The sequence below is a fragment of the Enterococcus sp. B2E4 genome (genome assembly GCF_030499455.1).
In the GTDB taxonomy this organism is placed as follows: domain Bacteria; phylum Bacillota; class Bacilli; order Lactobacillales; family Enterococcaceae; genus Enterococcus_D; species Enterococcus_D casseliflavus.
The window spans coordinates 1-115,343 of sequence record NZ_JAUKPK010000005.1; the positions used below are offsets into that span (position 1 = coordinate 1).

The window sequence follows — 115,343 nt, forward strand, 5'->3', positions numbered from 1 at the left end:
GACTTGTGCTATTCGTCAACCATAAAATGATTGATAGACCAACGTTTCTAGTTACTCCGTTTCCAAAGATGATTTGTGATTTTTAGTCCGTGATTTCCGCCTTTTTTAAGGACTTTTTCCGTTATTATTAGCCTATCGTTCGTCTTTTTCCTTTTTGTGTTTTCTTAATTCCTATCATTCTTATAAATTTAAGTATGATTTTATCTATTTTGTGGAATATTTGCTAAAATGGAGAAAAGAATATTGTTCCTAGGAGGACCCAGTATGAAAATACTTGTAGCAGATGATGACAAAGAGATCGTAGAACTATTAAGCATTTACTTACACAATGAAGGCTATGAATCGGTCAAAGCATACGATGGAAAAGAAGCACTGACCAAGATTCGCACCACTTCTGATATCGAGCTATTGATCTTAGATATCATGATGCCTGAAATGGACGGCATGCAAGTCGTCAAAGAATTGAGAAAAGAATCCCAAATCCCCATTATTATGTTGACCGCTAAAACAACCGATATGGATAAGATTCGTGGATTGGTCGCCGGTGCTGATGATTATGTCACCAAACCTTTCAATCCATTAGAAGTCATGGCACGGGTAAAATCGTTATTGAGAAGAACCAAGATGCAGGCTGCTTCAAATCAACCAGAGATTCTGGAAGTAAGCTCCCTTATCATCAACCGCGATTCCCATGAAGTAAAAACCGTGGATGGCAATGAGATCCAATTGACCGCATTAGAATTTGGCATCCTCTACTTACTAGCATCGCATCCGAACCGTGTCTTTAGCGCCGATGAGATTTTTGAACGAGTTTGGAAACAAGAAAGTGTCGTTTCTGCCAAAACTGTGATGGTCCATGTCAGTCACTTACGAGATAAGATCGAAGAAGCCACGGATGGTGAAAAAGTCATCCAAACAGTATGGGGGGTCGGCTACAAAATAGATGCGAAGTAAACCAACTGAAAAAAAGCGCAACACACCAATCGAAAAAAAGAAACGGATCACGTTGACCTCAAAGGAAATCAGTGAGTTATTTGCGGAAGGAATTGTAACGATTGTTCTTTTACTTCTATTAAATGTCGCTATTTTGGTCATCTTGACCTCAATACGAGAAAACTCACCGGTTTTAGTCGAAGCGATCTATGAATCGAAGAATGCGTTCACGGCTGCCTTTAATACAGATATTTTTCGCAGTGGTCGCAACTTCATTCTACCGATGTTCTTCCTATTAGATGTGATCGTCTTATATTGGCGTTTGATTCGTCGTTACCATCAAATGCAGCTACGTCACATTATCAGCGAGCTGCACTTTATCGCAGAAGGCAACTACGATCATCGCATCCCCTTCGAGTTACGGGGCGATTTAAGTCGGATCGTTTCTAATATCAATGGCTTAGTCGACAGTACGGTGGCGGCGATCGAAGATGAACGGCGGATCGAGCAATCCAAAGATGAGTTGATCACCAATGTCAGTCATGACATTCGGACACCATTGACTTCGATCATCGGCTACTTAGGTCTAATTGAAGACCGGCAATACCATTCGGAAGAAGAATTGCTGAAATATACTCATACGGCGTATGTCAAAGCCAAACAAATGAAATCCCTCGTCGATGATTTGTTTGAATACACGAAAGTGCGTCAGCCTAGCGTGCCCATTAATGTGATGGAATTTGATATGGCCCAGCTGGTTGAACAATTGGCGGCGGACTTTGAATTAGAAGCTAGCCGAAAAGGCATCAAGATCGAAACCTACACCCGTCCAGAACATATCGAAATGGATGGCGATACTGAAAAACTGGTGCGAGTTTTCAACAACCTGCTGTCAAATGCCTTGAAATACGGCAAAGGCGCCGATAAGATCCGCATGGAAGTCGAGAAAGTCGGAACCGAAGCGATCTTAACCGTCAAAAACAATGGGCAGATGATCCCTAAGCAAGCCCTTGATTCTCTATTCGACCGTTTCTACCGAGTGGAAGAATCCCGCTCTCAAGAAACAGGAGGAACTGGCTTAGGTCTAGCGATCGCTCAAAGCATCGTCGCCTTACATGGAGGCTATATCTATGCCAAATCAACGCCAGAATGGACGTCCTTTATTATTCATCTCCCGTTGAAGCGCAACAATTTGTCCAACACACAAACCTATGGTTGACGCCCCAACATTTTTTGGGTATGCTAAAGAAAATAATCAAGGCACAGAACCTAGTATATTTTTTTCATCTAGTAAAGAGAGCTGATGGTTGGTGAAAATCAGTGTTGGAAAAAATAGAATCCAGTTCTTTAACGTGTATTTTTCGAAAGAAAAATCGTTGGCTCACGATACGAGCAGCAAGGGCAGCGCAAGCTGAACTTGGGTGGCACCGCGAATGGTCATTTCGTCCCAAGCAACACGGGATCGGAATGGCCTTTTTTCTATGGAAAAATCAAAGGAGGATGTATCACTATGTTAGATGTAAAAATGATTCGCCAAAATTTTGCTGAAGTACAAAGCAAACTCGCAACACGAGGCGTGCAAAAAGAAGTATTGGACCGCTTTTTAACGCTTGACGAACGTCGCAGAGAACTCTTAGTCCAAACGGAAGAACGCAAGAAATTGCGCAACGATGTTTCTGGTGAGATCGCTGCCTTGAAACGGGCAAAAGAAGACGCGGCAGATAAAATTGCCCAAATGAAAGAAGTCGGCAGCCAAATCAAGCAATTGGATGAAGAGATCGCTCAAATTGATGAAGACATCAAACAGATCGCCACGACATTGCCGAATTTGCCAAATGATTCTGTTCCAGTGGGCAAGGATGAAGACGACAATGTAGAAATCCGCCGCTGGGCAGAACCAAAAGCCTTTGCCTTTGAACCAAAACCCCATTGGGAGATCGCTGAAGAGTTGGGGATCCTCGACTTTGAGCGGGGCGCCAAAGTTTCTGGCAGCCGCTTTGTTTACTACAAAGGCTTAGGTGCTCGTTTGGAACGTGCCTTATACAACTTCATGCTGGATCAGCATGTCTATGAGCATGGCTATACCGAGATGATCACCCCTTATATCGTCAATAGCCAAGCAATGTTTGGCACGGGGCAATTTCCAAAGTTCAAAGAAGATGTTTTCCAATTGGCAGACACGGATTTGACTTTGATTCCAACTGCTGAAGTACCTTTGACCAATTACTATCAAGGGGAGATCTTAGAACAAGAACAGCTCCCTGCCTACTTCACTGCCTTGAGCCCATCATTTCGTTCAGAAGCTGGCAGCGCTGGTCGTGATACCCGCGGCTTGATTCGTCTGCACCAATTCAATAAAGTTGAAATGGTGAAATTCAGTGATGCTGACCATTCTTATGAAGAATTAGAAAAGATGACGGCTAATGCCGAAGATATTTTGCAAAAACTCAACTTACCTTACCGAGTGCTTAGCTTGTGTACAGGAGATATGGGCTTTTCTGCGGCGAAGACCTATGATTTAGAGGTATGGATCCCTGCTCAGGAAATGTATCGTGAGATCAGCTCTTGCTCAAACTGTGAAGATTTCCAAGCACGCCGTGCCATGATCCGTTACCGCGATCAAGAGGGCAAGATTCACTACATGCATACACTAAATGGTTCTGGTCTGGCTGTCGGTCGGACAGTAGCCGCAGTGCTTGAAAATTATCAAAACGAAGACGGCAGTGTAACGGTACCAGAAGTTCTGGTTCCTTACATGGGCGGACTGACAAAAATCGAAAAAGCCTAAGCCTTAGCACCCTTAATTGCACCCCCTTCGTAACAGTCACTCCACGTGATCTGTTACGAAGGGGGTTTCTAGTTCACCTAATAGATAGTGGTTGCAAAAGACCCCCTAACGCCCTTGATCATTTCTTGCAAGAGAAACAACGCAACAAGGCTGTAATTTTTAAATGAATAATTAGAAAAATCCCTTCATCTTTTTAAGTCTCTATCAGAAACCGGGCATGATCGTTGAAAGTACCTGTGACTTATGGTAACGTGGGCATAATTTAGGATGGAATGAAGGGAGCTTCACCAATGCCCGAACGAAAGACCTATGCCCGTCGGAGTGACTTGCACAAGAAACCAAACAATAATCAAAAACGAACAGCGTCAGCTGAAGAAAGACCGAAAGGACCACCCTCGAGAAAGAAGCCGTATCGAAAAGCAATTTTTTCCTTATTCGCCTTATTATTGATCGTTTTGATCGCGACGGCTGGCTCAGTCCTTTACACGTTACACCAGCAAGAAGTCGCAGCCCAAGAAAAATATGAGGCGGCTGCGGAGAAATTACTGGCATCAATCCAAGCAGAACAAAGTCAAAATGGGTTAAAAACAACGCCTGAAGTGCTCTCCAAAGGCGCAACCAAAGAATTGATCTACCGCCCGCAAGACCTTGATACGTTTCCCATCAAAGATATCAAAGAACGGTTGACACAAGCCGCTGATCACTTGCGTAAAAAACAAACGAATAAAGAAGTCGTCACCGTTGCCCGCATCCAAGCACAAGCAGCGGCTTCAAAGGTGTCTACTTATTCATTGAAAGCCGACAGCTATGTGTGGAATCGAGAAACCGGACGTTTTGAAGATGCGGACAGCCTAACGGATGCACCGATCTTCGTATCAGAGAAGACGCAAACCGAATTGTCTTTGAAAGAACTGGTTCCTGATGAAGGCAGCTTATTAGGTATTCAACAAGTCATTCAGCAGAAACTGCTGGATCAAGCCAAAGAACCCGCCAAAATCATCGACGCCGTCTTGGCCATGGAGCGGATCACCTTCGATTCGAAATTTACTTACGATCCAGAGAAGCTGACCATCGAATTGCCAAAAAATCAGACGGGAGCGACGGAAATCACCCTGCCTTACAGCGAGATCGCCCCATTCATTGATCCTGATCTCGTGGCTGCTGACCAACTCAACAATGCCTTGCCAAGTTTAGACCCCAATAAAAAATACGTGGCATTGACCTTTGATGATGGACCTAACAGTACCTCCACCATGGATCTGTTGAACATCTTACAAGAAAATGATGTCAAAGCGACCTTCTTTATGCTGGGACAAATGGTAGAGCAATATCCGCAAGCTGCTAAAAAAGTCCAAGAAGCTGGACACGAGATCGCCAGTCATTCTTACTCTCATCCGCAGCTGAATACTCTTTCAGCGGAAGATTTGCAGGCAGAAGTCACAAAAACCAACAAAGCCATTTATAATGCGACGGGTTTACTACCTAGAAATTTACGGCCCCCTTATGGCGCTATCGACAAACAAAGCGCAGAAACCATTGGCATGCCGATCATTCAATGGGACATCGATTCTCAAGACTGGAAATTGAAGGATCCGAAGAAGATCAATGCCTTGGTGCAACAAAATGTCTTTAATGGTGCCATGATCTTGATCCATGATATTCACCCGAAATCTGTGAAAGCCGTACCGGGAGTCATTAAAATGCTCAAAAACGAAGGCTACGAATTCGTGACTGTCGATCAATTATTAGAAGCACGGCAAAAACCATTGCATCAATACTTTGGGATGAACGACGAGCGCCTCGTTGACTAAATAAAAAAAGGAACGCAGCAAATTGTCTCTTGCTGCGTTCCTTTTTGGTTATCGGATCGTTCCCTCTTTTTTTAGCCCTTCTTTTCCTCATACACATTGGTCACAAAAATTTGGATCAACAGTTCAGCGACAGCTTTTGGCGGCATCGTTGAGAAATCTTTGAGCCAGCGTTCGATCAACCCGATAGACCCGCAGACAAAAAAGCTAAGACACAGTTCCAATTCTTCCTCGGAAGCATCTTGAAAGTATTGGGCAAACCGTTTCAAGGTCTCCGGTTTGATCTCTGACAACAAAAGATTCAGCAAATGGCTGTTGTTTAACAAAATCAAATGGGTCGTACTAGGATTCTCATACAAAATCGTCAACAGCTTTTCCAACCAAAGATCCAATGACAAATTTTCCTGCTGCAAGTTCGATGCGATCTGCTCAACGAGCTCCCCTTCGATCTCCTCCAACAACGCGGCCGTATCCTTATAATATTTATAAAATGTTCCTCGGTTGATATCGGCTCGTTCCGCAATCTCTTTGATCGTGATTTTGCGGTACTCTTTTTCCAACAATAACTCCTGAAAGGCGCGTCGGATCACTTTTTTCGAGTAGATCGTTCGACGATTCCCCACAGTCCCCACCATATCGTTTCCCCTTTTCTCTGTACATTTGATCAATATTTGTCTATTTAATGACAAATACGTAAGCATTGAGGATTGCTCTTACTTTTCTTTCTTAGTATACTAACACCATGTGATTAAATCAACACGTGTTTAAAAAATGGAGGCTTTATTAATGAGTTATGTTGAAGTAAAGAATGAATATAAACGCTATCAGATGGGCGAAACCACCATCACTGCCAACAACGATCTTTCCTTTGCCATTGAAGAAGGCGAATTAGTGGTGATCCTTGGCCCCAGTGGTGCAGGAAAATCGACCGTTTTGAATATTTTAGGTGGGATGGATTCGCCAGATGAAGGACAAATCATTATCGACAATGTCGATATCGCGAAGTTTAACGACAAACAGCTGACGGAATACCGCCGCAAAGACGTCGGGTTCGTCTTCCAGTTTTATAATTTGGTGCCGAACCTGACAGCGAAAGAAAACATTGAATTGGCAACAGAAGTCTCACCGAATGCACTCGATCCTGATGAAGTCTTAGCACAAGTCGGGTTAGAAAACCGTAAAAACAACTTTCCTTCGCAGCTCTCTGGTGGGGAACAGCAGCGGGTATCGATCGCTCGGGCGTTAGCCAAAAACCCGAAATTGCTATTATGCGATGAACCAACCGGTGCGCTGGATTTTGAAACAGGCAAACAAGTGTTGAAGCTTTTGCAAAACGCCAGTCGGAAAAACGGCAATACGGTGTTGATCATTACCCATAACAGCGCCATTGCCCCGATCGCCGATCGGGTGATCCATATCAACGATGCCACCGTCCGTTCCATTGAAGAGAATCCTCATCCAATCTCGATCGATGAAATCGTTTGGTAGGAGGATCTGATGAAAAATAAAACCTATCTTAAAGCAAGTTTGCGGGAGATTCGCCAATCAAAAGGTCGCTTTATCGCAATCACCTTGATCATTTTTTTAGGAACGTTTCTCTTTGTCGGTGTCAAAGCGACGGGACCGATCCTGAATCATTCCGCGAGTGAATATGTCAACGGTCAGCATTTAGCAGATCTGCAAGTCACTTCCACGCTGGGATTGACGGAGGACGACATTGATGCGGCGGAAAAAAGCGGTGCGCACACAGAAGCCGCCTATCAATTTTATTACGCTGCCAATTCAGATGAAGTCGTGCAAGTGACCTCTTATGATCCCTCACAGGAACTCAACCAGCTACTGGTGAAGGACGGCCGACTGCCAGAAAAAGCCGATGAAATCGTGCTGGACACCGAAGCAAAAAATTATGGCTGGCAAATAGGGGATACTTTTACGATCGATGATGCCGATAATCTGTCGGACAAAGACTATACGATCGTTGGGTTCGCCACCTCTCCCATTTATATCAGTGCTGCCGAACGTGGCTATGCGAATGTCGGCAGCGGTGTCGTGACGTATTTTGCTTATGTGCCGGAAGAACAGTTCAAGATGGAGGTCAAATCGATCCTTTATCTCGCCTTTGATGATGTCGCAGGCCTTGAAACATACTCCGATGCGTACACCGACAAGATGGCAGCCCATCAAGAAACGATTGAGGAACTGTTTGCGGATCGCCCTAAAGAACGCTTAGCAGAAATTCAGCAAGATGCTTTTGATGAATTAGCGCCTGCAGAAAAAGAAGTCCGCGATGGACAAAAACAGTTAGCTGATGGACAAGCCCAACTGGATCAGGCCAAAGCGGAACTAGAACAACAGCAAGCCGCCCTGGCACAGCTGCCGCCCGTACAACAAGCAGCCCTCGAAGGCCAATTGACCGCTGGGGAAGAAGAATTGACACAGCAGCAAACCCAATTAGAGGAACAGCAACAAGAACTAACCGATGCCCAACAAACACTGGCAGAAAAACGTACAGAGATCGAAGACTTGGCAGAACCTACGTATCTTTACAACCAACGCAAAGATAACCCCGGTTTCCAAGAATATGGTGGGCTGTCTGATCGTATCGCAGCAATCGCCAATGTGTTCCCTGTCTTCTTCTTCTTTATCGCTGCGTTGATCACCTTTACGACACTGACGCGGATGGTAGAAGAAAACCGCAAAGAGATCGGGACCTTAAAAGCGATGGGCTATGGCAAAGTCGAGATCTCCCTTAAATATTTGATTTATGCCCTCCTGTCTTCGGCCATTGGCATTATCAGTGGTGCCGTATTAGGGACGGAACTGTTGCCGCGTTTGATTTATTTTCTATCCAGCGAACGGTATCTTTTAGACGGTATTCGCGTCTATTATGTCTGGTCGCCAATTATTTTGGCCGCGATCGCCTTTTTACTGGCGACGCTCGGTGCTTGCCTCTTTGTTTTGATCAAAGAATTGCGGGAAAAACCTGCCCAGCTACTGCAAGTTCGCGCGCCAAAACCTGGGAAACGGATTTTATTAGAGGCCATTACCCCCTTATGGTCACGTTTAAGCTTCAATCAAAAAGTCAGCTTCCGTAACATCTTCCGCTACAAATCGCGAATGATCATGGCAATCATTGGCATCGCCGGCTGTACGGGACTGATGGTGGCAGGCGTTGGGTTGAAAGATTCCTTAAGTGCTGTGACTGCGAAACAATTTGGGCCCATTACGGATTATCAAGCCGTCGTGACCTTAAATGATGCGAAGGAAGAAACCGTTGCTGCCGCTGAAACGGTTTTAACAGACGATCCTCTTGTGACCCATTCGATGCTAGTCTACAATGAAACGATCGAGATTCGACCAGCTAACCAAGGAAAACAAAGTTTGACCTTGATGGTTCCGGCAGATCAAGAAGCTTTTACCGACTATGTCCATTTGAAAACGACGGAAGGGCAGAAGCTGCCATTAACAGAAGGCGCCGTGCTGACTATGAAATACGCAGAATTGTATGATCTGCAGGTTGGCGATACATTGACCTTCTATACTAGCGATCAAGAAGCCTTTGAAGTACCTATCAGCGGCATCGCAGAAAACTATTTAGGCAATTCTCTGTATCTGTCACCGACTCTTTACGAAGAAATCACCGACAGTACCTTTGAACCGAATGCGTTCTTAGTCAAAAGCAAGACGATGACGAAAAAACAAGAGGAAGCTTTATCAACAGCCTTGTTAGATACCGACAAAGTCAAAAACACGACGTTCCTTTCCACTCAGATCAAAATGCAGGATGATTCGATGGGCAACTTGAACTCCATTGTCTTGATCTTAGTTGTACTATCAGGGGCATTAGCCTTTGTCGTCTTGTATAACTTGACCAACATCAATGTTTCCGAGCGGATTCGCGAGCTTTCTACTATTAAAGTATTAGGGTTTTACAATAAAGAAGTCACCATGTACATCGTACGGGAAAATATCGTTTTTACGTTATTTGGGATTCTCGCAGGTTACTTGGTAGGTTACTTCTTGACTGACTTTATTTTGATCCAAGCTTCGATGGAAAACATGGTCTTTCCATTAGTGATCAATTGGCCGGCCTATGCTTTAGCCGGCGGCATGACGATTCTCTTTACGATCATCGTGATGTACGTCACCCATGTGAAACTGACTCATGTCAACATGATCGATGCGTTGAAATCAAACGAATAAGCTGCTGCTAAAGCGATTTGCTGATCATCCAGCAGCGATTTTAAAGAAAAGGACGCCACTCTTGCCTATATAGCTGAGAGTGACGTCCTTTTTTGAACAAATAATCCCCTCTGTCCGCTTTTGAACAGAGGGGGCGTTGGTTTTCACGTGAAACATTTTATGATTTTACAGAGTAGTTTGGTGCTTCTTTCGTGATTTGAACATCGTGGGGATGTGATTCTTTTAGTCCGTTGCCGCTCATTTGGATGAATTGTGCTTCATCACGTAATTGCTGTAGATTGCCAGCACCGACATAACCCATCCCTGATTTCAACCCGCCGATCATTTGGAAGATGATATCAGAAACGCTGCCTTTATAAGCGACACGCCCTTCAATGCCTTCTGGAACCAATTTGTTGGCTTCGTTTACGCCACCTTGGAAGTAACGGTCGCTGGAGCCTTTTTCCATTGCCCCCAGTGAACCCATTCCGCGGTACGTTTTGAAGCGTCGGCCTTGGTAGATTTCAAATTCACCTGGTGATTCATCGGTTCCTGCCAACATGCTGCCTAGCATTACGGCATGTCCGCCAGCTGCTAAAGCTTTGACGATATCCCCAGAGTATTTGATCCCACCATCAGCAATGATTGCTTTTCCGTATTGACGTGCCACAGAGGCTGCATCATAGATCGCAGTCAATTGAGGAACTCCGACACCGGCTACCACCCGAGTAGTACAGATCGAACCTGGACCGATCCCGACTTTTACGACATCGACACCAGCATCATACAATGCTTTCGTGCCTTCTGCAGTGGCAACATTTCCCGCAATCAATGTCGCTTCTGGGAAATGGGCACGAATTTCAGAGATTTTGCGTAAAACACCGGCACTGTGTCCGTGGGCAGTATCAATAACGATCGCGTCCACGCCTGCATCCAATAATGCTTGTGCTCGCTCAAAGGTATCGCTGGTAACGCCGACTGCTGCTGCCACTAATAGGCGTCCATGCGTGTCTTTGGCTGCATTCGGGAATTCGATCACTTTTTCAATATCTTTGATAGTGATCAAACCGCTTAAGATCCCAGCTTCATCAACGATCGGTAATTTTTCGATCTTGTGTTGTTGTAAGATTTTTTCAGCGTCTTTCAACGACGTACCGACAGGTGCTGTGATCAATTGGTCTTTGGTCATCACATCATTGATCGGCATCGTATAATCCGTGACAAAACGCATGTCGCGGTTCGTGATGATACCGACTAATTTGCGGTTTTCCATCGTTTCTACGATCGGTACCCCGCTGATGCGGTACTTGCTCATCAAATGTTCTGCATCAGCAACTAAGTGGCTCGGTGTTAAGAAAAACGGATCGATGATCACGCCGCTTTCAGAACGTTTTACTTTGCGCACTTCGTCTGCTTGCGCTGCGATACTCATGTTTTTGTGAATTACACCAAGTCCGCCTTGACGCGCCATTGAGATCGCCATTTTACTATCAGTTACGGTATCCATACTGGCACTTATGATTGGAATATTTAGTGTAATATTCGGGGCAAGCTGCACTTTCATATCCACGTCATTTGGCAAGACGTGACTTTCTGCCGGAATCAATAAGACATCATCAAACGTTAACCCTTTTTTTACAAATTTGGTTTCCCAGTTGGACATTTTTGTAACCACTCCTTAAAGTTTTTAGGTATTTTAAAAAAAATAGCAAAGATTTTTTCATAAGTCAACCATTCGGAAAGCTTTCTTAATAATCCTCTTCAAACCTTTGGTCAAATCTCATAATTCGGCATTTTTTCTAAAAAAACACGCTGATCGTACGGTCTTTTTTAACAAAAGAAGGCGCACGATCAACGTGTAGCCATCAGCCTCTAGGAACAGACAGACTGCTGATGATATTGTATTTGCGTTTCAAGTAGTACTTCGCGGCTAATGCCACTGCCCCGATCAAGGCTTCGATCACAGGATCCACTTGTGGATTCAATGGTGGTTGGATCATCGCAGAAAGCGAGATCACAACGATCCATAGCATGAAGGCTGCGACTAAAATCAAAATGATCTTCCACATCTTCGGCCGTTTGCTCTTATCGGCACCTGGGCGTTCATATTGATACATGTATTTGTACATCAAGTAGAAGACCCAACCAGCAAGCATCGCCATCAAGAAGAGGGTCAATAAGCCATAAGGTTGTGCTTGACCTCTAGTAAAGATCCCCATGACCCCTAACATCAAGCCAAAGATCCCTAAAATCAGCAAGGTGTTATCCAACCACATCAAGAAGGGGCCGGATTCTTTTTGCTCAACGGGTTTGTTGATGATGGCTTCGGTGCGTTCAGACACTGTACCAAATAATTGGCGGGCTGTTTTGCCGCCTTTTTGTTCTTTGACTAAGACAGGCAGCATCTCATGCAAGGCAATCGTTTTTTCTTCTTCAGAAAGGTTGGCTGCCTCTAGCGATTTTTTTAAATCAAATATATATTGTTGGTTTCGTTTTGTTAATTGTTGTTCTAATTCACGATTTTCGGAAACATAATTTCGCAGAGTTTCTGGTTCCATGAATTGATTCTCCCTTCTGCGTTTTCTTCACAATGGACATTTTACCACAAATTCACTAGGAAGAAAGCCCTTTATACGTTAAAACGGAACAACATCACGTCGCCATCTTGCACGACATAATCTTTTCCTTCCAAACGTACCCGACCGGCTTCTTTGGCCGCTTGCATCGTGCCGTATTGGTTCAGATCTTCAAAGGAAACAGTTTCCGCACGAATAAAGCCGCGCTCAAAGTCCGTATGGATGATCCCCGCTGCTTGCGGTGCTTTGATGCCTTTACGGAACGTCCACGCACGCACTTCTTGTTCACCAGCGGTAAAGTACGTTGCTAGACCCAGTAAATCATAGGCAGCACGAATCAATTGATCCAACCCTGATTCTTCAATTCCTAATGCTTCTAAAAACTCTGCTTTGTCTTCTTCTTCCAGCTCAGCGATCTCTTCTTCGGCACGAGCACTGATGACGATCACTTCCGCATTTTCGCTCGCTGCAAATTCCTTCACTTTGTTGACATAGTCATTGGTTTCATAGTCTGCCACGTCTTCTTCTGCTACGTTGGCAACGTATAAAACTGGTTTGGTCGTTAGTAAAAACAAACTTTTGACGATGCGCTGTTCTTCATCTGTAAATTCGATCGAACGAGCTGAGATCCCTTCTTCTAGGACCGGTTTGATTTTATCAAGAACGGCCAATTCCGCAACCGCATCTTTGTCTTTGGTTTTAGCAATTTTTGCGACCCGAGTATAGCGCTTGTTGACGGATTCTAAATCTGCTAAAACCAACTCCAAGTTGATGGTGTCGATATCAGCTAATGGGTCCACGCGGCCTTCCACGTGGGTGATGTTGTCGTCGTCGAAACAACGAACGACATGACAGATCGCATCCACTTGGCGGATATGGCTCAAAAATTGGTTACCTAATCCTTCCCCTTTGCTGGCACCGCGGACGATTCCAGCAATATCCGTAAATTCAAAGGTGGTTGGGACCGTCTTTTTCGGACGAACTAATTCTGTTAAACGCTGTAAGCGCCAATCTGGCACTTCCACCATTCCTACATTCGGATCGATCGTCGCAAACGGATAGTTTGCGGCTTCTGCTCCTGCTTTGGTTATTGCATTAAATAAAGTAGATTTGCCCACATTTGGCAATCCAACGATTCCGGCAGTTAACGCCATGCTTCACTTCACTCTTTCTCTTTTTTTTCTAGGATTTTCTTCATCTTTTTATCAAATTCTCGGCGCGTCATCATGACGATGTGGCCGCAATTCGTACACTTTATTTTGATGTCTGCCCCCATGCGGATGATTTCCCAACGATTGGCTTTGCAGGCATGCGGTTTTTTCATTTCGACAATATCCCCAAGATCATACATCTTTATCACCTCAAGCTTCATCAAATTGAATGTTCAATAAATCTAAAATACGGGTTAAATCTTTTTGTGACAGGTATTCGATCTCGATTTTGCCTTTGCCTTCTTTTTCGCGGATCTCAACATTCGTGCCGAATTTATCCATCAACCGTTCTTCGCTTTCTCGTAAATAGTAAGGTTTTTCCCGAATCAGACGCGGAACTTTTTTCTTTTCGTTTTTCGTGTCGTTCATCTCAGCGACCATTTGTTCTAATTGGCGGACTGTCAGATTTTCTTTGACACAACGATTGGCTAATTTTAAGATCTGTTCTTTGTTTTTCAAGCCTAATAATGTCCGGGCTTGCCCCATAGACAAACGGTCATCTTGAACCATTTCTTTGACGAGTTTCGGCAAGGACAGCAACCGCAAATAATTGGCGATATACGGGCGGCTTTTCCCTAAACGTTCAGCGACTTGTGCTTGGGTCAATTTCAAGTTTTTCATCAGCATGTCATAAGCTTCTGCTTCTTCTAAAGGATTCAAATCTTCCCGCTGCAAGTTTTCTAAAACGGCGACTTGCATCATCGCTTCTTCATCAAAATTGCGGATGATGGCTGGGATCGTTTCCTTGCCAGCTAGTTTGGATGCTCGAAACCGCCGTTCACCAGCAATGATCTCATAGCCTTTGACGGATGATTGCCGCACGATGATCGGTTGAAAGACCCCCGAATGCTGGATCGAATTGGCTAGTTCTTGTAATGAAAGCTCATCAAAGGTTTTTCGCGGTTGATAAGGGTTGGGTCTTAATTCGTTTAAAGGCAGTTCAACGACTTTTTCTGTCTTGATATCGACTTCTTCTAACCCTTGCAGGTCTTGAAACAACGCATCGATCCCACGCCCTAATCCTTTCCCTTTATTCTTCACGGGCTAACACTTCCTTTGCTAACGTCTGATAGACTTCGGCTCCTTTTGAGCGTGGATCATAATCAATGATCGACAATCCATGACTAGGTGCTTCAGACAACCGGATATTCCGCGGAATAATGGTTTCATATACTTTTTCTTGGAAATAGCGGCGAACTTCTTCCACGACTTCCGCGCCTAAGTTCGTACGGGCATCATACATCGTCAGTAAGACCCCTTCGATCTCTAACTCAGGGTTAAAATGTTTTTGTACTAAACGCACGGTATTCAATAGTTGGCTCAGCCCTTCTAATGCATAGTACTCACATTGGACTGGGATCAAAATCGAATCACTGGCGGTAAAGGCATTGATCGTCAAATGACCTAAAGATGGCGGGCAATCGATAAAGATATAATCGTATTGTTCTTTGATTTCATTCAAAGCCGATTTCAATCGAGATTCCCGTGCCATCATGGAGGTCAATTCAATTTCCGCACCAGCTAATTGGATCGTCGCTGGAACGATATCCAAGTTTTCCCGACTGCTAGGTAAAATCGCTTCAACGATCGGTGTTTCATTGACTAATACATCATAGATGTCTTGTTCCACATCTGGTTTGCGAATGCCGACACCGCTTGTGGCGTTGCCTTGGGCATCAATATCTACGAGTAACACTTTTTTGCCGACAAATGCTAAGGACGCACCTAGGTTCACCGTTGTGGTGGTTTTGCCTACGCCGCCTTTTTGGTTTGCAACAGAAATAATACGGGCCATTGATTTTCCTCCTATTTGATTGGTTGTTTCGCTGGCATTCCCGGTTTGCGGGGGTATTTCTTTGGCGTTTCTTTTTTCTTTTGAATGATCAAAAGATGGCGTTCATCGCCGCTGACCGGTAAGGTAAAGCTTTTTTCTTCAATAAATTTGCCGCCTAAGAGTGAGATGGCTGGTTTGGCTTCAACCAGTTCTTCCTCGCTTTTGGCAGCTTTGAGCGCATAAAAATAGCCTGCTTTTTTCACCAATGGCACACAGAGTTCCGTTAACACATTTAAACGGGCAACCGCACGAGCGGTCACATAATCGAATTGCCCACGAAATTGCGGGTTTTGACCAAATGTTTCTGCACGGTCATGGTACAAGTGGACATTTTCCAATTGTAGATCCGTCACAAGGGTTTGTAAAAAGGTGATGCGCTTATTTAAAGAGTCGACGATCGTCACTTCTAATTCAGGAAACACGATTTTTAGTGGAATACTTGGAAAGCCAGCACCTGAACCGACATCACACAAATGACTTTGCGGGTCAAAGGCGGTTTCAAAAGCTAAGGAAACAGAATCGTAGAAATGCTTCAAATACACTTCTGATTTTTCCGTGATTGCGGTTAGATTCATCTTCTGATTCCATTCGACTAAACGCTCGAAATAGACAGCGAATTTTTCCATTTGTTCTTCGGTTAAAACGATCCCGTTTTTGCGTAATTCTTCATGAAATTCTTCAGGTAGCATAACGAATCCTTTCTATTTTGTGAAACAGAAAAATGTTTCACAGACTAGTTCCTACTTTAACGCAAAAAGCAATGTGATGCAATAGCCAGACATTGCTTTCTAGGAGAATTTACCATTTTTTAACTGGGGCTTTAAGGTTGGTTTAAGGCATGGGAATTATACTCATTTCAATCCAAAAAACTTTTTTCATTTTTCCTTGACCAGCGAGACTGCCAACCTTGCTGGTCAGCTTTTTTCTCAAAGAAACAAGCATTGATCACAGGATCAATGCTTGTTTTTGTTTCATATGAAACTTTTTTATTTCACCCGAGGCTCGTTGTATTCTTCGATACGATCAGACGCGCGGGAAGCCGCATGTTTGGCTTTGTTGGTTTGACGTGAAGCAAAGTCACCGGTTTTAGATGCAGCTGACGATACTTTGTCTTGAACCGTTTCTTGTTCCTCTTCGTATTCAGCGATCGTTTTTACATCTACAACATTGATGTTGACTTCGATCACTTCTAATTGGGTCATTGTCGTTACTTCTTTTTGGATGACTTCTTTGACTTGGTCAGCGATTTCTGGGATGTTGCGGTCATATTCAACCACGATATCTAAATCAACGGCTACTTGTTTTTTCCCTACTTCGGTATTGATGCCCGCCGTCACATTGTCTGTATTGACTAATTTTTCCGCAATGTTAGAGAAGAAACCACCATCGACCGTCAACAGACCATCCACGTGTTCTAATGCGATCCCGATGATTTTTTGGATCACTTTGTCATCATAGGTCAATGAACCATGAACAGGTGCGTCGCCAGTTGGTCCTTCAAAATCGTTGTGGCCAAGTTTTGGCGGTGCTGGATGATGTCCTGCTGGATTTGGATTTCCTGGTGCTGGATGATCCCCTGGTTTTGGTCCGTTTTGTTGTCCTGCTACTGCTTTTTCAGCATTTGGTACCACTGGATCTGGTGCTTCAGTCATTGGAATCGCATTTTCATTTGCTTGATGATTGGTGTTAGGAACCACTGGATCTGGATGTGCGCTGACTTTTTTATCATTGTTTAATTCGTTTTTATCGTTATTCATTAAAAATTCCTCCTATTAAAATGCGTTATTGTTGGTTAAAAAATTCGTCGATGATACCGGTACGTTGGAGATACAATCCTAACGCAAAACCCAAACCTGTTAGGAGTAGAATCAGCAATGTTTTGAAAAAACCGATCGTTACAAACAACACAGCCAGAACAAGGCCGATTGCTCCAAAAATCAATGGGATTTTGTATTGTTGTAGTTCGTTCATCATAGCCCTCCTATTCTACTCGCGGGTTTTCCGGAGTCTCATTTTGTTCAAAATTCGCGTAGTTGACTTCGACTTTGACTTTCTCACTTGAACCAAGCACTCGTTGGACATCTTGTTGGATTTCCGCCATTAAGTTTTCGGTTTTTCCGACTAAGGCAGACGTTCGTTTCAAGCGTCCTTTGATTTTAATCAAAATTCGATTTTTGGTCGCCTTGACATGAACTTTTGGTCCTTCAACAAATTCTTTTTCATTTACTTTCGTACGTACAAGTCCTTCGATTGCTTTCTTATCGATCGTCAATGCGCCCTTATCCTCTTTCAAAACAAAGGTCGTTTTGGTTTTTGGATAAAAAAGCACGACTAAGATCACGATCAAGAATAAGGCGATCAAGACAACAGCTACCCAAAACATATATTGACGCATAAACAAGTTGTCAAAGAAATACGTGACGACATTGCCTCTGCTGTCCAAACCAAATGGCAGCTGCATATAAGGATTACTCATTAATACGATTGGTAATAAGACAGTGATAAAGATCAACGAAACGATAATTGATACGATTTTCCACCCTTTACTCATAGGACACCTCCTCCTTTTTCTCCAATTTTTGATAAGCTTACAAGTTGATGGCTTCTCCGCCGGTAACACCATAAATCTGTGCTGTCACATAGCTAGCTTTATTCGAAGCTAAAAAGACATAGACAGGTGCCAGCTCAGCTGGTTGTCCTGCCCGCTCAAGTAACGCTTGCTGACCAAATTCAGGCAGCTGGTCTTGCGGTTGGCCATGATCTAACTGTAATGGTGTCCAGATCGGTCCTGGGGCTACCCCATTGACGCGAATTCCTTTTTCAGCAAATTGTTTCGCCAAGCTGACTGTAAAACTAGCGATCGCCGATTTGGTTGCCGCATAATCCATTAAATGGGCACTTGGACTAAAGGCTTGGACAGAAGTTGTTGTCACGATCGCTCCCCCAGCCGGTAAGTGCGGCTCAGCAGCTTTGACTAATGCAAACATTGAGATAATATTTACCATAAAGGTATCTTTCACTTGTTCAATCGGTAATTCTGCAATCGATGGCCGCGTGATTTGCTGTGCTGCGTTCAATACTAATGTATCTAACCCACCTAATGCTGCCACCGCTTTGTCAACGATCTCTTGTGGTGCCGCTTCGTCTCGCAGGTCATAGGGTAGCAAGATCACTTTGCGCCCAGCTTCTTTGATGTACCCTGCAACTTCTTCGGCATCTTCTTCTTCTCCTGGGAAAAAGTGTAGGGCAATGTCTGCTCCTTCACGGGCGAAGGCAATCGCTGCTGCACGTCCGATCCCAGAATCCCCACCGGTGATCAGTACTCGCCGGTTTTCTAACTGCTGACTTCCCTCATAAGATTCTTCACCACAATCAGGTTTTGGTCGCATTTCTTCTTGTAAAGCAGGCGTATCTTGTTCCTGTTTGCTGTATTTACCCGTGTGATAAAGTTCCCGTGGATCAGTCAAAATAGGTTCACTCATTCTTACGTCCTCCTTTTCTCTATAATAAAATTCTAAACCATTCATTTTTTTTTGGGAAATATAACGCTTTGTTAACAAAAATAAATCCTCGTTTATTAGAAAATGAAAAAAGAAAGTGCCCCCATTTTTGACCAGAAATCAAATAATTTCCCTTTTTTATAGAAGGGGGTAAACTAATAAGTAGTAACTGGTAGTACCTGTAAAAGGGAACCTCTAAGAAAATGACCTTGGATCAAGAAAAAGGAGGAAACAAACAATGCCTTGGAATGTCCGTGATTATCCTGCGTCAATGAAGAATCTAGACCCCTTAGTTCGTAAAAAAGCGATCGATATCGCCAATGCCCTGCTAGCCGATGGCTATTCTGATGATCGGGCAATCCCGATCGCCACGAGTCAAGCAGAAAAATGGTATGACAATGCAGATGAAGAGGAGAAGAAAGCTTTTCAGAAAGAAAAAAATCCGCAAAAAGACGATACTCATCAAACCAATAAGAATGCGGAAAAATTAATGGATGCGGATGTAGAAGTTGTGTATGAAGACGACCAATGGCAAGTCCGTTCCAAAGGGGCGAAACGTGCCAGTGACCATTTCGACAAGAAGGCAGATGCCATCGCCCGTGCCAAAGAAATCGCCGAAAACAAAGAATCCGTGGTGAACGTTTATAAAAAAGACGGCGACCATCAAAAGGATATTGATTTGAGAGAATAAAATTGGCTGCAAAAAAGCGGAAGGAGGTCTTACCTTTGTCGTTTTATCGGCGCGAAACGTTGCCTACTCTTTCGCTTTTTTGTTTCCTTTCACAGCTAGGTTTGATTAAAACTAAAGCAACCGCTTCTTTGACGTTTCTTTTAAAAAGCAGCGGTTCGTTGTCAGAAACCTAAAAAACGAAGACCTTTTGAATGAACCATCACTTTTAAAATTTCTCGACATCCTAAAAAATAAACCTATGAAATGCTGATCTAGCAACAGTTGTGAACCATCCGTTACCCCTGTAAACTAGCTTGTGCTTTCTTTAACTAAATAAACCTTGTATACTTGAATTATCAAAAGTACAAGGAGTGGTGTTTGTGAAAAAATTATTTTTTGTGCCGTTTATTTTTCTTTGTTTCCTCTTTGCTCTCCCAGCTGCCGCCCAGACAGTGGAAGAACCAGAACTCGTTTATGACCTAGCATCAGATAGTCCCTATGAGCAGCTGATCACGGTAGATGAAGAAGGCAATGAGGTGATTTTGACCATTGAAAAATTGCCGTCATTCCGAGCAAATCTGGCAGCGGGAACGTATCGTGTGTCAAAAACATCCGCCGGTAATTGGACCGCTAGTTATAATGTAACGGTCAATAGCCGCAATCAATTTACAGGCACTTCGAATTTAAGTTTAGTTGCTCACAGAGGAAGTATCACTTCTAGTTCATTAACTCACACGTCCACCAAAGCCACCTGTACGTTTAAGCAAAAAGCAGGTATAATCACTACCAATGGGAGTGTCGTAACCACGATCTCAAATGGGAAGCTAGTTGTTAAATAGCAGATAGGAGCATACATTGGCTTTAGCAGAACAATTAAAAAGCTGTCGCGAGTCTTCGGGATTGTCGCAAACAGCAGTCGCAGAAAAATTACAGATTTCACGCCAGTCGATTTCAAAATGGGAAAATGGGCGCGGCTATCCAGATATTGAGAATTTGATTTTGTTGAGCGATCTCTACCAAGTCTCGATCGATGAGCTTTTACGTGAGAACGAAGCCTTAAAAGAGCGGATCGAAACCAACAATCAAGAAATCAACGACAAGAAAGAAAAATTGTCGTTACTCCAAAGAACGATGGCAGCAGATAAAGATGAAAGTCTGCTCTTGCTACTGTTAGCTGGAATCGGCTCCTTTCTTTTTCCTTTAGGACTGATCTTAGATGGCTTTGTTTTATGGCGTAACAAAAAAGCCAATAATTTTTATGTATTGATCTATATCGTCTGTGCCTTCTCGATTTTCTTGAATTTGTACGATGGCTATGTCCATCTCAGCAACATCATGAATTGGGGAACCACTACGATTGAAAAAGTGGAATAACCCAATTATTAAGACAAAAAGCCCGCTGCGAATTGTTTTCGCAGCGGGCTTTTGACACTCTATTTACATTTATAAATTGGTTTTTCAAAGAATATTAACCGTCTTTAGTTAACCTTTGCAATCTTCCCTTGCTCGATATACACCATCAAAATACTAATATCTGCTGGGTTTACTCCGCTGATACGGCTCGCTTGGGCGATGGTTTCGGGTTGGATTTTTTGCAGTTTTTGTTTGGCTTCTGTTGCCAAGCCATTGATAGCGGCATAGTCGATGTTTTCAGGAATGCGTTTGGCTTCCATCCGTTTGAGTTTCTCCACTTTTTCGAGGGCTTTTTTGATATAGCCTTCGTATTTGATTTGGATCTCGACTTGCTCGATCTCTTTTGGCTTCAATGCTTCATTGGCTTCGATAAATTGTAGCATTTCGGCATACGTCACTTCAGGCCGACGCAAGAATTCATTTGCTAAAACGCCATCTTTCAAGGTAGCCGTCCCTTTAGCAGTCAAATACGCTTGTACTTCTGGCGTTGGTTTGATGCGGATCTTAGATAAACGTTTGATTTCTGCTTCAACAGCTTCTTTTTTCGCTACATACGCTTCGTATTGTCCTTCTGGGACGAGCCCGATTTGATGTCCCACTTCGGTCAAACGCAGATCCGCATTATCATGACGCAGCAATAAGCGGTATTCAGCACGAGAGGTCAATAAGCGGTAAGGTTCATTGGTTCCTTTGGTCACCAAATCATCGATCATCACACCGATATAACCGTCGCTGCGTTTCATAATGAAGGGTTCTTTGCCTTGAATTTTCAAAGCAGCGTTGATGCCTGCAATCAAGCCTTGACCGGCCGCTTCTTCATAGCCGCTGGTTCCGTTGGTTTGTCCTGCCGTAAAGAGGTTTTCGATGACTTTGGTTTCTAATGTTGGACGCAATTGATGAGGCACCACGACATCATATTCAATGGCGTAGCCCGTCCGCATCATTTCCGCTTTTTCTAAACCTGCGATGGAATGCAGCATTTGGACTTGGACATCTTCTGGCATAGAAGTAGAAAGCCCTTGAACATACACTTCTTCGGTGTCCAACCCTTCTGGTTCCAAGAACAGTTGGTGACGAGATTTGTCTGCAAAACGCACGATTTTGTCTTCGATAGATGGGCAATAACGGGCACCTACTCCTTCGACGATCCCTGTAAACATCGGCGCCCGGTGTAAATTCTGGTTGATGATTTGGTGCGTCCCTTCGTTCGTATAGGTCAACCAGCAAGGTTCTTGGTTTTGATTGTAGGCTTCATCGGGTGTGCTGTAACTAAAGTGATTCGGTTGTTCATCGCCAGGCTGGATCTCCGTTACCTCATAGTTGATGGTGCTGGATTTCACCCGCGGTGGTGTACCCGTTTTAAAACGAGCGATCTCTAGGCCAAGCTCTTTCAAATGATCGGCTAGTCCAATCGATGGCTGGGAGTTGTTTGGTCCAGAAGAATACTTCAACTCTCCAATGATGATCTCTCCTCGCAACGCTGTTCCCGCAGTGATCACTACAGCTTGGGCTTGGTAACGAGCGCCTGTAGAGGTCACGACGCCACGGCATTCGCCTTCTTCAACGATCAGCTTTTCAACGATTCCTTGGCGCAGTGTCAGATTGGCTTCTTTTTCGATCGTTCGTTTCATTTCAGCCGCATAGGCATGTTTATCGGCTTGCGCCCGCAAGGCCCGCACAGCGGGACCTTTTCCTGTATTGAGCATCCGCATTTGGATGTAGGTTTTGTCGATATTTTTGCCCATTTCTCCGCCTAAAGCATCGATTTCGCGCACCACGACGCCTTTTGCTGGTCCGCCGACGGAGGGATTACAAGGCATGAATGCGACCATGTCTAAGTTAATGGTCAGCAAGAGGGTTTTTGCTCCCATTCGGCTGGCTGCTAAGGCAGCTTCTGATCCGGCATGACCGGCACCAACAACGATCACGTCATAACTTTCTGCTTGATATTCTTGCATGGTGTTCTCCTTTTTACGCCAGTGGCGCATTCTTTATTTTCCTAAACAAAACTGACTGAACAATTGGGTGATCAACTCATCTTGGACACTGTCGCCGACAACTTCCCCTAGATAGTCCCAGCAGCGTGTCATATCGATTTGAACCAAGTCGACAGGCATTCCTGCTTCGATCCCTTGGATGACCTCAGACAACGACTGAACGGCATTTTCTAATAAGGCAATGTGGCGGGTGTTAGAAAGATAGGAAGCATCCTTATCAGTGGTCTTCCCCCCAAAGAATAGATCGGCAATGGCTTGTTCCAGTTGATCCAAGCCTTCACTCGTCAACACAGAGACAGAAAAAATCGGTTCATCTGCTGCGTACTGCGCTAATTCAGCGGTCGCTAGTTTTGGCTCAAGGTCGGTCTTATTCAATAAGATGATCCGACGGCTGCCAGCAGTTAGCTCCAGCAATTGTTTGTCTTCCTGGGTCAATCCTTCGCTTTGGTTGAGAACCAGCAAAATCAACTCCGCTTCTGCCAATGCTTTGCGGCTGCGTTCGACCCCGATTTTTTCAACGATATCTTCTGTTTCGCGGATACCAGCCGTATCGATCAGTTTCAACGGTACCCCGCGAACATTGACATACTCTTCAATGACATCTCGAGTCGTACCAGCAATGTCTGTCACGATGGCTTTTTCTTCCCTTAATAAATGGTTCAATAAGCTGGATTTACCGACATTCGGCCGACCGATGATCGCAGTACTCAAACCTTCTCGCAAAATTTTTCCTTGTTGGGCAGTCGCTAATAAGGCTTGGATCTGCCCTTTGACCATCGTGGCTTTTTCTAGCAATAAGCAAGTCGTCAATTCTTCCACATCATCGTATTCAGGGTAATCGATATTCACTTCAACTTGCGCCAGCGTCTCTAAAATCTCTTGGCGTAAGGTCCGAATCAAGTGGGAAAGATTGCCATCCAGCTGATTGACTGCGAGATTCATCGCCTTATCGGTCTTGGCACGAATCAGGTCCATCACCGCCTCGGCTTGAGAAAGGTCAACCCGTCCGTTTAAAAAGGCCCGCTTCGTGAATTCTCCCGGCTCAGCCAACCGTGCGCCTTGTCGTAAAACCAGCTGCAAGAGTTGATTGACGACAACGATCCCGCCGTGACAGTTGATCTCGACGACATCTTCTCGGGTAAAGGTCCGCGGCTTTTTCATCACTGATAGCATCACTTCATCCATCAAACGGTTTTCTTCTGGGTCTATGATATGACCATAATGGATCGTATGACTAGGGACTTGGGCGAGGGTTTTAGTGCCTGCTTGAAAAATCCGATCCGCAATTGCGATCGCTTCTTCCCCGCTTAATCGCACAATACTGATGGCCCCTTCGCCTGGCGGGGTGGAAATCGCGGCAATCGTATCAAATTCTTGCGTTATATTCGCCATGTTGCTTGCTCCTCCTATTTTTTCACATAAAAAAAGTGCCCACTCCACCCGTCAAATTGATTGAAAATCAATAAAAACGAGTAGACTTAGCACTTTGACTGCTTGTCAATTAAATTCTGGAAATAGATTAGCACATTTTTGCGTGAGTCGCAAGCTTCCTTCAAAAACTTTTAAATTTTGCATCTGTCCGCAAAAACCTTTAAAATAAAAGCAAAGAATAAGAAAAGAGGGATCTATTATGGAAACCATCAAATCATCAAACAGCGCTGCTCGCATTAAAGAAATCATTTTATCGACAGGAAACGTGAATCGGCCTTACGTCGTGCGGGATATCGTCTTTGCGGCAGACAAAATCGAAGTAGATCTATTTGATACATCTGTGAATTTGAACGACCTGTTGGCAGATGTGACCTATCGCTTAAAAGAAACCGCCCACAGCTACGGAGCGAATGCAGTGATCAACTGTCATTTCGAACATGACCGCATCGTCGAAGGCGACAAAACCTACCTTGAGATCTTTGCCTATGGTACAGTGGTTCAATTTACTCAATCAACCATCGGCGGCTAATTGCCTCTATCATCAAAGAAAAATACAAAAAAGAGTCCGCGGCATACGGACTCTTTTTTGATACCAAAGGCTGACCTACGTAACGTATGTTGACTTTGATAAGAATGATTTCTAGTCAAGGATACTTGGTTTTAAATTTGTTGTCAATCGCTTTTTCCCATCAAAAAAGGGAAAGGCTTGTCAGACCGCCTTTCCCTTTTTTCATTAAATTCGTTTGTCCGCAGGTTCCACTACTAAGTAGCGATACGGTTCATCCCCTTCAGAATGAGTTTGAACATACGCATCTTTACTCAAAACTGAATGGATCTGCTTTCTTTCAAACGCCGGCATCGGTTCTAAAAAGACTGGGCGGCCTGTTCGTTTGACTTTTTCAGCAGTACGGCTAGCCAAACGTTCTAAGATCGCTTGACGTTTTTCACGGTAATCTCCGACATTCACTACAATCGACAATTTGTTTTTCGCGATGCGGTGAATATACACTTGCGCCAAATATTGCAGTGCATTCAAGGTTTTGCCGTGCTTCCCAATCAAAATGCCTTGTTTTTGCGTTTCTAAATGAAAGACGACCACGCCGTCTTGACGAGCGGTTTTTACTAAGGCGGGTGCATTCAATGCTTTTGAAATATTTGTCAGATAGAGTCCCAGCTGAGCCAGCGCTTCCTCATCTGAAAGATCCGTCAGCAAAACAGGTTCGCTCGCTGCTGCTTCCATCACACTGCTTGCATCCTCTGTCGTCACAGGATCTGGTTCTACCAGCGGTTTTGCTGGTACTTCTTCAACGGGTGCCGGTTCTTCAACGATTCGTTTTTCAATGGAGACCCGTGCTTGTTTTTTTCCTAGACCCAAGAAGCCTTTTTTTCCTTCATCCAGGACTTCGATTACTGCTTGATCTTTGGTGATACCAAGGACTTGCAATCCCTCTTGAATTGCTTCATCTACTGTCAGATTTTCATAAATCGGCATTGCAGTGCAACCTCCTCTTATTTTTTCCGTTTCTTTTTAGGACTCATTGCTTTTTTCAGCGCACGTTCACGCTCGCGTTCTTTGCGGGCAGCTTCTTCTCTTTCTTGGCGAATCTTGAATGGGTTATTTAAGATCATTGTTTGCACAACTTGGAATGCATTGGAAACGACCCAGTACAAGGAAAGACCGCTGGCAATGTTGATCCCCATCAGTAAGATCATCATCGGCATAGCGAAATTCATGATTTTCAGACTCGCATTTGATTCCACTTGGCTCATACTTGATAAGTAAGTACTTGCAAAAGTAAAGAGCGCCGCTAAAATCGGCAAGATGAAGTATGGGTCACGATCACCCAGCTGCAGCCATAAGAATTTTCCTTCTTGCAGAGCAGGAACCCGTGAGATCGATTGCCACAAGGCCATCAAAATCGGCATTTGTACCAATAATGGCAGACAGCCGGCATAAGGATTGACATTGTTTTCCGCATACAAACGTTGTGTTTCTTCTTTTAACTTGCTTTGTGTTTCTGTATCTTTTGACGCATATTGCTGTTGCAGCGCTTTTAACTTCGGTTGTAATTCTTGCGTTTTGCGCATGCTTTTGGTTTGGAAGTGCATCAACGGCATCAAAATGACCCGAATGATCAATGTAAAGAGGATGATCCCGATCCCGGCATTGCCGAAGGAGAGGGCTTTGATCGCCTCTGCAAAATAATAAACGATGTAACGGTCCCATAGACCAGTACTTTGTGCATTTACTTCACCTGTTGCACCGCAGGCAGATAAGACAACTACTAATGAGAGAACTCCCACAAATAGTAAGACGCGTTTCCCTTTTTTCACGTAACTAATTCCTTTCCATTAATGAATAATTTTGGCAAGTTTTAAGACATGCTCTAAATTCGAGTAGATTTCCTTTGAGGAACAAGTGGCAATACTTGGACGGGCGATCACGATGAAATCGACCGCTGGTTCGATTCGCGGCTTCATTTCCGTTAAACTTGCACGGATCTTGCGCTTGATCTCATTTCGCTTCACTGCATTACCGACTTTTTTCCCTACAGACAAACCAACTCGAAAATGTGATTGCTCTTTAGGTAAGACATACACCACGAACTTCCGATTTGCAAAAGAATTTCCTGCCTGAAAAACTTTTTGAAAATCTTGCTCTGTTTTTACTCGATAGGATTTTCTCATCTTCGGTTCCTTCACTTCTTTCAATTAAGCTTCGTGAAACGGATTGAATCCGTAACCACTCACCTGTCAATAATACCATATTTGCCAAAAGTCAGACACTATATTCCGCAAAAACGGCATAAAAAAAAACCACTGGCATTCAGTGGCTTACGCAGAAATAACCTTTCTGCCTTTACGACGACGGCTAGCTAAAACACGACGTCCATTTTTTGTACTCATACGTTTACGGAATCCGTGAACTTTTTGACGTTTACGTTTATTTGGTTGATACGTTCTTTTCATTTATTTCCACCTCCATCAGGATAATGCTTATGCGCACAGACATACTTTGATAGTATAACGAGTCAAGTACTAGTTTGTCAATAAGAAGTTTGCTCAAAATCAGGCATTCTTTATCCACAATCCCTTTGATTTGTGTGGGTTTGCTGTTTATAGCCAATTTTTGTGGATAACTTTTTCCCCAGAGTTATTTTGGCTTTTTCCACAAACAAACAGCCTGTAGAAAAGTTTTCCACAATCACTTTTTTAACTGTTGATAACTACCCTAAAACCTAGTGTTATCAAGGCGTGATCTTCACATCGATCTGTGGATAAAGGAGATTTTTTTATGGTTATGCACATTCTTTTTCTACCTGTGGATAGTCGAATTTCGAACATGTGCATTTCCATTTTTCTTTTATCCCGTTTTGTGGAAAAGTATTTTTTTCTAACCTTTTTTATCGTAATCTGTGGAAAACTTTTTCAATCCGTGCTATTTTAGTTATATCTATTCTTAGTTATAGGAGGACAATTTATGCCATCTGCTGATTCTATTTGGCAAGATCTTCAACGTTCCTTTAAAGAAGAGCTGAATCCGGCCAGTTATAGTGCTTGGATCGAGACTGCCAATGTCTTGTCGTTTGAAAAAAATCAGCTGCTGATCGAAGTACCCAGCGATCTTCATAAATCTTATTGGGAAAAAAATCTAGCTGCCAAAATTGTTGAAATGGGATTTATGAAAACTGGTGAAGAATTGATTCCTAGTTTTGTGACTGTCGAAGAAGCAGAAGCTTTAAAAACAGCCCCTTCTACTATTCAAACAGCTGCAGAAGAAAACGAGCGGCCGCCGAAATCGATCTTAAATGAAAAATACACATTTGATACCTTTGTCATCGGGAAAGGCAATCAGATGGCCCACGCTGCTGCTTTAGTTGTTGCAGAAGATCCTGGGTCTATTTATAATCCGCTGTTCTTCTATGGTGGCGTTGGTTTAGGGAAAACCCACTTGATGCACGCGATCGGTCATCAAATGTTGCTGAAACGTCCCAATGCCAAAATCAAGTATGTTAGTAGTGAAAATTTCACCAATGATTTCATTACTTCTATTCAAAAGAACAAAATGGAAGATTTTCGAAACGAATACCGCAATGTTGATCTTTTGCTGGTGGATGATATTCAATTCTTAGTCAATAAAGAAGGAACCCAAGAAGAATTCTTTAATACCTTCGAAGAACTGTATCGCAATAATAAACAGATCGTCTTGACAAGTGATCGTTTGCCAAATGAGATCCCGACTTTGCCGGAACGTTTGGTTTCCCGTTTTGCTTGGGGCTTATCCGTTGATATCACCCCGCCGGATCTAGAGACGCGGACTGCGATTTTGCGGAAAAAAGCCGAAGCCGAACGCTTGGAGATCCCCGACGATACCTTAAGTTATATCGCTGGGCAGATCGATTCGAATATCCGAGAACTTGAAGGAGCTCTCGTGCGGGTGCAAGCTTTTGCTACGATGCAAAACTCAGACATTACAACGAGCTTAGCAGCTGAAGCCATTAAAGCCTTGAAATCAAGCCATGGCTCGACCCAAGTTTCGATTTTGCAGATCCAAGAAGAAGTCGCAAAATACTATCACATTCATGTCAATGATCTAAAAGGGAAAAAACGGGTCAAAGGCATCGTGGTCCCACGGCAGATCGCGATGTATCTCTCTCGAGAACTGACCGATAGTTCTTTACCAAAAATCGGCGGCGAATTTGGCGGCAAAGACCATACAACGGTCATTCATGCCCATGAAAAAATTCAGCATTTAGTCGAAACAGATTCCACGATCAAAAATGAGATCGCTGAAATCAAACAAATCCTCTTCAGCTGATCTGTGGATAAGAAAAGAAGAACCAAAAAAGTTGTCCACAAGTTATTCACAGGCATTTTCGTTAGTCTAATCACTCTTTTCTCGAGTTATCCACATTACTAACAAGCCTATTACTACTATTACTTTTATTTAATAACTATAAATTAAAGGAGTATCGCTATGAAGCTAACTTTAAACCGAACAGAGTTCATGCAAGAATTACAAACTGTCCAACGGGCGATTTCAACCAAAACCACCATCCCGATCTTAACTGGAGTAAAATTATCCCTTTCCGAAAAAGGATTGACCATGACTGGGAGCAACGCCGATATTTCCATTGAAACTTTTTTAAGTGTGGAAAACGAAAAAGCGCAAATGCAAATCGAAAAAACAGGAGCGATCGTTTTACAAGCACGTTTCTTCAGCGAAATTGTTCGTCGTTTGCCTGAAAGTACCTTAACGTTAGAAGTTTTAGACAATAATCAAGTAGCGATCACTTCTGGAAAAGCCAACTTTACCGTCAACGGCTTGGATGCCGATAGTTATCCACATTTACCAGTTGTCGAAAGTCAAGATTCGATCGAGATTCCAGCGCACGTATTGAATAAGGTTGTTAGTGAAACAGTCTTTGCGGTTTCGCAACACGAAAGCCGTCCGATCTTGACTGGGGTCCACTTTGTCTTAGAAAATCAAAAATTATTAGCTGTTGCGACGGACTCACACCGTTTGAGCCAACGGGTGATTCCATTGGAAAGCGGAGAAACAGCCTTCAACATCGTGATTCCTGGCAAAAGCTTAACGGAACTTTCTCGTTCCTTAACAGATGAAGAAGAAGCGATCCAAATCAGCATTATGGATAACCAAGTGTTGTTCCAAACGAAAACCATGAAATTCTATTCTCGTTTATTGGAAGGAACTTACCCAGATACCAACCGTCTGATTCCTTCAAGCTTCAATACTGAGATCGAATTTTCTGTCCCAGAATTGTTACAAGCCATCGAACGGGCGTCATTGCTTTCTCATGAAGGCCGTAACAACATCGTTCGTTTGGCGATCTCCGAAGAAGCCGTTGTCTTATACGGAAACTCACCAGAAATCGGGAAAGTGGAAGAAGATCTTTCTTTTGAAAAAGTGACCGGCGACCCATTAGAGATCTCTTTCAATCCTGACTATATGAAAGCAGCACTACGAGCCTTTGGTGACACCAGCATCGTGATCCGCTTTATCTCAGCGATCCGTCCCTTTACATTGGAGCCGACAGAGAGCAAAGGCAGCTTTATCCAGCTGATCACACCGGTGCGGACCAACTAGTTTTTCATGTCTTTTGAAAAAAGTTGAAACAATCATCTGAAAATGAATAAATGAGTTAAAAGGGCTTAAAATCGTTTTTAAGCCCTTTTTTCTATTTTGGCTTCTTTTTTGTCTAAAAGCAGTAAGTCTTCTGAGAATGAAAAATATGCCGATGAATTTGTTTTCTTGGCAAAAAAAGAGTATAATAGAGCTAAACGCTCTTTGATAGAATTGAGGGGAATTATGAAAATGCAAATACCGTTAGAAACGGAATACATGACACTTGGACAAATGCTCAAAGAAGTCAGTGTGATCAGCAGCGGCGGCCAAGCGAAATGGTACCTTGCAGAGCACACCGTTTTTGTCGACGGCGAGCCAGAAAATCGACGAGGGCGCAAATTGTATGCGGGAATGCGTGTTGAGCTACCTGATGAAGGTACTTTTTTTATGGTGAAGAAGGAAGACGCCGATGCGGCTGAATGAGTTGCATTTAAGCAATTATCGGAACTATGATTCGCTGACACTGACTTTTGAGAAAGGTCTGGTCATTTTTTTAGGCGAAAACGCGCAAGGAAAAACCAATATTTTAGAAAGTATCTATGTATTGGCGATGACCAAAAGCCACCGCACCTCCAGCGAGCAAGAGCTTATCCGCTGGGACACAGAAGGGGCGCGGATCTCTGGCAGTGTCAGTCGGGGACGCTCAACGATCCCGTTAGAACTGTTTTTGTCAAAAAAAGGACGAAAAACGAAAGTAAACCACATTGAGCAAAAAAAGCTCAGTAGTTACATAGGGCAGTTGAATGTCATTTTATTTGCTCCAGAAGACCTCTCCCTTGTAAAAGGAAGTCCCCAAGTCCGCCGCAAATTTCTCGATATGGAAATTGGGCAGATCGATCCAATCTATCTCTATGATCTCGTTCAATACCAATCCGTTTTGAAACAGCGCAATCAATACTTAAAACAGCTGAATGAAAAAAAACAGACCGATGAGATCTATTTAGATGTTTTAACGGAACAGCTGGTGGCTTTCGGCAGTAAAATCATTTTAGCCAGACAACGATTTGTTCAGCGCTTGGCGTATTGGGCAAATCAGCTGCACCAAAAGATCAGCCAAGGAAAAGAAACCTTGCAGATCGACTACTTATCGAATGTGCCCGGTGAGGCGAGTACGCTGGAGGAGATCCAACAGCAATTTGTCAAAGCCTTGGCACAAGTCAAAGACCGTGAACGATTTCGGCAAGTCACGTTGGCAGGTCCCCATCGAGACGATCTGGATTTTTTGATCAATGAGAAAAATGTTCAGACCTTTGGTTCGCAAGGACAGCAGCGAACGACCGCCTTAAGTGTTAAATTGGCAGAAATCGATTTGATGAAAGAAGAAACGGGGGAATATCCCGTCCTTTTATTAGATGACGTCATGAGTGAGCTGGATGATTCCCGACAACTGCATTTATTGGAGACCATTGAAGGAAAAGTTCAGACCTTTCTGACAACGACGACATTAGAACATGTGAAAGACAAAATGTCTGTGGAAGCAGAGATTTTTTATGTAGAGCAAGGACATATTAAAGGAGAATAGACTGAATGACAGAAGAAGAAAAAAGCTTAGTTGAACGTGCGAAAGCCTATGATGCCAGTCAGATCCAAGTGTTGGAAGGACTAGAAGCCGTCCGCAAACGACCTGGGATGTACATTGGTTCTACCAGTTCAGAAGGTTTGCACCACTTAGTATGGGAAATCGTCGATAACTCGATCGATGAAGCACTAGCAGGCTTTGCCTCAAGTATTCAAGTGATCATTGAACCAGATAATAGTATTACGGTCGTCGATGACGGTCGGGGGATCCCCGTTGATATCCAAGCCAAAACAGGCCGTCCAGCGGTAGAAACCGTCTTTACGATCCTGCATGCCGGCGGGAAATTCGGCGGTGGCGGCTACAAAGTATCTGGTGGACTGCACGGGGTAGGGTCCTCCGTCGTTAATGCGTTATCCACGACTTTAGACGTAAAAGTCTATAAAGAAGGCAAAGTGTATTATCAAGAATACCATCGTGGGGCAGTCGTTGATGACTTGAAAGTGATCGACGAAACCGACCGCCACGGAACGACCGTCCACTTTGTTCCAGATCCAGAGATCTTTACGGAAACAACCGTATTCAATTTTGATAAATTAGCGACACGGGTTCGGGAATTAGCCTTCTTGAACCGTGGCTTAAAAATCTCGATCGAAGACAAACGGGAAGAAAAACCCGTCTTGAAAGAATATCATTACGACGGTGGGATCAAGAGCTATGTGGAGCATTTGAATGCAAGTAAGACAGTGATTTTCCCAGATCCGATCTACTTAGAAGGAGAACAACAAGGAATCACGGTTGAAGTTTCCATGCAATATACCGATAGCTACCACAGCAATCTGTTGAGTTTTGCCAACAACATCCATACCTATGAAGGCGGAACCCATGAATTCGGGTTTAAGACTGCCTTGACACGGGTGATCAACGATTACGCCCGCAAGTCAAAATTGATGAAAGAAAACGACGAAAACCTGACCGGAGAAGATGTTCGGGAAGGATTGACGGCAGTTATCTCTATCAAGCATCCAGATCCTCAGTTTGAGGGACAAACGAAAACCAAATTAGGAAATTCCGAAGTGCGGACAGTCACTGATCGTCTTTTTTCCGAACATTTCACGAAATTCTTGATGGAAAACCCGAATGTGGGTCGTCAAGTCGTGGAAAAAGGACTTTTGGCATCAAAAGCCCGTCAAGCAGCCAAACGTGCCCGAGAAATGACTCGCCGAAAAGGTGCGTTAGAAATCAGTAACTTACCTGGGAAATTAGCCGACTGTTCCAGTAATGATCCAGAAAAATGCGAACTGTTTATCGTCGAAGGAGATTCTGCCGGCGGTTCAGCAAAACAAGGCCGCAGTCGCGAATTCCAAGCGATCTTACCGATCCGTGGGAAGATTTTAAATGTCGAAAAAGCCAGCATGGACAAAATCTTAGCAAACGAAGAGATCCGTTCATTGTTTACAGCAATGGGAACTGGGTTTGGTGCTGATTTTGATGTAGCAAAAGCCCGTTACCACAAGCTAGTTATCATGACCGATGCCGATGTCGATGGTGCCCATATCCGGACCCTGCTTTTGACGCTTTTCTATCGTTATATGCGTCCAATCGTTGAAGCTGGTTATGTCTATATCGCACAACCGCCATTGTACGGTGTCAAACAAGGGAAAAATATCCACTATATCCAACCCGGCAAGAATGCCGAACAAGATTTGAAAAATACGATTGAATCACTGCCTGCGACACCAAAACCAACGGTTCAACGCTACAAAGGTCTAGGGGAAATGGATGACCACCAGTTATGGGAAACCACGATGGACCCTGAAAACCGGATGATGCTGCGGGTCAGCGTAGATGATGCCATAGAAGCCGATCAAATTTTTGAAATGCTGATGGGGGATCGCGTCGAACCAAGACGGGCCTTTATCGAAGAAAACGCGCACTACGTGAAAAATCTTGACATCTAGCCAATCGTAGAGGAGGAAACAGCTTGAGTGAAGAAGCAAAACAAAATATTCATGACGTCAATCTGACCAGTGAAATGCGCGAGTCCTTTATCGATTATGCAATGAGTGTAATTGTTGCTAGGGCTTTACCAGATGTGCGGGATGGCTTAAAGCCGGTTCACCGCCGAATTTTATATGGAATGAATGAATTAGGGGTAACACCAGACAAGCCCCATAAAAAATCAGCCCGGATCGTCGGCGATGTCATGGGGAAATACCATCCCCATGGGGACAGTGCGATCTATGAATCAATGGTGCGGATGGCACAGCCCTTTAGCTATCGCTACATGCTAGTCGATGGCCATGGAAACTTTGGTTCAGTCGATGGTGACGGTGCCGCTGCGATGCGTTATACCGAAGCCCGCATGAGTAAACTGGCGATGGAGATGCTGCGGGACATCAACAAAGATACCGTTGATTTCCAAAGCAACTATGATGATACAGAACGAGAACCAGCGGTATTACCTGCCCGCTTCCCGAACCTTTTGGTCAACGGGACGACTGGGATCGCTGTTGGGATGGCGACCAATATCCCGCCTCATAACTTGAATGAAGTCATTGCAGCCATCGATCTATTGATGGAAAATCCAGAAGTTACAACGAGTGAATTGATGGAAGTCCTACCAGGACCAGACTTCCCAACTGGCGGGATCGTGATGGGAAAATCCGGTATTCGCCGTGCCTATGAAACAGGGAAAGGTTCGATCACTGTTCGCGGAAAAGTCGAAGTGACTGAAATGCCCAACGGCAAAGAACGGATCTTAGTGACTGAATTGCCGTATATGGTTAATAAAGCGAAGTTGATCGAACGGATCTCTGAGCTGCACCGTGACAAACGGATCGAAGGAATCACCGATCTGCGGGATGAATCATCTCGTGAAGGCATGCGGATCGTGATCGACGTTCGTCGCGACGTCAGTGCGTCGGTGATCTTAAACAATCTCTACAAAATGACTGCACTGCAATCTTCTTTTGGCTTTAATATGTTAGCCATTGAAAAAGGCGTGCCGAAGATTTTGAGCTTGAAACGAATTTTAGAAAACTACATCGAGCACCAACAAGAAGTGGTGACTCGTCGGACACAGTTTGATAAAAACAAAGCAGAAGCTCGTGCCCACATCTTGGAAGGATTACGGATCGCATTGGATCATATCGATGAGATCATTGCTTTGATCCGGGCATCAAATTCTGATGATGAAGCGAAAAATAGCATGATGGAGCGCTTCAAATTGTCCGATCGCCAAGCGCAAGCGATTTTAGATATGCGTTTGCGTCGCTTGACTGGTTTGGAACGCGACAAGATCGAAAGCGAGTACCAAGGCTTGTTAGAATTTATCGCTGATTTGACAGACATTTTAGCAAATCCACAACGAGTCCTAGAGATCATCCAAACGGAGTTGCAAGAATTAGGCCAACGCTTTGGTGATGATCGCCGGACTGAATTATTGGTTGGGGAAGTCTTAAGTCTTGAAGATGAAGATTTGATCGAAGAAGAAGAAATCGTCATTACCTTGACGAACAATGGGTACATCAAACGAGTAGCTAAGTCTGAATTCCGTGCACAACGCCGCGGCGGACGTGGCGTTCAAGGAATGGGGATCCACGATGAAGACTTCGTGAAGACGTTGGTTTCTTGTTCGACTCATGACACATTACTGTTCTTCACCAATAAAGGGAAAGTTTACAAAGCCAAAGGCTATGAAATTCCTGAGTATGGTCGGGCAGCCAAAGGGATCCCTGTGATCAATCTCCTAGGGATCGATTCTAGCGAACGGATCGAAGCGATCATTTCGGCTTCTGGTGGGCCTCAAGAAGGACGCTACTTGTTCTTCACGACGCGTCTAGGTGTGGTCAAACGGACCTCAGTGACGGCCTTTTCAAATATCCGTGCCAATGGTCTGATTGCGATCGGTCTTCGGGAAAATGATGAGTTGGTCAACGTAATTGAAACCCACGGCGAAGATGTCGTGATCATCGGAACCCACGATGGCTACTCTGTGACCTTCAAAGAAGCGCTTGTGCGGGATATGGGCCGAACAGCTGCTGGTGTGCGAGGCATTCGTCTAAGAGACGGAGACTACGTGGTAGGCGCTGCAGTGATCACAGAAGACAGTGAAGTCTTGGTCATCACTGAGAACGGCTATGGCAAGCGTACCAAAGGCTCTGAATACCCAATCAAAGGTCGTGGCGGAAAAGGGATCAAAACAGCCAACATTACGGCGAAAAACGGTCCATTAGCCGGCTTGACGACGGTCAGCGGTGAGGAAGACATCATGGTGATCACCGATAAAGGCGTCTTGATTCGTTTCAATGTAGCGACTGTTTCCCAAACTGGTCGGGCAACCTTAGGGGTTCGTTTGATGAAGATGGAAAACAATGCCAAAGTAGTGACGATGGCAACGGTTGAACCAGAAGTCGAAGAAGAACTAGCGACTGCTGAAGAAACAGCGGTACAAGACGTGCCAGTTGTGGAAGAAACAACGGAAGACACTACGGATACACAAGAATAAGCAATACGTTTTCTAGGAAGACAGCAACCTGCGAACCTGCAGCTTGCTGTCTTCCTATTCTTTTTCAAAAAATCGGCAGTAGCTGACGTATTTATCAGTGTAAGCGATTGTTTGCGGTGATGGGTAGATGCAGGGACGCAAAAAAACAGCTTGCAGTAAGGACGAAAAAAGTGTATAATAATTATTTGTGAGTAGTCTAATTAGACCACTCTCTCTGCTCCTAGAAAACTAGGGGCCAAAGTCCACAGGGAGGTGAAAAATCAATGGAAAACACGAAATATGAGATTTTATATATCATTCGTCCAAACATTGATGAAGAAGCAAAAGCCGCATTGATCGCTCGTTTTGACTCAATCTTAACTGATAACGGCGCTGAAGTTATCGAATCAAAAGATTGGCAAAAACGCCGTCTAGCGTATGAAATGGATGGATTCCGTGAGGGTATCTATCACATCGTTAAAGTTTCTTCTTCAACAACTGCAAGTGCAATCAACGAGTTTGACCGTCTTGCAAAAATCAATGATGACATTATCCGTCACATGATTGTCAAAGAAGAAGCATAATATTGTTTCACATGAAACAAAAGCGATGAGGAGATGATGAACTTTGATTAATAATGTTGTACTAGTAGGAAGACTAACCAAAGATCCTGATTTACGTTACACTTCTAATGGCACTGGTGTCGCAACCTTTACCTTGGCGGTAAACCGCAATTTTACCAACCAAAGTGGAGAGCGCGAAGCTGATTTCATCAACTGTGTTATTTGGAGAAAACCAGCGGAAACATTAGCAAACTATGCACGCAAAGGAACTTTATTAGGGGTTACTGGACGTATTCAAACCCGTTCATACGACAACCAACAAGGCCAACGTGTTTATGTAACAGAAGTCGTTGCTGACAACTTCCAATTATTAGAGTCGCGGAATGCTTCCGAGCAAAGACGCACAACTGATAGCGGATCTGGCAGTAACAATACGTATAACTCAAACAGTTCTTCTGGATTTGGTAACAATAACTCAAATCAAACTCAATCCTCTCAACCATCAGGAATGCCTAATTTTGATCGAGACAACTCCGATCCATTCGGAAACTCATCAATCGACATTTCAGACGATGATTTACCATTCTAAGAAATTGATAGGAGGGAAATAGGATGGCACAACAAAGAAGAGGCGGACGCAAACGTCGTAAAGTAGACTACATTGCTGCAAACCATATTGAACATATCGATTATAAAGATATTGAATTACTAAAACGTTTCATTTCAGAACGCGGTAAAATCTTACCACGTCGTGTAACTGGTACTGGTGCGAAAAACCAACGCAAACTTACCATTGCAATCAAACGTGCGCGTATCATGGGATTACTTCCATTCGTAGGCGAAGAATAAATCGAATGATTTTCATTGACAAGTTTCTTTTGAAGCTTGTCAATTTTTTTATCCATCGAAGAGTAACTTGTTATTTTATATATAGATAGAATAACGAATGATAGAAATTTTTTCCTGATTGTTTCACCAAAAAAGTTTCACGTGGAACTTTTTTGCATCAATCGCCTATTTGATTGTTTTGTGGTAAAATAAGGAACAAAGCTTCAAAAAAATGGGATGATACATTGAGGGGTAAAAAAGATGGCAGCAATTGGGTTGATTTCAATTGATAATTACGATGATTTGATTGAGAAAAAAGACGACAAACAAGTTTCTTATTTGAACTCGCTGATCACGACATTGATTTCTGATTGGGCAAGTGAGAATCATGTTTTTTACAAACGAATCAATTCCGAGCGGTTTCTTTTCGTCGCGAAGTATTCAGATATTGAGCGGATGAAGGAAGAAAAATTCCAATTTTTGACTAGAGTACGGCAAGTTGCGGAAAAAAATGATCTGCCATTAACGATCAGTATGGGGATCTCCTATGGGGAAGAGTCTTTTGAAGAGATCGGGGAAGTGGCACAAAGCAATCTCGACATTGCGTTAGTTCGCGGCGGTGATCAAGTCGTTTTAAAAGAAGCCAAAGAAGAAGCGAAACCGCAATTCTTTGGTGGCAATACAGACGGCACACCCAAGAGAACGCGTGTTCGTTCGCGTGCCATGAGTACGGCGTTGAGAAAGATTTTTGCTGAAAACCAGCGGATCTTTATCATGGGTCATCGTTACCCAGACATGGATGCCTTAGGTTCGGCTTTTGGGGTGGCATACATGGCGATGATGAGCGACAAAGAATGCTACATCATTTTAAATCCAAAAGAGATCACCGCAGACATTCAGCGGGCATTGGAAGAATTGAAAAAATACCCCGAGCTGGAACGATTTGTGATCACTGGGGAAGAAGCAGTTAATTTATCAAATGAAGAAAGTGTGCTAGTGATGGTAGATTACCATAAGCCATCGATGTCGATCTCGCAAGCGGTCTATGATGAATTTGACAAAATCGCAGTGATCGATCACCATCGTCGCGGGGATGAGTTTCCCGATAAGCCACTATTAACGTATATTGAATCTTCCGCGTCTTCGGCATCGGAACTGGTAGCAGAATTAATCCAGTATCGTGCTTCTCGCAGATCGCAAGTCCCGAAATTTATTACGACTTCCTTATTAGCGGGCATCTACGTGGATACGAAGAACTTCACGGTGCGAACCACTGGTCGGACCTTTGATATTGCTGGTTATTTGAAAAACCAAGGCGCAGATACGTCATTGGTTCAATACATGTTAAGTACGGATCTCGATTCCTATTTGATGATCAGTGAACTGGTTTCTCGCAGCCAGCATTTCCGAGAAGATATCGTGATTGCTGCAGCGGATGAAGATCGGGTGTACGATAGTGTCACTGTTGCGAAAGCGGCCGATACTCTGCTATCGATCAATGGGATCCATGCCGCATTTGTTATTACGAAACAACCAGGAGATTTGATCGGTATCAGTGCTAGAAGCACTGGTAAAGTCAATGTACAAACCTTGATGGAGGCATTAGGCGGCGGCGGACATTTTACCAACGCAGCCACGCAAATAAAGAACAGCAGCATTGGTGATGTAGAAAACCAGCTGCGAGCGGAATTAACGAAAAATGAACAATAACAAGGAGTGACCAAGATGAAAGTTATTTTCTTACAAGATGTCAAAGGCAAAGGCAAAAAAGGCGATATCAAGGAAGTCCCTAATGGCTACGCACAAAACTTTCTGATCAAAAACAACTTAGCCAAACCTGCCAACAATGAAAGCATGGCAGAATTAAAAGGCAAACAAAAAGCCAAAGAAAAACAAGACGCAGAAGTCTTAGCAGAAGCGAAAGAGCTAAAAGCACTTCTTGAAAAGGAAGAAACCGTTGTGAAAATCAATGCCAAAGCAGGGGAAGATGGCCGTTTGTTCGGTTCGATCCCATCAAAACAAATCGCAGATGCCTTGAACAAGCAATACAAAATCAAGATCGACAAACGCAAAATCGAATTGGATCAGCCGATCCGTGCATTAGGCTTTACGCAAGTACCTGTAAAATTGCACCCACAAGTAACAGCAACGATCAATGTTCATACCATCCAAGAATAAGCATTACTCCCAACAGTCACATGTTGGGGTTTTTTTCGGCAAACGTCCAAGCAATCTTGTACTTTGGATGGGAATCTTGTAGAATGAATGGACGAAGGAGCGAATGGCATGAATGAAGTTTGGCAAAATCAAGTTCCCCCACAAGATATTGAAGCGGAACAAGCGGTCCTAGGGGCAGTCTTTTTAGATGCCGATGCGATCATCGATGCAATGGAAGTAATCGCCCCAGAAGATTTTTATCGCCGCAGCCATCAAATAATTTTTCAAGCAATGATCCAGTTGAACGACCGTAGTGAATCGATCGACTTGATTACGTTGAAAGCAGAAATTGAAAAAAGCAACAGTCTTGAAGATGTTGGCGGCCTGACGTATCTGACTGAATTGAGTCAAGCTTCACCATCAGCAGCAAGTATTGCTTATTATGCGAAGATCGTTGACGACAAAGCCACGTTACGCAATCTGATCCAAACAGCGAGCCGCATCGTAACCAAAGGCTTTGAACAAGATGAAGATGTGCAGTCGATCATTGATCAAGCAGAAAAAAGTATTTTAGAAGTATCCGAAAAGCGCAATAGCAATGGCTTCCAATCGATAGCGGAAGTCTTGAATCGGACGATCGAAACGATCGATCAGTTGGCGCAAAACAATGAAGAAATCACCGGATTACCTACGGGTTATGCGGCTTTAGACAAAATGACGGCGGGGCTGCAAAAAGAAGAGCTGATTATTCTCGCTGCCCGCCCCGCGGTAGGGAAAACCGCGTTTGCCTTGAATATCGCGCAAAATGTCGGAACGAAAACCGATCGTTCCGTAGCGATCTTTAGTCTGGAAATGGGGGCTGAATCATTGGTCAACCGGATGCTTTGTGCGGAAGGCTCGATTGAGGCCAGTCACTTGCGTACGGGGCAGCTCTCAGAAGAAGAGTGGCGCAATTTGATCGTTGCCATGGGCAGTCTTTCTAACGCCAATATCTATATCGATGATACCCCTGGGATCAAGATCTCTGAGATTCGGGCGCGTTGTCGGAAACTGGCGCAAGAAAAAGGCAATCTCGGCTTGATTTTGATCGACTATTTGCAGCTGATTGAAGGAACGGGTCGCGAAAACCGCCAACAAGAAGTCTCTGAGATCTCTCGCCAATTAAAGAAACTGGCGAAGGAATTAAAAGTGCCAGTGATCGCACTGTCTCAGCTTTCTCGGGGTGTGGAACAACGACAAGACAAGCGTCCTGTTTTAAGTGATATTCGGGAATCAGGATCGATCGAGCAGGATGCCGATATCGTTGCTTTCTTGTACCGAGATGACTACTACCGCAGCGAAGGCGACGATGACGATGAACCAGAAGAACAACAAAACAACAATGTGATCGAAGTCATTATCGAGAAAAACCGGAGTGGTGCCCGGGGGACCGTCGAACTTCTATTTATCAAAGAATACAATAAGTTCTCCTCGGTCTCGCCGCGAGAAGAGTTCGGGTAAGACACCAACGATGTGAGAAATCAAGGCTCCTGCTGCCGTCTGCATTGCGCTGATGACAGCAGGGCTTTTTTTATGTGCCGACTTTATTCGTTTTTACGTGTATAAATAATTATTGAGAAGAAAATAGTTCGTTTTTTACCCCTGAAAAATGAGAATTTAAAACGATTATTCGATTTTAGATTGAAAGAGCTTGCGAATCTTGTTACAATACTTAGGGAATGCACTAATTAAAGAAAGAGGTCATTATATGTCATCTGTAGTAGTAGTAGGTACACAATGGGGCGATGAAGGTAAAGGAAAGATTACGGACTTTTTGAGTGAAAACGCGGAAGTCATTGCACGTTATCAAGGTGGAGACAATGCCGGCCATACGATTAAATTTGACGGTGTGACCTATAAACTGCATTTGATTCCTTCTGGGATCTTTTATGCAGATAAAATCAGTGTCATTGGAAACGGGGTCGTTGTGAACCCGAAATCATTAGTTAAAGAATTAGCATACTTGAAAGAAAACAATATAATAACAGAAAACTTAAAGATCTCTGATCGTGCACATGTTATTTTACCTTACCATATCCATTTGGATCAGCTGCAAGAAGATGCCAAAGGTGACAACAAGATCGGTACGACGATCAAAGGGATTGGACCAGCCTATATGGATAAAGCTGCCAGAGTCGGCATTCGGATCGCTGATCTTTTAGACAAAGAAATTTTTGAAGAACGTCTGCGTATCAACTTAGAAGAAAAAAATCGTCAATTCGTGAAAATGTTTGACGCAAAGCCAATCGCCTTTGAAGACATTTTTGAAGAGTATTACGAATATGGCCAACAAATCAAAAAATATGTGACGGATACTTCGGTGATCCTTAACGATGCCTTAGATGAAGGCAAACGGGTTTTATTTGAAGGGGCACAAGGCGTGATGCTGGATATCGACCAAGGAACCTATCCTTTCGTGACATCATCCAACCCCGTTGCTGGGGGAGTCACTATTGGTAGTGGTGTGGGTCCTTCAAAAATCAACAAAGTCGTTGGTGTCTGCAAAGCTTACACCTCTCGGGTAGGAGATGGTCCTTTCCCAACGGAACTGTTTGATGAAACAGGTGAACAAATTCGTAAGATCGGTCGTGAATACGGAACAACGACAGGACGTCCTCGCCGTGTGGGCTGGTTTGATACCGTCGTGATGCGCCATTCAAAACGTGTTTCAGGGATCACGAACCTATCCCTTAACTCGATCGATGTCTTGAGCGGCTTAGAAACCGTGAAGATCTGTACGGCTTATGAACTAGACGGCGAATTGATCTATCATTACCCAGCAAGCTTGAAAGAGTTGAACCGCTGCAAACCGGTCTACGAAGAACTTCCTGGCTGGTCTGAAGACATTACTGGCTGCAAAACATTGGCAGATCTGCCAGAAAATGCACGCAATTACGTTCACCGCATCTCTGAATTAGTCGGTGTCCGCATTTCGACCTTCTCGGTAGGACCAGACCGCAGCCAAACCAACATCTTAGAAAGTGTTTGGGCGCAAATCTAACCTGACGCAAAAGCATCAGAACAAGACAAAGAACTCCTACGTCAAAAGCAGTCAACGATATGTTTGGCTGCTTTTGATGAGAATTTCTTCTGTCTTGTTCTTTTTTTGCTATAATAGGGGGTAACGAGAGGGGTGAAACCATGTTTCAAATCATGACAGATTCCTGCTGTGATTTACCAGCAGCAAGATTAGCGGAGCTAGATGTCGCCTATATTCCAATGCTGATCGAATTAGACGGCAAAGAATATATCGATGATATGGGCAAAGAATTTGATACGGAATGGTTTTTAGGAAAACTAAAAGAACATGCGCAGCCGACAACTTCTCAAATCAATGTCGGACGTTATATGGAGTATTTTCGGCCATATGTCGAAGCGGGCACACCGGTCCTTTATTTAGGTTTTTCTTCAGGAATGAGCGGCTCATTCCAAAGTGCCGTCCAAGCCGTAGCCTTACTAAAAGAAGAATACAAAGAAGTTGCGATCACCTTGATCGATACGCGCTCTGCGAGTTTAGGGGAAGGCTTCTTAGTGGCTGAAGCAGCCCAACAAAAAGCCCAAGGACGTTCGTTGCTAGAAGTCAGCCAATGGGTAGAAGAAAACAAACTGCGTTTAGATTCATGGGTCACCGTCGACGATTTAAAACAATTGGAACGCGGCGGCAGAATCTCTAAAACAGCGGCAGCGATCGGCGGATTGCTGAACGTGAAACCAATCATTACCGTCGATACTGCGGGAAAATTACGCAGCGTTGATCGAGTGCGGGGACGCAACAAAGCGATCCAAAAAATCGTGGATCAAACCATTGCCAATCTTCACGAATCAAAAACCAATACGGTTTATTTTGCCAATGCTGGCGATGCCGAAGCGGCGGAGAAAGTCATCAAACGTTTGACCGAAAAAATTCCTGACATTATTATTCATCATTATCCATTAGGTCCAACGATCTCCAGTCATACCGGCTACGGCTGCTTGGCGCTGTTTTCATTCGGCAAAGCCCGTTTAGAACAAGCGTAACCTGCCAAAAATACCCGAAGCACCTAGGAAAAATAAAAGAAACGCTCCAGTTGCAGCCTTGGTGGCGGGCAACTGGAGCGTTCTTTTTTTCAAAAGCAGCTTATTGATTCATTTCTGCTACGCGTTTTTGGACATCTTTGTTTTCTAAGAATTCATCGTAGGTCGTTTCGGCACGATCCACCACGCCTTTGCTAGAGACCGCAATGATACGGTTCGCAAGGGTTTGAATAAATTGGTGGTCATGAGAAGCAAACAACAATGAGCCGGTGAAGGCCATCAAGCCATCGTTTAATGCGGTGATCGATTCTAAGTCCAAGTGATTGGTTGGATCATCCAATACCAATACGTTGGCTTTTGAAAGCATCATTTTCGACAACATGCAGCGAACTTTTTCGCCCCCGGAAAGAACGTTGACGGGTTTTAATACTTCGTCACCAGAGAACAACATGCGACCTAGGAAGCTGCGCAAGAAGGTATTGTCGTCTTCTTCTTTGCTTGCGTATTGACGCAACCAATCAACGATCGGGGTATCCGTATCAAATTCGCTGGTCGTATCTTTTGGCAAGTACGCATGCTGCGTGGTCACGCCCCAACGAACACTACCTGTATCAGGAGTGATTTCCCCCATGATGACTTTGAATAGCGTTGTGGTGGTGATATCGCTATTGGCAACAAAAGCGACTTTGTCGTCTTTGTTCAAGGTGAAAGAGATATTGTCTAAAATCTTTTTGCCGTCGATCGTCACACTGACATTGTCGACTTGCAGCAAGTCATTCCCGATTTCACGTTCTGGTTTAAAACCGACAAACGGGTAGCGGCGAGACGAAGGTTGAATATCATCAAGAGTGATTTTATCCAACATTTTTTTCCGAGATGTTGCTTGTTTGGATTTTGATGCATTGGCACTAAAGCGTGCGATAAAGTCTTGCAGTTCTTTGATCTGCTCTTCTTTTTTGGCATTTGATTGGGATTGTAATTTCGCAGCTAATTGGCTTGATTCCAACCAGAAATCATAGTTGCCGACAAACAATTTGATTTTGCCGAAGTCTAGATCGGCCATATGGGTACAAACTTTATTTAAGAAGTGGCGGTCATGGGAAACAACAATGACGGTGTTGTCAAAGTTGATCAGAAACTCTTCTAACCAGTTGATAGATTGGATATCCAATCCGTTGGTAGGCTCATCTAGGAGCAAGACGTCTGGCTTACCGAAAAGGGCTTGTGCCAGTAAGACTTTCACCCGTTGACCAGCAGTTAGATCTTTCATCAAGACATGATGCAATTCATCGGGAATGTTCAAGCCTTGCAAAAGAACCGCTGCTTCGGGCTCTGCTTCCCAGCCATCAAGTTCCGCAAATTCGCCTTCTAGTTCGGCGGCACGAATCCCATCTTCATCAGAAAAGTCTTCCTTCATGTAGATCGCGTCTTTTTCTTTCATCACTTCGTAGAGACGTTTATGGCCCATGATGACCGTTTCGATCACTGGAAACTCTTCGTAATCATAGTGGTTCTGCTTCAAGACAGCCATCCGTTCATCAGGACCTAAAGAAACATTCCCAGTTGAAGGTTGGATCTCACCAGATAAAATTTTTAAAAAAGTTGATTTACCAGCACCATTTGCACCAATCAAACCATAACAATTACCAGGCGTAAACTTAATATTAACATCATCAAACAGTTTGCGGTCTGAAAAATGCAAACTTACATCACTTACTGTAATCAATTCTTTTCCTCACTTTATATAAATTGACATGGAGTCTCCTAGCATTATAGCGATGAATGTTGAAACTTTCAAGTAAAGCCGAGGATTTCATTAGGAAAGGCTTAGGGCTGGTGAAAGAAAAATTTTGGCTGCTGCTGCCTTCCTAGTAGAACCTGACGGCTTCCTATGCTAGAGTATTGGTAGAATAGTTAGACAAAGGAGCAGACGAATGGTGGATTGGTTGGTTGGATTGTCGCCATGGCAGCAAGCGTTGTCGGGGACGATCTTTACGTATGGTATGACGGCGCTTGGGGCAGCGCTAGTCTTTTTCTTCAAAGAAATCAATAAAAATGTCCTGAATACGATGCTGGGGTTTGCCTCTGGCGTGATGATCGCTGCTAGTTTCTGGTCGTTATTAGATCCTGCGATCGCACGAGCCGAAGAAAATGGCGACATTCCGTGGCTTGTGGTCAGCATCGGGTTTGGTTTGGGTGGTTTGTTTCTATATGCAGCAGATAAGACGCTCCCGCATATGCATTTTGGTCCGAATCATGAAACAGAAGGTTTGCCCAGTCATTTGAAGCGAACGATCTTGCTGGTCTTTTCCATCACGCTGCATAATATCCCAGAAGGCTTGGCGGTAGGGGTAGCGTTTGGGGCGGCGGCTAGTGCCGATGATCCGCGAGCAGCGATCTTAGCGGCGCTTTCGGTAGCGATCGGGATCGGGATCCAAAATTTTCCAGAAGGCGCAGCCGTTTCGATCCCCTTGCGCCAAGAAGGGTTAAGCCGAACCAAAGCCTTTATGTACGGGCAAGCGTCAGGGATCGTAGAACCGATCGCCGGTGTGATCGGAGCTTTGCTGGTAACGAGTATGTCCGCTGTGTTGCCGTATGCGTTGGCTTTTGCAGCGGGTGCTATGATCTATGTAGTGGTGGAAGAATTGATTCCAGAAGCGCAGCAAACCTTGTCTAGTCGCCGCCATTTTGCGGTCTTTGGCGTCATGCTAGGCTTTATCTTAATGATGGTTTTAGATGTAGCATTAGGCTGATCGATAAAAAAACACCTGACTTTCCAAAAGTCAGGTGTTTTTGGTTTACGTGTAATTAACGATAATATTTTCTTGGCTTTTGGCGAATCGATGTTAACCAGCGAACGATCAAAACGGCCAGCAGCAAAGGAATCCCGAAACGGAAGACCAATCCGATCAACCCACCAATAATGCCTAATACAACGGATAAAACAAGGGATGCTGCGATTAAAACTGCCACGACAGTAACGATTCTTCCTAATAAACTTTCTGTATTCATTGTGACTCCTCCTAGACTTTTTTTCTTATCCCTAGCATAGCAAGAAAGAAAAAGAAACACATCCAACTTAAGACGGAATAATTGCTCCGCCGTGGGCCATAGGTTTGTGATAAACTAAACATGAATGAATCATGAAAGGAGTCAAAAAGAATGAACGCAGAAATTCTCACGAGCCAAGTCATCACAGAAGGAGGGTGCAATGCCTGTTTGCCTTATGAACTCAATACCTTCACGCTGCAGCTATCGGATGGTCGTAGTTTTTCGTTAGAAAACTTGGATGTTGCTGCATTGGTGATGCCAATTGCCCAGATCAATCAGTGGCAGACTCGTTTATTATTAGAAGAAGACGAAGGACTGATCTATCAAAAAGGAACGCAAGAAGTAATTTTCGTAGAGGGCAGCCGTCAGGATACGTTTTCCAGCAAAGGACAGACGATTGCTTGTCCGAAAAAGAGTTGTGAAGCTGACGTCTTTGCCACAACCAATCGAGTGCTGACAGAATTGTTTGGCATCGAACCGATTTCCTTCGTTCTGCGGGCTGCACAAGCATAAGAGGACGAAAAAAAGCCGCTTGCGCATGTACCGACCTTTTAAAGTTAGCTTTTTAGTCTAACTATTGGAAGTCATGACAGCAAGTGGCTGTTTTTTCGTATCGTTACTTACGGATCTGGCCTTCGCCATAAATAATGTATTTGGTAGAAGTCAGTGCTTCTAACCCCATTGGCCCACGGGCATGGAGTTTTTGCGTCGAGATGCCGATCTCGGCACCAAAGCCAAACATAAAGCCATCGGTGAAACGGGTCGAGGCATTGACGTAAACCGCCGCCGCATCAACTTCTTTCAAGAAGCGTTGGGAAGCGAAATAATCATCGGTGATGATCGCTTCGGAGTGCTTCGTATTGTAGCGATTGATGTGAGCAATGGCTTCTTCTAGCGAAGCCACCACTTTGATCGCTAAGATATAGTCTAAAAACTCGGTTGCCCAGTCCTCTTCAGTGGCAAGCTGTGCATTGTTCAAAAACGCCAATGCTTTTTGATCCCCTCGCAATTCGACTTGATCGGCAAACTGCTTTTCTACCATAGGCAAAAACTCCGCTGCCACTGCTTCATGGACGAGGATCGTTTCGATGGCATTGCAGACAGAAGGGCGTTGCGTTTTTGCATTCGTGACGATCGCCAGTGCCATCGGCAGCTGGGCTGCTTGGTCGATGTAGATATGATTGTTGCCGGTGCCGGTTTCGATCACTGGCACCGTGGCGGTCTCTTTGACACGACGAATCAAGCCGGCGCCTCCCCGAGGGATCAAAACATCCAAGTAATCTGTCAGCCGCATCAGCTCAGCCGCTGTTTCGTGGCTCGTGTCTTCGATAAACTGGATCGCATGGCGGGAGTGTCCATTGGCAGCTAAAGCCTCTTGTAAAATAGTCACGAGGACTTGATTGGAGTGGAAGGCTTCCTTTCCACCACGCAAAATCACGGCATTTCCTGATTTGAAACACAGACTAGCTGCGTCAGTGGTGACATTAGGGCGGGCTTCGTAGATGATGCCGATGACCCCTAAAGGCACTCGTTGTTGACCAATCAAAAGATCGTCAGCATTGCGCCACATTTTATCCACGGCACCGATTGGGTCGGGCAATTGGGCGACTTCTCGGATGCCGTTAGCCATCTCGGTGATCCGTTGTTCTGTCAGCAACAGTCGATCCAGCATCGTCTGGCTGGTTCCTTTGGCTTTTGCGGCGGCTAGATCTTGTTGATTAGCAGCTAAAATCGTCTCGGCAGCTTTTTCTAAAGCATCGGCCATCGCTGCCAGTAGGTGGTTTTTTTCACTGGCACTCAGTAAGCTTAATGTCTGGGCGCTGGCTTGAGCTTGTTGACCGATCGTTTGCAAGTTGCTCATTGCTCATCCTCCGTTCGTTGATAAAAATGGGTGCCGACAGGTTCCCCTGCGAGCAAGTCAAAAATAATTTTCGGCTGCTTGCCGTTAGCCAGCAGCATGTGACTGTTCAAGTCTAAGATACGTTGGGCGGCTTTTAGTTTACTGGTCATACCGCCGGTTCCATAAGGACTGCCTTTTCCCGTAGCTTGTTCTAAAAGTTCTGGGGTGATTTCATTGATCTCGGAATACAAAACGGCCTCAGGATCATTCAGCGGATTGGCGGAATAAAAGCCGTCGATATCAGAAAGCATGATCAAAAGCTCGGCTTTCGTCAACTGAGCGACGATCGCTGACAGCTGGTCATTGTCGCCGAATTTGGTGAGATGATCCAATTCATCCACTGCTACCGTGTCGTTTTCATTAATGATCGGGATGATCCCCATCGTAAGTAATTGCTCTAAGGTGTTGCTAACGTTTTGACGGCTTTGGGGAAATTCGATGATGTCTCTGGTCAGCAGGATCTGTGCAGTCTGCTGGCTATAGCTTTGAAAACGCTGGTTGTAGATCGTCATCAGTTCCGATTGGCCAACGGCGGCCACGGCTTGCTGCTGCGGGATCTCCACGGGTCGTTCTTTCAAATTCAACTTGTTCATGCCAACACCGATCGCACCAGAAGAAACTAAGATGATTTCTTTGCCTTGGTTTTGCAAAGCTGCTAAGACAAAGGCTAATTCATCGATGCCAGCTAGATTGATGGCACCATTGGGATAAATCAACGAGCTGGTGCCGATTTTTACAACGATTCGGTTTTTGTTTGAAAGATCTGCGCGCATATGCCACCGCCTATTTTTTGATATTTTTTCTATTGTACTCGCAAACGGGCGTTTCGTCATGTCCTTTTTTCTTTTTGGTCTATTTTTAAACGAAGAAATTGTAAAGACTTTTCGATAATTGTGTTTTCCATGAAGAAAATAGTTCTTCCTATGCTAAAATAGCTATATGTTTTATTATTGGAGGAACCCATGAAATTACGAGGATTTGAAATTATTACAGCATATAAAGAAAAAAGCATCACCTTGCCTCAACGTGCCACCCATCATGCGGCTGGTTACGACTTTGAAGCAGCGGAAGAAATCGTGGTGCCAAGCATTTGGAAAGCGGGCGTGATCGACGGGGTCAAAGCGCTTTTTGCGAAAGAGACCGCAAAACAGTTGAAGCCAACCTTGATTCCCACGGGGATCAAAGCCTATATGGGGGAAGACGAGTATTTGCAGCTGACAAATCGTTCCAGCAATCCTTTGAAACGTTTCTTAGTCTTGACGAATGGTGTCGGCGTCATCGACAGCGATTACTATGACAATCCAGATAATGAAGGGCATATCATGTTTCAGTTTACCAATTTCGGCCCCACAGATGTCGTCATTAAAAAAGGCGAACGGATCGGCCAAGGAATTTTCTTGCCGTTCTTAAAAGCTGATCAAGATACAACCACTGCCAGCCGAACCGGCGGCTTTGGCTCCTCGAATCAGTAAATCCTGCCTGGGGGTCTGTTTGATAGAAGTAGTGGAGGAGATCAATGGCAAAAAAAGCAAAAAGTCAATTTGTCTGTCAAAATTGTGGGTATAGTTCCCCTAAATATTTAGGGAAATGCCCCAATTGCGGCAGCTGGAATTCAATGGTGGAAGAAGTGATTCAAGAAACCGCCGATCGTCGAGTACGTACGACATTGACGGGGCAAAAGATGCAGCCGACGAAAATCGCCGATGTCGTACCGAAAAAAGAACCGCGGGTCCAAACGAAACTTGCTGAGTTGAATCGCGTCTTAGGCGGCGGCGTGGTCCCAGGCTCCTTGATTTTGATCGGTGGGGATCCAGGGATCGGAAAATCGACGCTGCTCTTGCAAGTTTCCCAGCAATTAGCAGCGATCGGCGGGACGGTCTTGTATGTGTCAGGAGAAGAAAGTGCCGAACAAATCAAAATGCGGGCGCAGCGCTTAGGCGCCATCGACACAGAATTTTATCTCTATGGGGAAACGGACATGTCAGAGATCAGTAAAGCGATCGAAAACATCCGCCCAGATTATGTGATCATCGATTCGATCCAAACCATGACCCAACCGGATATCACCAGCGTGGCAGGCAGTGTCAGCCAAGTGCGAGAAACGACCGCAGAATTGCTGAAAATCGCCAAAACCAATGGCATCGCCATCTTTATCGTTGGCCACGTGACGAAGGAAGGCTCGATCGCAGGACCGCGGATGCTGGAGCATATGGTGGATACCGTCTTGTATTTCGAAGGCGAAAAGCACCATAGTTTTCGAATTTTGCGGGCCGTCAAAAACCGCTTTGGGTCCACCAATGAGATCGGGATTTTTGAAATGGAAGAAGGCGGGTTGAAAGAAGTCGCCAATCCGTCACAAGTCTTTTTGGAAGAACGCTTAGAAGGCGCAACTGGATCGGCGATCGTAGTAGCAATGGAAGGCAGTCGGCCAATCTTGGTGGAGATCCAAGCACTGGTCACGCCAACGATGTTCGGCAATGCCAAACGCACGACGACGGGGCTAGACTTCAACCGCGTCTCGCTGATCATGGCGGTTTTAGAAAAACGGGCAGGCTTGCTGCTGCAAAATCAAGATGCCTACTTAAAAGCAGCCGGCGGGGTCAAATTAAATGAACCTGCGATCGATCTAGCGATCGCTGTCAGTATCGCGTCTAGCTACAAAGAAAAAGGCACCAGCCCGACGGAGTGTTTTATCGGTGAAATTGGCTTGACGGGTGAGATTCGCCGAGTCAACGCGATCGAGCAACGGGTCAAAGAGGTGCAAAAACTAGGTTTTACGAAAGTTTATTTGCCTAAAAATAATCTGACTGGCTGGCAGCCGCCCAAAGGCATCGAAGTCGAAGGCGTGTCTACCTTAGCCGAAACCTTGCGGAAAGTCTTCCGTTAAAGTGGAGTCAATGCAAGAGCAAGGGGCAATCGCCTCTCCTCTTGCCCTGACGCTGCTGATTCATTCGTTTGAACCAACCGACCGACAGCCGCTGACTGGCGGAAGGAGCCTGTCTGGCAGCACGGATTTTTGAACAAAAGAAACCTACTGGAGTATGGAGGAACACGTATGCAGAAACGAGTCATTACCGCACTAATGGTACTTGCCGGAGCAAGTCTGGGGATCTCACTGATGCCTATCGCATGGCAAGCCATTGGGCAAACCCAAAATGAATGGCTGAATAATAACATCACTAATAGTTTGCTTGGAGCCCTTATTTTCTTTTTATTATCTTTACTATTAGCGAAATATATTGCAGCCGGTATTCGCAAAATTGAAGAAAAACTAAGTGAATTGAGCTTAACGTATCTCTTGTTTGGCGCAATTGGTTCGATCATCGGTCTGATGATCGGTGTGATCGTGTCGATTCCTTTTTACAATTGGGATATTCCTTTTATCAACGGGATCGCCCCAATCTTAGTGATGGTCCTGTTAGGGTATCTCGGTTTTCAGATCGGGACGACACGGATCGATGAATGGAAAAAAGTCTTTGCCCCGAAAAACAAAAAGGCAGAGCCCCAAGAGCAAGATGAACAGCAGATGCTGGAAAGAAAGATCGCGGACCACTTCCACAAATACAAAATTTTGGATACCAGCGTGATCATTGATGGTCGGATCTATGACATTGCTAAAACGGGTTTTTTAGAAGGCGTCTTGCTGATCCCGAATTTTGTCTTGTACGAATTGCAATACATCGCAGATTCTGGCGATAGTTTGAAACGGGTTCGGGGCCGCCGCGGCTTGGATATTTTGAATGCTTTGCAAAAAGAAGAAGGCATCGCAGTTGAGATGTATGAAGGCGATTTTGAAGACATTTCCGAAGTCGATAGCAAGCTGATCAAGTTAGCGAAGATGCTGGATGGTGTCGTCGTGACCAATGATTACAATTTAAACAAAGTTTCTGAATTTCAAAATGTGCCTGTCTTGAATATCAATGCGTTAGCCAATGCGGTCAAACCAGTGGTGATTCCAGGAGAAAGCATGCACGTCTTAGTGGTGAAAGCTGGCACGGAGCGCCAGCAAGGGGTCGCTTATCTAGATGACGGGACGATGGTCGTGGTGGAAGATGGCCAGCATTACATGAATGAACACATCGAAGTGATCGTCACCAGCGCCTTGCAAACGGCAGCTGGGCGGATGATTTTTGCCAAACCAGCCCATTCTGGTCGCGGCATCGACAACAAAGAAGGATCGAAATCAGAGAAATAATCCTCGGCAGCTGGCGTAAAATATGCCAGCTGCCTTTACTAATTGGGTTATTGATTGTACAATTCAACTTGAGGGTTCTGTTTTTTACGCGGGTCTTTCCCACTAAACTGAACAATAAGCCCCAAGCAGCTTGGCTGGCTTGGAAATCAGATGAAGGAAGAGGAAAACAATGACAAAAGTACGTGTACGTTACGCGCCAAGTCCAACAGGACATTTACACATCGGGAATGCTCGGACGGCTTTATTCAATTATTTGTTTGCTCGTCATAATGACGGTGAATTTATTATCCGAATCGAAGACACCGATCAAAAAAGAAACATTGAAGATGGTGAAAAAAGCCAGCTTGAAAACTTGCAATGGTTAGGAATGGATTGGGACGAATCACCTGAAAATCCAGGAGAATACGGTCCGTATCGTCAATCAGAACGCGGCGATATCTACCAACCACTGATCGATCAATTGCTTGCAAGCAATCGTGCGTATAAGTGTTATTGTACGGAAGAAGAACTGGAAGCCGAACGTGAAGGCCAAAGAGCTCGTGGCGAGATGCCCCATTATGCAGGGAAATGTGCCAACTTAACACCAGAAGAGCAAGCCGAAAAAGAAGCACAAGGCTTGAAACCAGTGATTCGTTTCCGTGTCTCTCGCAATACTGAATACAAATTCCACGACATGGTCAAAGGCGAGATCGTTTTTGAATCAGATAATGTCGGTGGCGATTTTGTCATCCAAAAACGTGACGGTATGCCGACTTACAACTTTGCAGTAGCAGTCGATGACCATCATATGAAAATCACCCATGTGCTGCGTGGAGATGACCACATCGCCAACACACCAAAACAGTTGATGATCTATGAAGCATTTGGCTGGCAAGCACCAGAATTCGGGCATATGACGTTGATCATCAATAGCGAAACCGGGAAAAAATTAAGCAAACGGGACGAATCGATTCTCCAATTCATCGAGCAATACCGTGAGTTGGGTTATCTACCAGACGCTATGTTCAACTTCATTGCACTTTTAGGCTGGTCACCAGTAGGGGAAGAAGAAATCTTCTCTCAAGAAGAATTGATCAAAATCTTTGATCCTGAACGGTTGAGCAAATCACCAGCTGCCTTCGATGCCAAGAAGTTGGAATGGGTCAATAACCAGTACATGAAACAAATGGATCTGGATGAATTGACGGCAATGTGCGTCCCTTACTTGGCAAAAGCCGGTCGCATCGAAGAAACATTGACCGAAGAAAAAGCTGCCTGGTTGAAAAAAATCGTTTCCTTGTATCAACCGCAAATGAGTTTTGCGGCACAAATCGTCGACCTTTCGGAATTGTTCTTCGAAGAACACCCTGAATTAGATGATGCAGCCAAAGAAGTCTTAGCAGGAGAAACTGTACCTACGGTTTTGACAGCCTTTAAAGAAAAATTACAGGCGATGCCAGTTGTTGAGGCTGCGGCAGTCAAAGCAGCCATCAAAGAGATCCAAAAAGAAACAGGCATCAAAGGCAAGAATTTATTCATGCCGATCCGCGTGGCGGTCTCAGGCCAAACCCACGGACCAGAACTACCAGATACCGTTGAATTATTAGGGAAAGAAAAAGCCCTTGATCATTTGAATAACGTGTTATAAACACAGCGAATAGACGAAGTACTAGCCGATTTTTTTCAGAGAGACCACGGAAGGTGAGAGTGGTCAAAAAAGGCTAGGAAATGCACCTAGGAGTGGCTTTGGCGCAAGTCAAAGACGAAGCAGCGGACGTTACCCGCTTGAAGGCAGTGCCGAACTGCGAACAAAAGTGGGACCACGCAAAAAAGCGTCTTTTGAATAAGGAAACTTATTTGAAAGACGCTTTTTTCGTATCAAGAAGTTTGGATAAAGTAGGTGAGAAGATGACTTGGTTCAAAAAAGCAATTGCGGCAACAAAAAAACATGATCCATCGGTACGATCAACGTTGGAGATCATCATCACATACCCAGGATTTCATGCCTTGTTTTGGCATCGTTGGTCGCATTTTTTGTTTCAGCATCGCTGGTATTTTTTGGCAAAACTGACGGCCCAGTTTTGGCGTTTCTTGACTGGGATCGAGATTCATCCTGGTGCGCAGATCGGCCAAGGGGTCTTTATCGATCATGGGATGGGCGTCGTGATCGGGGAAACGGCGATCATTGAAGATGATGTGGTCTTGTTTCACGGGGTCACCTTAGGGGGAACCGGTAAAGAGCGGGGCAAGCGTCATCCCACGGTCAAAACCGGTGCGTTTCTCTCAGCCCATGCGCAGATCTTAGGTCCTGTCACAATCGGTGAATATGCAAAGATCGGCGCCAATGCAGTGGTTTTGAAGGATATCCCCGCAGAAGCAACTGCTGTCGGCATCCCAGCAAAGATCGTTCGAATCAAAGGAAAGAAGGTTACCCACGATGATTAAAATCTATAATACGCTGACACGAGAAAAAGAAGTGTTTCAGCCATTAGAAGAAAAAAAAGTAAAAATGTATGTTTGCGGACCCACCGTCTATAACTACATCCATATCGGGAATGGCCGCAGTACTGTGTCGTTTGATACCGTACGCCGTTATTTTGAATACCGCGGCTATACAGTGGACTATTTGATGAATTTTACCGATGTCGATGATAAAATCATTCGTGCGGCAAAAGAATTAGGCACGACGGCCCCAGAAGTGGCAGAGCGTTTTATCAACGCCTTCAATGAAGATACCGCAGCGCTGAACGTCAAACCTGCTACGATGAATCCTCGTGTGATGGATCATATCGAAGACATCATTGCCTTTATTGTTGCTCTTGTAGAAAAAGGCTATGCCTATCCAGTCAATGGCGATGTTTATTACCGTACCCGCAAATTTGCTCACTATGGGCAATTAAGCGACCAATCCATCGATGAGCTGGAAGTCGGCGCAAGTCAGCGGATCGGTGAAGAACAAAAAATCAAGGAAGATCCGTTGGATTTTGCTTTGTGGAAAGCGGCAAAAGGCGATGAGATCGCTTGGGAATCTCCTTGGGGAGCCGGTCGTCCTGGCTGGCATATCGAATGCTCGGTGATGGCGACCAAACACCTAGGCGAGACCATCGATATTCATGGAGGCGGACAAGACTTGACCTTCCCGCATCATGAAAATGAGATCGCCCAAAGTGAGGCGAAAACTGGCAAGACCTTTGCCAACTATTGGATGCATAACGGCTATGTGACGATCGGTGAAGACGAAGAAAAAATGAGTAAGTCACTGGGCAACTTCGTCACGGTGCATGAGATGGTCAAAAAAGTTGATCCGCAGGTGCTGCGTTTCTTTTTGGCAACGACCCAGTACCGCCGACCAATCAAATACAGTGAGACTACCTTGCATGAAGCACAAACCAACTTGCAAAAATTGCGGACGACCTATGAAAATGCCAAATTCCGCTTGAATAGCAGTCATTATCAAGCCAGCGATGAGGAAATCAATGCAGCGGTTCTGGAAGAATTTGAAGAACGTTTCGTCAAAGAAATGGACGACGATTTCAATGCGGCTAACGGGATCACTGTGGTCTATGAATTGGCGAAGTGGCTGAACTTAGCTAGCGAAGACCCAGAAACAGATTTGGCTTTATTAGCGGCTGGATTAGCCAAATTCAGCGAATGGCTGACGATTTTCGGGATTTATTTTGTATCCGAAGAATTGCTGGAAGAAGAAATCGAACAGCTGATCAATGAACGGATCGCCGCCCGCAAAGCCAAAGATTTTGCCCGCAGCGACCAAATCCGTGATGAGTTGAAAGAACAAGGGATCATCTTAGAAGACACCCCGCAAGGAACCCGATGGAGACGAGAAGCATGAGAGATTATAAACAATTGAATGGTTTGGCATTGGCCTATGTGGGGGATGCGGTCTATGAAGTCTATATTCGCGATTATTTAGTCGCCCAAGGCCAAACCCGCCCGAACCAACTGCACCATATGGCGACCCACTATGTGTCGGCCAAAGCCCAAGCGGCATTGATCCAAAAGATGTTGGATGAAGAGATCCTGACTGAAGAAGAACATGATTTTTACCGCCGCGGCCGCAATAGTAAAAGCCATACGGGCGCCAAAAATGCCGATGTCACGACGTATCGTATCGCTACTGGCTTTGAATCGCTGATCGGGTATTTGCACCTCACGCAGCAACAAGAACGCTTAGACGAGCTAATAGACTGGTGTATAAAGAAAGTAGGAGAAGAAGATGCGAGAAAAACCGCAAAGAAAGCGTCCAAATAAAAAAACAGCTGGCCGATCAGAAGCCAGACAAGAAAATAAACCGGATCGCCGCAAAGAAGCCGCTGGAGAAGCCATCGAAGATAATTTTGTCTTCGGCTATCATGCGGTTGCTGAAGCCTTGAAAGAAGGGCGAGGCAACAAGCTGTTTCTTTCCGAAGAAGCACGGGGAGAAAAAATCGATCGTTTGAAAGAAATGGCGCGGGAACAGGCAGTTCCGGTCAAATGGGTGCCAAAACAAAAGCTGGATACGATGAGTGACCAAGGGGTCCATCAAGGCATGATCTTGGCGATCACCCCTTATCAGTATTTGACCTTGGATGAATTGTTGGCCCAAACGAAAGAACAGCCGCTGTATCTGATTTTAGATAATCTAGAAGATCCCCATAATTTCGGCTCCATCATGCGAACCGCTGATGCCAGCGGCGTAGACGGGATCATCATTCCAAAACACCGTGCGGTGGGGATCACGCCGATCGTGGTGAAAACGTCGACCGGCGCAGTGGAACATATCCCTGTGGCCCGCGTGACCAACTTGACCCAAGCAGTCCAGCAGCTGAAAAAAGCTGGTTTTTGGATCTTCGGTACTGATATGAGTGGCAGTGATTACCGCACATGGAATGCCCAAGGGGCGGTCGGTTTGATCATCGGCAACGAAGGTCGCGGCATGGGGGAAGGTTTGAAAAAAGAAGTGGATCAAATGCTGACGATCCCAATGACCGGGCACGTGCAGAGCTTAAATGCCAGTGTGGCGGCAGGTTTGTTGATGTATCAGGCCTTTACTAGCCGAAATGGGGCGTCCCAATGAAAACCCCTTTGCTGATCGTGGATGGCTACAATATGATTGGCGCTTGGCCGGAGCTGGTTCTTTTGAAAAATCAGGACCGTTTAGAAGATGCCCGAGAAGCCTTACTGAATCGGCTGTCGAATTATGCAAAATATGAAGGGTTGAAAATCATCGTTGTTTTTGATGCCCAACTGGTGCCTGGTGTGACCCAAAGTTACACCAAATATCAGCTGGAAGTTATTTTTACTGAAGAAGGAGAGACCGCCGACAGCTACATCGAACGAATCGCTGGTGAATTAAACAATCGATTGACCCAAGTCACCGTCGCTACCAGCGATTTAGCCGAACAGTGGGTGATCTTCTCTCAAGGTGCTTTGCGAACTTCGGCACGGGAATTGTACAAAAGCGTGGAAAAAACGGAAAAAGACATCCACGAGCATCAAACCGACTTGCGGTTTGAAAATTTCCGCCGCAATTCCCCTTGGTCACCTGAACAATTAGCCGAACTTGAAAAGAAATTGCGCGACCTTAGTTAGGGACAAAGTTGGTCTGGTAAATTAGAAGATGTCCCAGCCATTTATGATACGCTCCTTTTGTAGCAAATGAAGCAAAAACAAAAGGAGTGATCTCGATGCGCACAAAGGAAAGACAAGTATCGCACCGTTCAGATAGATTTGAAGAGTTGTTCAGAAAATATCGACCGATCGTTGAGATTTTGCATAAAAAATATTATCTGCGGGATTATGACTTAGATGATTGGCTGCAAGAAGGCAGGATCGTTTTTAATAAGTGTCTAAAGACTTACGATAAGGACAAAGGAACGACCATCGGTATCTTGTTTAAGCGTTCCTTTGAGAACCGTATCTGCAGCCTATTGCGGGCGCAGCATGCCCAAAAACGCAAAGCCCAAGTCGATGCCTGCTCGCTGGAAGAAAAGCTTTTACAAGAAGGCAATCGGTTTTTGACCGATCATAATCGCTGTGCGGAAACTGCAGAGACCTACTTATTCGTTAATGAATCGTTGGCAGAGTATCCGAAAAGTTTATCGTCTTTAGAACGAATGGTTATAATGAATTATTTAAAAGGATTAGAACTTGATCAGATTGCCGCTCAAGAAAAGCTGCCTTACGAAAAAATAAAAAGCGCTTTCAGTCGCGGTCGGACAAAGTTGATAGCGCTTATCAAGGGTGTTTAACAAAAATCTTATTGAAAGTAGAATTATTTTATGGTAAACTTGAAATTTTCTGCTTTTCGTGGTATGATGATGCTCGAGGTGAATGCGATGCCAACAACTTTAGCTACGATCAAGAAAGATTTAGAAGGCCGTATCGGTAGTGAGATTATGCTAGTTGCTCAGACTGGACGTAAGCGTCAAACTGAACGTCGCGGCGTTTTGACAGAAACTTATCCTTCAGTTTTTGTTGTAGATTTGGATCCAAATGAGAATTCATTCGAGCGGGTTTCTTATAGTTATTCAGATATTTTAACCAGAACTGTTGAGATTGAATTTTTATCAGAAGCTGTTTGAAACAAGAAGAGTTGACACTTTGTTGACTCTTTTTTGGTTCAATAAGATAAGGAGTGATGGGATGGCGTTTTTTCTAAAAGAGTTAGGGGAAATGACTGGGGTGGAGTTTTATCAGCTTGCCCGTTTGCGTACAGCGGTTTTTGTGGTGGAACAAGCGTGTGCGTATCAAGAGGTCGATGCGATCGATGCACAAGCCCACTTAGAAAAATTCTACGGCCAGTATGGCTTTAAAACCATTACACCGCCTTTTTATGAAGACGGGATCCTGCATGTCGGGATGAAAAAAGAAGCAAGCACAGCGACTCTCTAGCGAGGTTCGCGTGCTTGCTTCTTTTAGCGCTATGATTGATGGATCGGATGAATCCGAATCGCTTCTTTCGACCTTATTGACTAAGAGCCGTTTTTTTATCGGATCGTATCGTCCAATGATGTTGGACGTGGATCAACAGTGTTGGCAGGAGGCGTTTGCGCTTTTAGAAGGTCACGAATCTCTTCTAAATAATCCTCTGCAGTGACTTCTGGTACTTCTTCTTCCTCAGGTTGTTGTTTCAGATTGCGTAGTTTGTTGACTGCTTTGACAATCAAGAACAAGACAAATGCGGTAATCAAGAACGTAATAATGGCAGTAATTACGCGGCCGAAATCAAAGACCACATTTTTGGCTGGTTCAAAGACCAAGCCAGAAAAGGCATCGGCGTTACCAAAGAGTGATAAGATCCATGAAACCAATGGTGTCAGCAATCCTTCAACTAAACTAGTGACGATTGCGGTGAAGGCACTCCCGATCACGACCCCGATCGCCAAGTCAATGACGTTTCCCCGTAAAATAAATTCTTTAAATTCTTTATTCATCCTGTATCCTCCCTTCTAAATCTTACTGACAGTATAGCGAAAAATGCGGGATTTATAAAAAAAAACGCTCGCTACAGCAGGTTTGATCAGCGAGCCGAGGAGAAAGTTTGTCAGCTATGCTATAATTGAAGAGATAATTTTGCTTCTAGAAGGGGTGTCACATGTCTATTGAATTAAAAAAAGGTGTTCGGTTAACGGTGCTACCGACCAAAAAGTATAAAACGATTCGTTTTTTCGTTCGGTTTACTGCACCATTGCAGGCTGAAATGACCGCCAAACGGACCTTATTGACCAGTTTATTAGAAACGACTAGTTTGGCTTATCCGACACAGACCGCGTTTAGCAGTCAGCTGGCAGAGCTTTACGGTGCCAGCTTTGGTATGAATGTCAACAAACGGGGCAATCTGCATCAGATCAATGCAGCGATGTCCTTTGTCAACGGGAAGTACGTGTCAGATGAAGCAGTATTGCCGCAAGCAGCCGCTTTTTTAGCAGAAGTTTTGTTCCATCCGAATGCCCACGAGGAGCAATTTGAAGAAAAGAACTTCACCATCGAAAAGCACAACTTGATCGCCTATATGAATAGCGTGGCAGAAGATAAGCAAGCATTGGCTTCTTTAGGGCTGCAAGAGTTGTATTTCGAAAACGATCAGAATCAGAAGTATCCGAGCTTTGGCCGTCCGCAAGACTTAGAAGCTGTGACCTCAAAAGAGCTTTACCAAACCTATCGCTCAATGATGGACAATGATCAAATCGATCTTTTCGTGATCGGCGATGTGGTTGAAGCAGAAGTTGCAGCGCTCTTCCAAAACATGGCCTTTACCGATCGGCCAGACCAAGCAATGCCGGTCTTTTATCAGCAAGCGGCGGAAAACATCATTCGCGAGAAAATCTTGCGAGAACCAATCATCCAAGCCAAATTGAACTTAGGCTATCATACTGGCGTGTATTATGACCAAGCCGAGCGGATCGCCTTTATGGTCTTCAACGGGTTGTTTGGCGGATTCCCTCATTCAAAACTGTTTATGAATGTCCGAGAGAAAGAAAGTTTGGCGTATTATGCTTCTAGCAGTATCGATACGTTTCGTGGGTATTTGTCGGTCCAAACGGGGATCGATGGCAAAAACCGCGATAAGGTCTTCAAATTGATCGAACAGCAGCTGCAAAGCTTGCAGCGTGGCGAAGTCACCGCGGAAGAACTGGCACAAACAAAAGCGATGTTGAAAAACCAGTACTTGCTCTCATTGGATAACCCACAAGCACTGATCGAAACAGCCTATCTGAATCAGTGGGTACCGAATACGAAAATGACGGAAGATGAATTTATGCAGAAATTGGCACAAGTGACCGTGGCAGATGTCCAAGCATTGGCTCAAAACGTGTCCTTGCAAGCTGTATTCTTCCTGGATAAGGAGACGACCCATGAATAAAAAAGTCTATCAGCAAATCAATGAGACCCTTTATGAAGAAGTATTGCCAAACGGCTTGAAAGTTTATTTGCTGCCAAAAGCCGATTTCCATAAAACTTACGGACTTTTCAGTACGAACTATGGCTCTGTCGACAATCATTTCGGGTTTTCACCCGAAGCATTGCATCAAGTCCCTGATGGCATTGCCCATTTTCTAGAGCACAAACTGTTTGAAAAAGAAGACGGCGATGTCTTTCAAACCTTTGGTCAGCAGGGGGCGTCTGCCAATGCCTTTACCAGTTTCACGAAAACTAGCTACCTTTTTTCGGCAACCGATCAAATCAAGCTGAACCTTGAAACGTTGATCGATTTCGTTCAAGCCCCGTATTTCACAGAAGAAACCGTCGAAAAAGAAAAAGGGATCATTGGTCAAGAAATCCAAATGTATGATGACGATCCAAACTGGCAGCAGTTTTTCGGCATCATCAAAAATCTGTATCCGAAGCACCCCTTGCATATCGATATCGCTGGTACGGTGGAAAGCATTGCGCAGATCACCGCAGAAGACTTGTATCTTTGCTACAATACCTTCTATCACCCAAGCAACATGACACTTTTTGTGGTAGGCAATATCGATCCTGAAGAAACGATGGCGTGGATTCGGACCAATCAAGCGGCCAAGACCTTTCCAGAAACGCAGGCGATCATTCGCCAGTTTCCTGAAGAAACCTTTGCCGATATTCAAGCAGAATCAAGTCTTACCATGCCAGTGACACGTGCCAAAGGCGTATTAGGGATCAAAGGAGACTTGAACAAACTGCCGAAATCAGGAAGAGAGCTCTTGCGCTTCAAAAATGCGTTGAATCTTTTCTGCCAATTGGTGTTAGGCAATACTTCTGCCAATTATTTGCGTTTGTATGATCAAGGCATCATCGACGACACATTTGGGTTTGAAGTGAACTTGGATCGCGGCTTTTACTTTGCCGACTTCTCGGGGGATTCTGAAGAGCCAGAAAAAATGTTGGCAGAGATCGAAGCGATCGTAATGAATTTCCCGCAAGATCCAGAGATCAATGAAGAAAACTTGACGTTATTGAAGAAGAAAATGCTAGGGAAATATTTCCAATCACTGAACTCACTGGAGTTTATCGCAAACCAGTTTACCCAAAGTTTATTCGGTGAAACGACGCTCTTTGATCTGCCAGAGGTGATCCAATCGATCACTTTGGAAGATGTCCAGCAAGCGGCTCGTTCCTTTATCGATCCCAAAGCGTTTAGTCGTTTTTACATGTATCCAACGGAAAAAGCCTAAGCGAAGGCTAGTTTTGTCAAACAGCTGTCATCTAAGCGACACTGAATGATTCAAGGAGGAACGCCCAACAGAACAAGGGCTGCCAACTCCTGAGTCATTCAGTGTTTTCTTTTTGCGTCAAAAGGTGGTTTTTTCTTGCAATTTGATGCCAATTTGGCGAAAAGTATTAAAATTTGTTTGCGAGTTGTGGTTAGGCTATCCTCAGACTTTTTCTTTTATGGTATTCTTTAATTATTGAAGCAAAATCTTTTTTTGTTTTTTTACAAAAATTCACGGAAAAAATGTTATATTTAGTAGACGGCGCGCCCAGATGGCAATCTGCGTGACGGAGTTTTTTTTATTGACGTATACAGGGAACCCCTGTTTTAAAATGATAGAGCAGCTTTGCTGACCTTACGACAAGCAGCGAAGCGATTTTAGGGCTTTTTTTAAAGATGAATAAAAGACTGGAGTAGATGATCGAGTGGCCAACGAAACAACGATTGGAGCAAAATTACGGCAAGCCCGTTTAGATAAAAACATTTCATTGATTGAATTACAACAAATGACAAAGATCCAAAAACGCTATTTAGAAGCAATTGAAGCAGAGCGTTTTGATCAATTGCCAGGCACTTTTTATGTCCGTGCGTTTATTCGCCAATATGCAGCAGCGGTTGGAGAAGACGGCGACAAATTGGTAGCCGTTTTTGATGGCAAAGATACGTTAGACGCCCCCTTACCAAAAAGACCGCAGCCTGAAACCGTCAGCGGCTCACGAAAAGCACAGCACGTAGAAGAAAAAAGCGGCTCGTTTGTCGTCCGCTATTTGCCGATGATTCTATTAGGTCTGGTGGCCATTACGATCGTGAGTATCGTGGGCTACATGGCTTGGCAAGACCGGAATACAACGCCGATGATCCAAGGAAGCTCTTCTCTTGTGGTAGAAAATTCAGCGTCTACCGCTTCCACCACGTCAAGTACGGAAGAAACCAGTACTTCGAGTGAAGCGACGGAGTCTTCAAGTACGACGGAATCCAGCGAAGCGAAAATGACGATGACTGCCAGTGATTCGACGCAATCGTCGATCACGATCACGATGAAAGATGCGGAAAATCCTATTGAATTCGCATTTACTGGGCTAGATGCTTCTTGTTGGGTCGGTGTACAAGTCGACAACGCTTATGTGTACCAATACACTGTTCAAGCGGGAGAAACGCAATCGATGACGCTGCCAGAAGGCGCCACGAATGCGACTTTGACCCTGGGCGCAAGTCAAAATATCTCCATCACTGCCAATGGTCAGGAAGTGGACTTTTCTGACCCGCAATTTGAATTGTTACAAAAGACAGTCCGCCTCGTGATTGAATACCAAGACGATGCGGCATAAATCTGACAAATACGCCTTATTGAGGTATCATTAGCTAAAAAGTTATCTGTTGCATCCGACCATTGAAAAGCAGAAGTAGTGGCATGATTTGCCGTTATTTCGTACAATAGTCGGCAGAGAGGAGTCTATTTCGTGAATTTACCCAATCAATTAACTGTATTACGGATCATTATGATCCCCATCTTTATTTTGGTCTTGGTTTTGCCAATCGATCTTGGCACGCTGACCGTTGGTACGACACAATTAGAAAACACGCACCTTATTGCAGCGATCCTTTTTGCGGCGGCCAGCATTACAGACTGGCTAGATGGCAAGATCGCTCGTTCCAGAGGCCTTGTTACCAACTTCGGGAAGTTTGCTGACCCGTTAGCAGATAAAATGCTCGTCATGACGGCTTTTATCATGCTGGTTGAATTAGATAAAGCCCCAGGCTGGGTAGTTTCGATCATCGTTTGTCGCGAGTTGGCAGTGACAGGTTTACGCTTGTTGTTAGTGGAACAAAGCGGGGAAGTCATGGCTGCTGCGTGGCCAGGGAAAATCAAAACCGCGACACAAATGGTTGCGATCATTTTCTTGTTCTTGAACAACATTCCCTTTTCAATGATCGGTTTGCCTATCGATCAAATCATGTTGTATCTATGTTTGATCTTCACGATCTATTCCGGGGTCGATTATTTCATAAAAAATACGAATGTTTTTAAAGATTCTATGTAAAAGTTCTAGATCTAGATAAAGAAGCGATAAAAACAAGGATACAAGTCACGAAAGTTCAGAAGTTTTCTGGACTTTTTTTGTCAATATGAAAGACTTTTACGTATCTGATAAATGAAGGAGTAAACGAATGAAAGCAGAGATTATTGCAGTCGGGACCGAATTACTTTTAGGACAGGTGGTGAATACGAACGCAACCTTCTTGTCAGAAGAACTGGCAAGTCTTGGGATCGATGTTTTTTATCATAGTGTTGTCGGGGACAACCCCAATCGCTTAGAAGAATTGCTGACGATCGCCGACAAACGCAGCGACTTGATCGTATTGTGCGGCGGCTTAGGGCCCACCGACGATGACTTGACGAAACAAGTCACTGCCCGTCATGTGGGACAAGAGTTAGTCAGAGATGAACCAGGCTATCACCAATTGAAAGCCTTCTTTGAAAACAGTCAACGGAGGATGACGGAAAACAATTTGCGGCAGACCCTCGTTTTTAAGGACGGTGTGTCTTTGCCAAATCCCAATGGACTAGCGATCGGGATCTTTTATCAGACAGCCGCTACCAGTTATTTGCTGCTGCCAGGACCACCAAGTGAACTACAGGCGATGTTTCTTACCCACGCAAAACCACTTCTGTTAGAGCAGTTTCCCCAAGAAGAGGTCTTGCTGTCTCGCGTTTTGCGCTATTACGGGATCGGGGAATCGGCATTGGTCACAGAATTGGCCGATTTGATCGAGAATCAAGTCAATCCCACCATCGCTCCTTATGCCAAACCCAATGAGGTCACGCTGCGTCTGACGGTCAAAACTGCAGACGAGGCGCAAGGGATCAAACAATTGGATGCGTTAGAAGAAACCGTCCAAGCACGGGTCGGTGCGTATTTCTATGGGTATGGGGAACAAAATTCGCTGGCAGAAACAGTCGTCGAGCGACTGATCGAGAAAAAGAAAACCGTCACCGCAGCGGAAAGTTTGACCGCTGGTTTGTTCCAAGCGACCCTAGGAGGGATTCCTGGCGTCTCTGAGGTGTTTCCCGGTGGGTTCGTGACATATTCTGCTGCAACAAAAAGCAAGCTCTTAGGCATCGATCCAGGGCTTTTGGAAAGCTATGGAACTGTTAGTCAGGAATGTGCAGAAGCAATGGCCGTCTATGCCCGCAAACAAGCCGAGACTGATTATGCGGTGGCGTTTACTGGTGTTGCTGGTCCAGACGAGTTAGAAGGTCAGCCCAAAGGCACCGTTTGGATCGCCTTAGCTTCTGACAAAGGCGTCTCGAGCCAGCTGTATCACTTCAATCGCGACCGCGCCTATATTCGGCATAGTGCTGTCATGGCAGGCTTAAATCAAATACGTAAGGAATTATTAAATTAATGCGAATGTTTGTTCGTTTTTTCTTGCAATTTCCCTTCAGAAGGACTATTATTATCTTATGAACGACACACGAAAGTGATGAATATAAGGAGGATTATCCGTTTGGCAGATGATCGTAAAGCAGCCTTAGATGCTGCACTAAAGAAGATTGAAAAGAACTATGGTAAAGGTGCCATCATGAAGCTTGGCGAAAAAGTTGATCAACAAATTTCAACGATCCCAAGTGGTTCATTGGCCTTGGATGTTGCATTAGGTGTAGGTGGTTACCCACGAGGACGGATCGTAGAAGTTTACGGCCCAGAAAGTTCTGGTAAAACGACAGTTGCTTTACATGCCATTGCGGAAGTCCAAAAAAATGGCGGAACAGCAGCATTTATCGATGCCGAACATGCGTTAGATCCTCAGTATGCGCAAAAATTAGGCGTAAATATCGATGATCTTTTGTTATCACAACCAGATACAGGGGAACAAGGATTAGAGATCGCTGACGCCTTAGTTTCAAGTGGTGCGGTTGATATCGTGGTTATTGACTCGGTAGCAGCTTTAGTCCCGCGTGCGGAGATCGATGGTGAAATGGGTGATACCCACGTTGGTTTGCAAGCTCGTTTGATGTCACAAGCATTACGGAAACTTTCTGGTTCCATCAACAAAACGAAAACGATCGCGATCTTTATCAACCAAATTCGGGAAAAAGTTGGGATCATGTTCGGGAATCCAGAAACGACCCCTGGTGGCCGTGCGTTGAAATTCTATTCAACCATCCGTTTGGAAGTACGTCGTGCTGAGCAATTGAAATCCGGTACAGATATCATCGGGAACCGCACGAAGATCAAAGTAGTCAAAAACAAAGTAGCGCCACCATTTAAAGTAGCAGAAGTCGACATGATGTATGGTCAAGGGATTTCCCAAGAAGGCGAATTGCTGGATATGGCCGTGGAACAAGACATCGTCGATAAAAGCGGTGCGTGGTATGCCTATAAAGGGGATCGTATCGGTCAAGGTCGTGAAAACGCCAAAAACTACATGCGTGAACACCAAGAAATGATGTTAGAAGTTTCTGCTCGCGTCCGCGATGCTTACGGGATTGGAACAGGAGAGACCGTAACCCTTGAGGAAGCGCAAGAAGAATTACCATTAGACGACTAAGTCTTGAAAAAGCCAAACAACCTCGTTGTTTGGCTTTTTTGTGGTTTTTGCCAGATTCGTCCATTGTTGAAAAAACATCCGTAAAAAGGAAGGGTTGCGAAAGTTTACTTTATTATTTAAAGTTGACACTCTTGTGTTCAAACATTAGAATAAACGTATGTGGATTTCCACATAAGAAGTAGCGAATTGATAATTTTGTTATCCTTTGTTAATCAAAATTACAAAATATTTAAAAAGATAGTATGGAGGTGGATTCATTGGAACTACTTTACATTCTCCTCGCTATCATCGGTTTAATTGTCGGTCTTGGATTAGGAGTTTATGTGACGAAATCTCGTCATGAGAAAGAAATCAACGGCGCCCAAAATTCTGCAGCTGGAATTATCGAAAGCGCTAAGAAAGAAGCAGAAACTCTTAAAAAAGAAGCATTGTTAGAAGCTAAGGAAGAAAATCAGAAGTATCGGTCAGAGATTGAAAGTGAGTTGAAAGAAAGCAAACTTGATTTAAAATCACAAGAAAATCGTTTACTCCAAAGAGAACAAGTACTTGATCGTAAGGACGATTCTTTGGAAAAACGAGAACGCTCACTTGAAGATAAAGAAGGCAGACTTAGTGAGAAACAACAATTAATTGACGAGCGAGAAAAAGAAGTAGAAAACTTAATCGATGGACAACAGAAAGAATTAGAGCGCATCGCTGCGCTGTCTAGAGATGAAGCAAAAGAGTTGATCATGAAATCAACGGAAGAGGAATTGAACCATGAATTAACGATCATGGTCAAAGAATCTGAACAGAGTGCGAAGGAAGAAGCAGATCGAAAAGCAAAAAATCTCTTGTCCTTAGCAATCCAACGTTGTGCCGCAGACCAAGTGTCTGAAACCACGGTATCGGTCGTATCATTACCAAACGATGAGATGAAAGGTCGAATCATCGGAAGAGAAGGTCGGAACATTCGCACCCTTGAAACATTGACAGGGATCGATTTGATCATTGATGACACGCCAGAAGCAGTCGTCTTATCAGGATTTGATCCGATTCGCCGTGAAATTGCTCGTATGACCCTTGAAAAACTGATTCAAGACGGCCGGATCCATCCAGCTCGAATTGAAGAAATGGTCGAAAAATCTCGGAAAGAAATGGATGAGCATATTCGTGAATATGGGGAACAAGCAGCCTTTGAAGTCGGCGCCCACACCCTTCATCCAGACTTGATCAAGATTTTAGGTCGTTTGCGTTTCCGTACCAGCTACGGACAAAACGTCTTGAACCACTCGATCGAAGTCGCAAAACTAACCGGTGTTCTTGCCGCAGAATTAGGCGAAGATATCCAGTTAGCCAAACGCGCCGGACTCTTGCATGATATCGGGAAAGCCCTTGACCATGAAATCGAAGGCTCTCACGTTGAGATCGGGGCTGAGTTAGCTGCCAAATACAAAGAAAATGGTGTGGTGATCAATGCGATCGCTTCTCACCATGGAGATGTTGAAGCAACATCGGTTATCTCTGTTTTAGTTGCAGCCGCAGATGCCTTGTCAGCAGCCCGTCCAGGTGCCCGCAGCGAATCATTGGAAAATTATATTCGCCGCTTGCAAAACCTAGAAAATATCGCCAACGGCTTCAAAGGGGTCGATTCCAGTTTTGCAGTCCAAGCCGGACGTGAAGTCCGTGTAATGGTCAAACCAGAAGAGATTTCTGATTTGGATGCTGTACGATTGGTTCGCGACATCCGCAAGAAGATCGAAGACGATTTGGATTACCCTGGTCATATCAAGGTAACCGTTATTCGCGAGACCCGCGCAACGGATTACGCCAAATAGCTAGCAAAAGCAGTATCCTCTCAGAGGATACTGTTTTTTTTGTGTGGTTGATTGTTAATAAGGACGGATGAGTTGTGCAAATTCAACACTATTTCATCAGTCCCATAAATGATCGTGCCTTTTTTATTCGTCGGCAATAGAACAACGAGCAAGCAAAAGGATGGCTCGATAGCGACAGAGGCGAAAAGAGGGAGGGTCGATCCAGTATCATCGAGTGGGGGCTATTGAAAGACAAAACAGACCCAGACTTCTCGGTGAAGTCCAGGTCTGTTTCATGTGTTTCACGTTTATACGTCCATCAAATCTTGCGTCGGCGAGCAAAGTCCACAAAGCGGAATTTATCCAGTCGGTGGATCGATTCGGTGTATTCAAAACAGCGCGTGTCTTCTAGATACACGAGGCTGCGAACCGTAACGACATGCTGATCTTCAGGACGCAGATCCATTAGATCCCGCAATTCTTTGTTGACGGGGTCAACAGTAATTTCTTTTTGTGCATAAGCGATCTCAAGGCCAAGGTCATTTTCAAAGTAATCAAAAATCGATACTTTCGCTCGGTTTTCTGGCAACTCTTCGATAATAGAAGCATCAAGGTAATCTTTATCCAAAATCACCACTTCTCCATCGATTCTCCGCTGACGGATCAGTTTCCATGCCTCAGAGGCGACAGGCCAACCAGTGGTCTCGTGCAGCTTTGGCGAAACGGCGATCTTGCGGATCTCGACAACCTTAGTTTCACTAGGAATGCGTTGGGTATCTTGCAGCTCTCGAAAACTCGTCAAGCCAGAAATCGGGAAATCAAAGCGATTCAAGTCTAAAACGATCGAACCTTTCCCTTGTTTCTTTTGGATATAACCAGCATCCCGCAATAAATTCAATGCCTTACGGACAGTCTCGCGGGAGACACCATAAGTTTTGATCAATTGGTTTTCGCTAGGCAGCAAAGAATGCGGAGGGTATTCGTTTGCTAGAATTTTTTGTTCTAAATCTAAAAATATTTCTTTGAACTTGTTCATCGGATTGCCCCCTCTTTGGCTATTATAGCGAGGCCAATTTGGAAATGCAATCGACTATTTCGCCAAAAGTTCGTCAATGTTTAGGTCCGTTAATTTTTCAACGATCACATCTGCACCGTGTAATTCTTCTCCTGAATAAACGCCTACCGCATACATACCAGCAGCTTTGATGCCGTCGATCCCTGCTTGAGCATCTTCAAAGCCAACTGCTTCTGCCGGTTCAATGCCTAGTGCCAGCGCTGCTTGGATAAAGATTTCTGGATCTGGTTTGCCTTTTTTCAAGGTTGCTGGGTCAACGATCGTATCAAAGTCTTGCATGACCCCAAGTTTGTCCAAAATAAACGGTGCATTTTTGGATGCCGAAGCGATCGCACAAGGAATGTTTTTTGCTTTGGCTTCATCAAGGAATGTCTTCACCCCTGGCAATAGATCATCAGGAGTCAAGCTTTGTAATAATTGTACGTAGTGGGTATTTTTCTTCGTCGCTAACGCTTCTTTTTCGACTTCTGTGTAGGCATCATTTTTGTTGCCTAGTGTTAAGATTCGCTCTAAAGAATCCATGCGGCTGATGCCTTTTAACTGCTCGTTGAACTTCAAATCGATCTCGATCCCAATCTCAGCAGCTAATTCTTTCCATGCAATGTAGTGGTATTTAGCTGTATCTGTGATAACGCCGTCTAAATCAAAAACAAATCCTTTTTTCATGTGTAACACTCCTTTTAGTAAGTAATCGTTGCTTCTTTCTTTGCTTCTAGAGAAACTTGTTGCCCATTCACTAAGATCATGACTGGCTGATCAGCGGTAATCGTCAATGTTTCATGTGTAACATTCATCGCAAAGCGGATGCCGCGAACTTCTAGCTGAAAGGCTAAGCTGTCCCAAGCTTTCGGCAAGTTTGGCGTGATCTGCAGCTGCTCTTCTCGAATATCGATCCCAGCAAAAGTGGTTAATGGAATAAACAACGTAGCAGCCATGACACCGGCGTGAATGCCTTCTGCTGTAGTCCCGCCTTGGATATCACGGTAATCAGAAGAGAGGGCTTCTTGGTATAATGACCAAGCCAACTCCTGATCATCTACCATTGCCGCCAACTGGGCATGAACGATGCGTGACAACGTCGAGCCGTGGGAGGTACGAGCCAAGTAATAATGGAGATTTTTTTCAATATAGTCTGTTGGCAACTGGTAAGAAAGATCTGCCAAAATCTGATTGACTTGCTCTTTTGAGAAATTGTAGAAAATCATCAAACTATCCGCTTGTTTCGCGACTTTGTAGCTGTCAGCACTCTTGCCTTCAGCGTTCAAGATGCGGTCCATCCGATAGATGTTGCCATATTTCTCTTTGTAGTGAGCCCAATCCAGATCTTCCAGCTGGAAGTACCCTTCAAATTGTGCAATGATGCCTTCTGGATCGATCTCTAAGCCCAGCTTGGTACGAATATCTGCCATAGCAGCAATATCTGCAGGGGTTAAAGCCGTTTTCTCTAATACCGCTTGGAAGCTCTCTGCTGAAAGTTGTTGTTGAAGGTTCTCGATCTCTTCAAACAACCATACTACCATCATATTGGTATAGGCGTTGTTTTTCAAGCCGCCTTGTTCACTATTTGGGTAGCTTTCATGAAATTCATCTGGTCCCATGACTTTATCGATAAAGTAACGTTGAGCAGCATCATCCCAGGTGGCAGCACTTTGCCAGAAATGAGCGACTTCTAACATCAATTCTAACCCATATTGTTCCATGAAGACTCGATCTTGCGTGTTGTGCCAGTATTGCCAAATGTTATAAGCGATCGCTAAGGAGACATGGCGTTGCAAGCGACTGTGATCTTCTTTCCATTCGCCGCTGATAGGGTTCAAATGCAGTTCTTGGGATTGCTCACTGCCATCCAATCCTGATTGCCATGGGAACATGGCGCCTTGGTAGCCAGCTTTTTGGGCATCTTTTTTGGCAGCAGCTAAGCGGCGGTAGCGATACAGCAGAATTTCTTTGGCGGTGTCAGGAAAATGTAGAATGTAAAACGGTAAGATAAACAGTTCATCCCAGAAAATATGACCGCGATAGGCTTCACCATGTAGGCCACGGGCAGTGATACTGGCATCTAAGGACTCCTGATAAGCATTCGGTGCTGCGGAGACCAGCAGATGATACGTATGCAGATTCAGCATTTTTTGCGACATCAAGTCACCAGTGACTTCGATGGCCGCTTTCGCCCATAATTCAGCCCAGGCTTGTTTTGAGGCGGTATACATCGTCGCAAAATCAGGTAATGCTAAGGAAGAAAACGTAAATGCCGGTTGCGGCTCTTCTTGGCGATAAGCGGCAACAGTGACTGATTTTTCGACCCGATAAGTTTGTCCTTCCGTCACCTCAAGGGTTACTTGCTGACGGACAACCTGGTCATTTGTTTCAGCTTGCAGCTCAGCCAATGGTAGGTCCTGTGAAAACAGTTCAGAGGATTGGACAACGGTAATCTGTGATTGGTTAGTGGTGACCACTAAATGCGCTTTGTTTTGTTCAGCTGCTGCCTCTTTCACGGTCAAATGCTGGTTAGTTAAACTACGGTAACGAGCGACGTTATAGTTATAGACCGATCCGTCGGCTTCACTGACGAAGGTAAGGGCGCCAGAAAAGTTCAGCGGAGTAAACTGATAGACCAAACTGTATTGGTGAACATCTTGCATATTGGCGATCTTCTTCGTTTCGATTCGCAGACGCTTTTGTTTTTTGGTTTCAATTTCTGCCACTGATTGGAACAAGCCGGTCTTCAGATCCAATGTCCGTTTAAAGGAAAGGAGCTGATTGTTGGCGATATCGATCACTTCATCATCGATCTTTACGTACATTTTTTGCAGATTCGGTGCATTGACGAAGTCTTCATTGCTGATGGTATGACCAGAAACATCCGATTCCACCGTATTGTAAAGACTTGCTAAATACAGCCCTGGATAGTTCGCTTCACAAATGGTCATCTCAGGCGTTGTGCCTCGCAGCCCTAAATAGCCGTTACCGACGGTTAAAAGTGACTCCACCGAGTATTCATCTTTACCAGGGGTGTAGCCATAGTATTCGAGGCGCCAAGGAATTTCAGCAGTTTTTTCTTCATACTGTTCTTTCGTAGTGCAAACAAAGGGACGATTCAATTTTTCTGTCAACCATTGGTCCAGTGAAAAAGTCCCTTCTTCATTCGTAAACACCAGCGATTCAGAGACGATGCCGCCACCTTCCATTTGCTGCAGCTGCGCGGTCAGTGCGGCAACGCGCTCACTGTCAGTCCCAGAAAACGGATAGGTCGTACCAGTTTGATCCGTTAACAGCCATTGTTCCTTAGACAATATAATCGTATTCACAGTAGTTGTCCTCCTTTAAACTTGTCTATACATGCAAAACGATTATAACGTAAATTGTAAGCTATTTCAATTTATCTAGCCTGTTTTTTTATTCTTTTTTGTAAAATAAACAGTAAATAAAGTTGTTAGCAATATTATTTTATATTAATGAAATATTTTAAAAAACGTTTATTTATCAAGGTTTTTATATCGTACCTTTGCTATTTGCTTGTATTGTTTATAGAAAAAGTGAAAAAAATTGGTTTGAAACGCTTGCAATATCAAAATTATCAAGTTATGATTAGTGCGTAATCAAAACATATATATACAAGTGGAGATGAAAGGGGTTTATTAATTATGGGAAAGTATCGTGATGATGCTGAGAAGCTGCTGGAATATGTTGGCGGCAAAGAAAATATCGCCGCAGTAACACATTGCGCGACACGGATGCGTTTTGTTTTGAACGATCAGTCAAAAGCAAACGAAAAGGCAATTGAAGAAATTCCAAGTGTCAAAGGAATGTTTACCAATGCGGGACAATTCCAAGTCATTATCGGCAATGATGTCTCAACGTTTTACAATGATTTTACCGATGTATCAGGAATAGAAGGTGTTTCTAAAGAACAAAGTAAAGCGATTGCAAAAAACAATCAAAATATCGTGCAACGAGCGATCGCTACGTTAGCTGAGATCTTTACCCCGTTATTACCAGCGATTATTGTCGGTGGTTTGATGCTAGGGCTGAGAAATTTCTTAGAAGGTGTACCGCTAGAAGCTCTAGGTGGGCAAACCATTACACAAGCTTCTACTTTTTGGAACGGTGTCAACGGCTTTTTATGGCTGCCCTGTGAAGCCATCTTTCACTTTCTACCAGTAGGGATTACTTGGAGTATTACACGTAAGATGGGAACCACGCAAATATTAGGGATTGTTTTAGGGATTACATTGGTTTCACCGCAATTATTAAATGCTTATTCAGTAAGTTCAACTTCTGCTGCAGAAATTGCTCAAAATTATACGTGGGACTTCGGGTTCTTCACTATTGATAAAATTGGGTATCAAGCACAAGTGATCCCAGCAATGCTGGCAGGTTTCTTATTGGTTTATCTTGAAAGATTCTTCCGGAAATGGATTCCAGAAGCGGTTTCAATGATCTTCGTTCCATTGTTCTCATTGCTGCCAACTATTTTAGCAGCCCACATGGTGTTAGGTCCAATCGGTTGGCAAATCGGATCAGGCATTTCTTGGGTCGTAAATGCTGGCTTGACCTCACCATTAAACTGGTTATTTGGTTTCATTTTCGGTGGCTTGTATGCGCCTTTGGTTATTACCGGATTGCATCATACAACGCTAGCGATCGACTCTCAATTAGTAGCGGATTTTGGGACAACCAACCTTTGGCCAATGATCATGCTGTCAAATATTGCGCAAGGTACGGCAGTATTGGCGATTTGGTTCCTTCACCGTGGCAATAAAAAAGAAGAACAAGTCTCTGTTCCAGCAACGATTTCTGCTTACATGGGGGTTACTGAACCAGCGATGTTCGGGATCAATTTGAAATATGTTTACCCATTTGTCGCAGCAATGGTAGGTTCTGCCTTTGGTGGTATGCTGATCACTGCAACGAATACCCGTGCATTAGGTATTGGTGTAGGGGGACTGCCTGGCTTCTTATCATTTAAAATTGAAAACTATCCAATGGTCTTCATCTCAATGGCGGTGACGATTGCGATCACGTTTGTTTGCACCATCATCTTTAGAAAAGTTACCTTCTTAAATAAATTAGAACCGCAATTGGCTGCTGATACAGCTGCAGCAGCGGCTGTTGCACCAACGACGGCTGCACCGACAACTGCAGCCCCAGAAGCAGCACAAGTTTCAGAAGAAACCCTTTATGCTCCAGCTGATGGGAAAGTAGTTGCCATCACTGAAGTTTCTGATCCTGTCTTTTCTCAAAAAATGATGGGTGACGGCTTTGCTGTTCAGCCAACGAATGGAACGATTTATGCTCCTGTTGCAGGTACGATCTCTAGCATTTTTGAAACAAAGCATGCAATTGGGATTTTAACGCCTGGTGGCGCGGAAGTTCTTGTTCATATGGGCTTAGATACTGTGGAATTAAAAGGTGCGCCATTTGAGGTCCTTGTTTCTGAAGGTGACACGGTCACACCAGAAACGAAGATTGCAGTGATGGATCTAGAGGCAGTGACCGCAGCTGGCAAACAGACAGATGTTTTAACAGTCATCACGAATGCCGAAAAAGTGCGTCAGCTTTCATTGACGACCACAGGCACAGTGACAGCCAAAACAGCGGTTGGTTCCGCTGAATTAAACTAAAAAAATAATCCGTTTCCGAGAGCACCCTTTGACTAAGAAGGGGGATCGGAAGCGGATTTTTTTATGGCCGCCCTCATGGGAGAGCGGCTTTTTCTTGGTTTTCAATGGGTAAAGCCGCAGTTAGCTGACGGCTTTTTTGTCGGTGCTTTTGCGGAAGTAGTTGATCGTTAATAGGAAAGTCAGTAAGACTAAGGCCCACAAAAAGAATAAGGCGATTTGAGAGCCGATGACCGTCCCTTGGGTGTAATCGGTCGCCGCATTTTGTGCCAAATTGATAATGGTCGCTACCACAGCCGTCGCCACTGCACCAGAAAATTGCTGCAGCGTATTAAAGATCGCATTACCGTCCGCGTACAACGCAGGAGTCAGCTTGTTTAAGCCGGTGGTCATCATATTGCTGTAGGCTAAGCCGATCCCGATCATGTAAAAGACATGTCCAGCAACTAGGCTCCAAATGAAAGGCGAACGCAAAACGAGGGCTAAGGCAAGCCAACCAATGGCAATCAACGTCAAACCAGACAGGATCGGTTTTTTCGGTCCAACTTTATCCAGCAACCGACCAGAGATCGGCGCAAGGATCGCCCCGATCGCCGCCCCAGGAAGCATAACTAATCCTGCAGTAAAGGCATCTTTTCCCAAGACGAGTTGGACAAAGTTCGGCAAGACAAAGGAAATGCCCAGTAAAAGGAACTGACAAACAAGAAAGCCAAACAGAAACAAACTGAAGCTGCGGTTTTTCAAAACAGCCAAACGAATCAAAGGGTTCGGGCCTTTTGAGCGTTGATAAAACAAGCCAGCACCAATGAAACCGAAAAGCAGCGGCAGTAGACTCGCTAAGGTGCCTACTTGATTCAAGAACAATAAGAAGCCGCTGAACATCAAGACGATTCCTAATACACTCAGTAAATCCAGGGAAGTGTCTTTTGTCCCAGCCGTTTTAGGGATCGAGTAAAGGCCGAGTACTAGGGAGATCAGCAAGACTGGGATCAAGAAAAGAAAGATCGCATTCCAAGACCAATGGGCGGTCAATAAGCCCCCATATGTCGGTCCGATCGCTGGAGCGATGGAAGTGGTCAAATTCCCTAAGCCGATTGCCGCTCCCCGTTTTTCAAAGGGGGAGTAAGTCAAAATGATGTGGAACATCAAAGGCAGTGCGATCCCTGTGCTGGCACCTTGGAAAAAGCGGCCAATCAGCAAAATGGCAAACGTCGGCGATAAAAAGTCGATCACCAAGCCAACAAGGAAAAAGGCGTTGGCAGCTAGAAACAAGGTTCTCAATGAGAAGCGTTTCAAAAGGTAGGTCGATATTGGGACAATGATGGAGATGACCAGTAAGTAGATGGTCGTCACCCATTGAACATCGGATGTTGAAAGCGTAAATTGATCGATCAATGTCGGAAACGTTACATTCATGGCTGTTTCAATCAGCACACCTGCAAATGACATCAATCCGGTTGCGAGGATCGCCCCCACGAGTTTTTTGTTGTTTTCCATATTCTCACCTCTAAAAATTCGCAAAAAAAGAGACTGTTTCTATTCTCATAGAAACCGCCTCTCTCTCGACAAGCGAACCCGCTTGTTATCTGTACGATTTAATCTATCGCTATTCTACTGACTTCATAAGAAAGTGTCAAGAGAAGTGGATAAAAAAATAGCAAAAAACTTTTTTGAAAGTTTTCAAACTTTTACTTACACGAAAAATTTTCTTCTGCTAGAATAGTCGAGTACGAAAAAGAGAAAGGAAGTTGTTACATGCCCATCAATAAAAAAGAAAGTTTGATCTATACGACACTTATGTGTATTTTCATGGTGTATTTTATGAGTGTTTATAACCTCATGTTTCAAGTCGGTGTTTCGGCATTGGCATTCCAATTGGCGTGGAATGAATTGCCATTAGCCCTTTGTGTCGCCTTTATTTTGGATTGGTTCATTGTTTCTGGTCCGGCAAAAGGTTTGGCGTTTCGATTTTTGGACCATCAATCAGCTACTTGGAAAAAAATCGGTTTGATTTCTTCATTGATGATCGCCGGCATGGTGATCTGTATGTCACTCTTTGGTGCGTTGATGCACCCAAACCCTGATCACTCGGTGTTCGTCAATTGGCTAAGCAACATTGGGAAAAATGTGATCGTCGCATTGCCGTTGCAATTGTTCATTGCAGGTCCAATCGTTCGCCGGGTGTTTCGCGCCTTGTTTCCTATTGGCACTGTGCAAGAACAGCCAGTACTAGGGGAATAATCGATCATTAGAAAAAACGTACTGCAGACAGGTTCTGCCAAGGTTAGCTAAAACAGCTGGCTTGGCGATACCTGGACTTGCGGCACGTTTTTTTGCTTTTATAGACAGCAAAAAAACCCATAGGATGGTATGGGTTTTTTTGGTTACCCTATGAAATAGGATACAGGATGTACCTATATAGTAATATGGTTCCGTCAAAAATAGAAGTTCAATTTTTTCACCGATACATGAAATTAATGCAAATTGCTAGTTTTTCTGACGAAAAAATCAACTTATAATTATTTTCCGTCTGTTATTCCGTATAGAAACCAACGAGTTGATACCAGCGACGATGCTCAATATGGTAGGCATCAGGTGAGTAGCCTGACATTGAAAAACCGATAAAGGTGATGACCAGTCCGAGAATAATAAACAACAGACTGAGAAAAACGAAAAAGCGCTTATTGATTTTGATCATAGGACTGCCTTCTTTCGATAGTTTTGAACAAATAATTTCGGCCAAACAACAAGGGAGTGGGTAAGACGTGAAAAAGGTCGGCTCATACTATAAGTGGCGATCAGGCAAAGCAGCCCTAAACCAAATAAGAAAATCCCCATGCCTAACTGACTTAAAAAGAGATAGAAACCATCCGCCATCAGCATGGGACTTAAGACAACGCTGGCGATCCCACCGATAAACGTAGTGACACCAATCATGCCAGTGGTGAAAGGTACACACCAGATGATTATTAAAAAGCTTAGGATCAGCAAAGCGGCACTTAACAAGAGGCTGCCCCACAATGGGAAGCCCAGCACTAAAATCAAGAGCAAGAAGGGATGAAAGCGGCGGGGAATCTCTACTACGACCTCTTCCGTTTCGGTAACTGCTTGGATCAGTTCTTTTGGGGAGCCAAGGCGTGCCACGGCTTCTTCTTCGGTGTATCCTTCTTCCATCAAATCTTCGATCATCTCGTCATAATAGTTGATCAGCTGATGAATCTCGCTAGGTCTGACTTTTTCAGATAATTCCGCAGCCAATGCCTTGATAAAATCAACTCTGTTCATCTAATGTTCCTCCTTTAATAAATCGCTGGATCAATGTCAATTGGGGCCAGTCGTTGGTTAAAAAATCGTCGATCCGCTGTTTTCCGATTTTGGTCAAGCGGTAATATTTTCGGGTCCGTCCTTGATGGCTTTTATTATAAGTCTCAACCGCTCGGCTGGCTTCTAAGCGCTTCAAGATAGGATAGAGCGTTGATTCTGAGATTGGCAGTAAAGGAGATATGTTTTTGACTAATTCATAGCCATAAGAGTCACCATGCTGCAAATAAGCCAAAACACAAATTTCCAATAATCCTTTTTTTAATTGGGCATCCAAAGGCTCTCCTCCTGTTCATACTCATACTATACATTACATAGTATCATTCCACAAGCAGCACCAGTCAAAATCAGCCTTAAGTCTGAGCACCATAAGACAACAAGAGTTTCTTTAATAAAATGGTCAAAAATAAAAAATAAAATTAAGAAAATCGGCGGAAATTATAGGTTAACGTGCTCTTTTTTGTTAAAGTAGAAGTATAAAGATTACTTTCAGTAAGAAAATGGGCGTTGGTTGTGCTTCTAAAAGCTGCAAGTAGTCAAAGTGAATGAGACGAACATCAGCAAGAATTGGTGACGTCCAGAAAGGAAGGGGTATTATGAGAAAAGCAACGATTACGAAAAAATATTTGATCAATTGCTTAAAAAAATATCTGGTGGAATATCTTTATCGACCAATCACTGTCCGCGACATTGCTAAATATGCACGAACATCGACCCAACCGATCTATTTAAATTTTTCAAACATGCAAAATTATAAACAGGCGATGGTTGATGATGTGTTTCGCGACATTCACGAAACAAAAAAAGAGTCAGAAGAGACACTCGATTCCTTATACAGCTTTTGGCAGGACTATTACGTATTTGCCAGCCGCAATCGCAACCTCTTTTTCGCACTTTTTTTAAATGATATTGGCTGTGGTCCTTACATAAAAGAGCGTTCTTTTGCTTATTTTCAAGAAGCAATTGCTAAATCAGCTGTTTTTCAATGTGCGCATAAAAGCGATCTGAGAAAATATCATGAAGAAGCCTTGATCTTTTTTAGTGGGTTGGTATTGCTGTTTATTCGTGAAGGGTGTAGTGACAGCAAGAATGATTTTATGAAAGATACCATTGAGTATTGGGAACGAATGTTAAAGGAACCAAAAAGCGCGCCACGTGATCGGGGACCGCAAGCATTGTTAGAGGCTGGTGCGTTTGCTGTAGAAGAATAGGTACTTGAAATCAAGCATTAAAATAAATATCTGAATATTTCGACACCAAAAAACCGTTAGTGATCAAACATTCTTCACTAACGGTTTTTTTTGAGGAGGCAAGTCTTGCGGTATGAGTAGAACAATTGTGGTTTTTTCACCTTTTACTGATTGAATCGCTAAGGAAGCTTGCGTGCCATAGTACAATGCTAGCCGCTGGCGTACATTGTTGATACCATAATGTTGATCAGAAGGTTGCTCCAGTTGTTTTAGCTGTTCAGGATCAATCCCAGGACCATTGTCTTGAATCTCAAACCGCAGCCATTGTCCTTCTTTGAGGCAGCGGATCGTCAATACACCTCTGCGGTCATCTTCAATATGATCCAGCCCATGAAAGACGGCATTTTCGACAAACGGCTGCAAGAGTAGATTGATCATCGGATATTCATCGATATTTGAGTCAATTTCGAGGACTAAATCAAAGGAATGGTGATGCATTTTTTGCTGAATTTTAGCATAGGTGATCGTCAGATCGAGTTCTTTGCTGACGGATAACCGATTGGATCCTTGGTTTAGGCTGAGACGGTAGAATCGAGACAGCAGCTGAGCCATCTCACGGATTTCGTGATTGCCGTTTAGTGTGGCAGTATTGCTGATCAATGCTAAGGAATTATAAAAGAAATGCGGATTGATCTGGGCTTGCAGAACCCGCAATTCGTATTCTTTTTGTTTCAGTTCGGCTTCATATACTTCATTGATCAGCTCAGCGATTTTATCTAGCATTTTTTGAAAATTGGTGTATAACTGTCCAACTTCATCTTCTGAAGAATAACTATGCTCGATTTTGAATTGATCCATTGATAAAGAAGCCATTTGCTGGGCCAAAGAATTGATCGGCTGTACCACTGTTTTTGCTAGCCACCAGCTGGATAAAACCAATATCACTAATACAAAACCAAAGATAATGAGTGCCGCACCAACTAGATACAGTAGACTGCTGAAAAATGACTGTGCGGTTTTAACAAAAACGATTTGCCAATGATTATCCAGCAGTACAGGGGCTTCTTCAATAACTGCGCTTCCAACCAACCACTGTTTTTGAGTACGCTGCTGCTTCGTCAAATAATCAATGCGGTAAAGCGTCTGCCCGGTCTCTGACTGGATCGTCAAATCGTAAGGTTCCTCAGTGACTGCATCAAGATTCGTGAACAATGCTGCTCGATCGATGGTCAAAACGATGTAGTTTAGGGAATCTGCGGTATGGCCTTTTAAAAAAAGGTTGGTATAAAAAGAAAGTTCCTCCCGTTCTTTGTCAAAATACGTGCGAATTTCAGTCGAGGGTTTCTCTTTGAGAAAAGGTAGCGCCGTGTCAGCAGTGATTTTTTTGACATATTGCCCATGATCATAAAGATCGATCGTGGTGTATAGCGTGATGCCTTTGATATCTGCTTGCGGAAAACGAACACTGTGAAACAAAGGCAAGATCGTATTTTGAAAGAGATTGTATTGATCAAAGTTTGAGAAGCGTTGACTAGAAAGTTCTTGCGTCAAGGCGGTATTGTTGGCTAAGAAAAGCAGGCTGTCCCGATAGGTATGGATCTTGCTTTCTAACTGATAGCTGATACTTTTGAGATTATCGGAGTAAGCACTTTTTTCCTGCTGTTGGATAAAGGCTCGGATGATAGATACCCCGACAAAGGTCAAAACGATCAGAGGAACAATGCTTGAAAGAATCGAAATAAGGGCGATCTTTTTTTGAAAACGAAAATTTTTAAAACAATCGTGGACTTTTCTTAACAAGAGGGACCTCTCTTTCTATAGGCATCCGGCGTCATTCCGACAATTTCTCGGAACGTTTTGCAAAAATAGGAATAATGATTAAAGCCAACTTGTTTGGAGATAGTTCGAATGCTGCAGTTCGAGTTCTTTAAACGCTTCTGAGCCTGTTTGATACGGTAAGACTTGATGTATTTGGTGATACCCATGCCTTCAGAAGTACTGAATAATTCGCTTAGGTAGTTAGGATTGATATTGACTTCCTTTGCTAAGCGCTCCAAGCTCAACTCTTGGTGAAAATGAGCGAATATATAGGATTTTACTTGGCGCACATAGTCATTTGACTGACTCCCGTTGATTTGAAGCAGTGCATCATGGATATAACGGAAGAGGGCATCAAAAATATCCGCAATTAATTGTAGACTTGGCGCTTCCAGTATTTTTCCGATCTGATTAGCGCCATGCTCCGCATCAAAGGCGATCGTGCACTGATCGATGATGGTTTGATAAAAGGTCGCAAAATAAAATTTGGTATTGGTTGGTTCCTCACGTCCATTTGTTTCAAAGCAGTCGAAAACTGTTTTCACAAGCGCGTGTGCTTTTTTACTTTCGTATTGATTCACATACGAAATGGTTTTTTCAAAAAGAGCTTTCTTGACGATGTAGTGATCTCCCGGAAGCAGCTGGCAGATATTCCCTTTGTTTTGCTGATAAAAAGACCGCTGACTGGTCTTCAGTAAGTCATGATAGGTGCCGTACATTCCTGAATGGTGGGGAACTGGTCCGCTGTCAAAAAGTGTTATTTTTTGCTGAAACTGCTCGGAAAAATAGGTAGTCAAGTTGTTTTTTCGCTCCTCGATTTCCCTTTTTGGCAAAGGTTCGTTAAAAAAGAGCAGTTGTGCTGGAGCTAAAAACAAACTGAACATTTCAGGAAATGCAGCAGACAGCGAAGGAACAAAATCCGGCGCATTCCAAGAATCCAGCGGCCAAGTAACGAGAAAAAAAGAGGGATGAGTCTTAAAAAAATCTTGTGCAACCGATTGCTCTTCTTTCGGCAGTGAATGCCAAGGATAGCCATAAAAAAGTTTACTCAAAATCTCTTTCAAGTAATGGGTTTGTGCGATTGTTTTTGTGTAAGCGCGCTGCTTTTGTTGATCAATAAAGAGAATGATTTTATTTATTTGTTCATAAAAATCATCAGGGTCGATTGGTTTTAAGAGGTAGTCAACCGCTTGTAACTGTATGGCTTTTTTTACATAATGAAAATCTTCAAAGCCGCTGATAAACATCACAGGAATTTCAGGAACTGCTTCTTTGATTCTCGCTACGAGGGCATGTCCATCCATAAAAGGCATTTTTACGTCGGTAATTATCAAGTCAAAGGGCTGTTTCTGAAAAAGTTGCCAGGCTTCGCGGCCATTTTTGGCTTCTTCGATCAGCCATTCTTTTTCATGCTGACTCAAGAAGTATTTGATCACTTCTCTTTGATCGTAACTGTCATCAGCAAGCAGCAGTCGGTACATGGTTTTCGCCGTCCTTTCGTATAGAGAAAATTACACAGTCGCTTCTTCTTTCTATAGTAAGCGATAAACAAAAAAAGCAACAGAGCAAATTTGTAAACGTTTTATTTTCTGGAAATCGTGCTATAAATCTGAAAAAAGTGCTATATTTTCTATGGAAGCGATTGCGTATAATAAGGATATCAAAAAAGTTTGAGGAGGAAAACAATGAAATTCAGGCGGGGAACAGCAATTTTAACAGCCATGGCTTCAGCACTTATTATGACAGGATGCAGTTCAGAAGAAGCAAAGACCAATGAAAATGGGGATACCGTGATTACGATCGGACGCCAAACCGCACCGAACTCAAAACTGCCGGAGGGGGACTCTTACAGCAACAACGCGTATACTCGATTGATTCAAGAACGCTTGGGCATCGAACTGGAGAGTGCCTTTGAAGCCCACGGGGAAGATTACGATCGGCAAGTATCGCTAGCGATCGCTTCAGGGGAATTACCGGATACAATGATCGTCGGATCAAGAGATGAATTGGAAGAATTAGTTAACAATGATTTAGTGGAAGACTTGACCGAAGTATTTGAGGAACATGCCGACGATTTTCTAAAAGACATCTATGATTCGTTTGATGGGATTCAGTTAGAAGCAGCTACGTTTGATGATCGCTTGATGGCGATCCCATCTACTAGCGATGACTTCGGGCCCAATCTTGTCTGGTTGCGCCAGGACTGGCTAGATGAGCTGGGTATTGAACTGGATAAAGATGGCAATCGCTCAATTACATTGGATGAGTTAAAGGAAACAGCGATTGCTTTTCAAGAAAATGATTTAGCCAACACCGGAAAAGCGGTTGGTTTGCCATTGGCCTTCTGGTTGTCTTCGCCAAATCATGGCGGCACGGCATATACAGGGACAGCCATCATGAATGCGTTTGGAGCCTACCCAAAATCGTATCTCCAAGATGAGAATGGACAGATGTTCTATGGCTCCAATACGCCAGAAATGAAAGAAGCACTAACGCTGTTGAAGGAATGGCAAGATGAAGGGTTCATGGATCCGCAATTTGGTACCCGGACGTATGACGATATCCATGCCATGATGGTTAATGGAGAAACGGGCATCGCTTTTGGTCCTTGGCACATGCCTGACTGGGGGTTAGTACAAGCTAAACAAAATGATCCGAATGCTGAATTTGTTCCTTATGCCCTTGAAAATGCTAACGGCGATGGCGGGGTCAATGCCGTGGCTAACCGCGGCACTGGGCAATACATCGTGGTACGCAAAGGTTTTTCTGAGCCGGAAAAAATCATGGAGATGATCAATCTGATTTATGGTGAAGTTGCCAACTCGGAAGATATTGAAACCGAGTTTCCGGAAATTTATGACTATGCGAAAGTGGATGTCGATGGGACGGTTCGTCCATGGAATGTTGTTTTCTTAAAAGCCTATAGTGAGATTGATGATGCTGTAGAAGCTTCCAAGGCGGCGGTTGGTGAAACATCTATCGATGATATCTCTAACTTCTTCATCAAAGAAAATGCCGAAAAAATCAAGCAATATCTGGATAGCCCTGAAGAAACCGATCCGGTGGACTGGACCCGCTATGCTTCCCGCTATTTAGCCGTCAATAATGTGATGGGCGGTATCAGAGAGCAAGGACGTTTGAATGAAGTCAAACCACCGCGTTTTGATTCGATCAAAGCCAATGAACGAAACGGCGCACAAGTAGGGAAACTGGAGGAAGAGACCTTCATTAAGTTTATCACTGGAGAAGAACCCCTGGAAAACTTCGATAACTATGTTGAAACCTGGAATAGCCAAGGTGGAACAGCCATACTTGAAGAAATGCAAGAAGTAGTAGATCAGCGAGCAGATAATTAAGCGGCCACTCCAGCGGTTCTGACACTCGTCTTTCGAACAAAGAAAAGCAAGGTTGTATGCAGGGAAATCGACTGCAGGTGCCTTTTCTTTGTTCGAATTTTTTCATCAAGCGGCTGGTGAGGCAAAAAACTTATGGAGGAGTAAGTAAATGGAACTTTCTGTTGAAAAAGAAAGCAAAAAAGAAAAGAAAAAGTGGTTTTCTCGAGACCAGCTTTTCTTTTTAGGGATGATTTTACCAGGCATCATTTTTATTTTGATTTTTTCTTATGGTCCTATGTTTGGGCTGTTGATGGCATTTCAAGATTATGTGCCAGCGAAAGGTGTATTAGGTTCTGAATTTGTGGGATTCGAGCACTTTCGCTATTTGTTCAGTTTACCAGATATTTTCTTAGTGACTAAAAACACGATTTTTATCGCTTTTTGGAAAATTATCTTTAATACGATCGTACCGATTCTTTTTGCGATTCTATTAAATGAAGTACGTGTAAAGTGGATGAAACGCTCCATTCAGACCATCGTTTATTTGCCCCATTTTCTTTCATGGGTCATACTGGCTTCAGTAGTGGTCAATTTATTCAGCCTTGATGGAACGGTGAATCAGATTTTACAAAACTTTGGTGTAGAACCATTAAACTTTTTGGGTAGTAATCAGCTGTTTCCGCGTTTGCTGATCGGGACCGATGTTTGGAAAAGTTTCGGTTACAGTTCGATCGTGTACCTTGCTGCCATTACCTCGATTGATCCAGGGTTATATGAAGTAGCAACGATGGATGGTGCTTCTTGGTCAAAAAAAGTCTGGCACGTAACCCTGCCTGGGATGATGCCTTTTATTTTGCTGATGACGATTTTGTCGCTGCCTAATATCTTAAATGCCGGCTTCGACCAAATTTATAACCTGTATTCTCCGGTTGTGTATCAAAGCGGTGATATTATCGATACCTATGTCTACCGAATCGGTCTGATTGGTAGAGACTACAGCTTAGGGACTGCCGTTGGTCTGGTCAAATCGGTGATCGGTCTATTCTTGATTTGGTCTTCCAACAAAATTGCGGAGAAGAAGACTGACAGAGTGATGTTTTAAGGAAAGGAAAAAAGAGATGAAAGAAAAATTTAGTATACGGCATGCAGTAATTTATTTGATCGTCATTGTTTTAGCTCTTTCTTGTTTAGTACCGATGTTGAATGTCGTGGCACTTTCTTTAAGCAGCAGCAGTGCGGTCGCGGCAAATGCTGTGGGGCTATGGCCAGTGGATCTGACCTTAGCGGCTTATGAGCGCATCATGAGCGATCAGCAATTTTGGCGTTCCTTTGGGATCTCGGTCATTCGTGTGATCGTTTCGCTGCTGTTGAACCTTTTGATGATCGTAACGATGGCTTACCCGCTGTCTAAATCAAAAAAAGTATTTCGAACGAGAAAATTATTCATGGGCGTGATGGTTTTCGCTATGCTATTCAGTGGCGGCATGATCCCAACGTATTTGGTCGTTCGCAATCTAGGATTATTGAATACGATTTGGTCCCTGATTTTACCTAGTGCAGTCCCTATCGGCAGTGTGATCTTGGTGATGAATTTCTTTCGGGGAATTCCCAAATCATTGGAAGAATCTGCTCGGATCGATGGTGCCAACCCACTGCAGATTTTGGGACGAATCTATATCCCAATGTCTTTGCCGTGTTTGGCAACCGTTTCTCTATTCAGTATTGTCGGTAGTTGGAATGATTTTTTCAGTGGACTGATCTATATGACCAAGACTGAAAACTATCCTTTAATGACCTATATCCAAACACTATCAGTCAACATTGCTGAAACAATGCAACAAGCTGGGAATTTGACTTCCGAGCAGCTACAAAGTCTGCTAGCGGTCTCTGATCGAAACTTGAATGCAGCGAAGATCGTGGTGGCAGTGGTGCCGTTATTGATTATTTATCCGCTTCTACAAAAATATTTCGTTCAAGGAATCGTTGTCGGATCAGTAAAGGAGTAAACCCAAATGATACACTTTTTTCATTCAGAAAACTTCTTCGCACGAATCGCTTGGAAATTCAGCCAGTTGCTCTTATTGAATGTACTACTCTTGTTTTTTAGTTTGCCGATCTTTACGATCGGCGCAGCCATCACTGCGGGCTCAAAAGTGGCGACTGACCTGATAGAAGGAAAAGCACCGGCTGTTGTTCAGCAGTTTTGGTCGACCTTTTGTCAAAGCTTTCGAAAGAGCACTCTCATCTGGCTTAGTCTACTTTTTTCTTTGTGGCTTTTGACTGCTGATTGGTTGTATTATTTCCAACTAAAAGGGACGCCTGATCTTTTTACCGTAGGCTTAGTAATTTGTACGTTCATGTGGCTTCAGTTTTTCCAAGTTTCGTTTTTCTTACTCGCCCGTTACGATAGCGGAATCAAAACGATCCTTTTGAACAGCATCAAAGTCGCCGCAAAGCATCCTTTTAAAATACTTTGTCTTCATCTTCTGACTGCAGCCCCTATTGTCATCATGCTTCTTTCACCCTATGCGCTGGTTTTCAGCATGTACATTGCCTGCTTTTTTGGTCTTAGCTGTTTTTTGTATGTACGCTGTCAGTTATTGTTGGCAATTTTCAAGAAATATGAGAAGGTAGAAATAGCAGAAAAGTAACTGGGTTTTATAGTTAGCAATGTTGAATGGAGGAATTTTGATGGGACAAAACACGCAGTATGGAGAAAAAAAGATTGCGATCGATCGCAGGATCGGTTTTTTAGAAGAACATACGTATCACGGGAATGATCTTGGTGTGACTTTTCAAGGACAGCAAACCACGTTCAAATGCTGGTCACCAGAAGCAGAGGCCGTTTCAGTATTGATTTATCAAAGCGGTGTCGCTGGGGCTGATGATCGCCTGCTGTCGCTGCCAATGGTCCAAGAAGACAACTGTTGGCAAGTCACGACGGAAGAAAACGTCAAAGAGCTGTTTTATACGTTTGAATTTCAACGAGACGGTCAAAAAGTCGAAGCGGTGGATCTTTATGCCAAGGCAGTAGGGATCAACGGAAACCGTGGGGCCATCATTGATTTAAAGGAAACAGATCCTGAAGGCTGGCAGGAGACTCACGGCGTCGGTCAACAATCGATCACAGATGCCTATATTTGGGAATTGCATGTCGAAGATTTCAGCGGCGCCGAAAACAGCGGGATTTCACCAGAAAATCGCGGAAAATATTTAGCCTTTACTGAAAAAAAGACCCATCTGGTGGGGGATGAAAGTCAACCAACTGGCATGGCTTATTTAAAAGAGCTGGGGATCAATTATGTTCATCTGCTGCCGATCTTCGATTTTGACAATGATGAAACTTCGTCTGCCTATAACTGGGGCTATGATCCGAAGAATTACAATGTACCTGAAGGACGATACGCTTCTGATCCTAGTGATCCCAAGGCGCGGATTCGTGAATGCAAGCAAATGATCCAATCGCTGCATGAAGAAGCCATCGGCGTTGTGATGGATGTGGTCTTCAATCACACTGCGATCACAGAAGAATCGTGGTTTAATTTGACGGTGCCTGATTATTACTACCGCCAAGATGATGTGGGGAATTTTGCAGACGGTTCTGCTTGCGGAAATGAAGTGGCTTCTGAACGGAAAATGATGCGTAAATTTATCATTGATTCGGTTTTATATTGGGCGCAAGAATACAAAATCGACGGCTTTCGTTTTGATTTGATGGGCTTGATTGATGTGGAAACCATGAACCAGTTGCGTCAACGCCTAGATGATGCCGGCTTCAGCCATGTGATTTTATACGGCGAGCCATGGGATGCCGGCAGCAATCAAATTATTCAGCCGAATATCCCAGCGAACAAAAGCAATGTTTGGGCACTGTCAGAAGGCGTTGCGGTTTTTAGCAATGATTTAAGAGACAGTATCAAGGGCGATGTCTTTGAAGAAACAGACGGCGCGTTTATTCAAGGAATGAATGGTCAACCGCAAGTCAAGCAAACCTTTTATGCAGCAAATTTGGCAACGGCGATTCAAGGAAATACGAAAGTTGCTGGACAAGAAGGCGCCGAGCGCTGGGCAAAATCGCCCCGTCAAGTGATCGCCTATGCGTCAGTCCATGATAATTTGACCTTATGGGACAAACTGGTTGCAACCATGCAGGCTTCAGCGAAGGAAAGAAATTATGATTTTGATCCTGAGCTTTTAGCTCGTAACAAACTAGCAGCAGCCATTTTGTTTACTAGCCAAGGAGCCGTGCTAACCCAAGCTGGGGAAGAATTTGGCCGTACCAAAGAAGGCGATGAAAACTCCTTCCGTTCGCCACTGACAGTCAATCAGCTGGATTGGGCACGTGCCAAAACTTTCAAAGAATTTCGCGAGCTGTATCGGGGCTTGTGGGCATTGCGACAGTCCTATGCACCATTGAGAGATGCCACGACCCAAACGGCTGAAAGCATGGTCTTTTATGAGACAAAGGATGAAAATCGCTTGGCGTATCAAGTACCCAATCGTGACGAACAGCATCCATGGCGTTCCTTGTTCGTTTTACTCAACAGCACGGAAGAAAGCTGGTCCTTTGACTTACCGACGGCAACAGAAAATACTTCTTGGCACCTCGTTGCTGACCCCAAAGGAGCTGGGATCGTTTCTCGCGGCGTAGCAGCGCCAAGGATAACCATCGACCCATTGTCCTTCTGCATTTTGGCGGAACAAAGTAACTAATCAAAGTAGAAGCTAAAACAAACTAAAAATTTTAGTTTGTTTTAGCTTTTTTGGTAGTAAAAAAACAATTCTTTTGCTATACTTTTAACAGAATGAGAAGCAGAAAGCGGTGAGCAAATGAAAGTTGTGATCTCTGATATTGCCCGAAAAGCTGGCGTTTCCAGCGGAACAGTCTCTAATGCGATCAACAATCGGAAGGGGATCAGTGAACAAAAACGGCAAGCGATCTTGAAGATCGCTCGTGAGATGGGGTATTTTGATCAGCGAGAAATTAAAAAAACGGAAAGCCAAAAAATCAAATTTGTCGTAATGAACAAGCAAGGAAATGTCGTAGGGGATACGCCTTTCTTTTCTGAATTGATCCGAGGAATCGAAATGGAGTGCAGTACGTTAGGCTATGAACTGGTCATTTCCCATATCACACTGGCACCAGAAGAAGACCCGATTGAAAAGATCCGTCCAGAATTAGCAGATGGTTTGCTATTGTTAGGAACGGAATTGGAAAAACAAGATTTAGCAGTCTTCCGTCATTTGGAAGTACCCTTAGTGATTTTAGATACGATTTTTAATTCGCAGGACTTTGATTTTGTCGCCATCAATAATCGTGACAGCGCCTATGAGATCGTTGAAAAGATGATCGAAAAAGGCCACCGTGACATCGGGATCATCAATTCAACCTTTCAAATCAACAACTTCCGTGAACGCAAGCAAGGGTTCGTCCAAGCGATCCAAGAGCATGATCTGATCCATTATGAAGAGACGGAAGCCTTAGTAGAACCCACCTTGGAAGGCTCCTATCAAGACATGAAGGTCTATTTGGAATCCATGCGTGACGATCAGCGACCGTTACCAAGCGCCTTTTTTGCGGTCAATGACAATATCGCCATCGGTGCAATGAAAGCCATTCGCGAAGTGTTTCCCGATCATCCGTTGACCATCGTTGGGTTCGATGATATTCCTTTGGCGGAATTTTGCAACCCACCACTGACCACCGTCAAAGTAGATAAAGTGTACCTTGGTCGCCAAGCCGTGCGACGCTTGATCGAGAAAATCACCAGTGAAGATGAAAACCATCTGAAAATGCTGGTCGCCACGACGATCGTCGAACGTGAAAGCATCAATTAAGATAAAAATAAGAAAAAGGACAAAACGTTTAGCAAGCGTTTTGTCCTTTTTTAGTTATTAAACAAAAATATTTATCTAAAACTATTGCAAAAAATTTAGCTTATGCTATATTTAAGGTGTAAAAAGTAAGGGATTACATTTTGAGGAAGTGAATAGATGACACAGATCGGTCTCTTTTGTGCAACTGGGCTCTCCAGCGCACTGCTCGTCAAAGCGATCAAAGAACAACTAGCGGATGATCAGCATTACCAAGTGAATTCCGCGCCTTTTTCAGAAATATTTATGGTGGGGAATGACTATGATTTTTTGATTTTAGCTCCTCAAACCCGCTTCAATCAAGCGAAAGTCGCCGCAGCCTTTCCTGATAAAAAAATCGTTTTACTGACGGATGAGGAATTTCTGAGCAAAAATGTAGCACGAATCGTGGAAGAAATAAAAATTTAGCTAAATATACTAAAACGCAAAGGGTGGTTTTATGGATAAAGTAACCATCGGGTTCGCCCCGACTAGAAGAAATTTATTTAGTGCAGAAGCAGCCATTGAGTACGCCAATCTGACACGACAAAAAATGGACGAACTGGCCATTGATTATGTAGATATTTTAGATATCAACGAAGATGGCTTGCTATACGATGATGAAGGGGTTGAAAAAATCGCCGAAAAATTCAAAGCAGCAAAAATCGACGGTCTTTTTCTAGCCAATGAAAACTTTGGTACGGAATATGCCTGTGCTCGTCTAGCCAAAAAACTAGATGTTCCCGTCTTACTGTGGGGACCCAAAGATGAGACGCCAGCCGCCGACGGTTCACGTTTGCGGGATACGCAATGCGGTCTTTTCGCTATTGGGAAAGTCTTGCGCCGTTTCAAGGTACCTTTCACCTATGTCAAAAATTCTGATATTGATTCACCAGAATTTGCCCGCGGCTTGCAAGACTTTATCAAAGTCTGCAATGTCGTCAAGACCTTCAAACAAACACGAATCTTGCAAGTTGGCCCACGCCCCTTTGATTTTTGGACTGTGATCTGCAACGAAGGCGAACTATTGGAGCGTTTCAATATTTCGCTATCACCAGTACCGATCCAAGAAGTGGTGCAAGAAATCAAGAAAGTCAAAGAACAGCAGCCAGATAAATTGCAAGCAGTCATTGATTATTTTGAAACCAATACGGAAGTCCAAATTTCGGCGAAAGATTTGGAAATGGTGGCAGCCCTTAAAGTGGCTTTGCAAAACTTATGTGAAAGTTACGGCTGCAATGCAGGAGTCATCCAGTGTTGGACGGCCTTACAAGACGAAATCGGTATTTTACCGTATGCCTCCTTGTCACTGTTACAAGAAGAAGGTTTGCCTTTTGTCTGTGAGACGGATGTCCATGGGGCAATCTCGGAACTGTTGGTCGAAGCCGCTTCGTTGGGGGAACACCGAGCGATCTTTGCGGATGTCAACTGCCGCCATCCAGAGAACGAGAATGGCGAATTGCTTCAACACTTAGGAGTTTTTGCTTATTCCACCGCAGAGACCAAACCGATCTTGCCGCAACGACATTTTGTTTTTGACTATCCAGGATCAGTCGCTTTTCGGGCAATCAAAGACGAGTATACGCTGTGTCGCTTTGATGGGGACAACGGCGAGTACTCACTACTGATGGGCACTGGTAAAGGGATCGATGGCCCATACAATCAAGGGACCTATCTCTATCTGGAATTTGCGAATTTGAATCGCTTGGAATTCAAACTTGTTGAGGGCCCTTATATTCATCACGTTGCGGCGGTCAGAAAAAATGTGGTGCCGATTTTGTACGAAGCGTGCAAATACATCGGCGTGCAGCCAGATTTTTATGATCCGATCGAAGAAGACGTCAAAGCATACTTGAGAGGGGATCAATCATGGAAATAAACGAGCTGGAGATGAAGGCTTTAACGATTCGAAAATCCGTGTTAGAGCTGATCTATCAAGCAAAAACGGGTCATACTGGTTCGGATCTTTCTTGTACCGATATTTTAGTGGCCTTGTATTATCGGATAATGAATGTCGATGCGAAAGACCCCCAAAAGCAAGATCGTGACCAGTATATCCAAAGTAAAGGACATGCGGCAGAAGTACTATGGGCCGTTTTAGCGGACAAAGGTTTTTTGCCAAAAGAAGAATTAGCCACCTTTTCGCAATTTGGTTCACGACTGATCGGTCATCCAAACAATAAAGTAGCTGGTGTTGAGATGAATACTGGTTCGCTAGGCCACGGCTTACCCGTCGCAGTAGGGATCGCCTTGGCAGGCAAACTGGATCACCGCACGTATCAAACCTATACATTGTTGGGAGATGGCGAATTAGCAGAAGGCTCGGTATGGGAAGGAGCCATGGCGGCTGCCAACTACCAGCTGGACAATTTGACCGCCATCATTGATCGCAACGGCTTGCAGATCACTGGAGCCTCGGAAGATGTGATGGCCGTGGAGCCGCTAGATGAAAAATGGCGTGCCTTTGGTTGGGATGTGCATATCGTTGATGGCAATGATATGGCTGCCTTGGTGGCTGCATTAGAAAAACCGCATCAGCCCAATCAACCGAAGCTGATCATTGCCAAAACCATCAAAGGCAAAGGCTATTCCGCAGCCGAAAATCAAGCGCAATGGCATCATAAAGTGCCGACGGCAGAAGAGCTTGCACAAGCCATTGCCGAACTTGATCAGCAAATGGAGGTTTTGACTCATGGGAAAAAATAATATTGCCAATCGCCAAGCGATGTGCGACGTATTGATTGAAGAAGGAAAAAAGAATCCTGCGATCACGGTGTTGACCAGTGATTCTCGTGGTTCCGCTTCGTTGGCACCTTTTGCCAAGGAATTACCGACACAATTGGTGGAAGTAGGGATTGCAGAGCAAAACATCGTCAGTATTGCGGCCGGCTTAGCCCATATGGGCAAACGCCCTTTCGTTGCATCTCCAGCTTGTTTCCTCAGCATGCGCAGTATCGAGCAGATCAAAGTCGATGTCGCGTATTCGAATAAAAATGTCAAACTCGTAGGCATCAGCGGCGGTGTCAGCTATGGGGCATTAGGCATGAGTCATCATTCCTTGCAAGACATCGCAGTGGCGCGAGCGATCCCTAATTTGCAAGTGCTGTTGCCAGCAGATCGCTTTGAAACGATCCAAATGTTTAAAGCCTTAGCGGCATCAAATGAACCAGCCTATATCCGTCTCGGTCGTAATCCTGTTGAAGATTGTTATGATTCTGCAGATTATCCTTTTGAGATCGGCAAAGCCATTGAGCTGAGAAGCGGTCAAGATGTCGCATTGATCGCCACTGGCGAAACCGTGCGCCAAGCGTTGGATGCTGCTGAGCTATTGGAAAAACAAGGCATCACTGCTACCGTTTTAAATGTTCATTCCTTGAAGCCCTTTGATTCAGAAACGGTCAAACGAGTGGCGAAAGAAACAGGCACCGTGATCACTGTGGAAGAACATAGCCGATACAACGGCTTAGGAGCTGCCGTGGCGGAAACGCTGGCAGAAGAAACGGACATTCGACAAAAAATCATTGCTTTTCCGGATGAAGCCTTGATTACTGGTTCTTCGGCAGAACTGTTTGCCCATTATGGCTTAGACGGTGCCTCCATAGCGAAAACAGCGGTTGCGTTTCTAGGAGCTTAAGATGGACAAGACCTATCAGCTTGTTTTAGATCAGAGTACATCCGGTACCAAGCTCTTACTGTTTCAAGAAGGGAAAATCCTGCAGCGTTACGATAAAAAACATCGCCAAATTTATCCAAAAGTCGGGTGGGTCGAACATGATCCCCTCGAGATTTGGCAAAATGTCCAAGAATTGCTGGCACAAGTGTTTCAAGACCAAGCGATCACTGCAGATCAAATCGTTTCCTTGTCATTGACCAATCAGCGAGAAACGATCGTTGCTTGGGATCGATTGACTGGCAATCCCCTGTACAATGCGATCGTGTGGCAATGCAACCGCAGCGCCTCGATTTGTGAAGAATTGACGGCACAAGGCTGGGAAAAGACGATCAATCAAAAGACCGGTTTGCGCTTAGACCCGTATTTTTCCGGCACCAAAGTGAAATGGTTGGCCCAAGAATTATCAGCCATCAAGGAAAAGTCGGGAACTGGCGAGTTGGCGATCGGTACGATGGACAGCTGGCTGTTGTGGAATTTAACGCAAGGGACAGTATTTGCGACAGAAGCCAGCAACGCTTGCCGAACATTGTTTTACAATATTGAAGAGGGCCGTTGGGATGCAGAACTCGTCAAACTTTTTGGCATTCATTTAGCAGACTTGCCAGTGATCAAACCTGCTGATACGGTTTTCGGTAGCTATCACGGAATCCCTATCAAAGGGATCTTAGCCGATTCACAAGCGGCATTATTCGGGGAAGGTTGTCAAAGCCTTGGGGATGTAAAAATCACGATGGGCACCGGTTGTTCGATCATGATGCAAGTGCAGCAGGAGCAGACGTTGCGGGATCGCCGCATTTTGACGACGGTCGGCTGGCAAACTAGCCAGGAAACAGCATTTGCGCTAGAAGGCATCATCCGTTCCTGTGGTGACGCCATCAACTGGTTCAGTGAGCAAGTGGCTCCGCTGCCAGATGTAGCTGAGATCTGTCAAGAAGTGCTGACCAGTGACAGTCAAGAAGACATCTATTTTATCCCAGCATTGCAAGGAATGGGTGCCCCATTTTGGGATAATACGATGACCGCCAGTTTTGTCGGCATGAAACGCACGACGACGACTCATGAGCTGTTGAAAGCCGTTTTAGAAAGCATCATTTTTCAAATCAAAGCAGTGATCGATGTGATGGAAGAAGTCGCTGAACGACTGATCAATCAGGTAATGATCGATGGCGGTGTTTCGAAAAACCGCGCCTTGATGAGCTTATTAGCGACTTTGATCAATAAACCCGTCATCGTCAGCGAAGTCGAAGAATTTTCAGCCATCGGCACGATGCTTGTTGCCAATCCAACCATGAATGAACCAGCTATTCAGCAAACCACGATCGTTCCGCAAGCCGAACAGGCCGTGATCCGTTTGAAATATGAAAAATGGAAACGGTTCATTGAGAAATCAGCTGCTTTTAGTGAAGGATAAAGGAGGAACTATATGGAGACCCAACGAATCCAATTGAATCAAACGGCTTACGTGGATACCTATTTATTGCACCAATCCAAAGAGTACAATGTCGGCAAGAAACGACCGCTAGTGATCGTCTGTCCAGGCGGCGGCTACGCATTTACCAGTGATCGAGAGGCGGAAGTCATTGCCTTGAAATTCAATAGTATCGGGCTAAATAGTGTTGTTTTATGGTACACCACCGGTGACCAAGTGAAAAACGTTCCTCATAATGCCTTGATGGAAGCCGCCCAAACCGTCAAAATCATTCGTGCGCATGCTCAAGAATGGTTGGTGGATGAGGAACAAATCATCGTTTGCGGTTTTTCAGCAGGTGGTCATCTAGCGTTGCAGTTAGCGACGCGCTGGCACGATGCTGAGCTGGCAGAAGCGTTGGGCGTTAGCAGTGACTTACTGAAAGTGAATCTGGCGATCGCCGGCTACCCATTGGTTTATCAAGAGCACGCCTTCCCAATCGATGAGCTAGGCTTTGCTGCTAGTCTGATCGAAGCACCTTTAACTGCCAACGAACGCTTTTTTGGGAGTAAACAACCGACGGAAGAAGCCATTCAATCCATGAACATTTTGCATCATGTCGATCAGTGGACACCTCCGATGTTTCTCTGGCATACGACGGAAGACGTCTTAGTCGATGTGGCACACTCGTTGAAGCTGGCGGTCAAATTAAGAGAAGCAGAGATTCCATTTGAACTGCATATTTTTGAAAAAGGCGAACACGGACTGGCATTAGCGGATCGAACAACGGCACGCAAGCCAAGTCACCTCAATACCCATGTCGCCAAATGGTTTGAGCTGTGCGAAGGCTGGCTCAGCAGTTATATTGATTAAAAAACCGCCAGTGCACAACTTGTGCCGATGAAAGGAGAGCACCACCGTGAAAATCACCGTAAGCCAAAACAAACGCACCTTATTGCGAGACGGCCAGCATTTCTTTTATTTAGCCGATACTTGCTGGAGTGCCTTTACTAGTATTCAAGAAAATGACTGGATCACCTACTTAGACAAACGCAAAGAGCAGGGCTTCAATACCCTTCAAATCAATGTGTTACCGCAATGGGATCGCAGCCGTGGTCAATTTGACTGCTTGCCGTTTCCTCTTGATGCGGGCGTCTTTGATTTTACTGTTTGGGAGGATGCCTATTTCGAACGGGCTCAGCGTCTTTGTAAAATTGCCGATGAGAAAGGCTTTACTTTAGCGTTGGTCGTCTTGTGGTCAAACTATGTCGCAGGCACGTGGGCTAGCCAGTTGGACAAAGAACGCAACGTGTTGCCGAAGGATTGCCGCCAGGCCTACTATCAAAAAGTGATTGCGACTTTTGATGCCTTCCATCCGATCTACTTTATTGGTGGCGATACGGATTTCCCAACACAGCCAACCATCGATACGTATCTAGAAGCCTTTGCTTTCTTTGAAAAGCATTCGCCCAATACCCTGAAAACGATTCATATCAAGGGACGTTTTGAAGAGATTCCCGCAACGATCGTCGAACATTTGGACTTATTTTTATACCAATCAGGTCATAATAGCGCCTTTTTGAATATGCCTTATTATTTGGCAGAGCGTTTTTATCAAAGACAACCGCAGCTGCCGATCATCAACTCAGAACCTTGCTATGAACAAATGGGCTATGCCCGTCACGTATACGGCCGATTTGGTCAAAAGGATGTCCGCAAAGCGGCATGGCAATCACTGTTAGCCGGCGGCGCGGCTGGGATCACGTACGGTGCCCACGGCATCTGGAGTTGGCAAACCCCGACGGCGACTTTTGCGGAAGAAATCGGGGAAGCGTTTGATCGTCCGATGATTTGGCCAGAAGCTTTATCTTTTCCTGGGGCAGATGACTATGGCTTTATCAAGCAATTATTCGAATTATTAAATATTCAGGAGCTTGTGCCTTGCCAAGAGCGCTTGATCGATGCAGATGAACAGATTCGCATGGCAGCCATCGCAGGATCGAAGGATGCGTTGCTTTACTTGCCAAGCAATACAACAGTTCGCCTGCAAGGAGATCTTTCTACAGCGACTGTCACATTGATCGATTTGAATACCAATCGTTTCTTGAAACCAAAACTGACAGTTACCGATGGTATCACTGTTTTCCATCCCCACAATTGTCATGAAGATGTATTGTTTGTCATCCAAATAAAGGAGTGAAAAGAAAATGGATAAATATATGGATAAGGTGTTAGTATTTGCAGATAAAATCTCCAACAATCGGTATTTAAAGGCAATTTCAAACGGGTTGATGGCGACGCTGCCGATCAACATTATTGGTTCGATCGCCTTATTGTTAGCAGTTTTGCCGATTCAAGGATGGACAGACTTTATCAATTCGATCAATATTGACGGCTATTTTTCCGTCGGTTACAGTATGACCGTCGGGGTTATCTCAGTGTACACTTCCTTTCTGGTCGGTCACCGTTTAGCTACAGAATTTAAGCAATCGGCGGTTCCTGCCGGCATCGTTTCACTGTTTGCCTTTTTGATGATGACGCCAATGGTTACCTTAGAGGAAACAACGACCCTCGATATGAGCAAACTCGGTGCTCAAGGCTTGTTTACCGCTATGATCTGTGGCTTAGTCTTTGCTCGTTTGTACTGCTTTATTTTAGAAAAAAATATCGCCATCAAAATGCCAGCAGGCGTGCCGCAATTTGTGACGGATACCTTCGCCGGTTTGATTCCAGCAATTATTTCTGGGTTTACCGCGATCGTCATTAGCTGGGCATTCAGTTTTACTTCTTATGGCTCATTCTCAGATTTCATCTATCAAATCTTGGCAATGCCGCTGCAAAGCTTGTCTTCTAGTGTAGGTTCGTTGTTATTTATTGTACTGATCCAAATGGTGCTATGGTTCTTCGGTATCCATGGTTCGTTGGTGGTGGGTAGCTTTGTCACCGCTTTGTACTTACCAATGGATGTGGAAAATATGGATGCTTTGGCTAGCGGCGTTGCTCGTTCCGAGTTGCCGAATATTTTGAGCAAGTCGTTTTATGATTTGTTTGCTGGTATTGGTGGGGCTGGGGGAACATTGTCATTGATTATCGTTATTTTGCTGTTGGCGAAATCAAAACAATCACGGACAGTCGCTAACCTGAGTGCCGTTCCTGGATTGTTCACCATTAATGAGCCGGTGATTTTTGGCTTACCGCTGATTTTGAATCCAATCATGGCGATTCCGTTCATATTAACACCATTGGTTCAAGTGCTTGTGGCGTACCTAGCGATCTGGAGTGGGATCGTCCCACGACTTAGTGGCGTACAAGTTCCCTTTGGCACACCGATTTTTCTAAATGGGTTTCTAGCTGGAGGCTGGCATGTCGCAGTTCTACAAGTCGTTTGCGTTTTGGCAGGCTGCTTGCTGTACATTCTTTTTGTCAAAATATTAGATAAAGGAAAATTAAAAACAGAAGCAGAAGCAGCGCAAGCGGAGGTTCAAAGTGAAAGTATCGATGCAACGGGGGAAACGGTTTAAAAGAAACCGATTTTATGGTGACAAGCCAACGAGTTAGTGCTATAGTTAAAGAAAGAAAACCCACGTGGATTGTTACTGACTCGATCAGGCAAGACCTAAATAAGAAAGCGCTCTTCTCGTTTTAGCAGCGGCTCTTATTTAGGTTTTTTGTTTTTTATCGGGGATTTTTCAGTAATCAGCTAGGTAGGTTTATCAAAAGAAAACAAAAGGAGAACGAGCAAATGGCAAAATTTCCAGAAAATTTCTTATGGGGCGGCGCGACCGCAGCGAATCAATTAGAAGGGGCGTTCGATCGCGATGGCAAAGGCTTGTCAGTGGCGGATGCAATGCCTGGCGGCAAACAGCGTTTAGCGATTTTAGGCAGTGATACGTTTGATTGGACGATCGATGAGGACAAATACACCTACCCAAATCATCGCGGGATCGACCATTATGACCGTTTCAAAGAAGACATTGCGTTGTTTGCAGAGATGGGCTTCAAGAGCTATCGTTTTTCCATCGCTTGGACACGTATTTTTCCAAAAGGCGATGAAACGACACCAAACGAAGCTGGACTGGCATTTTACGATGCGCTGATCGATGAATGTTTGAAGTACGGGATCGAGCCAGTGGTTACGATCTCTCACTATGAAATGCCTTTGCATTTAGCCAAAGAATACGGTGGCTGGAAAAATCGAGCATTGATCGATTTCTATGAACGTTTTGCAAAAGTTGTCTTGGAACGGTTCCACAGCAAAGTCAAATACTGGATGACCTTCAATGAGATTAACTCTGCTTTCCATTTCTCCGCATTGAGTCAAGGAATGGTCAATAGCACGGGTGCCAGCGACTTTACAAACGTGATTCAAGCGTGGCACAACCAATTTGTTGCCAGCAGTAAAGCAGTCAAAATCGGCCATGAATTAAACCCAGAGTTACAGATCGGTTGTATGATCATTTATGCAACGACTTACAGCATTGATGCGAACCCGGTCAACCAAGTGGCGACGATGATCCATAATCAAGCCTTCAACTACTACTGTGCCGACGTGCAAGTACGTGGAAAATACCCATCTTTTACGGATCGTTTGTACAAAGAACACGGCGTCAATAAAGAGGATCTTGAGATTACCGAAGAAGACTTAGCCTTGATTGCTGAACATACTGTTGACTATGTTGGCTTCAGCTACTACATGTCTTCTGCCGTGGATATCACCACAGAAGAAGCCGATGAAGTGCAAGGAAACTTGTTAGGCGGCGTCCGCAATCCATTCTTAGAAGCAAGTGAATGGGGCTGGCAAATCGACCCAGAAGGGCTGCGCATCGCGTTGAATGAATTGTATGATCGTTATCAAAAACCGTTGTTTATCGTGGAAAACGGCTTAGGAGCCATTGATACCTTTAACGAAGAAGGTAAGATCGAAGATGACTATCGTATCGATTACTTGCGCCGCCACATTGAAGCAATGGGGGAAGCGATCGCTGATGGCGTAGACTTGATCGGTTACACGCCATGGGGCTGTATCGACCTTGTCAGTGCTTCAACAGGCGAAATGAGCAAACGCTATGGCTTTATTTATGTTGACTTTGATGACGAAGGCAACGGCACGATGGATCGTTCCAAGAAAAAATCCTTCGATTGGTACAAACAAGTCATTGCAACAAACGGAGAAGAGTTGGCCTAAGTGTTTCGTTAGACTCACGGATGACACAGGATCCGTTATAAAAGAAAACCGATCAACGGTGCTCCTATATAGGCGCATCGTTGATCGGTTTTTTGGTGATATTTGGGTTTAACGGGTACGCTCATAGCTGTCTCGTAACAAAGATTGGAGTTGTTTTTCTGATACAGAGCCATCTAGTAATGCGGTGAGCCAATGGTTTTTATTCATGTGATAAGCGGGTAAATAGCCGCGGCTTTGATTGATGATCGAAACCATTTCGGACGCTGCTTTGACATCTAAAATCTCGATCATTCCCGTTTCTTCTAGGCCTAATTTTTGCTTTTCTACAGTCATCAGCAAGCCAAACCATTTGCCGCTTTTGCGGTGCCGCAAGACTTGGTACTCGGGAAACTTTGCAAATGGATGGTCGACCTGAACATCATTAAAGGTCTGAGCGAAGGCGATCAGCCGGTTTTTAAGATCCATGGGTATCCCTGCCTTTTTATAATAGAAAACTACTTATATTATACCATTGATTCCTTTTACCTAGCGTAACCGTTTCTGATAAAGCATCCGTGCCAAGAACCAGCTCACCACTACGATACCGCCACACCAGCTAAAGGCACTGATCAAGGTGGTATCTTTCAAGTTTAACAAAAGCCCGCGCAAAGAATGGATGATCGGCGACATTGGTTGGTATTCAGCAAAAACGGCTAATGGGCGCGGCATGGTTTCCGTAGGGACGAAACCAGAGCTTAAGTAGGGCAAAAGGGTGATCAAGACAGTAAACAAGGTCGCTGTCTCGGGGCTTTTGGCGATGAGACCAACCAGAACGGAGACCCAAGTAAAGGCGAAGGTGAAGCAAAAGATCAATAGGAAAGCGAGTCCCCAGCCAGCAACTGTGGCTTGAGGGCGAAAACCGATGACCATGGCAACGATCAACACGACCAAGGTGCTGATCAAGCTCCGAAGAGTCGCGGCGAAGACATGGCCGTTTAAAAAGGCTGAGTTAGAGATGTTCAAGGTCATCAGCCGTTCCACCATGCCGGATTTCAAATCTTCCGTCACCGTTACCCCAACGGAGGAGGCGCTTTGGGCGATACATTGGACGAGAACACCAGGAACGACAAAATCGACATAAGAGGTATCGCCGACGTTCATGGCTCCCCCAAAAACATAGACGAAGAGGATCATTAAAATCGCTGGGGTCAAAATCCCACTTAGCAAAGTCTCCATACTGCGAATCGATAGCAAGAGATTGCGTTTGAATAAGGTGTTGGTTTCTATAATTGCTTTCATTGGTTTCCTCCTTGGACAAGTGTTAGAAAAATATCTTCTAACGAAGCATTCTTTTGATTAAAACTGGTTATAGTGATCGGTAGTTGATTGAGTTCCTGCAACAGCGTGAAGGAATGCTGGAAGTCTTGACTGACGGGAAATGCCAGAGAGAGACTGGACTCATTGACTTGCAGCGGAAAGTCAGACAGATGCTGTCGCACGGTCTGCAAGTGTTCTTTCGTCAATACGCTGATTTCCATCGTTTGTGAAGGATGCAGTGCTTTGACTTCCGTTGGTGTTCCTTGCAAGATGATTTTCCCTTCATGCAAGATGGCGACTTGATCTGCTAAAAATTCAGCTTCTTCGAGGTATTGAGTCGTCAGGAAAATCGTTCGTCCTTGAGCGGCGATCTCTTTGATCATGTGCCATGTGGCTAAGCGGTTTTGCGGGTCTAACCCGGTCGTTGGTTCATCCAAGAAGAGCAGGTCAGGTTCGCCGATAAAACTCATGGCGATGTCTAAGCGTCGTCGCATGCCACCAGAATAATTTTTGACTAGTCGGTTGCTGGCATCCACCAAATCAAAACGCTCTAACAAATGTTGGACGATAAACTGTTTGTTTTTGACATGGCGCAAGGCAGCAATCATCAGCAAGTTTTCTCGCCCGGTCAGTTCTTGATCGACGGCGGAAAATTGCCCCGTCAGACTGATTTTCTCGCGAATCGCTGCTGGATCTTTGGTCAAGTCGATCCCGTCGATCAGCGCGGTTCCTTGGTCAAAAGGTAGGATAGTGGACAAAATTTTGACTAAAGTGGTTTTTCCAGCGCCGTTTGATCCTAGTAAGACAAATACTTCGCCAGGAGTGACGTCAAAAGTGACCTCTTTCAAAACGGTTTTGTCTTTGAAGCTTTTTTGTAAATGTTTCACGTGAAGCATTTTCTTTTTTATATGGGTATCCATAGCTTTTCCCTCGTTTCTATAAGATAATTCAACTATAAAGGCTCTTTGGGAAAAGCAACTGCTTATTTCAATATATTGAAAAAGAAGGTGAAAAAATGAACAATTATGGTGCGACAGTGAAAGAGCTTCGCAAAAGCAAAGGCTTGTTGTTGAAGGAATTAGTGGATGAACAATTGTCGATGTCTTTGTTATCGCAATTTGAAAATGGCAAAACGACGATTTCCTGCGAACGATTTCATCGTTTGCTAGATAAACTAGAAGTGAGTTTTGCCGAATTTCAGCTGCTGCATACGGGGGAGCATCATTCGGAGGCTCAAAAGCTAATGGTTGACTATGTCCGTTCGATGGGGATCGAATCCATTGATGAAGTACCTAAATTAAAAAAGAAATATCAAAAGCTGACCACGTACTTTCAACAGCATTACTCCTTGGAGCTGGACCACTTCTTACAACTGATCCGTTTTGACTACTTGATGAAAGAGGAGCTTTTTAAAGGGGTGCCCGTCGAGGAGGCTTACCTGAAACACAATTACTGTTTGGACTCTGCCAAGCATTACTTGCTGAATACCGATACATGGGGTGTTTATGAGCTGCGGCTGTTTGCCCGCGTAGCAATTTCGATGGAGCCAGCTTTGCTTTGGCGCTGCTTGACGATCGCCATCAAAAAGAGTCAGCGCTTTGCAAAAATTCCTGGCAATGAAGATATTTTGTACAACACGTTTGAGACGGTATTTTCTGTTTTTGCTGTTTTCGACGAGGCGAATTATGCGGAAAAGACCTTTCATTTATGGCGAGATCATGTTTATGAAAAAGAACACATTGAACAAGCGATCTTTATGCCGTTTTTTGAAGGCTGGACGCATCTATTAAAACAAAATAAGGCACAAGCGGCGGACTTGATGCAGCAAACGTTAGATCAGCTGGAAAGATTAGGGATGAAGAACACGTTTGCTATGTATCAATTATTAAGCACATCTGTATTGAAAGAAGAGTTTCCGGGGATTTTATTGAGTGATCCATTGCTTTCTGAAGGAACCCGTTTTGGCTGGGAGTAGCTAGAATAAGCTGTATTCCGCTGATGAAAGCGCCTTATGTTTAAGAATCGGAGAGGAAGTGATTAAAAATCAGTAAATGCAAGCAATTTGCTTCTTTTTTACTGATTAGAGGAGTATATTCGAAGTTGGAATTTTTCTTTATTTAGAATTATTTTAATGTACTTTTTTATGAAATAGGAGGATGTAGGATGGATATTGTGACACTAGCGCGAATCCAGTTTGCGATGACGACGATTTTTCACTTTTTCTTTGTACCGTTTTCGATCGGAACTGGTGTCGTCGTTGCAATTATGGAGACACTTTATGTGATCAAAAAAGATGAAAAATATCGCCGGATGACGAAGTTTTGGGGGAATATTTTTCTATTGAGTTTTGCTGTCGGGGTCGTGACAGGGATCATTCAAGAATTTCAATTTGGGATGAACTGGTCAGACTATTCTCGTTTTGTCGGGGATATTTTTGGTGCGCCCTTGGCTTTAGAAGCTTTGTTGGCGTTCTTCTTAGAATCGACGTTCTTAGGATTGTGGATCTTTACATGGGATCGGGTCAGTCCTAAGCTGCACGCCACCTTTTTCTGGTTGGTGACGCTTGGTTCGATGCTATCGGCGTTTTGGATCTTAGCTGCCAATAGTTTTATGCAGCATCCAGTGGGGTATACCTTGAACAATGGCCGGGCAGAAATGACTGACTTCGGTGCATTATTGGCAAATCCACAAGTGTGGTATGAGTTTTTACACGTGATCACCGCAGCCATCACGATGGGCGGAATCATTGTTGCTGGCTTATCAGCCTTTCGTCTATTGAAGAAAGACAAAGACATTGACCGCGATTTCTTCAAAAAATCAATGCGGATCGGTTTTGCGGTGGCATTGTTCGGTTCATTCACCGTCTTGCTAGCCGGGGATGAACAAATGAAATACTTGGTTGAAGAACAACCAATGAAATTTGCCGCAATGGAAGGAACTTATGAAGATACCGGGAGTCCTGCGGCTTGGACTGTCGTTGCTTGGGCGAATGAAGCGGAACATCACCAAGTCTTCGGTATTTCGATTCCATATATGTTGAGTATCTTAGCCTTCAATGAACCCTTCGGCTCAATCGATGGGATGGATACGGTCAATCAGCAATTGATTGAAACCTACGGCGACCGTAATTACTACCCGCCGGTCAACACACTCTTTTGGAGCTTCCGGATCATGGCTGGTTTTGGTGCCTTGATGCTGTTGGTTTCTGGTCTGGGGTTGTATTTTACGCGTAAGAAGAAACCGTGGCTCTTTGAAAAACGCTGGCTGCTTTGGGTAGTGGCGATCACTTTGTTCACCCCATTTATTGCCAATACAGCTGGTTGGTTGATCACGGAGTTAGGACGTTACCCATGGACGGTTTACGGCTTGTTTACGATCGAAGATAGTGTGTCACCAAACGTTTCCGTGACCTCACTCTTGATCTCAAACATCGTTTACTTCCTCTTGTTCTCTGGCTTAGGTGGAACGATGGTCTATCTGGTGAAACGGGAAATGGATCATGGACCTGAAAAAGAGGCCTTCGGTGAAATCAGCCAAGGAGACAACCAAGAAGGGTACGAAGACCCATTTGATAAGGAGGCGTTTGAAGGATGACCGGTCTGCAATTACTATGGTTCACGTTGATTGGGCTTTTATTTTCTGGCTTCTTCTTCTTAGAAGGGTTTGACTTTGGTGTGGGGATGTCTGTGCAGACATTGGCTCACAATGAAGAGGAAAAAGACCAGATCGTTAAAACGATCGGGCCTGTCTGGGATGGCAATGAAGTGTGGCTATTGACCGCCGGCGGAGCGATGTTCGCCTCGTTTCCATACTGGTATGCTTCTTTGTTCAGCGGTTTTTATTTGATTTTGTTATTGATCTTAGTCGGGTTGATCATTCGCGGTGTTTCCTTTGAGTTTCGAGCGAACTTCCCGAAAGAACACAAAAACATTTGGAACTGGACGTTGACGATCGGCAGTACGATCGTACCGTTTTTCTTCGGTCTGATGTTTGTCAGCATGATCCAAGGAATGCCTTTGGGTGAAGATGGCAACATGACGGCAACCTTTACGGATTACGTCAATCCCTTTTCAATCGTTGGCGGTATCGCGTTGACTTTGTTGTGCTACTTGCACGGATTAAACTATATCGCTTTGAAAACGGAAGGTCCGATTCGGGCACGGGCACGCAACTATGCAAGTATTTTTTATGGCATCTTATATGCAGGCTTAGTCGTCTTTGCTGTGATGCTTTACTTCCAAACGGATTTCTTCGAAAATCATTTTGCGACAACGCTTGGTTTGTTGCTCGTGATCGTTGTACTGACACTGATTGCAAATATCGGCGTCTTTAAAGGCAAAGAAATGATGGCTTTCATTGCGAGCGGCTTGACGTTGATCGCTTTGGTGGCATTGATCTTCACAGGGTTATTCCCAAGAGTCTTGATCAGTTCGATCGATTCAAGCTATGACCTGTTGATCGCTGATGCGTCTTCAAGCCGCTACACATTGAAGATCATGAGTTATCTTTCACTGACGATCTTGCCTTTCGTCTTGGCCTATACGGCTTGGAGTTACTATATCTTCCGTAAACGGATCAGTCATACGGAGGCGTTGGAGGGGTATAAATGATTGATAAACAAATCATGAAGCTCCCAGGAATGAAACAACTTTTAGGGCTGCTTGCGGGACTTTCGTTCCTGCAGGCGCTCTTCATTATTGGGCAGGCGTATGGATTGGCACGTGCCATCACTGGCTTATGGGAAGGACGACCATTAGAGGAACAGTGGGGCTGGATTCTGCTGTTCTTTTGTTCGTTTATCGCCCGACAAGCCGTTATCTATTTCCGTTCCAAAAGACTCGATGATTACAGTTACCAGCAAGCCGCCGATCTGCGGGATCAATTGTTGGAGAAATTGTTTCGGGTCGGTCCTCAGATCGCACAACAGCAAGGGACGGGGAATGTAACAACGATGGTCTTGGAAGGGATCAACCAAGTCGAAAACTACTTGAAATTGATTCTTGCCAAAATCATGAATATGTCGATCATTCCTTGGGTCATTTTGGCACTCGTTTTTTATCTGGATTGGGAATCCGGCTTGGTCTTGCTGTTGGTGTTCCCCTTGATCATCATTTTTATGATCATCTTGGGCTATGCCGCGCAAAGCAAAGCGGAAAAACAATACCGAACGTTTCAATTACTGTCCAATCATTTCATCGACTCCCTGCGAGGGATCGACACGCTGAAATTGTTTGGGGTCAGTAAAAAATATGGCAAGAGTATCTTTGCTTCCAGCGAACGGTTTCGGAAAGCGACGATGGCTTCATTAAAAGTCGGTATTTTATCGACCTTCGCCTTAGACTTTTTCACGACCTTATCGATTGCCGTCGTGGCAGTCTTGCTAGGCTTGCGGCTGATCAATGAAGGAATCTTGCTGTTTCCAGCGTTAACCATCTTGATTTTAGCACCAGAATACTTCTTGCCGATCCGCGACTTTTCCAGTGATTACCATGCAACCTTAGACGGAAAAAATGCGATGACTGCGGTGACGGAAATCTTGCATCAGCCCGAAGCCCAAGTACCGGCAGTAACGGTGCCTCGTTGGCAGGAAGACGCCCAGTTAACGATCGATCAGCTGGCGTTTTCCTACGAGGAAAAAGCGGCTTTGACGGATATCAACTTGAACGTGACTGGCTTCAAAAAGATTGGGATCATCGGTCTGAGCGGTTCTGGCAAGTCTACCTTGATCAATACTTTGAGTGGCTTTCTCGTGCCAGACAGTGGCGAGATCACTCTCGGAGGGGCCAAGACCACGGCCTTTCGCCAAGCAAGCTGGCAAGAACAGCTGATTTATATTCCGCAAAATCCTTATATCTATCGGTTGACCTTGCAGGAAAATGTCGCGTTTTATCAGCCGACAGCTACCAAAGAAGCCGTACTGAAAGCCATTGAAGTGGCAGGCTTGACTGAGCTTTTAGCAGAGCTGCCGCAAGGGTTGGACACGATGTTAGGAGAAGGGGAACGGCATCTAAGTGGCGGACAAGCCCAACGGATCGCTCTAGCCCGTGCCTTTTTAGACCAGCAACGAAAGATTCTTTTGTTTGATGAACCAACGGCTCACTTGGATATTGAAACCGAAGTTGCCTTAAAGGAACGGATGCTACCGCTGATGGAAAACCGTTTAGTCTTTTTTGCAACCCATCGCTTGCACTGGATGGAAGAAATGGATGAAATCATCGTGATGGATCAAGGAAGAATCGTGGAACAAGGAACCTTGGCACAACTGCAGCAAAAGCAAGGTGCTTTTACAGAACTAGTCAATGGAATGAGGAGGGAACAGCTTGAATAAAATCGGCTTATTGCGCTCGTTGAAAACTGATACGTGGGTCAAGCCTTTCTTGTCAAAATACAAAAACGTTTTGGCGCTGGCCTTATTCCTAGGCTTCTTGACCTTTTTCTGTGGTGGGGCACTGATGTTTAATTCTGGGTACCTGATCAGCCGCTCGGCATCGATCCCAGAAAACATTCTATTGGTTTACATCCCCATCGTACTGACCCGAGCGTTTGGGATCGGCCGTCCAGTCTTTCGCTATTTGGAACGGTTGACCAGTCATAGCTGGGTCTTGCGCATGACCTCTAATTTACGATTGAAATTGTACAACGTAGTAGAAAAAGATGCGATCTTCTTTAAGCAAGCGCATCGCACAGGGGATATCTTGGGCTTATTGGCAGAAGATATCAACCATATACAAAACCTGTATTTGCGGACGATCTTTCCTACCGTGATCGCTTGGATCTTGTATGCGTTCTTGATCATTGGACTCGGCTATTTTTCTTGGTGGTTTGCTTTGGTGATGCTGCTGCTATTAGGGATCATCGTCTTTGTCTTGCCGCTTTGGTCGGTGATCATCAACGGCGCGCGGCAAGAAAAGCAAAAACACATGAAAAACAACTTGTATACGACACTGACGGATAATGTATTAGGGGTTTCTGATTGGGTCTTCTCTCAAAGAGGCAGCGAGTACGTGGCTGCCCATAAGGAACTGGAAACGCAGTTGCGGGCGGTGGATGAACAGATGCTGTCCTTTGATCGCCGGCGTGATTTTCTTTTACAAAGCATCTTTGGAGTGATCGCTGTCGCATTGCTGCTTTGGACCAGCATTCGCTTTCCAGGTAACCACGGAGGAGCAGCCAACTGGATCGCTGCCTTTGTCCTGTGTGTCTTTCCTTTAGTTGATGCATTTGCGCCATTACCGTCTGCTGCTCAAGAAACCAATCGCTACAAAGACTCTATCGATCGCTTCAATGCATTGCCAGAAGAAAATCGCCAAGTCTCCATGGAGCAACCGTCAGTACCTGAAGTGACGGGCCTCGTGTCGATCACAGCCAAGGACTTGCATTTTCAGTATCCTGAAGGCAAAGAAGTGCTTCATGGGCTGGATCTAACGATTCCTGCGCATCAAAAACTAGCTATCCTTGGTCGCAGCGGTTCTGGGAAAAGTACATTTGCCTCCTTGTTGCGAGGCGATCTGCAACCGACGCAAGGGTCGATCACCTTAAACGACGTGCCTGTGACGGCATTGAGTGAGTCGATCAGTGACTTGATCGGTGTCATCAATCAAAGTCCCTATCTTTTCCATACGACCGTCTTGAATAATATTCGGCTAGGCAATGAGTCGGCTTCGGAAGAAGAAGTCTGGCGCGTACTGGAGCAAGTCGGGTTGAAAGAAATGGTGGCAGCTTTGCCTAACGGCTTGGCGACGATGGTGGATGAAGCCGGCTTGCGTTTTTCTGGTGGAGAACGGCATCGTTTGGCATTGGCGCGGATCTTGCTAAAAGACACTCCGATCATCTTATTGGATGAGCCAACCGTCGGCTTAGACCCGATCACGGAGCAAGGTGTGCTCGAAACCTTTTTCCAAGTGCTGGAGAACAAAACGATCATTTGGATCACCCACCACTTGCAAGGAATTTCGATGATGGACCGTGTGCTCTTTATTGAAGATGGTCAGTTGACCATGAGCGGAACACCTGCCGAATTGGCAGCAGAAAACAAACATTTTCAACACTTATTGGCCATTGACCAAGGACGACGATAAAAAAGAGCGTCCATCAATCAGTGATGGACGCTTTTCTTCTCATTGCTCTATGGCTCAGTAATTGCGCTGCAAGAGCAGTTCAGTTAATGAACGAATTTTGGCTTTGCTAGGTGCTTCGGGCAGCAGATCGATGTCGTCTAAGGCTTTTTGCGTGTAGGTGACCGCGAAAGCGCGCGCTTTTTCGACACCGCCGTAACGAACGACAAGATCCGCAACTTCTTGGGCTTCTGCCAAGGAGAGTGCTGCTTTTTTATTCAAATAAGGAGCGAATGCTGCAGGTGCCTGTTCTTTGGCAAATAGCAGCGGTAAGGTATAGACCCCTTGCGCCAAATCTTCTAGAATCGGTTTTTTCAAAGTGCCGCTATCAGAGGTGTAGTCGAGAATATCGTCGAATACTTGAAAGGCGATCCCGATGTTGCGACCGATCTCACCCGCCCGCTCTTGGTTTTCTGTGTCGAGGCCGCCAAAATGAGCGCCTTCGAGACAAGCGAGCCAAAACAGTTCAGCGGTTTTGCCGTTGATGCTTTGCAGATAGTCGTCAATCGATTCATGGATGTTGTAGCGAGTGTGCATTTGATCAAGTTCACCTAAAAGGAGTCGTTTCATGGCTTGTGCGTTGGTTTTTAAAAACGGGGAGCCATTCATACTTTCGATCAAAAGCTCAAAAAATTGGGTGAACAAAAGATCACCCGTGTAGACCGCGATATCCTTGCCGTATTTGGCTTGAACAGTGACTTGACTGCGCCGCAGCGGCGAATCGTCAATGATGTCGTCGTGGATCAAAGTGGCCATGTGTAAAATTTCTAGAGAAGCAGCAATTTTTGTTAATTGGTCGGTTTTTTTATAATGGGGATCGCCTAAGTCAGCAAACAAAAAAAAGAGCGCTGGCCGCAGCATTTTTCCACCTGAATAAGTAAAGTCGATCAAAACATCTTGTATCTCTTTGTTACGAACAGTAACGTGTTCTTCAATGATGGAACATACGGTTTTCAATCGTTGTTCGATCGTCGGATAATCGATCCAAAAGTCAAACATAGTATAACCCTTTCTAACAGTCATTCAGCCCTTATTCTAGCGTAAAGGGGCGTGATTGACTAGTTTAATGCACTCACTAAAGGAGGTGAAGTTGTGACGCTACCTGTATTTTTAGAACTCGTCGAATTTAAAGCAAAAACCGCCAGTATTTTGCCATTTTTCATTGGTGTCTGCTACAGCTGGTACAATTATCAAACGATTCATCTTGGCTATGTCCTATTGTATTTCATTGCCATGCTGATCTTCAATATGGCGGTGGATATTTTAGATAACTACAACGATTACCATCATGCCACAGAAGGGCATGATTACAAAGAAAAAACCAATATCATTGGTCGGGAACAGTTGTCTGTCAAATTGGTTTTTTGGTTGATGGTCTCCATGATCATCGTTTCCGCCGCCATGGGAATCGCCTTGGCAATGGTGGTTGGTTGGCCGCTCTTTTGGATGGGGCTGTATTGTTACCTAGTCGGGATCTTTTATTCCTCTGGTCCACGGCCGCTTTCTAGTTTGCCTTTAGGCGAGTTCTTTTCTGGCTTTACGATGGGCTTTATGATCTCGTTGATCTGTGTCTACCTTAATGCCTATCAAACCTTTGAATGGAACATTGCCACGATTGGCAGTATTTTCTTGATCTCATTACCCAACACATTATGGATCGCCAACTTGATGCTGGCAAACAACATTTGTGATCTGGAAGAGGATGAAAAAAATGAGCGCTATACGCTGGTGCATTACCTTGGTAAAGCCCGTGCGTTGAAATTATTTATCACGATGAACGTCTTGGCGTTTGTTGCGATCATTGCCTCAGTTGCCCTCAACATTGCGCCTTGGTCACTGGTTCTGACCTTTTTCGCGGCGCCCTTTGTCTGGCAGCAGACAAAACGATTTATGCAAAAACAAATCAAAAGAGAGACCTTCATTTGTGCCGTTCGGATCCTTGCGGTCGGAGCATGCGTACAAGTGCTGAGTTTTGCGATTGGTTTGATTTTATAATTTTTACAGCAAAGAAAGGAAGTAAGGAAACATGAAGGAAGTTGTCATTTTAGGAGCAGGGTATGCTGGATTGCGAGCATTGCACGTACTGCAAGGAGCAAAAGAAGCGTTTCACATCACATTGATCGACAAAAACGATTATCATTATGAGGCAACCGATCTTCATGAAGTTGCGGCCGGTACGCAACCAAGAGACCGCATTTGCTATCCCATCAATGATGTCGTTCGTCCCCAAAAGACTACCTTTGTTCAAAAGGAAGTGGCGTCGATCGATCGTAACCAACAAGTGATCGTTTTTAAAGATCAATCCACGTGCACCTATGATTATTTGATCGTGGCGTTAGGCTTTGAATCAGAATCATTTGGGATCCCTGGTGTCGAGGAGCATGCGTTGGAAATGGTGGATGTCGACTCCGCAGAAAACATCTATCATCATTTGTTGAAACAAATGAAGGCATACAAAGAAACACAAAATCCTGACTACTTAAAAATCGTTGTCTGCGGTGCTGGTTTCACGGGAATCGAATTGCTAGGTTCATTGGTGGAAAACCGTAAAACCTTCGCGAAAGCAGCAGGTGTCAAACCAGAAGACATCAAACTGTACTGTGTCGAAGCAGTGACTCGTTTATTACCGATGTTTGATGAAAAACTATCGGATTACGGGATCAAAAATCTCGTTAAATGGGGCGTAAACTTCCTGACTGGTAAACCCATCAAAGCAATCAAACCAGGTGTCGTTGTCTATCAAAATGATGCCGATACAGGAGCAACAGCAGAATTATCAGCCAAAACCATCGTTTGGACCACAGGCGTCAGCGGCAGCCATGTGATGGCTGAATCAGACTTTTCTGCTCGTCGTGGTCGCGTGATGGTCAATCAAGACCTAACAGACCCTGATCATAGTAACGTCTATGTTGTCGGTGATGTTTCAGCAGTCATGGACCCAGCGACCAATCGCCCGTATCCAACAACGGCTCAAATCGCTTTGAAGATGGGGCAGCATGCGGGTAAAAACATCTTACGTCAAATGAACGGGGAAAAACCAGCAGATTTCCACTTTGAATCATTAGGTTCAGTGGCATCGATCGGCAATACCCATGCCTTTGGCTTAGTAGGGAAAATGGGCATCAAAGGCTATCCCGCTTCCGTGGTGAAAAAAGCCATTATGGACCGTTCCTTGTACCAAACCGGTGGGGTCAAAGAAGTATTGGCGAAAGGCCGCTTCGACTTTTATCATTGAGCAATAGAAACAGCAGACTGCGAGGGTGACCTCGCAGTTTTTTTTCAAAAAAAAGCAGCAGCGGTATCCCGCAGACTACTTTTTTCTCCCAGAAACTGCTATGATAGCCAAAAGAACAGAACAAAGGAGCAAGGACAATGCCAGAATGCCAACGAGTGTTACAGGGAATGGGAACGGTGATCACGATTTGGGTGCAGCATGAAACCCCAGAAGCGATCTTAGAGGAAGCAGCCAAAAGAGCTGCGGCCTTTGAACAGCGTTTTAGTGCCAATGACCCGACGTCGGAGTTGATGCAGATCAATCAGCAGGCAGGACAAGGAGCGATCGCTGCCACACAGGAATTGTTTGAATTGATCGCACGAGGGAAAGCCCATAGCGTACCCAAAGATAGCTACTTAAATATTGCCATCGGTCCTTTGGTGCAGGAATGGCGGATCGGGTTCCAAGATGCCCAT

Annotated in this window: 108 protein-coding genes and 2 other annotated features (1 of these 110 running past the window's edge); of the genes, 72 read left to right on the forward strand and 36 right to left on the reverse strand. The window is 44.4% G+C overall.

All coding sequences use genetic code 11. The annotated features are described in order from the left end of the window. Positions 1-264 precede the first annotated feature (264 nt). From Q1X33_RS04020 to Q1X33_RS04035, 4 genes are all read left to right on the forward strand, one after another. Positions 265-954 carry a response regulator transcription factor gene (locus Q1X33_RS04020; RefSeq protein ID WP_008376963.1) on the forward strand — a complete coding sequence of 230 codons (690 nt, stop codon included), beginning with the start codon at positions 265-267 and terminating at the stop codon, positions 952-954. Continuing rightward, the gene (locus Q1X33_RS04025) at positions 944-2,152 is read left to right on the forward strand and encodes a cell wall metabolism sensor histidine kinase WalK (protein ID WP_005226244.1); all 1,209 of its coding nucleotides are present in this window, start codon (positions 944-946) and stop codon (positions 2,150-2,152) included. Before Q1X33_RS04020 ends, Q1X33_RS04025 begins: the two co-directional genes overlap by 11 nt. A 30-nt stretch (positions 2,153-2,182) precedes the next feature. Then, positions 2,183-2,386 (forward strand) — a binding site (T-box leader). A 57-nt stretch (positions 2,387-2,443) separates the two neighbouring features. Continuing rightward, positions 2,444-3,721, forward strand: a complete 1,278-nt coding sequence (serS, locus tag Q1X33_RS04030; RefSeq protein WP_005226245.1) for a serine--tRNA ligase — start codon at positions 2,444-2,446, stop codon at positions 3,719-3,721. Between the two features lie 290 nt (positions 3,722-4,011). Next, entirely contained in the window at positions 4,012-5,532 is a 1,521-nt protein-coding gene (locus tag Q1X33_RS04035; protein WP_270788413.1) for a polysaccharide deacetylase family protein, read from the forward strand. 71 nt (positions 5,533-5,603) lie between these two features. Here Q1X33_RS04035 and Q1X33_RS04040 read toward each other — a convergent pair whose 3' ends face one another. Further along, positions 5,604-6,230 carry a TetR/AcrR family transcriptional regulator gene (locus tag Q1X33_RS04040; RefSeq protein WP_005226247.1) on the reverse strand — a complete coding sequence of 209 codons (627 nt, stop codon included), beginning with the start codon at positions 6,228-6,230 and terminating at the stop codon, positions 5,604-5,606. Positions 6,231-6,315: 85 nt separating this feature from the next. On the opposite strand from Q1X33_RS04040, the gene Q1X33_RS04045 reads away from it, so the two are divergent. Next, the gene (locus Q1X33_RS04045) at positions 6,316-7,017 is read left to right on the forward strand and encodes an ABC transporter ATP-binding protein (RefSeq protein WP_010748457.1); all 702 of its coding nucleotides are present in this window, start codon (positions 6,316-6,318) and stop codon (positions 7,015-7,017) included. 9 nt (positions 7,018-7,026) lie between these two features. Next, on the forward strand, positions 7,027-9,732 hold the full coding sequence (locus Q1X33_RS04050; protein WP_005226249.1) for an ABC transporter permease: 2,706 nt from the start codon (positions 7,027-7,029) through the stop codon (positions 9,730-9,732). Positions 9,733-9,889: 157 nt separating this feature from the next. Here the strand turns inward: Q1X33_RS04050 and guaB are convergent, their stop codons facing one another. From guaB to Q1X33_RS04105, 11 genes are all read right to left on the reverse strand, one after another. Next, entirely contained in the window at positions 9,890-11,374 is a 1,485-nt protein-coding gene (guaB, locus tag Q1X33_RS04055) for an IMP dehydrogenase (RefSeq protein ID WP_005226250.1), read from the reverse strand. 202 nt (positions 11,375-11,576) lie between these two features. Then, the gene (locus Q1X33_RS04060; RefSeq protein WP_005226251.1) at positions 11,577-12,269 is read right to left on the reverse strand and encodes a DUF1129 domain-containing protein; all 693 of its coding nucleotides are present in this window, start codon (positions 12,267-12,269) and stop codon (positions 11,577-11,579) included. Between the two features lie 71 nt (positions 12,270-12,340). Next, positions 12,341-13,441 carry a redox-regulated ATPase YchF gene (gene ychF / locus Q1X33_RS04065; RefSeq protein WP_005226252.1) on the reverse strand — a complete coding sequence of 367 codons (1,101 nt, stop codon included), beginning with the start codon at positions 13,439-13,441 and terminating at the stop codon, positions 12,341-12,343. Positions 13,442-13,449: 8 nt separating this feature from the next. Further along, the gene (locus Q1X33_RS04070) at positions 13,450-13,638 is read right to left on the reverse strand and encodes a DUF951 domain-containing protein (RefSeq protein WP_005226253.1); all 189 of its coding nucleotides are present in this window, start codon (positions 13,636-13,638) and stop codon (positions 13,450-13,452) included. Between the two features lie 10 nt (positions 13,639-13,648). Then, on the reverse strand, positions 13,649-14,539 hold the full coding sequence (locus tag Q1X33_RS04075; RefSeq protein WP_005226254.1) for a ParB/RepB/Spo0J family partition protein: 891 nt from the start codon (positions 14,537-14,539) through the stop codon (positions 13,649-13,651). Continuing rightward, the gene (locus Q1X33_RS04080; RefSeq protein WP_005226255.1) at positions 14,529-15,293 is read right to left on the reverse strand and encodes a ParA family protein; all 765 of its coding nucleotides are present in this window, start codon (positions 15,291-15,293) and stop codon (positions 14,529-14,531) included. The genes Q1X33_RS04075 and Q1X33_RS04080 overlap by 11 nt, the downstream gene beginning before the upstream one ends. Positions 15,294-15,304: 11 nt before the next feature. Further along, complete coding sequence (rsmG, locus tag Q1X33_RS04085) at positions 15,305-16,021, reverse strand: 16S rRNA (guanine(527)-N(7))-methyltransferase RsmG (protein WP_005226256.1); 717 nt, start codon at positions 16,019-16,021, stop codon at positions 15,305-15,307. Positions 16,022-16,318: 297 nt separating this feature from the next. Beyond that, the gene (locus tag Q1X33_RS04090; protein WP_005231764.1) at positions 16,319-17,089 is read right to left on the reverse strand and encodes an Asp23/Gls24 family envelope stress response protein; all 771 of its coding nucleotides are present in this window, start codon (positions 17,087-17,089) and stop codon (positions 16,319-16,321) included. Between the two features lie 25 nt (positions 17,090-17,114). Further along, positions 17,115-17,306, reverse strand: coding sequence for a DUF2273 domain-containing protein (locus Q1X33_RS04095; RefSeq protein WP_005226258.1), 192 nt, complete (start codon positions 17,304-17,306; stop codon positions 17,115-17,117). Between the two features lie 7 nt (positions 17,307-17,313). Beyond that, a complete protein-coding gene (amaP, locus tag Q1X33_RS04100) occupies positions 17,314-17,883 on the reverse strand; it encodes an alkaline shock response membrane anchor protein AmaP (protein ID WP_005226259.1) in 570 nt (189 codons plus the stop codon). Between the two features lie 37 nt (positions 17,884-17,920). Next, on the reverse strand, positions 17,921-18,814 hold the full coding sequence (locus Q1X33_RS04105) for an SDR family oxidoreductase (protein WP_005226260.1): 894 nt from the start codon (positions 18,812-18,814) through the stop codon (positions 17,921-17,923). Between the two features lie 256 nt (positions 18,815-19,070). Here Q1X33_RS04105 and Q1X33_RS04110 point away from each other — a divergent pair, with 256 nt between their 5' ends. From Q1X33_RS04110 to Q1X33_RS04120, 3 genes are all read left to right on the forward strand, one after another. Next, complete coding sequence (locus Q1X33_RS04110; protein WP_005226261.1) at positions 19,071-19,523, forward strand: DUF2188 domain-containing protein; 453 nt, start codon at positions 19,071-19,073, stop codon at positions 19,521-19,523. A gap of 350 nt (positions 19,524-19,873) precedes the next feature. Further along, positions 19,874-20,341 carry a DUF5626 family protein gene (locus Q1X33_RS04115; protein WP_005226262.1) on the forward strand — a complete coding sequence of 156 codons (468 nt, stop codon included), beginning with the start codon at positions 19,874-19,876 and terminating at the stop codon, positions 20,339-20,341. A 16-nt stretch (positions 20,342-20,357) separates the two neighbouring features. Further along, positions 20,358-20,876: a helix-turn-helix domain-containing protein gene (locus tag Q1X33_RS04120; RefSeq protein ID WP_005226263.1), complete on the forward strand. Its 519-nt coding sequence runs from the start codon at positions 20,358-20,360 to the stop codon at positions 20,874-20,876. Between the two features lie 104 nt (positions 20,877-20,980). Here Q1X33_RS04120 and mnmG read toward each other — a convergent pair whose 3' ends face one another. Then, the gene (gene mnmG / locus Q1X33_RS04125) at positions 20,981-22,873 is read right to left on the reverse strand and encodes a tRNA uridine-5-carboxymethylaminomethyl(34) synthesis enzyme MnmG (RefSeq protein WP_301969555.1); all 1,893 of its coding nucleotides are present in this window, start codon (positions 22,871-22,873) and stop codon (positions 20,981-20,983) included. A 33-nt stretch (positions 22,874-22,906) separates the two neighbouring features. After that, positions 22,907-24,304, reverse strand: coding sequence for a tRNA uridine-5-carboxymethylaminomethyl(34) synthesis GTPase MnmE (gene mnmE, locus Q1X33_RS04130; protein WP_034868954.1), 1,398 nt, complete (start codon positions 24,302-24,304; stop codon positions 22,907-22,909). 238 nt (positions 24,305-24,542) lie between these two features. Here mnmE and Q1X33_RS04135 point away from each other — a divergent pair, with 238 nt between their 5' ends. Continuing rightward, a complete protein-coding gene (locus tag Q1X33_RS04135) occupies positions 24,543-24,872 on the forward strand; it encodes a heavy metal-binding domain-containing protein (protein ID WP_005226284.1) in 330 nt (109 codons plus the stop codon). A 204-nt stretch (positions 24,873-25,076) separates the two neighbouring features. Here Q1X33_RS04135 and jag read toward each other — a convergent pair whose 3' ends face one another. The 4 genes from jag to rpmH all read right to left on the reverse strand — a co-directional run bounded on the left by jag (position 25,077) and on the right by rpmH (position 27,313). After that, positions 25,077-25,835, reverse strand: a complete 759-nt coding sequence (gene jag / locus Q1X33_RS04140; protein WP_005226285.1) for an RNA-binding cell elongation regulator Jag/EloR — start codon at positions 25,833-25,835, stop codon at positions 25,077-25,079. A 17-nt stretch (positions 25,836-25,852) separates the two neighbouring features. Beyond that, positions 25,853-26,677 (reverse strand): YidC/Oxa1 family membrane protein insertase, encoded by an 825-nt coding sequence (locus Q1X33_RS04145; protein WP_005226286.1) that lies wholly within the window; start codon positions 26,675-26,677, stop codon positions 25,853-25,855. Positions 26,678-26,695: 18 nt separating this feature from the next. Continuing rightward, entirely contained in the window at positions 26,696-27,031 is a 336-nt protein-coding gene (rnpA, locus tag Q1X33_RS04150) for a ribonuclease P protein component (protein WP_015510644.1), read from the reverse strand. Positions 27,032-27,178: 147 nt separating this feature from the next. Then, entirely contained in the window at positions 27,179-27,313 is a 135-nt protein-coding gene (rpmH, locus tag Q1X33_RS04155) for a 50S ribosomal protein L34 (protein WP_002356012.1), read from the reverse strand. 511 nt (positions 27,314-27,824) lie between these two features. On the opposite strand from rpmH, the gene dnaA reads away from it, so the two are divergent. From dnaA to Q1X33_RS04225, 14 genes are all read left to right on the forward strand, one after another. Continuing rightward, positions 27,825-29,162 carry a chromosomal replication initiator protein DnaA gene (dnaA, locus tag Q1X33_RS04160; protein WP_005226352.1) on the forward strand — a complete coding sequence of 446 codons (1,338 nt, stop codon included), beginning with the start codon at positions 27,825-27,827 and terminating at the stop codon, positions 29,160-29,162. Between the two features lie 159 nt (positions 29,163-29,321). After that, positions 29,322-30,452 carry a DNA polymerase III subunit beta gene (gene dnaN, locus Q1X33_RS04165; RefSeq protein ID WP_005226354.1) on the forward strand — a complete coding sequence of 377 codons (1,131 nt, stop codon included), beginning with the start codon at positions 29,322-29,324 and terminating at the stop codon, positions 30,450-30,452. A 222-nt stretch (positions 30,453-30,674) separates the two neighbouring features. After that, positions 30,675-30,914, forward strand: coding sequence for a S4 domain-containing protein YaaA (gene yaaA / locus Q1X33_RS04170; RefSeq protein ID WP_008376781.1), 240 nt, complete (start codon positions 30,675-30,677; stop codon positions 30,912-30,914). Next, positions 30,901-32,013 carry a DNA replication/repair protein RecF gene (recF, locus tag Q1X33_RS04175; RefSeq protein WP_005226357.1) on the forward strand — a complete coding sequence of 371 codons (1,113 nt, stop codon included), beginning with the start codon at positions 30,901-30,903 and terminating at the stop codon, positions 32,011-32,013. The genes yaaA and recF overlap by 14 nt, the downstream gene beginning before the upstream one ends. A 5-nt stretch (positions 32,014-32,018) precedes the next feature. Then, on the forward strand, positions 32,019-33,968 hold the full coding sequence (gyrB, locus tag Q1X33_RS04180) for a DNA topoisomerase (ATP-hydrolyzing) subunit B (protein WP_005226359.1): 1,950 nt from the start codon (positions 32,019-32,021) through the stop codon (positions 33,966-33,968). 23 nt (positions 33,969-33,991) lie between these two features. After that, positions 33,992-36,517 (forward strand): DNA gyrase subunit A, encoded by a 2,526-nt coding sequence (gyrA, locus tag Q1X33_RS04185; RefSeq protein ID WP_034868951.1) that lies wholly within the window; start codon positions 33,992-33,994, stop codon positions 36,515-36,517. Between the two features lie 263 nt (positions 36,518-36,780). Continuing rightward, positions 36,781-37,080, forward strand: a complete 300-nt coding sequence (gene rpsF, locus Q1X33_RS04190; RefSeq protein WP_005226363.1) for a 30S ribosomal protein S6 — start codon at positions 36,781-36,783, stop codon at positions 37,078-37,080. Positions 37,081-37,123: 43 nt separating this feature from the next. Beyond that, positions 37,124-37,648, forward strand: coding sequence for a single-stranded DNA-binding protein (gene ssb / locus Q1X33_RS04195; RefSeq protein WP_005226365.1), 525 nt, complete (start codon positions 37,124-37,126; stop codon positions 37,646-37,648). A gap of 23 nt (positions 37,649-37,671) precedes the next feature. Continuing rightward, complete coding sequence (gene rpsR, locus Q1X33_RS04200) at positions 37,672-37,908, forward strand: 30S ribosomal protein S18 (protein WP_005226367.1); 237 nt, start codon at positions 37,672-37,674, stop codon at positions 37,906-37,908. A gap of 240 nt (positions 37,909-38,148) precedes the next feature. After that, complete coding sequence (locus Q1X33_RS04205; RefSeq protein ID WP_005226369.1) at positions 38,149-39,597, forward strand: DHH family phosphoesterase; 1,449 nt, start codon at positions 38,149-38,151, stop codon at positions 39,595-39,597. A gap of 15 nt (positions 39,598-39,612) precedes the next feature. Then, the gene (gene rplI, locus Q1X33_RS04210) at positions 39,613-40,065 is read left to right on the forward strand and encodes a 50S ribosomal protein L9 (protein ID WP_005226371.1); all 453 of its coding nucleotides are present in this window, start codon (positions 39,613-39,615) and stop codon (positions 40,063-40,065) included. A 108-nt stretch (positions 40,066-40,173) separates the two neighbouring features. After that, the gene (dnaB, locus tag Q1X33_RS04215; RefSeq protein ID WP_005226374.1) at positions 40,174-41,544 is read left to right on the forward strand and encodes a replicative DNA helicase; all 1,371 of its coding nucleotides are present in this window, start codon (positions 40,174-40,176) and stop codon (positions 41,542-41,544) included. 247 nt (positions 41,545-41,791) lie between these two features. Next, complete coding sequence (locus tag Q1X33_RS04220) at positions 41,792-43,084, forward strand: adenylosuccinate synthase (RefSeq protein WP_005226376.1); 1,293 nt, start codon at positions 41,792-41,794, stop codon at positions 43,082-43,084. Between the two features lie 140 nt (positions 43,085-43,224). Then, positions 43,225-44,100 carry a DegV family protein gene (locus tag Q1X33_RS04225; protein ID WP_005226378.1) on the forward strand — a complete coding sequence of 292 codons (876 nt, stop codon included), beginning with the start codon at positions 43,225-43,227 and terminating at the stop codon, positions 44,098-44,100. Between the two features lie 100 nt (positions 44,101-44,200). Here Q1X33_RS04225 and Q1X33_RS04230 read toward each other — a convergent pair whose 3' ends face one another. Further along, positions 44,201-45,823 (reverse strand): ABC-F family ATP-binding cassette domain-containing protein, encoded by a 1,623-nt coding sequence (locus Q1X33_RS04230; RefSeq protein WP_005226380.1) that lies wholly within the window; start codon positions 45,821-45,823, stop codon positions 44,201-44,203. Between the two features lie 208 nt (positions 45,824-46,031). Between Q1X33_RS04230 and Q1X33_RS04235 the strand changes: the two genes are divergently transcribed. Beyond that, positions 46,032-46,850 carry a ZIP family metal transporter gene (locus Q1X33_RS04235; protein ID WP_034868950.1) on the forward strand — a complete coding sequence of 273 codons (819 nt, stop codon included), beginning with the start codon at positions 46,032-46,034 and terminating at the stop codon, positions 46,848-46,850. A 55-nt stretch (positions 46,851-46,905) separates the two neighbouring features. Here Q1X33_RS04235 and Q1X33_RS04240 read toward each other — a convergent pair whose 3' ends face one another. Next, positions 46,906-47,109 carry a hypothetical protein gene (locus Q1X33_RS04240; RefSeq protein WP_010748476.1) on the reverse strand — a complete coding sequence of 68 codons (204 nt, stop codon included), beginning with the start codon at positions 47,107-47,109 and terminating at the stop codon, positions 46,906-46,908. A gap of 150 nt (positions 47,110-47,259) precedes the next feature. Here Q1X33_RS04240 and Q1X33_RS04245 point away from each other — a divergent pair, with 150 nt between their 5' ends. After that, on the forward strand, positions 47,260-47,661 hold the full coding sequence (locus Q1X33_RS04245; protein WP_005226387.1) for a DUF4809 family protein: 402 nt from the start codon (positions 47,260-47,262) through the stop codon (positions 47,659-47,661). Between the two features lie 103 nt (positions 47,662-47,764). Here the strand turns inward: Q1X33_RS04245 and Q1X33_RS04250 are convergent, their stop codons facing one another. Together Q1X33_RS04250 and proB are read right to left on the reverse strand one after the other, a co-directional pair. Then, positions 47,765-49,009 (reverse strand): glutamate-5-semialdehyde dehydrogenase, encoded by a 1,245-nt coding sequence (locus Q1X33_RS04250; protein ID WP_005226389.1) that lies wholly within the window; start codon positions 49,007-49,009, stop codon positions 47,765-47,767. After that, complete coding sequence (proB, locus tag Q1X33_RS04255) at positions 49,006-49,821, reverse strand: glutamate 5-kinase (RefSeq protein ID WP_005226390.1); 816 nt, start codon at positions 49,819-49,821, stop codon at positions 49,006-49,008. Before proB ends, Q1X33_RS04250 begins: the two co-directional genes overlap by 4 nt. Positions 49,822-50,010: 189 nt before the next feature. Between proB and Q1X33_RS04260 the strand changes: the two genes are divergently transcribed. From Q1X33_RS04260 to Q1X33_RS04320, 13 genes are all read left to right on the forward strand, one after another. Then, positions 50,011-50,520, forward strand: coding sequence for a hypothetical protein (locus Q1X33_RS04260; protein ID WP_010748479.1), 510 nt, complete (start codon positions 50,011-50,013; stop codon positions 50,518-50,520). A 44-nt stretch (positions 50,521-50,564) separates the two neighbouring features. Next, complete coding sequence (gene radA, locus Q1X33_RS04265; protein ID WP_005226394.1) at positions 50,565-51,935, forward strand: DNA repair protein RadA; 1,371 nt, start codon at positions 50,565-50,567, stop codon at positions 51,933-51,935. A gap of 1 nt (position 51,936) precedes the next feature. Continuing rightward, positions 51,937-52,068: a hypothetical protein gene (locus Q1X33_RS04270; protein WP_254907872.1), complete on the forward strand. Its 132-nt coding sequence runs from the start codon at positions 51,937-51,939 to the stop codon at positions 52,066-52,068. A gap of 35 nt (positions 52,069-52,103) precedes the next feature. Beyond that, positions 52,104-53,243 carry a PIN/TRAM domain-containing protein gene (locus Q1X33_RS04275; protein WP_005226396.1) on the forward strand — a complete coding sequence of 380 codons (1,140 nt, stop codon included), beginning with the start codon at positions 52,104-52,106 and terminating at the stop codon, positions 53,241-53,243. Between the two features lie 169 nt (positions 53,244-53,412). Next, positions 53,413-54,870 carry a glutamate--tRNA ligase gene (gene gltX, locus Q1X33_RS04280; protein WP_005226398.1) on the forward strand — a complete coding sequence of 486 codons (1,458 nt, stop codon included), beginning with the start codon at positions 53,413-53,415 and terminating at the stop codon, positions 54,868-54,870. Beyond that, positions 54,867-55,065: a binding site (T-box leader), on the forward strand. (Overlaps the previous gene by 4 nt.) Positions 55,066-55,130: 65 nt before the next feature. Then, positions 55,131-55,667, forward strand: coding sequence for a serine O-acetyltransferase EpsC (epsC, locus tag Q1X33_RS04285; RefSeq protein ID WP_081117733.1), 537 nt, complete (start codon positions 55,131-55,133; stop codon positions 55,665-55,667). Next, complete coding sequence (cysS, locus tag Q1X33_RS04290) at positions 55,660-57,072, forward strand: cysteine--tRNA ligase (RefSeq protein WP_301969556.1); 1,413 nt, start codon at positions 55,660-55,662, stop codon at positions 57,070-57,072. Before epsC ends, cysS begins: the two co-directional genes overlap by 8 nt. Beyond that, complete coding sequence (locus Q1X33_RS04295) at positions 57,069-57,491, forward strand: Mini-ribonuclease 3 (RefSeq protein ID WP_005226405.1); 423 nt, start codon at positions 57,069-57,071, stop codon at positions 57,489-57,491. The genes cysS and Q1X33_RS04295 overlap by 4 nt, the downstream gene beginning before the upstream one ends. Continuing rightward, the gene (gene rlmB, locus Q1X33_RS04300) at positions 57,457-58,296 is read left to right on the forward strand and encodes a 23S rRNA (guanosine(2251)-2'-O)-methyltransferase RlmB (protein WP_005226411.1); all 840 of its coding nucleotides are present in this window, start codon (positions 57,457-57,459) and stop codon (positions 58,294-58,296) included. Before Q1X33_RS04295 ends, rlmB begins: the two co-directional genes overlap by 35 nt. Further along, complete coding sequence (locus Q1X33_RS04305; RefSeq protein ID WP_005226413.1) at positions 58,293-58,811, forward strand: NYN domain-containing protein; 519 nt, start codon at positions 58,293-58,295, stop codon at positions 58,809-58,811. The genes rlmB and Q1X33_RS04305 overlap by 4 nt, the downstream gene beginning before the upstream one ends. A 95-nt stretch (positions 58,812-58,906) precedes the next feature. Next, on the forward strand, positions 58,907-59,470 hold the full coding sequence (locus tag Q1X33_RS04310) for a sigma-70 family RNA polymerase sigma factor (RefSeq protein ID WP_015508689.1): 564 nt from the start codon (positions 58,907-58,909) through the stop codon (positions 59,468-59,470). Between the two features lie 87 nt (positions 59,471-59,557). After that, positions 59,558-59,803 carry a Veg family protein gene (locus Q1X33_RS04315; protein ID WP_005226417.1) on the forward strand — a complete coding sequence of 82 codons (246 nt, stop codon included), beginning with the start codon at positions 59,558-59,560 and terminating at the stop codon, positions 59,801-59,803. 61 nt (positions 59,804-59,864) lie between these two features. Next, the gene (locus Q1X33_RS04320; RefSeq protein WP_005226419.1) at positions 59,865-60,113 is read left to right on the forward strand and encodes a GNAT family N-acetyltransferase; all 249 of its coding nucleotides are present in this window, start codon (positions 59,865-59,867) and stop codon (positions 60,111-60,113) included. A gap of 95 nt (positions 60,114-60,208) precedes the next feature. Here Q1X33_RS04320 and mscL read toward each other — a convergent pair whose 3' ends face one another. Beyond that, the gene (gene mscL / locus Q1X33_RS04325; protein WP_301969557.1) at positions 60,209-60,655 is read right to left on the reverse strand and encodes a large conductance mechanosensitive channel protein MscL; all 447 of its coding nucleotides are present in this window, start codon (positions 60,653-60,655) and stop codon (positions 60,209-60,211) included. Between the two features lie 161 nt (positions 60,656-60,816). On the opposite strand from mscL, the gene Q1X33_RS04330 reads away from it, so the two are divergent. The 7 genes from Q1X33_RS04330 to rny all read left to right on the forward strand — a co-directional run bounded on the left by Q1X33_RS04330 (position 60,817) and on the right by rny (position 69,785). Then, positions 60,817-62,085 (forward strand): pitrilysin family protein, encoded by a 1,269-nt coding sequence (locus tag Q1X33_RS04330; protein ID WP_005226424.1) that lies wholly within the window; start codon positions 60,817-60,819, stop codon positions 62,083-62,085. Further along, complete coding sequence (locus tag Q1X33_RS04335; protein WP_005226432.1) at positions 62,078-63,376, forward strand: pitrilysin family protein; 1,299 nt, start codon at positions 62,078-62,080, stop codon at positions 63,374-63,376. Before Q1X33_RS04330 ends, Q1X33_RS04335 begins: the two co-directional genes overlap by 8 nt. A gap of 463 nt (positions 63,377-63,839) precedes the next feature. Next, positions 63,840-64,742 carry a helix-turn-helix domain-containing protein gene (locus tag Q1X33_RS04340; protein ID WP_005226434.1) on the forward strand — a complete coding sequence of 301 codons (903 nt, stop codon included), beginning with the start codon at positions 63,840-63,842 and terminating at the stop codon, positions 64,740-64,742. Positions 64,743-64,874: 132 nt separating this feature from the next. Beyond that, entirely contained in the window at positions 64,875-65,456 is a 582-nt protein-coding gene (pgsA, locus tag Q1X33_RS04345; protein ID WP_005226440.1) for a CDP-diacylglycerol--glycerol-3-phosphate 3-phosphatidyltransferase, read from the forward strand. 127 nt (positions 65,457-65,583) lie between these two features. Continuing rightward, positions 65,584-66,822: a competence/damage-inducible protein A gene (locus Q1X33_RS04350; protein WP_005226441.1), complete on the forward strand. Its 1,239-nt coding sequence runs from the start codon at positions 65,584-65,586 to the stop codon at positions 66,820-66,822. 102 nt (positions 66,823-66,924) lie between these two features. Further along, entirely contained in the window at positions 66,925-67,968 is a 1,044-nt protein-coding gene (gene recA / locus Q1X33_RS04355) for a recombinase RecA (protein ID WP_005226448.1), read from the forward strand. Between the two features lie 242 nt (positions 67,969-68,210). Further along, positions 68,211-69,785, forward strand: coding sequence for a ribonuclease Y (gene rny / locus Q1X33_RS04360; protein ID WP_301969558.1), 1,575 nt, complete (start codon positions 68,211-68,213; stop codon positions 69,783-69,785). Positions 69,786-70,083: 298 nt separating this feature from the next. On the opposite strand, the gene treR is transcribed toward rny, so the two are convergent. From treR to Q1X33_RS04375, 3 genes are read right to left on the reverse strand one after another with little or no spacing between them, the layout of a single operon-like run. Further along, on the reverse strand, positions 70,084-70,800 hold the full coding sequence (treR, locus tag Q1X33_RS04365; RefSeq protein WP_005226457.1) for a trehalose operon repressor: 717 nt from the start codon (positions 70,798-70,800) through the stop codon (positions 70,084-70,086). Positions 70,801-70,854: 54 nt separating this feature from the next. Further along, on the reverse strand, positions 70,855-71,505 hold the full coding sequence (pgmB, locus tag Q1X33_RS04370; RefSeq protein WP_005232889.1) for a beta-phosphoglucomutase: 651 nt from the start codon (positions 71,503-71,505) through the stop codon (positions 70,855-70,857). Between the two features lie 14 nt (positions 71,506-71,519). Then, a complete protein-coding gene (locus Q1X33_RS04375) occupies positions 71,520-74,147 on the reverse strand; it encodes a glycoside hydrolase family 65 protein (protein WP_034868949.1) in 2,628 nt (875 codons plus the stop codon). A 336-nt stretch (positions 74,148-74,483) separates the two neighbouring features. Here Q1X33_RS04375 and treP point away from each other — a divergent pair, with 336 nt between their 5' ends. After that, positions 74,484-76,463 (forward strand): PTS system trehalose-specific EIIBC component, encoded by a 1,980-nt coding sequence (gene treP, locus Q1X33_RS04380; protein ID WP_005226464.1) that lies wholly within the window; start codon positions 74,484-74,486, stop codon positions 76,461-76,463. 120 nt (positions 76,464-76,583) lie between these two features. On the opposite strand, the gene Q1X33_RS04385 is transcribed toward treP, so the two are convergent. Continuing rightward, positions 76,584-77,957: an MFS transporter gene (locus Q1X33_RS04385; protein ID WP_005226466.1), complete on the reverse strand. Its 1,374-nt coding sequence runs from the start codon at positions 77,955-77,957 to the stop codon at positions 76,584-76,586. Positions 77,958-78,215: 258 nt separating this feature from the next. Here Q1X33_RS04385 and Q1X33_RS04390 point away from each other — a divergent pair, with 258 nt between their 5' ends. Then, a complete protein-coding gene (locus Q1X33_RS04390) occupies positions 78,216-78,701 on the forward strand; it encodes a hypothetical protein (RefSeq protein WP_005226468.1) in 486 nt (161 codons plus the stop codon). A gap of 292 nt (positions 78,702-78,993) precedes the next feature. Here Q1X33_RS04390 and Q1X33_RS04395 read toward each other — a convergent pair whose 3' ends face one another. The 3 genes from Q1X33_RS04395 to Q1X33_RS04405 are packed head-to-tail and all read right to left on the reverse strand — an operon-like array spanning position 78,994 to position 80,058. Next, positions 78,994-79,158: a hypothetical protein gene (locus Q1X33_RS04395; RefSeq protein WP_005226470.1), complete on the reverse strand. Its 165-nt coding sequence runs from the start codon at positions 79,156-79,158 to the stop codon at positions 78,994-78,996. Next, entirely contained in the window at positions 79,155-79,745 is a 591-nt protein-coding gene (locus Q1X33_RS04400) for a DUF1700 domain-containing protein (RefSeq protein ID WP_005226472.1), read from the reverse strand. Before Q1X33_RS04400 ends, Q1X33_RS04395 begins: the two co-directional genes overlap by 4 nt. Next, a complete protein-coding gene (locus Q1X33_RS04405; protein ID WP_005226473.1) occupies positions 79,732-80,058 on the reverse strand; it encodes a PadR family transcriptional regulator in 327 nt (108 codons plus the stop codon). Before Q1X33_RS04405 ends, Q1X33_RS04400 begins: the two co-directional genes overlap by 14 nt. 319 nt (positions 80,059-80,377) lie before the next feature. Here Q1X33_RS04405 and Q1X33_RS04410 point away from each other — a divergent pair, with 319 nt between their 5' ends. Beyond that, positions 80,378-80,992, forward strand: a complete 615-nt coding sequence (locus Q1X33_RS04410; RefSeq protein WP_171805168.1) for a TetR/AcrR family transcriptional regulator — start codon at positions 80,378-80,380, stop codon at positions 80,990-80,992. 63 nt (positions 80,993-81,055) lie between these two features. Here the strand turns inward: Q1X33_RS04410 and Q1X33_RS04415 are convergent, their stop codons facing one another. Next, a complete protein-coding gene (locus tag Q1X33_RS04415) occupies positions 81,056-82,771 on the reverse strand; it encodes a sensor histidine kinase (protein WP_005226475.1) in 1,716 nt (571 codons plus the stop codon). Further along, positions 82,765-84,270, reverse strand: a complete 1,506-nt coding sequence (locus Q1X33_RS04420; RefSeq protein WP_005226476.1) for a response regulator — start codon at positions 84,268-84,270, stop codon at positions 82,765-82,767. The genes Q1X33_RS04415 and Q1X33_RS04420 overlap by 7 nt, the downstream gene beginning before the upstream one ends. Positions 84,271-84,474: 204 nt before the next feature. On the opposite strand from Q1X33_RS04420, the gene Q1X33_RS04425 reads away from it, so the two are divergent. The 15 genes from Q1X33_RS04425 to Q1X33_RS04495 all read left to right on the forward strand — a co-directional run bounded on the left by Q1X33_RS04425 (position 84,475) and on the right by Q1X33_RS04495 (position 102,243). Then, positions 84,475-86,145, forward strand: coding sequence for an extracellular solute-binding protein (locus tag Q1X33_RS04425; protein WP_128432094.1), 1,671 nt, complete (start codon positions 84,475-84,477; stop codon positions 86,143-86,145). Between the two features lie 148 nt (positions 86,146-86,293). Next, positions 86,294-87,226 carry a sugar ABC transporter permease gene (locus Q1X33_RS04430; RefSeq protein ID WP_005226483.1) on the forward strand — a complete coding sequence of 311 codons (933 nt, stop codon included), beginning with the start codon at positions 86,294-86,296 and terminating at the stop codon, positions 87,224-87,226. Between the two features lie 16 nt (positions 87,227-87,242). Continuing rightward, positions 87,243-88,130, forward strand: coding sequence for a carbohydrate ABC transporter permease (locus Q1X33_RS04435; RefSeq protein WP_015508704.1), 888 nt, complete (start codon positions 87,243-87,245; stop codon positions 88,128-88,130). A 6-nt stretch (positions 88,131-88,136) separates the two neighbouring features. Then, on the forward strand, positions 88,137-88,775 hold the full coding sequence (locus tag Q1X33_RS04440) for a DUF624 domain-containing protein (RefSeq protein WP_005226487.1): 639 nt from the start codon (positions 88,137-88,139) through the stop codon (positions 88,773-88,775). Between the two features lie 40 nt (positions 88,776-88,815). Next, on the forward strand, positions 88,816-90,837 hold the full coding sequence (gene pulA / locus Q1X33_RS04445; protein ID WP_301969560.1) for a type I pullulanase: 2,022 nt from the start codon (positions 88,816-88,818) through the stop codon (positions 90,835-90,837). A 117-nt stretch (positions 90,838-90,954) separates the two neighbouring features. Continuing rightward, positions 90,955-91,962 (forward strand): LacI family DNA-binding transcriptional regulator, encoded by a 1,008-nt coding sequence (locus tag Q1X33_RS04450; protein WP_005226491.1) that lies wholly within the window; start codon positions 90,955-90,957, stop codon positions 91,960-91,962. 156 nt (positions 91,963-92,118) lie between these two features. Beyond that, entirely contained in the window at positions 92,119-92,406 is a 288-nt protein-coding gene (locus Q1X33_RS04455; RefSeq protein ID WP_005226498.1) for a hypothetical protein, read from the forward strand. Between the two features lie 31 nt (positions 92,407-92,437). Continuing rightward, a complete protein-coding gene (locus Q1X33_RS04460) occupies positions 92,438-93,856 on the forward strand; it encodes an L-fucose/L-arabinose isomerase family protein (RefSeq protein WP_005226500.1) in 1,419 nt (472 codons plus the stop codon). Beyond that, complete coding sequence (locus Q1X33_RS04465) at positions 93,847-94,683, forward strand: transketolase (RefSeq protein WP_005231740.1); 837 nt, start codon at positions 93,847-93,849, stop codon at positions 94,681-94,683. The genes Q1X33_RS04460 and Q1X33_RS04465 overlap by 10 nt, the downstream gene beginning before the upstream one ends. Next, on the forward strand, positions 94,670-95,611 hold the full coding sequence (locus Q1X33_RS04470) for a transketolase family protein (RefSeq protein WP_005226504.1): 942 nt from the start codon (positions 94,670-94,672) through the stop codon (positions 95,609-95,611). The genes Q1X33_RS04465 and Q1X33_RS04470 overlap by 14 nt, the downstream gene beginning before the upstream one ends. A 1-nt stretch (position 95,612) precedes the next feature. Then, entirely contained in the window at positions 95,613-97,061 is a 1,449-nt protein-coding gene (locus Q1X33_RS04475) for a glycerol kinase (protein ID WP_005226507.1), read from the forward strand. Positions 97,062-97,073: 12 nt separating this feature from the next. Further along, positions 97,074-97,931, forward strand: a complete 858-nt coding sequence (locus Q1X33_RS04480; protein ID WP_005226509.1) for an alpha/beta hydrolase — start codon at positions 97,074-97,076, stop codon at positions 97,929-97,931. A gap of 46 nt (positions 97,932-97,977) precedes the next feature. Continuing rightward, on the forward strand, positions 97,978-99,258 hold the full coding sequence (locus Q1X33_RS04485; protein WP_121260418.1) for a DUF4038 domain-containing protein: 1,281 nt from the start codon (positions 97,978-97,980) through the stop codon (positions 99,256-99,258). A 7-nt stretch (positions 99,259-99,265) separates the two neighbouring features. Continuing rightward, the gene (locus tag Q1X33_RS04490; RefSeq protein ID WP_005226513.1) at positions 99,266-100,579 is read left to right on the forward strand and encodes a PTS sugar transporter subunit IIC; all 1,314 of its coding nucleotides are present in this window, start codon (positions 99,266-99,268) and stop codon (positions 100,577-100,579) included. 221 nt (positions 100,580-100,800) lie between these two features. Next, positions 100,801-102,243: a glycoside hydrolase family 1 protein gene (locus tag Q1X33_RS04495; RefSeq protein ID WP_005226517.1), complete on the forward strand. Its 1,443-nt coding sequence runs from the start codon at positions 100,801-100,803 to the stop codon at positions 102,241-102,243. A 108-nt stretch (positions 102,244-102,351) separates the two neighbouring features. Here Q1X33_RS04495 and Q1X33_RS04500 read toward each other — a convergent pair whose 3' ends face one another. From Q1X33_RS04500 to Q1X33_RS04510, 3 genes are read right to left on the reverse strand one after another with little or no spacing between them, the layout of a single operon-like run. Then, positions 102,352-102,708, reverse strand: coding sequence for an MmcQ/YjbR family DNA-binding protein (locus Q1X33_RS04500; RefSeq protein ID WP_005226519.1), 357 nt, complete (start codon positions 102,706-102,708; stop codon positions 102,352-102,354). A 60-nt stretch (positions 102,709-102,768) separates the two neighbouring features. After that, positions 102,769-103,521, reverse strand: coding sequence for an ABC transporter permease (locus tag Q1X33_RS04505; protein ID WP_005226521.1), 753 nt, complete (start codon positions 103,519-103,521; stop codon positions 102,769-102,771). After that, a complete protein-coding gene (locus Q1X33_RS04510; RefSeq protein WP_015508713.1) occupies positions 103,518-104,459 on the reverse strand; it encodes an ATP-binding cassette domain-containing protein in 942 nt (313 codons plus the stop codon). Before Q1X33_RS04510 ends, Q1X33_RS04505 begins: the two co-directional genes overlap by 4 nt. Positions 104,460-104,554: 95 nt before the next feature. Between Q1X33_RS04510 and Q1X33_RS04515 the strand changes: the two genes are divergently transcribed. The 5 genes from Q1X33_RS04515 to cydC all read left to right on the forward strand — a co-directional run bounded on the left by Q1X33_RS04515 (position 104,555) and on the right by cydC (position 111,617). After that, on the forward strand, positions 104,555-105,514 hold the full coding sequence (locus Q1X33_RS04515) for a helix-turn-helix transcriptional regulator (protein ID WP_301969561.1): 960 nt from the start codon (positions 104,555-104,557) through the stop codon (positions 105,512-105,514). A 188-nt stretch (positions 105,515-105,702) separates the two neighbouring features. Then, on the forward strand, positions 105,703-107,133 hold the full coding sequence (locus Q1X33_RS04520) for a cytochrome ubiquinol oxidase subunit I (protein ID WP_005226527.1): 1,431 nt from the start codon (positions 105,703-105,705) through the stop codon (positions 107,131-107,133). Further along, complete coding sequence (gene cydB / locus Q1X33_RS04525; protein ID WP_005226530.1) at positions 107,130-108,149, forward strand: cytochrome d ubiquinol oxidase subunit II; 1,020 nt, start codon at positions 107,130-107,132, stop codon at positions 108,147-108,149. The genes Q1X33_RS04520 and cydB overlap by 4 nt, the downstream gene beginning before the upstream one ends. Then, positions 108,146-109,867, forward strand: a complete 1,722-nt coding sequence (cydD, locus tag Q1X33_RS04530; RefSeq protein WP_005226535.1) for a thiol reductant ABC exporter subunit CydD — start codon at positions 108,146-108,148, stop codon at positions 109,865-109,867. Before cydB ends, cydD begins: the two co-directional genes overlap by 4 nt. Beyond that, on the forward strand, positions 109,860-111,617 hold the full coding sequence (cydC, locus tag Q1X33_RS04535) for a thiol reductant ABC exporter subunit CydC (RefSeq protein WP_005226537.1): 1,758 nt from the start codon (positions 109,860-109,862) through the stop codon (positions 111,615-111,617). Before cydD ends, cydC begins: the two co-directional genes overlap by 8 nt. A 54-nt stretch (positions 111,618-111,671) precedes the next feature. On the opposite strand, the gene Q1X33_RS04540 is transcribed toward cydC, so the two are convergent. Continuing rightward, positions 111,672-112,652: a polyprenyl synthetase family protein gene (locus tag Q1X33_RS04540; protein WP_005226544.1), complete on the reverse strand. Its 981-nt coding sequence runs from the start codon at positions 112,650-112,652 to the stop codon at positions 111,672-111,674. 93 nt (positions 112,653-112,745) lie between these two features. Between Q1X33_RS04540 and Q1X33_RS04545 the strand changes: the two genes are divergently transcribed. The 3 genes from Q1X33_RS04545 to Q1X33_RS04555 all read left to right on the forward strand — a co-directional run. Continuing rightward, entirely contained in the window at positions 112,746-113,648 is a 903-nt protein-coding gene (locus Q1X33_RS04545) for a prenyltransferase (protein WP_005226546.1), read from the forward strand. Between the two features lie 31 nt (positions 113,649-113,679). Further along, the gene (locus Q1X33_RS04550; RefSeq protein ID WP_005226547.1) at positions 113,680-114,888 is read left to right on the forward strand and encodes an NAD(P)/FAD-dependent oxidoreductase; all 1,209 of its coding nucleotides are present in this window, start codon (positions 113,680-113,682) and stop codon (positions 114,886-114,888) included. Between the two features lie 137 nt (positions 114,889-115,025). Next, positions 115,026-115,343, forward strand: partial view of an FAD:protein FMN transferase gene (locus Q1X33_RS04555; RefSeq protein ID WP_005226548.1) — the start only. The gene runs 624 nt beyond the window's last position; the window shows 318 of its 942 coding nt (coding positions 1-318); the start codon lies at positions 115,026-115,028; its stop codon lies beyond the right edge, outside the window.

Bases quoted from the DNA above. Each gene is read 5' to 3' on its own strand.
- ychF (WP_005226252.1), bottom strand. From the start codon at position 13,441: ATGGCGTTAACTGCCGGAATCGTTGGATTGCCAAATGTGGGCAAATCT.
- rsmG (WP_005226256.1), bottom strand. From the start codon at position 16,021: ATGCTACCTGAAGAATTTCATGAAGAATTACGCAAAAACGGGATCGTT.
- treR (WP_005226457.1), bottom strand. From the start codon at position 70,800: ATGAACAAGTTCAAAGAAATATTTTTAGATTTAGAACAAAAAATTCTA.
- Q1X33_RS04310 (WP_015508689.1), top strand. From the start codon at position 58,907: ATGCGCACAAAGGAAAGACAAGTATCGCACCGTTCAGATAGATTTGAA.
- Q1X33_RS04440 (WP_005226487.1), top strand. From the start codon at position 88,137: ATGATACACTTTTTTCATTCAGAAAACTTCTTCGCACGAATCGCTTGG.
- Q1X33_RS04540 (WP_005226544.1), bottom strand. From the start codon at position 112,652: ATGTTTGACTTTTGGATCGATTATCCGACGATCGAACAACGATTGAAA.
- cysS (WP_301969556.1), top strand. From the start codon at position 55,660: ATGATTAAAATCTATAATACGCTGACACGAGAAAAAGAAGTGTTTCAG.
- pulA (WP_301969560.1), top strand. From the start codon at position 88,816: ATGGGACAAAACACGCAGTATGGAGAAAAAAAGATTGCGATCGATCGC.
- Q1X33_RS04330 (WP_005226424.1), top strand. From the start codon at position 60,817: ATGTCTATTGAATTAAAAAAAGGTGTTCGGTTAACGGTGCTACCGACC.
- Q1X33_RS04420 (WP_005226476.1), bottom strand. From the start codon at position 84,270: ATGTACCGACTGCTGCTTGCTGATGACAGTTACGATCAAAGAGAAGTG.
- Q1X33_RS04245 (WP_005226387.1), top strand. From the start codon at position 47,260: ATGAACGCAGAAATTCTCACGAGCCAAGTCATCACAGAAGGAGGGTGC.
- epsC (WP_081117733.1), top strand. From the start codon at position 55,131: ATGACTTGGTTCAAAAAAGCAATTGCGGCAACAAAAAAACATGATCCA.
- Q1X33_RS04395 (WP_005226470.1), bottom strand. From the start codon at position 79,158: ATGATCAAAATCAATAAGCGCTTTTTCGTTTTTCTCAGTCTGTTGTTT.
- yaaA (WP_008376781.1), top strand. From the start codon at position 30,675: ATGAAAATGCAAATACCGTTAGAAACGGAATACATGACACTTGGACAA.
- Q1X33_RS04550 (WP_005226547.1), top strand. From the start codon at position 113,680: ATGAAGGAAGTTGTCATTTTAGGAGCAGGGTATGCTGGATTGCGAGCA.
- Q1X33_RS04275 (WP_005226396.1), top strand. From the start codon at position 52,104: ATGCAGAAACGAGTCATTACCGCACTAATGGTACTTGCCGGAGCAAGT.
- cydB (WP_005226530.1), top strand. From the start codon at position 107,130: ATGACCGGTCTGCAATTACTATGGTTCACGTTGATTGGGCTTTTATTT.
- treP (WP_005226464.1), top strand. From the start codon at position 74,484: ATGGGAAAGTATCGTGATGATGCTGAGAAGCTGCTGGAATATGTTGGC.
- Q1X33_RS04335 (WP_005226432.1), top strand. From the start codon at position 62,078: ATGAATAAAAAAGTCTATCAGCAAATCAATGAGACCCTTTATGAAGAA.
- Q1X33_RS04205 (WP_005226369.1), top strand. From the start codon at position 38,149: ATGGCAGCAATTGGGTTGATTTCAATTGATAATTACGATGATTTGATT.
- rpsF (WP_005226363.1), top strand. From the start codon at position 36,781: ATGGAAAACACGAAATATGAGATTTTATATATCATTCGTCCAAACATT.
- guaB (WP_005226250.1), bottom strand. From the start codon at position 11,374: ATGTCCAACTGGGAAACCAAATTTGTAAAAAAAGGGTTAACGTTTGAT.
- Q1X33_RS04305 (WP_005226413.1), top strand. From the start codon at position 58,293: ATGAAAACCCCTTTGCTGATCGTGGATGGCTACAATATGATTGGCGCT.
- Q1X33_RS04475 (WP_005226507.1), top strand. From the start codon at position 95,613: ATGGACAAGACCTATCAGCTTGTTTTAGATCAGAGTACATCCGGTACC.
- mnmE (WP_034868954.1), bottom strand. From the start codon at position 24,304: ATGGCGAATATAACGCAAGAATTTGATACGATTGCCGCGATTTCCACC.
- Q1X33_RS04050 (WP_005226249.1), top strand. From the start codon at position 7,027: ATGAAAAATAAAACCTATCTTAAAGCAAGTTTGCGGGAGATTCGCCAA.
- rpmH (WP_002356012.1), bottom strand. From the start codon at position 27,313: ATGAAAAGAACGTATCAACCAAATAAACGTAAACGTCAAAAAGTTCAC.
- proB (WP_005226390.1), bottom strand. From the start codon at position 49,821: ATGCGCGCAGATCTTTCAAACAAAAACCGAATCGTTGTAAAAATCGGC.
- Q1X33_RS04320 (WP_005226419.1), top strand. From the start codon at position 59,865: ATGGCGTTTTTTCTAAAAGAGTTAGGGGAAATGACTGGGGTGGAGTTT.
- cydD (WP_005226535.1), top strand. From the start codon at position 108,146: ATGATTGATAAACAAATCATGAAGCTCCCAGGAATGAAACAACTTTTA.
- Q1X33_RS04080 (WP_005226255.1), bottom strand. From the start codon at position 15,293: ATGGCCCGTATTATTTCTGTTGCAAACCAAAAAGGCGGCGTAGGCAAA.
- Q1X33_RS04235 (WP_034868950.1), top strand. From the start codon at position 46,032: ATGGTGGATTGGTTGGTTGGATTGTCGCCATGGCAGCAAGCGTTGTCG.
- Q1X33_RS04495 (WP_005226517.1), top strand. From the start codon at position 100,801: ATGGCAAAATTTCCAGAAAATTTCTTATGGGGCGGCGCGACCGCAGCG.
- dnaB (WP_005226374.1), top strand. From the start codon at position 40,174: ATGAATGAAGTTTGGCAAAATCAAGTTCCCCCACAAGATATTGAAGCG.
- Q1X33_RS04490 (WP_005226513.1), top strand. From the start codon at position 99,266: ATGGATAAATATATGGATAAGGTGTTAGTATTTGCAGATAAAATCTCC.
- mscL (WP_301969557.1), bottom strand. From the start codon at position 60,655: ATGAATAAAGAATTTAAAGAATTTATTTTACGGGGAAACGTCATTGAC.
- Q1X33_RS04040 (WP_005226247.1), bottom strand. From the start codon at position 6,230: ATGCTTACGTATTTGTCATTAAATAGACAAATATTGATCAAATGTACA.
- Q1X33_RS04135 (WP_005226284.1), top strand. From the start codon at position 24,543: ATGGAAACCATCAAATCATCAAACAGCGCTGCTCGCATTAAAGAAATC.
- rny (WP_301969558.1), top strand. From the start codon at position 68,211: ATGGAGGTGGATTCATTGGAACTACTTTACATTCTCCTCGCTATCATC.
- Q1X33_RS04250 (WP_005226389.1), bottom strand. From the start codon at position 49,009: ATGAGCAACTTGCAAACGATCGGTCAACAAGCTCAAGCCAGCGCCCAG.
- Q1X33_RS04470 (WP_005226504.1), top strand. From the start codon at position 94,670: ATGGGAAAAAATAATATTGCCAATCGCCAAGCGATGTGCGACGTATTG.
- dnaN (WP_005226354.1), top strand. From the start codon at position 29,322: ATGAAGCTAACTTTAAACCGAACAGAGTTCATGCAAGAATTACAAACT.
- Q1X33_RS04520 (WP_005226527.1), top strand. From the start codon at position 105,703: ATGGATATTGTGACACTAGCGCGAATCCAGTTTGCGATGACGACGATT.
- gltX (WP_005226398.1), top strand. From the start codon at position 53,413: ATGACAAAAGTACGTGTACGTTACGCGCCAAGTCCAACAGGACATTTA.
- Q1X33_RS04465 (WP_005231740.1), top strand. From the start codon at position 93,847: ATGGAAATAAACGAGCTGGAGATGAAGGCTTTAACGATTCGAAAATCC.
- mnmG (WP_301969555.1), bottom strand. From the start codon at position 22,873: ATGCAAGAATATCAAGCAGAAAGTTATGACGTGATCGTTGTTGGTGCC.
- rlmB (WP_005226411.1), top strand. From the start codon at position 57,457: ATGCGAGAAAAACCGCAAAGAAAGCGTCCAAATAAAAAAACAGCTGGC.
- Q1X33_RS04045 (WP_010748457.1), top strand. From the start codon at position 6,316: ATGAGTTATGTTGAAGTAAAGAATGAATATAAACGCTATCAGATGGGC.
- Q1X33_RS04025 (WP_005226244.1), top strand. From the start codon at position 944: ATGCGAAGTAAACCAACTGAAAAAAAGCGCAACACACCAATCGAAAAA.
- Q1X33_RS04500 (WP_005226519.1), bottom strand. From the start codon at position 102,708: ATGGATCTTAAAAACCGGCTGATCGCCTTCGCTCAGACCTTTAATGAT.
- dnaA (WP_005226352.1), top strand. From the start codon at position 27,825: ATGCCATCTGCTGATTCTATTTGGCAAGATCTTCAACGTTCCTTTAAA.
- rplI (WP_005226371.1), top strand. From the start codon at position 39,613: ATGAAAGTTATTTTCTTACAAGATGTCAAAGGCAAAGGCAAAAAAGGC.
- Q1X33_RS04110 (WP_005226261.1), top strand. From the start codon at position 19,071: ATGCCTTGGAATGTCCGTGATTATCCTGCGTCAATGAAGAATCTAGAC.
- Q1X33_RS04295 (WP_005226405.1), top strand. From the start codon at position 57,069: ATGAGAGATTATAAACAATTGAATGGTTTGGCATTGGCCTATGTGGGG.
- Q1X33_RS04425 (WP_128432094.1), top strand. From the start codon at position 84,475: ATGAAATTCAGGCGGGGAACAGCAATTTTAACAGCCATGGCTTCAGCA.
- Q1X33_RS04225 (WP_005226378.1), top strand. From the start codon at position 43,225: ATGTTTCAAATCATGACAGATTCCTGCTGTGATTTACCAGCAGCAAGA.
- recF (WP_005226357.1), top strand. From the start codon at position 30,901: ATGCGGCTGAATGAGTTGCATTTAAGCAATTATCGGAACTATGATTCG.
- serS (WP_005226245.1), top strand. From the start codon at position 2,444: ATGTTAGATGTAAAAATGATTCGCCAAAATTTTGCTGAAGTACAAAGC.
- Q1X33_RS04090 (WP_005231764.1), bottom strand. From the start codon at position 17,089: ATGAATAACGATAAAAACGAATTAAACAATGATAAAAAAGTCAGCGCA.
- Q1X33_RS04035 (WP_270788413.1), top strand. From the start codon at position 4,012: ATGCCCGAACGAAAGACCTATGCCCGTCGGAGTGACTTGCACAAGAAA.
- jag (WP_005226285.1), bottom strand. From the start codon at position 25,835: ATGCCGATTTATGAAAATCTGACAGTAGATGAAGCAATTCAAGAGGGA.
- Q1X33_RS04510 (WP_015508713.1), bottom strand. From the start codon at position 104,459: ATGGATACCCATATAAAAAAGAAAATGCTTCACGTGAAACATTTACAA.
- Q1X33_RS04070 (WP_005226253.1), bottom strand. From the start codon at position 13,638: ATGTATGATCTTGGGGATATTGTCGAAATGAAAAAACCGCATGCCTGC.
- Q1X33_RS04480 (WP_005226509.1), top strand. From the start codon at position 97,074: ATGGAGACCCAACGAATCCAATTGAATCAAACGGCTTACGTGGATACC.
- Q1X33_RS04105 (WP_005226260.1), bottom strand. From the start codon at position 18,814: ATGAGTGAACCTATTTTGACTGATCCACGGGAACTTTATCACACGGGT.
- Q1X33_RS04460 (WP_005226500.1), top strand. From the start codon at position 92,438: ATGGATAAAGTAACCATCGGGTTCGCCCCGACTAGAAGAAATTTATTT.
- Q1X33_RS04450 (WP_005226491.1), top strand. From the start codon at position 90,955: ATGAAAGTTGTGATCTCTGATATTGCCCGAAAAGCTGGCGTTTCCAGC.
- rnpA (WP_015510644.1), bottom strand. From the start codon at position 27,031: ATGAGAAAATCCTATCGAGTAAAAACAGAGCAAGATTTTCAAAAAGTT.
- Q1X33_RS04410 (WP_171805168.1), top strand. From the start codon at position 80,378: ATGAGAAAAGCAACGATTACGAAAAAATATTTGATCAATTGCTTAAAA.
- amaP (WP_005226259.1), bottom strand. From the start codon at position 17,883: ATGAGTAAAGGGTGGAAAATCGTATCAATTATCGTTTCGTTGATCTTT.
- Q1X33_RS04400 (WP_005226472.1), bottom strand. From the start codon at position 79,745: ATGAACAGAGTTGATTTTATCAAGGCATTGGCTGCGGAATTATCTGAA.
- Q1X33_RS04095 (WP_005226258.1), bottom strand. From the start codon at position 17,306: ATGATGAACGAACTACAACAATACAAAATCCCATTGATTTTTGGAGCA.
- gyrB (WP_005226359.1), top strand. From the start codon at position 32,019: ATGACAGAAGAAGAAAAAAGCTTAGTTGAACGTGCGAAAGCCTATGAT.
- radA (WP_005226394.1), top strand. From the start codon at position 50,565: ATGGCAAAAAAAGCAAAAAGTCAATTTGTCTGTCAAAATTGTGGGTAT.
- Q1X33_RS04455 (WP_005226498.1), top strand. From the start codon at position 92,119: ATGACACAGATCGGTCTCTTTTGTGCAACTGGGCTCTCCAGCGCACTG.
- Q1X33_RS04020 (WP_008376963.1), top strand. From the start codon at position 265: ATGAAAATACTTGTAGCAGATGATGACAAAGAGATCGTAGAACTATTA.
- Q1X33_RS04350 (WP_005226441.1), top strand. From the start codon at position 65,584: ATGAAAGCAGAGATTATTGCAGTCGGGACCGAATTACTTTTAGGACAG.
- Q1X33_RS04430 (WP_005226483.1), top strand. From the start codon at position 86,294: ATGGAACTTTCTGTTGAAAAAGAAAGCAAAAAAGAAAAGAAAAAGTGG.
- Q1X33_RS04220 (WP_005226376.1), top strand. From the start codon at position 41,792: ATGTCATCTGTAGTAGTAGTAGGTACACAATGGGGCGATGAAGGTAAA.
- Q1X33_RS04260 (WP_010748479.1), top strand. From the start codon at position 50,011: ATGAAATTACGAGGATTTGAAATTATTACAGCATATAAAGAAAAAAGC.
- pgmB (WP_005232889.1), bottom strand. From the start codon at position 71,505: ATGAAAAAAGGATTTGTTTTTGATTTAGACGGCGTTATCACAGATACA.
- Q1X33_RS04060 (WP_005226251.1), bottom strand. From the start codon at position 12,269: ATGGAACCAGAAACTCTGCGAAATTATGTTTCCGAAAATCGTGAATTA.
- Q1X33_RS04385 (WP_005226466.1), bottom strand. From the start codon at position 77,957: ATGGAAAACAACAAAAAACTCGTGGGGGCGATCCTCGCAACCGGATTG.
- Q1X33_RS04390 (WP_005226468.1), top strand. From the start codon at position 78,216: ATGCCCATCAATAAAAAAGAAAGTTTGATCTATACGACACTTATGTGT.
- Q1X33_RS04240 (WP_010748476.1), bottom strand. From the start codon at position 47,109: ATGAATACAGAAAGTTTATTAGGAAGAATCGTTACTGTCGTGGCAGTT.
- Q1X33_RS04435 (WP_015508704.1), top strand. From the start codon at position 87,243: ATGAAAGAAAAATTTAGTATACGGCATGCAGTAATTTATTTGATCGTC.
- Q1X33_RS04505 (WP_005226521.1), bottom strand. From the start codon at position 103,521: ATGAAAGCAATTATAGAAACCAACACCTTATTCAAACGCAATCTCTTG.
- Q1X33_RS04315 (WP_005226417.1), top strand. From the start codon at position 59,558: ATGCCAACAACTTTAGCTACGATCAAGAAAGATTTAGAAGGCCGTATC.
- Q1X33_RS04515 (WP_301969561.1), top strand. From the start codon at position 104,555: ATGAACAATTATGGTGCGACAGTGAAAGAGCTTCGCAAAAGCAAAGGC.
- rpsR (WP_005226367.1), top strand. From the start codon at position 37,672: ATGGCACAACAAAGAAGAGGCGGACGCAAACGTCGTAAAGTAGACTAC.